An 83,924-nucleotide genomic window follows, 5' to 3' on the forward strand; every position below is an offset into this window, starting at 1 on the left:
GGGGATCTGTGAGCATCGGTCGTAACGGAGCGGTCGAGGGATTTCGGGGATCTGTGAGCATCGGTCGTAACGGAGCAGTCGAGGGCTTTCGGGGATCTGTGAGCATCGGTCGTAACGGAGCGGTCGAGGGATTTCGGGGATCTGTGAGCATCGGTCGTAACGGAGCGGTCGAGGGATTTCGGGGATCTGTGAGCATCGGTCGTAACGGAGCGGTCGAGGGATTTCGGGGATCTGTGAGCATCGGTCGTAACGGAGCAGTCGAGGGCTTTCGGGGATCTGTGAGCATCGGTCGTAACGGAGCGGTCGACTACGGAGAAGCGACACGTTGATGGGCCGCTGAGCGAGTACACGTAGGCATGGACCTTCGCGTCATCGACAAGTCGGACACGGAACTCTCTATCGAGATTGCGGGCGAGGACCACACGTTCATGAACGTCATCAAGGGGGCCCTGCTGGAGACGGAGGGCGTCACGGCGGCGACCTACGACGTGAACCCCGAGCAGTCCGGTGGCCAGACCGACCCCGTCCTCACCATCAAGACCGAGGCGAGCGTCGACGCGCTGGACGCCCTCGAAGACGGCACGGACCGCGTCATCGAGAAGGCCGACAGCCTCACGGAAGCGTTCGAGGCCGCGGCGTAAGCCGTCTCTCTCCCGCTCTCAGCAGACGACGTAGGTGACGAACACGCTGCCGTCCGGCGCGACGTGGATATCGACGCCGACGGTGCCCGCTTCTGCCGCGCGGAACCGGTTCCCGCGCTCGACGTAGCTATCGACGAGCGACGCCGCCAGCGCCGCCTCGCTGTCGAAGTCGCTCACCGAGCGACCGGTTCGGTCGTAGGCGACCTGATAGGCGACGATGTTCGGGCGCTCGCAGGCGAGACCGAACCGTTCGAAGGCGTTCTGTTCGGGCCCCGACCCGTCGCCGGCCCGGGCGGCGACGATGGCCTTGTTGTAGTAGGCCGCGGCGTCGTCGGCCGTCGCGTTCCGGGTCAGGGCTCCGGCACCCTCGCTCGTGCGGCGTTCGTTGAGCGCGTCGAGGTAGGCGTCCTCGGTGGCCGCCAGCGAGAGGCCGTCCGCCGTGTCGGCGCTACCGGGTGCCGACGGAATCTCGGGCGGGCCGGCGGCCGCCTCACTGCCGAATCCCGGGAGCGTGACGACGCCGAAGACGCTCAGCAGGACGACGCCCAGCAGGACGGCGACGGCGGCGTAGCCCGCGACGTACTTCGGTTCGAGTACGTCCCGCCAACTCGTTCCGATGTCCGCCATCGGGTCGGTATCGGCCACCCGTTCGCGCTCGAAGTTCGCGCTCCCACACCGCCTGCAGGGTGGGGAGTTGCGCTGGTGCTGGCGGCCACAGTCCTGACAGACCCAGACGGAGCCGCCGTGGACCTCGCCGTCTGCGGACCGGGTCGGGCCGACGGGCTGGACCGCCCGCTCGTACGTGCCGTGGCCGCAGTTGTCACAGGGCGGGTCGTTCTCTTCGTGAGGTTTGCCACACCACTCACACCGCCATTCCATTGGGTAACCGTAGGTGACCGAGCTACAAAGAGTGCGCGGAACCGGCGTGCAACAGCACGGGGGCCGGACCCCCGCGGTCGCCACCCCGTCCTACAACCGGACCGGAATCCCCTTGCTGTCTAGGTACTGCTTCGTCTCCTCGATCGTGTACTCGCCGAAGTGGAAGATAGAGGCGGCGAGACCGGCGTCGGCACCGGCGTCGACGAACACCTCTTCCATGTCTTCGGGGCCGCCACAGCCAGAGGAGGCGATGACGGGCGTCGAGACGGCATCACAGACCGCCTTCATCAGCGGGATGTCGTAGCCGTCCTTGGTGCCGTCGGCGTCGATGGAGTTGACGAAAATCTCGCCGGCCCCGCGTTCCTCGGCTTCCATCGCCCACGCGACGGCGTCCAGCCCCGTGCCCTCGCGGCCGCCCTTGACGGTGCACTCGAACCAGCAGGACTCGCCGTCCACCTCGACGTAGTGTTCGCCCTCGTCGTCGAAGCGCCGGCGGGCGTCGAGCGAGATGACGATGCACTGACTGCCGAACGCCGCCGCGCCCTCTTCGATGAGTTCCGGGTTCGCGATGGCGCCGGAGTTGATGGATACCTTGTCGGCGCCCGCCCGCAGCGTCTCCTTGATGTCCTCGCGGGTGCGGATGCCGCCGCCGACCGTGAGGGGGATGAACACCTCGTCCGCGACGGCAGAGACGGTTTCGAGCATCGTCTCGCGGCCCTCGGCGGAGGCGGTGATGTCTAGGAAGACGAACTCGTCGGCTCCGGACTCGTTGTAGGCTTTGGCCATCTCCACGGGGTCGCCGGTGTACTCCAGGTCCTCGAAGTTGACGCCGGTGTAGACGGCGGCGTCCCCGTTCTCGTCGACGTCCACGTCGATACAGGGGATGATGCGTTTCGTGAGCGTCATTCAGTACCCGTTCGTTCGCTACAGGGGCGTTTGACGGTTTCGACTGGTGCAAAAGCCGATAGCGGGCGGCGGGCGCGACGACTCACTCCCGGTCGAGTGCGAACAGGCCGTCGTGACTGCCGACGAAGACACGGTCCTCGTCGACCACGGGCGTGACGGAACTGTATCCGACCGGGACCGACCACCGTTGCTCGCCGCTCGCGACCGAGACGCCATAGCAGTTGCCGTCGTTGCTCCCGACGTAGGCCACCTCGCCGTCGGGGCCGACTGCCGGTTGGGTCACGAGCCAATCCGCGGCGTCGAAGCGCCACCGCTGGTCCCCGGTGTCCCGTCGGTGGGCGTGCAGCGACCCGCTGGCTGTCCCGAGCAACACGGTCTCGCCGGTCACGACTGGGCTGCTGCCGGCCAGTGCCTGTCCGGTGTCGACCCGCCACCGTTCGCGGCCGTCGGCCGCGTTCAGAGCCACCAACTCGCCACGCTCTTCCGCTGGGACGCTCGTCGCGACGTACACCGTGCCGTCGTCGACGGTGGGTGTCTGCGTTCGGTGGGCGCCGAGGTCGGTGTGCCAGCGTTCGGTCCCGTCGGCCGCCGCCAGTGCGTTGACGGTCCCGCTGTCGCTCCCGACGACCACCGTATCGGCCGTGGCTCCGGCCGGCGTGAGGCCGTCTGTGTCTTTGCGGGCCGTCCACCGGACGGACCCATCGGTGCCGTCCAGCGCGGTCAGGCCCCCTCCGCTCACGTACACTGTCCCGTCAGCCGCGGTAATCGACTCCAGCGACGTCACGTCGGGGGCCTTCCAGACAGACGTGCCATCGAGACGGACCGCTCGCGTGCTGTCACATCCGGAGACGTACACGAGTTCGCCGTCCCGCGTGCTCTCGCCCACGTCGAGGCCGGAATCGTAGCAGACGGTGTCGTCGGGGTCGTCGAGCAGGACCCGCCACCGTTCCGTCCCACCGGTGTCGAACCCGAGCAGGCGCCACATCGTCAGGACAGCGAGCGTTCCGTCGGCGAGGGCCAGCGCACCGACGGTGCCTTCGGTCTGCCGGTGCCAGGCGACGCGTGCGTGGCGCTCGCCGGTGACGCGGTCGAGGCAGCCAGCGACGGCCGCGCTCCCGAGGCCGCCGACCGTCGCCAACAGGCGCCGTCGCGTGTACTCCATACCACGACTGGACGGGCCAGCAAAAAGTGTCTTCAGGTGGCTCAAAACCGGTTTTGAGCGAGCGAATCCGACAGTTACAGGTAGCCGCTTGCAGAACGCCCGTACATGGGAGACGACCATCACGAGGACGACCGACCGGCGTTCGACCCAGCGAACGTCGAACTGCCATCGAAGGAACCGCCGCTTCGCGAGACGGCTCCCCAGAGCGACTTCACGATGTCGCAGGTGTCGACGGGTGCCGTCGTCGCACTCGTCGGACTGGCGCTTACGTTCGGTATCGCCTTCGCACTGGTCTGACGGGACCGAACGGGGGAGGTAGGTATAAGTGGGTTCGGTGATACGTATGGTATCGTGTCACCCGACCAGTCAATAGGGACGACGGTCTCGACCGGGACCTCGGTGTCGCCCGACGGACGACGTGCCGGGCAAGAAGCCACCAGTACGGCCCGGAGGGGCCTCGATGCCGACCGAGTGGATTTCTGTCAGGTCTTCGTCGACTCGAGTTACGATCCGCACGAGGTCCTCTCGGGCGTCGAGACCGTCGTCGACGACGACACCGCCGTCGTCGGGTGTACGGGCACCGGGAACTTCACCGAGACCGAGACGCTGGCAAACGGTATCGCCGTGGCACTGGTCACCAGCGACTCGTTTCGGTTCGACACCGCCATCGCCACCGGGCTCGGCGAGAACATCCACGGGACTGTCAGAGAGGCCGCACGCGCCTTGCCCGACGACATCGACTATCCGTATCAATCAGCACTCGTCTTACACGACGGTCTGGCCGGTGTCGGCGAGCGACTGGCACTCGCGATCCAACGACGGCTGGGACCACACGTCGGGTTCGCCGGCGGGGCGGCGTCCGACAACTATCAGATGGAGTCGACGCCGGTGTTCTGTGACGGGACCGTCGCGGAGGACGCGCTGGTTCTGGTGCTCGTCTCCGGCACTCAGCGGGCGGTCATCTCGGTCGACCACGGTCACGAACCCATCTCGGAACCGCACGCGGTGACCGACGGGTCGGGTAACGTCGTCCGCGAACTCGACGGTGAACCGGCCTTCGAGGTGTGGAAAAACGCGGTCCGCGACCACGTGACGGCGTTTGACTTCGACGTCGACGCGCTCTCGCTCGAATCGGAGGAGATGAATCGATTGATGGGCGTCTACGAGTTCGGCATCGATCAGGGCAATGGCTTCAAGATACGCTGGCCAAAGTCTATCGGACAGGATGGCTCGCTCTCGTTCGCCGTCGACGTCCCCGAGGGGACCGTCCTCCGCGTGATGTACGGGGGCCAGGAGAGTCAGATAGACTCCGTCCGCCGAGTCGCCGAGGAAGCAGTCGCGCTCGCCGAAGGTGACCTCGCCGGTGGATTCATCTTCGACTGTGCCTGCCGCGAGATAATCCTGCAGGACGAGTTCTCCGATGCCGTCGACGAACTGGCGTCTGTCCTCTCGGTTCCCTTCGCCGGATTCGAGACGTACGGAGAACTGTGTATGCAGATGGGACAACTCAGCGGCTTTCACAACACGACGACGGTCGCCTTCCTGTTGCCCGAGTAACCGATGGACCGAAACGAACTCGTCTCGAAGTTCGCGGAGACGGTGGGCATCGAGAAGGCGGAGTCCGTCGTCGACGAGGCGATGGCCGACATCGGTATCGAGGGGTCTTCGTCGATGACGAACACGGACGCCCGCGACGTCTGTGAGATCATCCACCACGAACACGACGGGTACATCACCCTCGTCGCGAGCGAACTTCGCGTCCAACTGGCGGCCCAAGAGCGGTTCGCCGCGCTCCTCGAGAACATCCCGGACCCGGCCGTCGTCGTCACGTTCGACCAGCAGGAACCGTACGTCAGTTCGGTCAACGACGCCTTCGAAGTCGAGTTCGGCTACACGCGGGAGGAAGCGGTCGGAGCGTCGCTCCCGGCGCTCATCTCGACACCCGATCAGGCCGCTGCCGACATCGTCGCCAACTGGTGGCAAAATACCGACCAGTCCGAACAGGAAGTCACACGGATAACCGCTACCGGCGAGGCCCGGACGTACCTGTTCCGGAGCGTCATCGTCGCCCGCGAGGGCGGCGAGGTCGAAGGGTACGGCATCTACACCGACATCAGCGAGCGCAAGCGCCGCGAGCAGCAACTCGCGTCACAGAACGAGCGCCTCGACGAGTTCGTGAGCATCGTCAGCCACGACCTTCGGAACCCGCTCAGCGTCGCCGCCGGTCACACCGACCTCTTGCTCGAGACGGTCGACGACGAGACGGTTCGAGAGCGCCTGCAAGCCGTCCACGACGCCCACGACCGGATGGAATCACTCCTCGAAGACTTGCTCGAACTCGCCAGACAGGGACAGGTCGTCGGGTCGACCCAGCGGGTCGACCTCGAGACTGTGTCCACCGACGCGTGGGCACAGGTCGATACGGCCGATGCGACGCTGACCGTGGACGCGCCCGTGTCCGTCGACGGCGACCCCGACCGCCTCCAGCAACTGTTCGAGAACCTCTATCGGAACGCGGTCGAACACGCCGGCCCGGCGGTGGCCGTCACCGTTGGGACGCTCGGCGAGGGTGGCCGCGACGGGTTCTACGTCGCCGACGACGGACCCGGCATCGCCGCCGCCGACCGCGAACGGGTGTTCGAACACGGGTACAGCACCGATACCGATGGAACCGGGTTCGGCCTGTCAATCGTCCAGAGCATCGCGGAAGCCCACGGCTGGTCGGTCAGCGTCACGGAGAGCGAGACGGGCGGCGCGAGGTTCGAGATCAGGCGCTGACTCAGGCCAGTTCGTCGTCGATGGTCGACCGGAGGTCGGTGATCTCGCTCGCGTGGTACTGGAGCGTCTCGTCGTTGACGGTGAGCGAGAGGTGGTTCGAGCCGTTTGCCTCGCCCAGTTCAGTCACTGGGGCGACGCCGTCGAAGGCCTCGTGGACGGCTGCTGGGTCGGTGGTCTCGAAGACGACGCGACCGGGCCGTTCGTTGAACAGGAGGCGCTTCCGGGTGCCGCGTTCGACCGTCTCGACGTCGACGCTGGCGCCGGCGTCCTCGTGGACCATCTCGGCGAGTGCGACCGCGAGGCCGCCGTGGCTCACGTCGTGGGAGGCGAGTACGTGGTCCTCGTCGGCCACCTCGGCGATGGTCTGGACGAGGCCCGTCGGGTCGGCAGGGAGTTCGGGGAAGGCGTCGGTGCCGCCGAAGACGGCGGTGTACTCCGAGCCACCGAGGCGCGGGTCGGCCTCGCCTTCGAGGGCGGCGTCGCCGACGACGACGAGGGTCCCCTCGCCGGAGAGGTCCATCGGCGGGGCGTCGTACCCCTCTTTGACGCCGACCAGTGCGAGCGTCGGCGTCGGCGGGATGGGGCCGGTCACCGAGTCGTTGTACAGCGAGACGTTGCCGCCGACGACGGGCACGTCGAGGTCGCTGCACATGTCTGCGAGGCCGTCGACGATGCCCTTGAAGCCGCCGTAGACGTCGGGCTTCTCGGGGTTGCCGCCGTTCAGACAGTCGACGGCGGCGTGGGGCACGGCGCCCTTCGCGGCGACGTTGGTGGCGTTCTCCAGCGCCACGGCGCGGGCGCCCTCGTAGGGCGCGGCGTCGGTCCAGTTGGGGTCGGCGCCGGCCGAGAAGGCAAGCCCCGTGCCGGCCTCGCGGATGGCCAGCAGGGCGGCGTCGTCGCCCGGCAGGACGCTCGTGCGGACCTGCACCTCGTGGTCGTACTGGCGGTAGACCCACCGTTTGGAGGCGGTGTTCGGGCTGGCGACGATGCGCTCGAACGCCTCGGAGAGGTTGACGGTCGGGAGGTCGCGCTCCTGTTCGGGCGGTTCTTCGGCCGGCAGGTCGTTCATCGGCGCGCCGTCCCCGAGGAACTCCGCCTCGACGTCGACGACCGTCTCGCCCTCGAAGGTACAGACGTAGTTCGTCCCGGGTTCGGTGAGTTCGCCGATGACCGAGCAGCCGAGGTCGTAGCGCTCGGCGAGTTCGGCGACGCGGTCGACGTTCTCCGGCGCGACTTCGTACACCATGCGCTCCTGACTCTCGGCGAGCAGGTACTCCATGGCGTTCATGTCGGGTTCGCGCTCGTGGACGCGGTCGAGTTCGATTTCCGCACCGAGACCGCCCTTCGCGACGAGTTCAGAGGACGCCCCCCCGAGGCCGGCCGCTCCGAGGTCGCGGGCCGACTCGACGAGGGCCTCGTCCAGTAGCGCCTCGTTGCACTCGATGAGGAGTTTCTCCGTGTAGGGGTCCCCGACCTGCACGGCCGGTCGGTCCTCCGTCTCGGCGTCCTCCGCGAGGTCCTCGCTGGCGAAGGAGGCGCCGCCGAGGCCGTCGCGCCCGGTGGAGTTCCCGACGAGGACGAGTTTGTTGCCCGGTTCCTGCGCCTCGGCGGTGATGGTGCGCTCTGGCTCCATCAGGCCGATACAGGAGACGTTGACGAGCGGGTTGCCCTCGTAGTCGTCGTGGAACGCGACCGACCCGGTGACCGTCGGGACGCCGATGCAGTTCCCGTAGTGGGAGATGCCCTCGACGACGCCCTCGAAGAGGTAACGGGAGTGTTCTCGCTCGAAGTCGCCGAAGTAGAGGCAGTCCGCGAGCGCGATGGGGTAGGCGCCCATCGAGAGGGTGTCGCGGACGATGCCGCCGACGCCGGTGGCGGCGCCGTCGAACGGGTCGACGTAGGAGGGGTGGTTGTGGGACTCGACGCCCATCGTGATGTACATCTCCTCGCCGTCGCCGTGGCTCGGGAGCGAGACGACCGCGGCGTCGTCGCCGGGGCCGATGACGACCTGGTCGCCCTCGGAGTCGAACGCCGTCAGGAGCGGTCGAGAGGAGCGATACGCACAGTGTTCGCTCCAGAGATTCTCGAAGAGAGCGGCCTCCGCTCGGGTTGGCTCCCGACCGATTTCGTCGACCACGATGTCGTGGTCCGCGTCGGACAGGCTCATTAGGTTCCCGTGGCCACCGGCCGGCTAAATCGCTTTCCATGCAGGTGCGTCGGCGGCGACTACGCTGACACAAAGCGCGCTTCGTACCGGCGCTGGAGATACACCAACAGCGGCGTCCCGAGGAGCGTGGGCCACAGCCATCGGCCCACCGGTGGGAGGAACACGAAGTTCACCGCCGAGAACGCTGTCACGGTGGCGATGTAGCCCGCTCCCATCCGGGTGACGTGTTCGCCGAGCCACGCCCGCGGGTCGGCCTCGGTGCGGAACGACCGGACGTCGGCGACGGTGAGGACGGTTCCGAGGACGCCGAACACGAGCACCACCACGGCGAAGCCGTTGTCGGCGAGTAACTGGAGCGTGCCCATGGCGAGGAGGCCGACGCTGGCGAGGCCGTACAGCGTGACCGCACCCCAGTCGACGGCGGTCGGCGCGTCGGCCGGTCGCTTCCGCGAGAGAACCCGATAGCCAGAGAACACGAAGTAGAAGCTGAAGACGGCGACCAAAGCGAGGAACTGCCGCGTCGCCGTCGGGTCGAGAGCGAACAGCGCGAGCGCCGTCGCGGCGACGACGACCATCCCGTAGACGTACGCGCGGCCCGCACGTCGGTGTCGCAGGCCGCCTTTCTCCGTGACGAACGCCCCCACCCCCGCGAACAGCGCGAGAAAGCCAGCCGCGATGTGGACCCACAGCGTGGCCGTTTCCACCGTCGTCATTCCCCGGTCCTCCCGAACCCGCCGTCCGTCGGTTGCTGTCGCATCGGGTGATCGTTCGGCGACGGTGACAATAAACGTACTGAGTGGATACTCAGCTATCCGTCTCGGCCAGTAAACTATCGATATACGCCGACCACGCCCTGCGGAGGTCCTCTCCCACGTCCATCTCCAGTGCGACGTGAAACCCGGTCGACCCGTCGGCGGCGGCCAGCAGGAACGCGGCGGTCGCTCGCGGGTCAACGTCCCGAAACACGCCCTCCTCGACGCCCTCGGTGACGATGCGTTCGAGTTCGTCCAGCGTGGCGGATTCGAGCGCGAGCAGTGGTTCCCGTAGCGTCTCGTTGTACGGTGCGTGCGAGAGCAGTTCCATGACGGCGACGTGGAGGCCCGCGCCCTCCTCGCCCGGCGAGCGAAACAGCGACGCACAGGCGGCCCGCAACTCCGCCGCCGGACCCTCGGCGTCACGCGCCGCCAGTTCCTCGCCCAACTGACCGGCCGCGTCTTCGAGAAACGCCGCTATCATCTCGTCCTTGCTGTCGAAGTAGTAGTAGAGGCCCGCCTCGCTGTTCTCGTACTCCTCGGCTATCTTCGCCGTCGTGAGCCGTTCGTACCCGTGTTCGGCGAGCGCCCGTCGGACCGCGCGTACGACCTCGGCGCGGGCGTCGGCGTCCATCTCCGGCATACCGTCGAGTGAGCGCTCACTCGCTTCAGCGTTTCGCACCGGGCTACTCGACGACGTACGACCGGTGTTCGCCGCGGCTCTCGACGTCGACGAAGCGGTAGCGCCGCGCGTCGTCTAGGTGGCCGGCGAACGCCGCGTCGTCGGCCCCGTCGACGTCGTACACCTCCTCGGCACCGACGAATCCGCGGTCGCGAAGCGTCTCGACTGTGGACTCGGGAAGGTCGCACTCGGCGGGGAGTTCGACGACGAGCAGTCGGTCGGTGAAACTCTTTGCCGTCCACGCGTCGGCGACGTCGGGGCGAGCGGCGATGTCGGCGGCTAGCGAACGGACCGTCTCGTCGCGGTCGGACATACACGCGGGTTGGCTCTCCGCTCGAGAGTCGTCAGTCCCGAAGGTGTTCGCACCCTCAGAACGGCGTCTCCACGTCCGTCTCGTCCGGTAGGTCGTCGCCGTCGTCTGCACTCCCGGGGTCGTCCGGTATCTCCCCCGTCTCGCGGTACGTCGCTTCGAGTTGCTGCAGTTTGCCGTTGATGGCGACGCTCTGGTGGTGCATCGAATCGACACGCACCCTCACGAGGTCGTACTCGTGGCGCTCAGTGAGGCCGTTCCACGCGCGAAACGCGCCGACGGTGAGGGTATCGCTCTGCGGGCAGAACTCCGTGGTCGGCGTGAACTCGGCTCGCAGGACCGCCGGGTCGTCGACCTCGCGTGCGTACCGGAACCCGGCGTCGGGGTGTCGGTGGTCCAGGTTCAGGCGGGCGAGGTTGTAGCCGAAGGTCATATCGTAGACGCCGCGTTCGGCGAACAGGCCCATCGTCACGCGGTGGAACGCAGCGTGGTCGGCGTCGGTCAGCACGTCGTGGCCCTCCAAGACCTCGCCCGGGTCGGGGACGTGTTCGGGGACGAACACGTCGTAGTCGTCGAATCCGGTGTCGTCGCCGCCGCGGATGCCGGAGAGGAGACTCATGAACGGAGGTAGACGCTCCACCCCACAGACAGTGTCCCCGAACACGTTCGGCAGAATCCCCTCCAGCAAGTGCGACCCACGTCCGCGTGATGGTAACCACGAGCATCGACGCCGAACGCGAGTACGTAGACGACGGATTCTCGGCACAGACGATTCACGAGACGGAGCGCCAGAAAGTCGTACTGGGGTACTTCGAACCCGGACAGTTCATTCCGGTCCACGCCCCGGACAGCGACGTGGCGATAACCGTCCTCAGCGGCGAGGGAACGATCCGCGACGGCGACGAGGAGCGCTCGGTAAGCGCCGGCGACGTGGTGGCGGTTCCGGCGGGCGCGGACCGTGGCATCAGAGCGGACAGCGGCCGACTCGAAGCGACGCTCGTCACCGCGCCGCCGCCGACCGACGCCGAACACGAACCGGTGCGCCGGGGGCTGAAACGGGGCGAGTTCGACCCCGAGTGACGAACATATTCGGGAGAAGTCCCTCCGCCGGTGACGGCGAACCGCCGAGTGATGCCCGCCGCGAAACTCGACTTACGCAACATGGCACCGCCCGAGCGACACCCGACCATCCACTCCGCGTTCGACGAACTGGAGCCGGGTGAGACGCTCCGCATCGTCAACGACCACGAACCGAAGCCGCTGTTCTACGAACTGCAGGCGGAAGTCGACGCGTTCGACGCCGAGCGCTACGACTGCCGTAAGGAGGAGGAGGGCAAGTACGTCGCCGACCTCCCGAAGAAAGCATGAGCGGCGCCGACGCCGCCGGCCTCGAACGCGTCTCGCTGTCCGACCTCGACGGGTCGGGCCGCGCGCAGTTGTTCGAGGGCGAACCGAAGACGGTCCGACTGACGCTGTCAGCGGGCGACGAGGTGCCGCCACATCAGCATCCGGGCCGGGACATCGTCTTCCACCTGCTGGACGGCGAGGTGGACCTGACGCTGGGCGAGACGACGCTCTCGCTCTCGGCGGGCGACTTCGCCCGCTTCGACGGCGACCAGGACATCTCGCCGGCCGCCGTCACCGACTGCGAGGCGTTGCTGGTCCTCGCCGAGTCGGCGTAACTACGCCGGGACCGCCGCGGTGACAGCGGTAGCCGGGACGAACGACGTTTTCAGGCCGGACGCCGTAGAGCGTCCATGGGTGTTACGGCACGATGGACGCTGACAACCGCTCGGAGGCGGCAGCCGTGACCGACGACGCGCCGGTGGGCGACCGCCCCGTACTGCTGTTCGACGGCGTCTGCAATCTCTGTAACGGGACCGTCCAGTTCGTCATCCCGCGGGACCCCACGGGACTCCTCAGGTTCGCACCGCTGCAGTCCGAGGCCGGGACGGAACTGCTGGAGCGAGTCGGCCTGCCGACCGACGACATGGAGTCCGTCGTCCTCGTCGAGGGCGACGAGGTGTACCGGAAGTCGGCGGCGGCTATCCGCGTGGCGGAACTGCTCGGGTGGCCCTACAGTCTCGCGAGCGTCGGGCGACTCGTGCCCCGTGGGATACGGGACGCCGCCTACGACGTCGTCGCGGAGAACCGATACGACTGGTTCGGGCGCAAGGACCAGTGTATGGTGCCCGACGACGACGTGCGCGACCGCTTCCTCGGCTAGCTCAGCCGAACAGTTCGACGGCCGTCTCGACGGTCCGGTCCCCGGCGTTGCTAGACTGGCGGAGACTCTCCCGCGGGACCGCGAGCAGTCGCTCAGCCAGCCGTTCGCTCAGGCGCTCGACGGCGGCCGTCTGTTCGTCGGTCAGGTCGCCCTGCGCTCGCAACTGTGTGAGCGCCTGTTCGAGTTGCTCTGCCCGAATCCCGGCGGCACGGGACTCTATCTGTCCGATTGCCTGTTCTACGTCCGGCGTCGTCTCGTGGATGTCGTCGTTCACACTCATCGGTTCCAGATGACCGTCACCGTCGCCTCGTCGGTGTCGACGGTCTCGTAGTCGTAGCCGCGGTCCTCGAGTTTCGGATAGAGGTGCTGTGGCGCGCGGTCGTTGTACTGGACGAGGACGGTGTCGTCGTCGAGCGTCGGCAGCAGTTCCAGCGTCTCGGCCAGCGGCTTCGGCGGTCCCAGTTCGCGTACGTCGAGGCGTTCTGTCGGTGCGTCGGCCGGTGCGTCCGTCTGGGCGAGGACGGCGTCGGTTGCCAGTGACATACGCGAGGATTGACGCTCGTCCGCGCCGTCGGTTTCCCCGAACGTGTTCGGCCACACCGACAGCAGGCCGGCGCTCTAACCACCGAGTGATGAGCGCGATACCCGGGAACGTCGATACGGACGCTGGGCCGCCGATGACGGTGCCGTTGCGCCACTTCGTCGTCGCGCTGGCCTTCCTCGTGGCCGGCGTGGCCGTCGGGGTAGCGGGCGGCCGCGGCGGCCACCTCGCACAGGTCCACCTGTTGCTCGCTGGCTGGGTCTGTCTCACCATCATGGGGGCGATGACGCAGTTCGTCCCCGTGTGGTCGGGCGTCGCCCTGCACTCTCGCCGGCTCGCTGCCGCCCAGTTGCCACTCGCGGCCGTCGGGTTCGCGGGATTGGCCGGTGGCCTCCTGTTCGGCGTCACGGCCGTCCTCCCCGTGGCCGGTGTGTTCGCCGTCGCGGGCGTCTGGACGTTCGTCTACACGATCGGTCGGACGCTCGCCGACGCCGAGTGGGACGTGACGACCGCCCACTTCGCCGCGGCGCTGGGCTTTTTCGTCCTCGTGACGAGCGCGGGCGTCGTACTGGCGCTCGACCACGCCGTCGGCGTCCTCCCGATGGTCGGCGTCACGCGGGCCGACCTCCTGTCGGCTCACGCCACGCTCGCGGTGTTCGGCGCAGTCTTGACCACCGTGGCGGGCGCGCTCGCGCAACTCGCGCCGATGTTCACCCAGACCGACGCCACTCGCGTCGGCGGCCTGCTCCAGCGAGCGGAGACGGTGGGCTACCCACTCGGCGTCCTCCTCCTCGCCGGCGGACGGCTGCTGGGGATTCCCGCACTCGCTCGCGTCGGTGGCGTCCTCGTCGCCGGCGGACTGGCCGTCGTCGGCCTGTTGCTGGCCCGTCGGCTCCTCGCCGCGAGCGTCGAGCGCACGCCGATGCTCACCCGCTACGCCGTCGTCGCCGTCACGCTGGTGGTCTGGGCGCCGCTCTCGGCGTGGGCGTGGTGGCAGGACCCGATCGCCTACGGCAGCCTGTTCGGACACCCGGCAGTCGGGACGCTGCTGCTGGTCGGCGGCGTCGGGTTCGTCGTCCTCGGGACGCTGTACCACGTCGTCCCGTTCATCGTCTGGGTCCACCGCTACAGCGACCGCCTCGGGTTCGAGGACGTCCCGATGATCGACGACCTGTACGACGACCGGGTCGCGCTCGCCGACGGGGCCTGTCTCGGCCTCGCTACCGTCGCCGTCCTCGTGGCTGCAATCGCTCCCGTACCGACCGGGAGCAGTCTGCTCGCAGGCGTCCTCGCGTTCGTCGGGGCCGCGCTGTTCGCGGGCAACCTCCTCGGCGTCCTCGTCGAACACGGGCCCCAATCGCTGCCGGTACTGGTCGGGGGGCGGTTCGTCGAGGAGTCCGAGTCCTGACTCGCTCATTCTTCGTTCGGCTGGTCGGTGTACAGCGAGTAGGTCAGCACGGCGAACCCGGCGGCGGTGAACACGCTCTCGACGGCGGTACTCGTCACCACGGGGAACGCAAACAGTTGGTGGAGGCTCCCGGCCAGCAGTGCCCCGGCGGTCACGAGACCGATACCGACCCACAGCGCACGCATCGCAGTCGCTTTCGTCCGGTTGTACGCCCTGTACGTTAGCGTCGTGAGGACGGCCCCACAGACGAGTGTCACTGTCTTGGCCGCCACGAGGAGTACGGTACTGGGGTGCATCATCGTGGTGGGCACTGCACGACTCTCTCAAATATAAACTGGCGTGCGTTGCCAGCGAGTGAGAAGCCCCGCCTCAGCGCACGTACAGGGAGTAGAGGATGATACCGAGGCCGATTGCGGTCAGGGCGCTGGAGACGAAGACGCTGGTGTAGATGAGGTTGACCCCGTAGTACGTCCCGACGACGAGGTCGAGGGCCCCGCCCAGAATCGCACCGAGCGTGACGACCCCGAACCCGTAGGTGAGCCACTTGTGTTGTGGCGTCCCCGTCCGGTCGTAGGCCTGATACGAGTAGTACGTTATCAGCCCGCCGATGATGAGGATGAGCGTCTTCGAGACGACGACACCGACCTGTGAGCTTGGAATGTGAACCATGGATTACGTCTCCTTTCGAACTTCGGACCAGAGGTTTTCGAGCCGTTGGTCCGGGGACCGGGCGCGGTGACTGATGTCGACGGCGAACTCCCGGTCTTCGTCGAGCGCGATGACCACTTCCTTGAAATCGACCGCGTACCGACTGGCGTGTTGCCCGTCGGGCCGGACCTCGACGCCTTCGTACAGCAGGGACGAGTCGGTCAGTAGTTCGAGCTTACGATAGGTCGTAGACAGTGGGACGTCGCTCGCCTCCGAGATTTCGCTCGCTGTCATCGGCTCGTCGAGTACGCTGACGATAGACCGACAGTCCTCGTCGTCGAGGGCGTCGAGAACCGTGGTCAGCTCCGGCGTGTCGTCGTCAGCGAACGGATCCCGAACCATCCTTGTCGCCAACTCATTTCCCGCCCCCTTTAACCTAACCGACTCACGCCGAACGGCGGTCTCAGAGAGTCACGACCGGAATCCCCCAGAATATTCGGGGTTTGGTATATTGATGGAAGCGCCCGTTCCCAGCCGCTGAGAACGGTTCTGTCACCGTGAGAACGCCCCTACGGGGGTTTATGTACACACTCGATACGTTCAGGTGTCCATGAGCAAACGAGTCGGTGCACCCGGTTCAGGTATCTCGCGTCGTGACTTCGTGAAGGCTTCCGGCCTCGGCGGAACGGTCGCTCTCGCTGGTTGTACGGCCCCCGGAAATCCGCAGGACTCGGTCAGCACGTCGACGGAGGCGAGCGCCAGTCAGGCCGGCGGCGACCTGCCGACGACGTCGCCGCCAGAGATCGTCAACGTCGACGAGCAGGGCGGTGAGGTGACGCTCTCGTCCGTGCCGGCACGCCACGAGGCTCACCCGGGCGAGTCGATGGGCGGCCCCGTCGAACTGCCGCAGGTCTGGGCGTTCAAGGCCGACGACGGCGACCCGAGCGTCCCCGGTCCCATCCTCCGGACGACGGAGGGCGAGGACATGGAGGTGACCTTCGACAACACCGACGGGAAGCGCCCGCACACCGTCCACTTCCACGCGGTCCGAAAGAAGTGGGAAGACGACGGCGTGCCCACCACGACCGGCATCCGCATCGATCCCGGCGAGAAACACACCTACACGATTCCCGCGAACGTGCCGGGGACGCACCTCTATCACTGCCACTACCAGACCCACCGGCACATCGACATGGGGATGTACGGCATCTTCCGCGTCGACCCGAAGGGCTACGAGCCGGCCGACAAGGAGTACTTCCTGACGCTAAAGGAGTGGGACTCCCGACTCAACCGCCAGATGGCGGGGATGGACGCGAACTACGACGTGCGGAACCGTCGCCCGGACACGTTCACGATCAACGGGAAGTCTGCGCCGCGGACGCTCCACCCCGAGGACGGGTCGCCCATCATCGTCGAACAGGGCGACACGGTCCGTATCCACTTCTGTAACAACGGGTACATGGACCACCCGATGCACATCCACAATCACCGGTTCCAAGTCGTCGCCAAGGACGGGGGCACGATTCCGGACGTGGCCCGCCACGATCAGGACATCACTAGCATCCCGCCCGCCGGCCGACACACCATCGAGTTCGAGGCGGACGCCGACCCCGGCATCTACCTCGCGCACTGCCACAAAGTCAGCCACGCGATGAACGGGAGCGCGTACCCCGGCGGCATGGTGACCGGAGTGGTCTACAAGGAGGCGATGGACACGGACATCTTCAAGCAATTGATGGAGTACGCGGGGTACGAGGGTTGAGCGAAGCGAGCGGCGGAGCCGTGACCTCCGACGGCTGACCCCGGGACACCGAGCGGTCGACTAGCCGCCCGAGACGTCGCCGGACGCCATCGAGAACGCGACGCTGCTGGTGCAGGACCATCGGACCCACCTCTCACGTGGGGCGGTCGGACCCTCTCGGTCACAGTGCCACGGTACATTTTCCGGTCGTTGGACTCGGGTATCCGGCCCGAAGTGACGCTACGCGCGGGTGGGGACGCGCACGGTGACGAGGGGTCCGACGGCGTGATTTCGACGTCGGCTGCTAGCGGAGGACGGCAGCGAAGACGGTCTTCGAGACTCGAAGTCGTTATATGAGAAGTTGTTCAACTACTCAACCATGTCCGAGACAGACCGCCTCGAACGGCTCATCGCCGACGAGTGTGGGGAGTGTTGTGAGTCAGACGTCGCGGAGCGTCTCGAATCGCTTGAAGCGTATCGGGACGCGATTCCGGACGACGCCGGGACAGACCGGAGCGCACTGCAGACGCTGAGCAACGAGACGCGGTACGACATCGTGTACCTCCTGTCGGCGGCCGACCGGGAGCTCTGTGTCTGTGAGATCAACCCGCTCGTCGACGTGAGCGATAGCGCCATCAGCCACGCACTGTCGGACCTCCACGACGCGGGGCTGGTCACTCGCCGGAAGGACGGCACGTGGCGGTACTACGAGACGACCGACCGCGCAGCGGAACTCGTCGCGGCGCTCGATGCGACGCGGGGTGGTGAGTGATGGCCGAGACGCCGCTCAGGGTAGCGTTCGTCTGTGTCCAGAACGCCGGCCGGTCCCAGATGTCGGCCGCCTTCGCCGAGCGCGAGCGTGACCGCCGGCATCTCGACGGGCGGGTCGACGTACTCACCGGCGGGACCCACCCGGCCGACAACGTTCACGACGAGGTCGTCGCGGTCATGAAAGAGGAGGGGTTCGACCTCACCGACCGGACGCCGCGCGAGATTACGACCGCCGAACTGGAGTCGTGTGCGTACGTCGCGACCATGGGCTGCTCGACGCTCGAACTCGACGCGGACGCCTCGGCGGTGACAGTTCGGGACTGGGCACTCGACGACCCAGCGGGGCAAGATATGGACCGGGTCCGGGAGATCCGCGACGAGATACGGGCGCGGGTCGCCGCGTTGTTCGACGACATCGAGGCGGAGCTTCCGAGCGATGACTGACGAGTGTCACTGGGCGAGTACGGCGGCTATCGGGGTGAGATAACCGTGGCGCTCTCAGAGCTGTGGGCCGTCGAGATGCTTCTGGCGGCGTTCGCGGGCGGTGCCTTCGGGGCGGCGATCGGTGCCCTCCCGTCGTTCACGCTCGCGGGACTGCTGGTCGTCGTCGGTGAACTGTACAAACTCGTCGTCCGGACGACCGGTGCCGACGCTGTCGTCGACATCACGGGGACCATCGGCTTCGGCGTCGTGCTGGGTCCACACGTCGCGTTCGGTGGCGGGGCCGCGGCACTGGCCTACGCGACGAAACAGGGGTACCTCGACGGAGACTTCGAGTACCATCCGGCGAAAGACGTGGCCCGTGGTCTCGGGAGCAAGCCCGACGTACTGGCCGTCGGCGGCGTGTTCGGCGTCGTCGGGTACTGGATAGCGACAGTCTCCAGTTCCGTCTCGGTCCCCGTCGACCCCGTCGCACTCGGCGTCGTCGGTTCGGCGGTCGCACATCGCCTCGCGTTTGGGTACAGCCTCGTCGGTGCGGCCCCCTCCGAGTGGTTCGATATGCGGCCCGACGAACGGGGTCGCGGCACGGAGGACAGCGGCGGAGCCGTGACGGACGGCGGGACGGCGGCAGTCGAACCTTGGCTCCCCTATCAGTACCGCTGGAGCGACGTCGCGATGCTCGGGGCAGTCGTGGGCGTCCTCGGCGGCTACGTCGCGTACCTGACCGCGAGTCCGTTCCTCGCGTTCGGTATCAGCGTCGTCGCGCTGGTCTTTGTCAACGCCGATGTGGCGAACGTTCCGGTCACGCATCACATGTCGCTGCCGGCCAGTACCGCGGCGCTGGCACTGGTCGACGCCCCGGCGGCCCAGCTCACACCGGCGGTGGTAGCCGGGAGTGTGCCGCTCGGACTGGCGTTGTTGGTCGGGGCGGCTTTCGGCGTTCTCGGGTCGCTCCTCGGCGAAGTGGTGCAGCGAATCTTCTATGCCCACGCCGAAACGCACTTCGACCCGCCAGCGGCGAGCATCGTTCTCACGTCGCTCGTCGTTGCACTCCTCGCACTCCTCGGCGTGGTCGAGTCCCCAGTCTGGGTCCCGCTCCCCTGAGCGACGCGGCGGTGTCGGCCCGCCGGTCCGACCCCGGGCCGGTACGCGTTCGTGGCTCTCGTCGACCCGCGCGGACTCGGATTGCCCCGGTCATCGACGTCGAGCGGGACGTTCCGGTCGTGTCGAGATGAAAGACGTTTTCATTTTCCCATCGGAAGACGGACGGGATGTCGCACACTGCGACAGACCCGCCGTCGTTCGAGCGCGGGTCACTGGTCCCCGTCGTAACGTACCTCCTGACAATCGCTGTGCTGTCCGGATTCCTTCTCGTCTCCTCGGGGGAGTCACCGTCGCCCCTTCTGGGAATGGTCTGGGGGCTGTTCCTCGTCGCACTCGCCGTCGGCGCGTTCGTGGTCGAAGGGGTCTCCCCGCGCTCGCTCGTACCGCCCCTCCGTTCGGTTGCCCCGGTGTTCGCGCTCGTCGCGGCGTTTTGGGCGCTGTACAACCTCCTCGCGTTCGGGCTGGCTCTCGGCGGCGTTCCCGGCGTCACGACCACTCCGTCGAGGGTCACGGCGCACCCGTCCCTCTACCTCGCTGCCCTCGGGAGCGCTCTCCTGTTCACCGCGATTCCGGAGGAACTCGTCTTCCGCGGGTACCTCCAGTCGAAGGTCGGAGCGCTGGCCGAGAGCCGAACGCGTCGTTCGGTCGCGACCGGTATCGCGGTCGCGGCGGTCCTCTTCGCACTCTTTCACCTCCCACGGTGGTTTCTCGCGTCGGGCCACGGCGTCGGGTCGGCGCTCGCGGTCCGATTGCTCGGTCTGACGCTCATGGGGCTCACGTACGGGCTCGTGTACGCGCTGACGCGGAACCTGTTGCTGGTCGCCCTGTTCCACGCGACGATGAACCAGCCCCCGTTCTTGCTCACGGTACAGTTCCCAGCCGAGTTTCACCTCCTCGTCGGCCTCGTCGAGTACGCCGCGATGGTCGCTCTCGTCGTGGTCGCCGTGCGGTTGGGCGGGTCGACTGAGCTGACTGTGTCACGGGCCCGACACGCGCCGTCGTCCGCCACCGACGACTGAGCGCCGCGGGTGGCGGCATCGCCGTCGCCCACCCCTAGTTTTAGGCAATCCTAAATCATCTCAGTCTTCGTCCGAACGTGTTCGCACCCGTCGTCGGTCCCCGAGAACTGGGGCTGCCTACAAACCCGAGGACGGAGAACCGCCGCCTGTATGCAAGTCTCACGACAGACGCTTGCGAAACTGCTCGTCGCCGCGTTCGTCATCAACCTCGTGGTGATGGGCGCGGGCGCTGCGCTCGCCTACGAGAAGGCACCGCCCATTCCCGAGCGGATCGCCGGTCCCGACGGCGAGACTATCGCGACTGCTGCGGACGTACAGAACGGCAAAGAGACGTTCCAGAAAGACGGCCTGATGAACCACGGGTCGATACTGGGCAACGGCGCGTACTACGGCGTCGACTACACCGCCGACACGCTGGACCTGAAGGTCCAGTACATGCGCCAGTACCACGCCCGGGAGGAGTACGGCAGTGACTTCGACGCGCTCTCGGCCGAGCGACAGGCCGCCATCGAGACGCGCGTCGAACAGCGTCTCGACCGGCAGGGCTCGGGCGACGTGGTGGAGTACTCCGCCGCCGAGGTGTACGCCCACCAACAGATTCGCGAGGAGTACGTCGAGCGCTACCACGAGGGGAGCCACGAGCGTGGCGTCCCCGAAGGCATGATCGCCAGCGAGGACGCCGCCCGGGACTTCGCGGACTTCGCGCTCTGGACGGCGTGGTTCTCCCACGCCGACCGCCCGGCGGGTGACCACTCCTACACGAACGAGTGGCCCTACGCACCCGGTGCCGGTAACGACGCCACCGCCGCAGCCATGACGTGGAGCGTCGTCGCCATGGTGTTGCTCGTCGCCGGTGCGGGCGCGGCGGTGTGGCTCTACCGCAGCATCGACCTCCCCGAACCCGAAATCGAGGGCATCGACGTGCCCGCGCCCGACAACGTGGCGTTGTTCCCCGGCCAGCGGGCGGCCACGCGGTTCATCCCCATCGCGGCCGGGTTGTTCCTCGGGCAGGTCCTCCTCGGGGGCCTGCTCGCGCACTTCTACGTCGAGCGCGCCTCGTTCTTCGGGCTGGGCGAACTCGTCGGGGTGAACGTCCTCCAGTGGCTCCCCTTCGCCATCGCGAAGACGTGGCACATCGACATGGGTATCCTCTGGATAGCCACCCTGTGGCTCGGTGCCGGCCTGTTCCTCCCGCCGTTGCTGACCGGGCACGAACCCGACCGGCAGGGCACGCTGGTCAACGTCCTGCTGGGCGCGCTCGTGGTCGTCGTCGTCGGCGGCCTCGTCGGCATCTGGCTCGGCATGCAGGGCTTCTTCGAGGGTGACCTCTGGTGGTGGCTCGGCAACGAGGGGCTCGAGTACCTCGAAGTCGGCCGCGTCTGGCAACTCGGTCTGCTCGCGGGCTTCCTCATCTGGGCCGGCCTCGCCTACCGCGGCTTCAAGCCGCTGCTCGACGACGAACCGAAGTACGGCCTCTCGCATCTCATCCTCTACGCCGGTGGCTCTATCGCCCTGCTGTTCACCGCTGGCCTGCTGTATACCCCGAAGACCAACATGGCCGTCACGGAGTTCTGGCGCTGGTGGGTCGTCCACATGTGGGTCGAGGGGGCCTTCGAGTTCTTCATCGTCGCCATCGTCGGCATCACGCTGGTGTCGATGAACCTCCTGAAACGCCAGAGCGCCGCCAAGGCCGTGATGTTCGAGGCGCTGCTGGTGATGGGCACCGGCGTCATCGGCGTCTCCCACCACTACTGGTGGATCGGGATGCCCGACATCTGGGTGCCGCTGGGGAGTGCCTTCTCCACGCTGGAACTCGTCCCGCTGGTGTTCATCCTCTACGAGGCCATCAACGAGTACCGCGCGATGGCCACCGGCGGCGAGAGCTTCCCGTACACGATTCCGTTCATGTTCATCGTCGCCTCCGGCGTCTGGAACTTCGTCGGGGCCGGTGTGCTCGGGTTCTTCATCAACCTGCCGCTCATCAACTACTACGAGCACGGCACCTACCTCACCGTCGCCCACGCTCACGCGGCGATGTTCGGGGCCTTCGGCTTCCTCGCGCTGGGTATGGCGAGCTACATGCTCCGCATCAGCGTCGACCCGAGCGACTGGGACGGGTCGTGGCTTCGGGCCGCGTTCTGGTGCTGGAACGTCGGCCTCGCGCTGATGGTGCTGGTCTCGGTGACGCCCATCGGGTTCCTCCAGCTAGAGGTGGCCTTTACCGAGGGCTACGCCGCCGCCCGGAGCGTCGCGTTCTACGAACGCCCGCTGGTGCAACTGCTGTTCTGGGCGCGGATGCCCGGTGACGCACTCATCATCCTCGGGACGGTCATCTTCACCGCCGACGTGCTTCGCAAGCGGTTCTCCCTGCGGTCGGTGCTGGCCGACGACGACGACGCGCCGGTGTCGGACCCGGTCGTCTCCGACGACTGAGCGACCGCGAGCCGTCGGTTTTTCCACTCTTTCGAGAGACGGCGGCTCGATAGCGACGGGTCGTACCGAGAGTCGCTTTCTCGGACGTAAACTGGATGGGACTATATCGAATCCGGATGGGTTCGGTCCGGTTCCCACCCACTGGGAACACGCTCGACCCGTTTTTTGTCGGGCAGACAAGTGTCGCGTATGGGAGAACTCGACCACGAGGTGGACACCCCGCGCGGCGCGACCAGCCGCGAGTGGGAAGTATTCTGCCGGGAGGCGTCGGCGGACGCGCTCACGCACGTCGGGAGCGTCAGCGCCCCGTCGGCGGACATCGCCCGCGAGCAGGCGACACAACTGTTTGCCCACGCCGCCGAGGCGCTGTGGCTCTGTCCGGCCGACGAGACGGTCCGGGTGCAAGCGGAGTCGCTGGCGCTCGACCCAGCGGCGGACGGGACCGACGCGACGATGGACGCCGAGTCGATGCAGGCGGAGACCCTGCGAGGTGAGCGGGAGTGATCTCCGTCTCGAAACTGCTGACCGACCTCGACGCGGAGGGCGACGGCCTGCGTTATGACGCCGCCGAGGAGTCCACGAAGTCTCAGATCCGCGACGAGAAACAGCGCCGTCCGGTCGTCGTCTGGAACGTCACCAAGCAGTGTAACCTCTACTGCGATCACTGCTATGCCGCCGCCGACACCGACATCGCCGACGGCGAACTCACGACGGCGGAAGGAAAGGCCCTGTTAGACGACCTCGCCGACTACGGCGCGCCGGTGATTCTGTTCTCCGGGGGCGAACCGCTCGTCCGGCAGGACCTCGAAGAACTCGTCGCGTACGCGAACGAGGTCGGCGTCCGCCCCGTCCTCTCGACCAACGGCACCCTCATCACCGAGGAGCGAGCGGCGTCGCTGAAAGCGGCGGGGCTGAAGTACGCCGGCGTCTCCGTCGACGGCCTCCCCGAACGCAACGACGACTTCCGCGGGATGGAGGGGGCGTTCGACGGCGCCGTCCAGGGCATCCGGAACTGCCTCGACGCCGGCCTGAAGACGGGCCTTCGCTACACCATCACGGAGCGCAACGCGCCGGATCTGGAGGGCGTCGTGGACCTCCTGACCGACGTCGGCGTCGACCGCTTTTGCTTCTATCATCTGGACTACGGCGGCCGCGGCACCGAGATCGTCGACGCCGACCTCACCCCCGTCGAGCGCCGGGAGGCCGTCGAGCGGGTGTGTGACATGACCCGGGAGTACCACGACCGGGGCGAAGAGATAGAGACCCTGCTGGTCGGGAACTACGCCGACGCGGCCTACCTCGTCGAGTACGCCCGCGAGCACATGAGCGAAGCCCAAGCCCGCAGAGTGTACGAATACCTCCGGGTCAACGGTGGCGACCCGACTGGCGAACGCGTCGCCGACGTCGACTATCAGGGCAACGTCCACCTCACCCAGTTTTGGCAGGGCTACTCGCTGGGCAACGTCCGTGACCGCCCGTTCGGCGACATCTGGGAGGACGAGTCGAACCCGCTCGTCCGGGCACTCCGAGAGCGCGAGGACCGTCTCACGGGGAAGTGCGCGGACTGTCGGTACGCGGGAGTCTGTCGCGGCGGGTCGAGACTCCGGGCGCTCACCGTCGAAGACGACCTGTTCGCGCCGGACCCGCAGTGTTACCTCGACGACGACGAGATTCGTGGTCCGGAACCCTTCGCCGGCGGCGACGCGACGAGTCCGGCGGACTGAGCGCTTCGGGTCAGGGGTTGCCAGTGGTCGTCGAGGGACGTATCAAAGCCCTCCGCGTTGAGGCCACGGCCTCATTCTACTCCCCGCGGTACGTCCATATGCGACCGTCGACGACGGTCGCGGCGTATCGTGTCAGTGACTCCAGTCTCGTGGGAGTGAGCAGAACGGTTCGTTCGGGCCACGACCGCCCGTTGGACGCGGGCGGCCACTGCTCGTGTTCTCTTTCGGTGACATCACGCCCCGTGTACCGGGGCGCTTTTGGCCGGGCCACCTCTATGACCGCTCGTGCTGTCGGTCGAGCTTCACACGCACTCGGCGCTGTCCCACGACGGGCGCGACCCGGTCGAGCTACTGCTGGCACAGGCAGAAGCCGTCGGACTGGACGCGCTCGCAGTCACCGACCACGACGAACTGGACGCGAGTCTGGAGGCCGCCGACCTCGCGCCGGAGTACGGTCTCGTGGGCATCCCCGGGATGGAGGTGACCTGTGCGGCGGGGCACGTCCTCGCGCTGGGTATCGAGTCACCGATTCCGGCGGGCCTGTCCTTCGCCGAGACGCTCGACCGCATCCGCGACCAAGGGGGGCTGGCCGTCGTGCCCCACCCGTTTCAGGAGTCCCGTCACGGCGTCCTCGAACACATCTCGAAGGACGAACTCGCGACGGCGGACGCCATCGAAGTGTACAACTCCCGCTTGCTGACCGGCCGGTCGAACCGACAGGCAGAGCGGTTCGCCCGGCGGCGGGGGCTGCCGATGACCGCCGGGAGCGACGCCCACATCGCCGAGATGGTCGGGCAGGCCGTCACGAAGGTCGACACCGACGAGCGCTCCGTCGACGCCATCCTCGACGCCGTCGAGAAGGGACAGACGACCGTCGAGGGCGAGCGAACGCCGTGGCGCATCAGCTTCCGGCAGGCCGCCGGGGGCGCGAAGCGCCGCGTGAAGAGCCGACTCGGGAGCTTTCTGGACTAATGGAGGGCACAGACGAGGCAACCGTTCGCGCCGCCGTCGAGTCCGGTGACTCGCTCCCCGGTACCGCCGGCTTCGCGGGGCGACTCGACGACGCCCTCGTCAGGGACGTACTCGGGCGGTATCCGCTGTTCGTCGAGAGCGGCGCGGCCGGTGGTGCTGTCCCGGACGCCGACTGGAGCGCCGACCCCACCGAACTGGCCGACCCCGACCCGGTCCCGGCGGGCCACGTCCGCGACGCCGACGGGACGCGCGAGGTGTGGTCCCTGCCGGACCCGGACCCCTTTTCGAATCCCGAGACGGCCGTCGAGGCTGTCCGGGACGCCGTCGAGACGAGTATCGACGCCGTGGACGCGGACGGCCTCGCGATTGCCTTCTCGGGCGGGGTCGACTCCGCGCTACTGGCCGCTCGACTAGACGCGCCGCTGTACGTCGCCGGATTCCCCGACAGCCACGACGTCGAGGCGGCCCGGTCGGCGGCCGAGTTACTAGGGCGGGACCTGCGAGTGGTCGAGTTGACCCACGACGCCATCGAGCGGGCCGTCCCCGGAATCGTCGCCGCCACGGGCCGGACGAACGCCATGGCGGTCCAGATCGCGCTCCCGCTGTATCTGACCGCCGAACGAGTCGCTGCCGACGGGTTCGACCGACTCGCGCTCGGACAGGGCGCCGACGAACTGTTCGGCGGGTACGCCAAGGTGGCGAAAGCGCCCGAGGACCCGCGCGTCGACGCCGACACGGTACGTGGCGCCCAGCGAGAGGTGGTCGCGACGCTTCCGGACCAGCTATCTCGCGACGTGCTAACCCTCCGGGCCGCGGGCGTCGAACCGGTGACGCCGCTGCTCCACGACCGCGTCGTGTCGGCGGCCCTGCGACTGGACGACCGGATGCTCGTCGACGGGGAGACGCGCAAGTGGGCGCTCCGGCAGGCGGCACTCGGGTCGCTGCCCGCGGCCGTCGCGATGCGAGACAAGAAGGCCGCCCAGTACGGGTCGCTGGCCGCCCGGGAACTCGACCGACTGGCCCGACAGGCGGGCTATAAGCGCCGGATGGACGACCACGTCACCCAGTACGTCGAGTCGCTGGTCGAGTGATTACTCCGTCGGTGTGTCGCTCCCGGTGATGGCGACGGGGCGCTCGGAGTCGAGGATGACCGCTTGACTCACGCTCCCGAAGACGAACGCACCCAGCGGCGACCGCTTCCGACCCCCGAGGATAATCATGTCGACGTCGTATTCCTCGGCGATGCTCACTATCTGCTCTTCCGGCGCGCCGTAGGTGGTGACCGTCTCGACGGCGACGCCGGCATCACGCAACGCTTCGACCATCGTCTTTCCGGCGGGCGTCTGTTCGACGGTCGTCTTCTCGGCTGTCTCCTTGGTGTCGAAGACGTGCAGGACGACCGCCTCCACCTCCTCGTCCGCGTACGGCAGTGCCGTCGTCGCCGCCACCTGGGCGGTCGCTCGCTCCTCACTCGCGTCCACGGGAAGTAACACCTGATACATGCCCCCCGAGACGGGTCTTAGACCGATAGTTAGCGACTGCTTATCGTCTCGATGGCCTGCGTCCCGATCTCTACGACGTCCGCCGGAATCTCGTCGCGCCGGTCGGCGAGGTCCGCGGCCGTAAACCACGTCCAGTCGTCGGCCGGTTGCTCGCCGGGGTCGGGGTCGATGTCGCGGGACGGCGCGTCGCCATAGAAGATGAAGTCGACGTGCTGGTGGCCCACCTCACCGCGCTCGTGGACGTTGATGTCCTCCAAGAGGAAGTGCTGTGGCTGTGGAATCGAGCGGACCGTCTCGCTCTCGATGTCTTCCTGTGGGGCGACGAGGTCGACGGCCATGCCCAGTTCCTCGCGCGTCTCGCGCAGGGCGGCCTCGTGGGGGAGTTCGTCACGGTCGACGTGACCGCCGGCGGGGAGCCACATGTCGAGTTTGTCGTGTTCGTGCAGGGCGACGCTCCCCTCGCTGACGGCGTAGACGGTCGCGACGAAGTGGCGGGTCGTCTCCATACGGGTGGCGACGGGACAGGGGAAAGTCTACGTTACGAAGTTCAGGGGTGGACGCTGTCCTCGGCTTCCAGCAGTTCGTGATAGCGGTTGCGGATGGTGACCTCGGAGATGTTCGCGACTTCGCTGACCTCGCTCTGTGTGACCTTCTCGTTGGTCAGCAGCGAGGCGGCGTACACCGCGGCCGCGGCGAGACCGACGGGGGACTTCCCGGAGTGAACGCCTTCCTCTTTGGCGTTCTTCAGTAGTTGGCGGGCGCGGCGTTCGACCTCCTCGGAGAGGTCGAGGTCCGAGGCGAAGCGCGGGACGTAGCTCTCGGGGTCGGCGGGCTGGATTTCGAGGCTGAGTTCCCGGACGACGTAGCGGTAGGTGCGGGCGATCTCGTCTTTGTCGACCCGGGAGACGTTGGCGATCTCGTCGAGCGACCGCGGGGTGCCGGCCTGTCGGGCGGCGGCGTACAGCGACGAGGTCGAGACCCCCTCGATGGAGCGGCCGGGGAGCAGATCCTCGTCGAGCGCTCGGCGGTAGATGACAGAAGCCGTCTCGCGGACGTTCTCGGGGAGGCCGAGCGCGGAGGCCATCCGGTCGATCTCGCCGAGCGCCTGCTTGAGGTTGCGCTCTTTGGAGTCGCGGGTGCGGAACCGCTCGTTCCAGGTGCGCAGGCGCTGCATCTTCTCGCGCTGGCGCGAGGACAGGGAGTTGCCGTAGGCGTCCTTGTCCTGCCAACCGATGTTGGTCGACAGGCCCTTGTCGTGCATCATGTTCGTCGTCGGCGCGCCGACGCGGGACTTCTGGTCTTTCTCCTTCGAGTCGAACGCACGCCACTCGGGGCCGGGGTCTATCTCGTCTTCCTCGACGACAAGCCCACAGTCCTCACAGACGGTTTCGCCGCGCTCGCTGTCGGAGAGCAGAGAGCCACCACACTCGGGACAGACGAGTCCCTCGTCTGCCTCCTCTGTTGTCTCGTCGACGTCGGTTTCGTTTTCATTCGTGTATCGGCGGATGGTGGTATCGGTCATTGGTAGCGAACTGACGGGTCTGGGTACCCGAAAAACGTCTCTTGTACCCTTTTGTTGTGGCCGGAGCAACTTAAAACCTTTCCCGATTCACAAACATAGCGTTTGCCTTTCGTAAAACTCCGTTGGTAGTTTTTGCCGAAATACTTCCACTGCGAGAACTGCCCCCAACAGTTTGGCCCCCCGTTTCGAAACGCTTACCGCCGGTCCGATACTCCGCCCGGACATGAGCGACAACGCCGTCGACCCGAGCGAGGTACGTCACATCGCCGACCTCGCCCGTATCGACCTCGACGACGACGAGGTCGAACGGTTCACCGAGCAGTTCGGCGAGATTCTGGCCGCGTTCGAGGCGCTGGACGAGGTGCCCGAGACCGAGCGCGAGGCAGACCTCGCGAACGTCATGCGACCCGACGAGGTCCGAGAGGGCCTGCGTCAGGAGGAAGCGCTCCAGAACGCCCCCGAGACGGAGGCCGGGCAGTTCAAAGGGCCGAAGGTGTCGTGAGATGACCGACTACAACGGCTACATCGCCACGGAGACCATCGAGGGCGCCGACGACGGCCCCCTCGCCGGCCGCACCGTCGCCGTCAAGGACAACATCTCGACCGAGGACGTCCAGACCACCTGCGGCTCCGCGATGCTGGAGGGGTACGTCCCGCCGTACGACGCGACGGTCGTCGCGCGTCTGAAAGAGGCCGGTGCGACCATCCCCGGGAAGACCAACATGGACGAGTTCGGGATGGGGACGACCACCGAAACGTCGGCCTACGGCCCCGTCGAGAACCCCGTCGCCGAGGGGCGGGTCCCCGGTGGCTCCTCCGGTGGCTCGGCGGCCGTCGTCGCGGCGGGCGACGCCGACATGGCACTGGGAAGCGACACCGGTGGCTCGATTCGCTGTCCGGCCGCCTTCTGTGGTGTGGTCGGTATCAAGCCGACCTACGGCCTCGTCTCTCGGTACGGCCTCGTCGCCTACGCGAACAGCCTCGAACAGATCGGGCCGATCGCCCCATCCGTCTCCGAGGCCGCGGAACTGCTGGAGGTCATCGCCGGTCCCGACGAGCGTGACGGGACGACGCGAGACGCCAGCGAGGCGGTCGAGGGCTACGACTTCGCCGACGCCGCCGACGGCGACGTCGACGGCCTCTCTATCGGTGTCCCGACCGAACTCCTCGACGGCGCCGACGAACAGGTCGTCGAGACGTTCTGGACGGCGTTGGACGACCTCGAAGCGCAGGGCGCGACTTACCACGAGGTCGACCTCCCGAGCGTCGAACACGCCGTTGAGGCGTACTACGTCATCGCGATGTCCGAGGCGTCCTCGAACCTCGCCCGCTTCGACGGCGTCCGCTACGGCCAGTCCGGCGGCTACGAGGGCAACTGGAACGAGTCCTTCGCCAATTCGCGCGAGGAAGGCTTCGGCGAGGAGGTCAAGCGCCGCGTCCTGCTGGGCACGTACGCCCTCTCGGCGGGCTACCACGACAAGTACTACAAGAAGGCTCAGGACGCCCGTGCGTGGGTCAAGCAGGACTTCGACGAGGCGCTCTCGGAGGCCGACGTGCTGGCGTCGCCGACGATGCCGGTGCCGCCGATGAAGCGCGGCGAGAGCCTGGACGACCCGCTGACGATGTATCTGGCCGACGCCAACACGACCCCGGTGAACCTCGCGAACCTCCCGGCCATCTCGGTGCCCGCCGGCGAGACGGACGAGGGCCTCCCCGTCGGCCTGCAACTCGTCGGGCCGGCCTTCGGCGAACGGACGATTATCCGGGCCGGCAGCGCGCTGGCCTGATACTGGTGGCTGTAACAAACTGAAGTAATTCGCCACCCCGAGGTGGCGAATATCTTTACGAACTTACAGCCACCAGTATGAGAACCCGTGCCGAGACACCGGCATAGCGCCGGTCGATGTCCCACCCCGTCACGCTTTTTATACGTCGTGTCGAAATGCGAACGATAGTGCCTGCCACCCACTCCACCCTCCGCCTGCGGCTGGCTGCCCTCCTGCTCGGCCTCGTCGCTTTCGACGTGGTCGCCGTGGTCACGGCATACGTGTTGGTCCACATCGCCTACGGCCTGCTGCCGATGTTTGGCCTCCCGGTCGGCGCGTCCTTCTGGACCCAGGGGTTCCATCTCGTCTCGCTCCGGCCCGCGGTACTGGCCGGAACGCCGCTCGTGTTGGCCTTCCAGTTCGTGTTCGGCTATCGGGTCACGCTACGGGAGGCCACCGACGGCCCGGACCTGCCCGAGGCGTCCGAGCCAGAGACCACCAGAGAGCGCTTCACCGCCATCAAACACGAGCGGACGGCGACACAGCTCCGCGAACGGGTCACGCGGCTGGCCCAGACGGTGGACATGTCGACACCCGACGTGCGTGTCATCGACTCGACGACACCGAACAGCTACGCCGCGAGCCGGCCCGGCGAGCGGACGCTGTTCGTCACAACGGCGCTCGTCGACCAACTCGACGGCGACGAACTGGACGCCGTGCTCGCCCACGAACTCGCCCATCTGAAAAACGGCGACTCGTTCGTGATGACGGCGGCGGCGTTCCTACCGATCGTCAGCGCACGCGCCACACGGTGGCTCCGAACGACGCTCGAAACCTCGGTGTACACCCACTGGTTCTTCGACGGCGAGACCAGCAGAAACGCCATTAGCGCTGCCTATTTCTACCTCCCGCTGGTCGCGTTCGCGTTCCTCGCGATGCCGTTCACGGCGGCGCTGTATCTCGCCAGTACGGCTTGCTACCGGCTCTTGTCCAGAGTCCGGGAGTACGCCGCCGACGCCGGCGGTGCCGCCATCTGTGGCTCCCCGGCGGCGCTCGCCAGCGCACTTGAGACGGTGACGGACGACCGGCGTCCGGACGCGGACATTCGGACCGCCGAGACGGGCGTTCGGGAGCTGTGCGTGGTACCGTACACGATTACGGACGAGACGCCCGACCCGCCGGCGGGGCGGGCCGAACGGATCGCCCATCGGTGGCACACCGTCACAGAGCAGATACTGCCCGGGTCCCATCCAGACGTTGACGACCGCATTGCCGCCTTACGGGGGCGACAGTCCGACCTCGACCAGCGCAGCTAGTCCCGCACGTCGATGATGAGGCTGGTGTTCGGGCGACACGAGACCGTCCGGACCTGTGTCCCTGGCTTGAAAGAACAAGCAGCAGCGGGCGTAACGCACCTGTTTGCAGCGGTTTCCCGGTATACTTTTTATACAGTGTTACGAAGGAGGAACTATGGCAGCCCTCCCCTCCGCCAAACTGCCGCTCCGTGCGCGATTGGTCGCCCTCATTGCGGTGCTCGTCGCCTTCGACGTGGTCGCCGTGGCCGCGGCGTACGTGCTCGCTCACGTCGCGCTCGGACTGGCCCCGCTCTTGGCTTACCAGTGGGACAGCCTGTTCTGGACGATGAGCTTCGACTACGTCCCGCTGCGGCCGGTGCTCCTCGTCGGGACGCCGCTGACGCTCCTCGCGCAGTCGGTGTTCGGCTATCGGATGACGCTACAGGACGCGCTGGCCGACGGCGAGCGAACGGCCGAACGGACGCCCGAGGACGTCGAGGCGATGCGCGCGAAGATAGACCGGGCCGACACCGCACAGGCAGTCCGTGACCGCGTCGAGCGGTTGGCCCACACGGCGAACATGACCACGCCGGACGTGACTGTCGTCGCGTCGTCGACGCCCAACAGTTTCGTCGCCGGACGGCCCGGTGAGCAGACGCTGTTCGTGACGACGGCGCTCCTCGACGCGCTCGACGACGCGGAACTCGACGCCGTGTTGGCCCACGAACTCGCCCACCTCAAGAACGGCGACGCGTTCGTGATGACCGCGGCCGCGTTCCTGCCGGCGGTCACCGCCCGGTTCAACGCTGTCCTCGCGGACCAGTGTCGACATCTGGCGATAGTGGGCAGGCTCCTCGGGAGCGACGCCGAAGCCGACGACGAGGACGACGGGTCGAGCGGATTCGGCCACCACCAGATCGCCGTCCAGTTGTTCGCGCTCGTCGCGATGCCGACCGCCGCCGCGCTGAACCTCGCCAGCACGGCCTGCTACCGGCTCCTCTCCCGTATCAGGGAGTACGCCGCCGACAGCGGCGGCGTCGCCATCTGTGGCTCGCCCGCGGCGATGGCGAGTGCGCTTGAGACGCTCACTGCCGACCGTCGGCCGACCGCGGATTACCGCACCGCCCGGACCGGCGTCCGCGAACTGTGTGTCCTCCCGTACGCTCTCGACGAGGCGGGCGACGACCCGACGACGGATCGAACCGGGAGGGTGGGTCGGTTGTGGCGGAGGGGCTGCGAGCGCGTCCTCCCCGACTCCCATCCCGACGTGGCCGACCGAATCGACGCGCTCGGCGAGCGACAGGTCGACGTCGACGGCGGTCGGTCGCGACGCTGACGACCGGCACGGTTTATCCGCTGGCGTTCGTTGCACCCCTATGACAGACGACGAGGGACGACTCGCGTGGATTCACTGGCCGACCGTCGCGAAAGGCGTCGCCGTCGGTGTCGGCGTCGGACTCATCCTCGCACTGATGCTGGAGGACTTCGTGTTCGGGATGCTGCTGGGGTTGGTGAACGGCCTCGCGTTTGGCATCGGGTGGTCGCGCTCGCGGTGAGACCCCAGTAATCAGGTGAGCCGTTTTTCTCCGGGTACGACCAAACCGACCTGTACGCCTCGCTCGCCGACCGCGCCGAAGAGGCGCTGTCGGACCCGCGGGTTCGCCGTCGCTGTTCGTTCTCGAACCGTGGGCGGGACCGGAGAGACAGTGACGAAGACCGGGCGTCGGGGCAGACAACCCTCACGGACTGCTGCGCTACAGGACGGAGTCGTAGACGGTCGCCAGTCGGTCGACCGCGTGGTCGACGCTGACTGCGTCACGACGCGCGAGACAGGTCTCTCGCAGGCGCTCGCGCTCGTCCAGCGTCCGCTCGATAGCCTGTCGGAACCTGTCGACGTCGCCCTCCGGGTAGGAGTACCCCGTCTCGCCGTCGTGGATAGTGTCAGAGAGCGCACCGGCGTCGACGCCGGCGACAGGGGTACCACAGCAGTTGGCTTCCAGCGCGACCAGCCCCTGCGTCTCGACGGGACTCGGGAACGCGAACACGTCCAGCGCGCTGTACAGGGCTGGCAGTTCCTCACGGTCCAAGAACCCGAGAAAGCGGACGTCGACGTCGGCCTCGGCGGCCATCGCTTTGAGGTCCTCGCGTGCCGGGCCGTCGCCGCCGAAGACGACGGTCACGTCGAGACCCTCACAGGCCGTGACGATGTCTTCGAGGCACTTCTCGTGACCGTGCCGGCCGGTGTAGCCGACGAGGGGACCGTCCGGCAGGTCGTGGCGCGCACAGAAGTCGTCGCTCTCCGACGGCCTGAAAAAGTCCGTGTCGACACCGTTGGAGATGACCTCGACTCTGGCGTCGGCACCGACCGTCTCCCGGACGTGGGCGGCCGCGCGCTCGCTCGGGGCCACGACGACAGCGGCACGGTCCAGAAACCACCGCTCGTAGTGTTCGGCACTGGACTGGACGGCCGACTCGACGGTCGTGTTCGAGGAGACGTACTCGGCGTACTCGCCGGTCGGCGTGTGATAGGACGCCACCAGCGGCGCGTCGAGTTTCCGCGCGAGTCGCTGGCCGGCCATCCCGAGACTGAAGGGCGTGTGTGCGTGGACGACGTCGGCCCCGTTGACCGCGTCCGGAATCTGGGGCATCCCGAGGCGGAACCCCTCGTAGAACGGGAACGGCAGGCTCCTGACCGGATACTCCCCGTCTTCGGCGTCGTGGTCGCTCCTCGGGTAGACGACGTCCATCCGACCGCCGCGGGCGTGCCAGCGGTCCCGCCACGTCTTGACCGTGTACGTCACCCCGTTGACGGTCGGGAGGTACGTGTCGGTGAACGCGGCCACCTGCGGCAGTGTCATCGACGCGGCGTAATCAGACCAGCGGGTAAACCCTTGCTATTGGCCGCGAGAAGCCCCCCGCCGTCGGTGGGCTTTTCAGCCCCCGTCCTGTCCATCTCCCAATGGCTTCGGACCGCTGGCTGTACGCGTGGGCGCTGGGCTCTGTTGCACTCGGTGCCGCCTCGTTGCTCGTCCCACTGTACTTCGTCACTATCGGCGGGAGCACGCTCTTGCTGGGCGTACTCGCCGGTGTCGCGGCCGCCGCGGGCGCGCCGGGCGCACTCATCTTCGGCCGTATCGCGGACCGGACCGGCAAGCACCGCTCGCTCGTCCTCGTGGCGCTGGCACTCGCCGGTGGTGCGCTCGTCGTCGTCTCGCTGACCGAGTCAGAGTGGGTCGTCATCGCCGGCAACGGGGTGTTGTGGTTCGCCGCCGGTGCCGTCGCACCGGTTCTCACGCTGCTCGTCACCGTCGGGTCGCTCGAACGCGACTGGCCGGGCCGCTTTGCCACGCTCAACCGCTATCAGGGGTGGGGCTGGGCCGGGGGACTCGTCCTCGGACTGGCGTGGACGACGACTCTCTCCGGGCCGCTCGGGACGAAAGTAGCTCAGCAGGCACTGCTGTGGCTCTGTGCGGGCGTGGCTGCCGTCGCGGCCGTCCTCGCCGCCCGGTGGCTCCCCACCGGCGTGCAGACGGCAGACGCGCCCCGACCGAGCCGTATCGCTCGCGCCATCGCTCGCTCCCGTCGACTGCCGGTTCGCAGTGCGACGTTCCCGGTCGGACCCGGCCGCGTCTACTGGCTCACGCGGTCGTTCCATCCCCGGCAGGTCCTCGCTCGCCTCACGCCGTCGCTGTCGCTGTACTTCGCCGCCATCCTCGCTGTCTTCGCCGGGTTCGGCGTGTTCTGGGGGCCGCTCCCCTCGTACCTCTCGGGGACGCTCGGCTACGACTCGGGGACGATATTCGCGCTGTATCTGGTGTCCAGCCTCGGGTCGGCGCTGTTCTACGGCGGGGCCGGCCGACTCACAGACCGGTACGACGCCACGGGTATCCAGACCGGTGGGCTGCTGGCCCGGGCGATACTCCATCCCACGGTGGCTTTTGTCACTGTTCTCGTCCCGGTGGCGTCGCTGGCCCTCCTGACCAACGGCGTGGTGTTCGGCCTCATCGGCGTGGCGTGGGCGCTCATCGCCGTCACCGCCGCCAGCATCGTCACTCGTCTCGCACCCCCGGCCATCCGCGGAGAGTCCTTGGGGCTGTACACGGCGCTTTCCGGCCTCGCGAGCGGCGTCGGGTCGATACTCGGTGGATGGCTCGGCGGCTACGGGTTTACGCTGGCGTTCGGCGTCGCCGGCGGATTGGTCTTCACCGGGACGGCCGTCGTCGCCGTCCTCTGGCGGCGGACTCCGACGACGGTCACCGAGCGACCCACCGGCGCCGACTGAGGTCTCGTCTCGGTGGTTGGCGTCGCCAACGCGTTCGCTCGGACGATGACTGTGGTCTCTCGCCCGTCGGATACGTAACGGCCGGTGAGTCGAACACGGTTCGAGTGGGCGGTCGTCCGGGCTCAGACCAGTTCCTCGTACGTCTCGACCAGTCGCTCGCCGACCCGGTCGAGGCCGTGTTCGCGGGCCGTCTCCATCGCGTTCTCGCCGAGTCGCTCGCGGAGGTCCGGGTTCGCTTCCAGACGCTCTACGGCCTCGCGGAACTCCGCCTCGTCCGAACAGATGAGACAGTCGTGGCCGTCCTCGTAGTACTCCCGGAAGACGGGGATATCCGAGAGGACGACGGCCTTGCCACAGGCCATCGCTTCGAGGACGACGATGCCCTGATTCTCGACTTTCGAGGGGAACAGGAACACGTCGCCGGCCCCGTAGGCCCCGCGAATGTCGTCGACCCAGCCGGTGAACGTGACGTTCTCGGGCGGGTCCGACGTCCACTTCCGCACCTCGGCCGACCCGTGTGGCCCGTCGTCGTACGTGCCGAACCACGCGAAGTCGTAGTCGGTCTGCTGGGCCAGTTCGCAGAACGTGGTCAGGCCCTTGCGTTCGAAGACGCTCCCGACGGCGAAGACGACCATCCCGTCTAAGTCGTACTGCTCGCGGTACTCCTCGCGGAAGGACTCGAATCCATCCAGCGGGGCCGTGTCGACGCCGTTGGTGATGGGCCGGATGGGCGCGTCGACTGGATAGTCTTCGAGGACGCCCTTCGTGTACTCGGAGGGACAGAGGACCGTATCGGCCTTCGAGTAGAACCACTGCAGGTACTCGCCCAGCGCGGGTGCGACGAGGTTCGACCCGCGGAAACTCCCGCGGAAGTCCTCCCGGGTGACGTGAGCGTGCAACACGAGCGGGACGTCGTTGCGCGTAGCGTGGCGAGCGACGGCGACCGATCCCGGCCCGATCATGTTGCAGTGAGCGATGTCGTACTCGCGGAACACCGGGTCGTCGAACGCGATGTTGCCACCGACGGCCCAGCCGGGGTGGCCGTCGGTCCACGGTGTCGTCAGTACCTCCACGTCGGTGTCGGCGAGCGCCTGTCGCTGGTGGTCGACGGACGTACCGATGCCCGACCGATCGAGGCGGTCGGCGAGTTCGAGGTAGTTCAGGACGCGCACGGACGGTCCGACCGTGGCCGCGAGCAAAACTGTACCGACTCCGTGCGCAGTCCGGAAGGCGTTTTTACGCGCCGGTCGGAGTGTGTGCGATGACAGACGAGGCGACTATCGCTCGCGAGCGTATCGACCGCCTCCAGTCGATGGCTCGCGACGCCGTCTGTGAGGGGCGCGAGGACCGAGCCCGCGAGTACGTCAGGCGGGCGCGACGCATCGCCGAGCGACACCGTCTTCGCCTCCCGCGGGAGTTCGAGCGGTCGATATGCCGCTCCTGTGATACGTTCCTCGTCCCGGGCCGAAACGCTCGCGTCCGTACCCGGTCGGGTCACGTCGTCGTGACCTGTGAGTGTGGGTCACACGCTCGCTATCCCTACGACTGACGGTTTTAGGACTGTTGGTTTTAAACGTATCGAGCCCTTTGTGCGCCCATATGTCTGATACCTCTCGAGAGCAGCGAATCCACGAACTCGACGCGACACTTCGCGTCGGGAAGAACGGTATCGAACCGGTCGTCGACGAACTGAACACCCAGCTAGAGGACCGCCAGTTCGTGAAAGTGAAATTCCTCCGGTCGGCCCGCGGGGGCACCACCACCGAGGAACTCGCCGACGAGATGGCCGAACAGGTGAACGCGTCCGTCCCGCAGGTACGGGGCCATACGGCGGTGTTCGAGCGGTGATGCAGGTCGAACCCATCTCCAATTTCTTCCAGAATCTCGGACTGGGTTCCGGTCTCGCAGGGACAATCGCGCAGGCTGTCGTCTTCGTCCTCGTCGCTATCCTCGTCTACGTACTCGGGAAGGCTATCGTGGTCCCCATCGTCGACCGGTCGCTGAAGTCCCGTGACCTCGACGAACACGCCCGGAACCCCATAAAGAAACTCACGAGCATCGTCATCGTCTTCGTCGCCATCTCGATGGCGTTCGGGTTGGCCCAGTACGGGAACTTCCTGCAGTCGCTCGCGACCATCGCGGCCGCCGCGACGCTGGCAATCGGACTCGCGATGCAGGACGTGCTGTCGAACTTCGTCGCCGGCATCTTCATCTTCACCGACAAGCCGTTCCGCATCGGCGACTGGATCGAGTGGGACGACAACGCCGGCGTCGTCGAGGACATCAGTCTCCGCGTCACCCGCGTTCGCACGTTCGACAACGAGTTGCTGACGGTTCCGAACTCACAACTCACCGACGGCGTCATCAAGAACCCCGTCGCGAAGGACCAACTCCGTCTGAAGTTCGTCTTCGGCATCGGCTACGACGACGACATCGACGCGGCGACCGACATCATCCTCGAAGAGGCAGAGGACCACGAGGGCATCCTCGAAGACCCCGGCCCGTCGGTCCGACTGGTCGAACTCGGCGACTCCTCCGTGGGTCTGCAGTCCCGCATCTGGATCGACAACCCCAGTCGCTCGGACTTCGTGAAGACCCGCGGTGAGTACGTACAGGCGGTCAAGGAGCGGTTCGACGAGGAAGGCATCGACATCCCCTACCCGAACCGCACCATCGGCGGCGGCCTCGAACTCGCCGGGATGGACAGCGTCGTCGAACCGGCCGACGACTGACCGACTCTCGATTTTCCGTTTCGTCGCCGCCGTCGAGCGACGCCCGTACCGATCCCTCGACGCCGGCAGAGCCGCGACTACGGCCGAACCGCTCGTCGTTACGTCCCGCTGTAGCGGCGTCTCGCGGACGTAAGACTCCGGGAGTAGATACCGAATGAATGGACGGACAGCCGAGATTGCCCGGCGTTCGGGCGTGGGTAATCCCGTTTGCCTCCTCCACCCCGCGACCCCACGAGCGACGGGTGTTCGATGGTCCGCTGCTCACTTCCGTGCCTGACGGGCTGCCATCGACTAACCACGTGGGCGCATCCCTGCAGATGCGACCACGTGGACCGCCGTCCCCGTGGGACGAGGCTTCTACGTTGGCTCACGGGGTCCACGTCCGTCTGACCGGACGCCCCCGGGGTTCGGTCCCCGCTCATGACCACAGTGCGGGCGAGGAGGGGGGCCAAGCCCCCCGACCTAGTCCACTTCGATGGTCCGCCGCCGCCCCATAAGGGCCTTTCGGAACACCCGGGGACTGTGTGGCGATTCGGTCAGAAGAGTCCCAGCGCGCGAGCGAACCACGCCGACCCGACCGGCACTGGCACGCTTGCGAGGACGACGGCCCACCGGTGGTGTTCGATGAGCGTCGACTCCGACAGCCCCAACACGAGGCTGACGGGCACCGTCGCCGCCCAGAGGAGGCTCAGACCGACGATGAACAGGCCCAGAACGAGCGTCGCGCCGGCGGCGATGCTGGGGTCGGTCCGCCCCTCTCGGCCCGCCGCGAGGACGATGATGACGACGAGCGAGAGGACGGCGGGGATGACCGGTGAGATACCACCGGAGCCGTAGTAGGCGCCGACGGCGCTTGTCGTCTCGACGATGACGTACGGCACCGCGAGCGCGACCAGATAGAGGACGCAACCGGCGATACCGACGGTCGGTGCGGTCCGTAGGTCGTTCATATCGGCGCTCGGGTCGGCGGCGTCTTAACACCGACGTTCGAGCGAAACGACGAAATGGCCGCTCGAACTATCGACCGTATGGGATTTGGCTCGACGGCGAAGAAGATACAGAAAGTGGCCGACGTCGCCGACAAACTCTACACGAAAGTCAACGAACTAAAGACGCAGGTCCAGGAGCTCCGCGAGACGGTCGAGGACACGAACGGCCGGGTCGACGACGTAGAGCGCCAGGTGGCCGAACAGCGAGCGCTGCTGGAAGCCATCGCGGACGAACAGGGCGTCGACGTCGATGCGGTCCTCACCGACGACGTCGAGAGAGCGCCAGCAGACGCGGCGGAGACGGCACACGGCGAGGAGTGAAAGGGGCCGTCACAGGTCGACGGTCTGGTCGTCGAGGTTCGGAAGCCGAATCGTCGCCGTTCCGTCCTCGGTCAGTTCTATCGTCCCGTCGACCAACTGCGTGAGAGAGTTCATCGTCTCGTCGTCGTGGGCCGTCGACGTGACGGTGTAGAAGCCGACTGCGCCGGCGTTGTCGACGCGCGAGGTGAACATGTGAATGAAGCGGAACACGCCCTGAAGATTCGAGTAGACCAGCAGCGGCGACAGGGAGTCCACCAGCACGCGGGTTCGTTCGATGCCGTCTTCGGTGTAATACGACTGGACGAACTCGGAGAACTTGATACCGATACTGCTCATGTCCTTCGGTGATGACGTGTACTTCGTGTACTGGTCGTCGGTGACCGACTGGCCGAAGGTCTCCGAGACGGCGTCGACGACGCCGAGCGGCGGTGCGTCCTCGTCCCCGCCGGCAAACAGTGTCCGATAGTCAGAGCGCACCCTGTCGGCAGTGTCTCGTGTCGTCACGACGATACCCCCCTCGCCCCGTCGCGACCCGGCCGCGAGCGCTTGCATCCCGAAGCGACGTTTCCCACAGAGTGGTGGCCCGGTTACGAGGACGTTCGTGCCGGGGTCGAGAGCGAAATCGAGGCGGTCGTATCCGATATCGTACATCAGTATTCACTGGTCGGCTGTAGTGAGCGAGCACACCAGAGCGATATTCCCACACGTACTCGAACAGACATATAATCTTTGTCTTGTCTCTCAGACGAGAGGTGGTCGGCGTCGACTGATCGCGCGTGGGTATCTCTCACGAGCACGATACAGAACCGGATGGTTTAAACCGGAACACCGAATTACGTATTCACGTAGGGCGCTTAGCTCAGCCTGGACAGAGTGCTTGGCTTCGGACCAAACCGTCGGGGGTTCAAATCCCTCAGCGCCCGTGATTTTGCGAGGAACGGACGTGACGAGCAAAGAGCGGTCGCTGCGGATTTGCATCAGGGAGGAGCTTGCTCCGACCGTGGTTCAAATCCCTCAGCGCCCGTACAACGAACCGACGAGCGTAGCGAGTCGGTGACGTGAACCGGCACTACGGATTTGAACCCTGCCAGTCGCGCACAGCAAAGCGAGCACGTCTGACTCCGGTTCAAATCCCTCAGCGCCCGTCTTGTTACATCACGCGTCGGATAGACCGTACAGCGGCCGGATTGGCCCGATTCCAACCACTCCGTTCAGGCTGAGTTGAACACGCGACGTCGCGCGAGTCGATGCCGTTACGGCTTCAGCTAGAGCCGACGGAAGAACGGGAGTAAGTATTGACTCCCAATATCGTTCTGGAAGTCGAGTCATCGCCTAGAAAGCCTATTACGACCGATGGTCGATATCCACCATGTTTCAACTATCCAACTGGATTCGTTTGACTTCGTTGGCGGTGTTGCTACTTCTGGTAGCTGCTGTGATTGGATTCGGGTTTTCGATAGCCGGTGTTGAACCAGATGTCGCCACCCCGAACGCTGATAATGGGTCGACCAGTGAAGCACCCCCCACAGAACGAGAGACGCCGCACCCGGAGACGGGCACGCAGAACGATCAGATATTCTGTGACGACCCCGGAAGTGGCTTCGAGTGTGAACCCGGCATGCCCCTTCGGAACGGTTCGACGTACACCGCGCCAGACTCCAACGAGACCCAGGAGCGCAACGAGACGGACGACGCATAGCGGCGTGAGTGGAGTAAACCATTGTAGAAGTTGAACCCACTCAGAGGCGGCGGAACGACGGAGACAGCTAGGTAATCAGGTAACTATGGGAGAGACCATACCATTTTTTAGAAGAGTGGTTGGTTTCGAGCTATTCAAATCGAGAAGACTGCTTAACCGAGTGTGCGAACAGAGCGAGGGTACAGAAAACACTTACAATCTATTGTCAAATCCAACATAATGGACCATTCTCGTCGAGAGGCTATCTACGGTCTGTCAAGTGCGATGCTCGCCCTCGCAGGGTGTTCTGTTCCCGGAGCAAAATCAGCTTCACCAACCGAGACAACCGAACAGGAAACAGCGGTAGATGTGAGAGTTATCAATAACACCTCGACAGAACAATCAATCAGTATCACGGTGTCAGCAGACTCTTCGGTGATTGTACAAGAGACAGTGATAGTCCAGTCTGGCGAAGCCACGGTAGTCGAAGCGGGTATCCGCCAACAGGGGACATACGAACTGAGCGTTGAGGGCAACGGTATGAGTGATACCGGGTCGGTGACACTCGGAGAATATCATATCGAATACGGTCGAAACTTTCGTGTCGAAGTCCGCCCTGATAGTATTTCTATTGGTGTATATGAGTAAGACAGCCACTATTTCATCTGTATCGACCGTTCAGGAATGTGCTTATTGCGGGGGTGAGACTTCCCAATTATCGCAAGAATATCTTCGGTAAGTGCCTGTGAATAAAAACAGCTGAAATAGAATATTGAAATATGACTGGACGAGACTCCGCTTTTTTATCAGTTTACCTTGGCACCTTGATTCTCCTATCAGGCTGTATTGCTGGACCGATTAGTGGTCAGGGGAGTTCTGTTCCAATCGCTGTTAACAACTCTGTGAATACAACTCAGAGCTACACGTTTGAAGTCTCGGTAGTCGAATACCCAGCAAATATCAGCGTGCAACGAAGTGATGGACTTGATTCTACTGGACGTATTAGTCCTGGGTTAGCCGTATCGGAACCAGGGGATGACCGGTACTATACTGCAGTTGAATTTCCTAATTCATCTCGACTCCACAGCCGTTACACGCTTTCTCCGGGTGAAGGGAAGCAAACTGAAATTGAAGGGTTCTCAGCAGACAGCGCAGTTATTGTCGTTATTTATCGGTCGGAAAGTGAGATTGTTTCGTATGTGACCGCCAATTGTGATGGTGATTTAGCCTTTCTCGAAGTTACAATGTTCCACTATGGGGCGGGCGCGAGCTACGATTGCACAGGTGGCTGGGGCTAAAAGACGGAAGTGGGGGGGTTCTGTTACACACTTCAACTGTAGTGAGCGACGCAAGGTGTCTCAAGAAAGTCGGAGCGGCGACGGCCACCGGCCCGAAAAGCTCGAAGCTCAGTTCACTCGAGGTCGAAGCGGTCGAGAGTCATCACTTTGTGCCACGCATCCACGAAGTCGCGCACGAACTTCTCCTCTGCGTCGTCAGCTCCATACACTTCCGCAATGGCTCGAAGCCGGGCGTGTGACCCGAAGATGAGGTCTGCGCGGGTCCCTGTCCACTCGAGTTCGCCCGTGTCGCGGTCCCGCAGTTCGTACAGGTTCTCGGAGTCGTCAGCCGGTTCCCACTCCAAGTCCATGTCGAGCAGGGTCACGAAGAAGTCGTTGGTCAACGTCTCCGGCTGCTCGGTGAAGACGCCGTGGTCGGACTCGCCGTAGGTCGCGTCGAGCGCTCGCATGCCGCCGACCAGTACCGTCATCTCGGCCGGCGTCAGGTCCAGCAGGCTGGCTTTGTCCACGAGTATCTCCTCGGCCGGTCGGTCGGCCTCGTCCGAGCGGTAGTTACGGAACCCGTCCGCGTCCGGTTTGAGCGCCTCGAAGGACTCGACGTCGGTCTGTTCCTGCGAGGCGTCCGTTCGGCCCGGTTCGAACGGGACGTCCACGTCGTAGCCCGCGTCCGCCGCCGCCTGTTCGACGGCCGCGTTGCCGCCCAGAACGATGAGGTCGGCGAGCGAGACGTTGGTCCCGTCGGACCGCGAACTGTTGAACTCCTCTCGAATCTCTTCGAGCGTCTCCAGCACGGTCGCCAGTTGCTCGGGGTCGTTCGCCTCCCAGTTCTTCTGGGGTTCGAGGCGGATGCGGGCCCCGTTCGCGCCGCCGCGCTTGTCGCTGTCGCGGTACGTCGACGCCGATGCCCACGCCGTCTCGACCAGTTCGGAGACGGACAGGTCCGAATCGAGGATCTCCGCTTTGAGGTCGGCGATCTCGTCTTCGCCAATCAGGCCGTAGTCGGCGTCGGGGATGGGGTCCTGCCACAGCATCTCCTCGTCGGGGACCTCGGGACCGAGGAACCGTTCGGGCGGGCCCATGTCGCGGTGGGTCAGTTTGTACCAGGCCTTCGCGAAGTTGATGCCGAACGCCATCGGGTTGTCCTGGAAGCGCTCGATGATTTCCCGGTAGTCCGGGTCCTTCTTCAGCGCGATGTCCGTCGTGAGCATCATCGGCGTCTGCGTCTCGTCTGGGTCGTGGGCGTCCGGAACTGTGCCCTCCAACTCCTCGCTCTTCGGCGTCCACTGCCACGCGCCGCCGGGACCCTTCTCGGGTTCCCACTCGTAGTCGAGCAGGTTGTCGATGTACTCGAGGTCCCAGTCGATGGGCGATTGGGTCCACGGACCCTCGATGCCGCTGGTGATGGTGTCGGCACCCTTGCCCGACTCGTAGTCGTTCGCCCAGCCGAAGCCCTGTTCCTCTATGGGGGCCGCTTCGGGCTCGGGACCGAGGTTCTCGGGGTCGTCGGCGCCGTGGACTTTCCCGAACGTGTGGCCGCCGGCGATGAGCGCGGCCGTCTCTTCGTCGTTCATAGCCATGCGGCTGAACGTCTGGCGGATGTTCTTCGCCGACGCCTCGGGGTCGGGCTGGCCGTCGGGCCCCTCGGGGTTCACGTAGATGAGCCCCATCACGGAGGCGCCGAGTCCATCCTCGATGTCGCCCGGTTCGTCGAACCGCTCGTTCGTCTCCATCTCCGCTTCCGGGCCCCAGTCGACGGCCTCGTCGGGCGCGAAAGCGTCCTCGCGGCCGCCGGCGAAGCCGAGGGTCTTGCCGCCCATCGACTCGATGGCGACGTTTCCGGCCAGAATCAGCAGGTCGGCCCACGAGAGGTTGCGGCCGTACTTCTGCTTGACCGGTTGGAGCAGTCGGCGCGCCTTGTCGAGGTTCGCGTTGTCGGGCCAACTGTTGAGCGGCGCGAAGCGTTGTCGTCCGCCGGCCGCGCCGCCGCGCCCGTCGCTCGTGCGGTACGTCCCGGCGCTGTGCCACGCCATCCGGATGAAGAGCGGCCCGTAGTGGCCGTAGTCGGCCGGCCACCAGTCTTGCGAGGTGGTCATCACCGCTTCGATGTCCGCCTTCACGGCTTCGAGGTCTAGTTGCTCGAACGCCTCGGCGTAGTCGAACTCCTCGTCCATCGGTTCGACCTGCTGGGCGTTCTGGTCGAGAATCTCTAGGCTCAACTGATTCGGCCACCAGTCTTGATTGGACCCGTTCACGCTCGGCCGCTTCTCGTGTTTGCGTGTTAAAGTTGTCTATTCGGGAACGATATCTTTGCTGTAGCTAAGTAACCTTCTGGGTTTGTGAAATTCCGTTAGTGCTTGACTCAGGCCGTGTATCCAGTACCATCGGCGGAATTTGGTCTCAACTGACGAGTTCGAGAGGTCCAATCGGACACAAACTGGTAGGCGATTGCAGCGCACACCGAGCGGACGATCTCGCCACGGCACCTGTGCGGTTCGCACTCACCGATCACAGTCGGGCGACCCCGCTCGCCTCACGTAGACGACCCGTTCGCTCGGCGAGCGCCCGCGCGTAGCGCGCCTCGGTTCGACGGTGGGGGCACACGGCCAGTCGCCCTCGACTCACGGCGCTCTCCGGGGCGAACAGTCGGAACATCTCGGCTGCGACGCCGACGGTGACGCCCGCGTCGGGCCCAGCGGCGGGACCGACCGGGCCGGTTATTGCCCTCTGGGTACTGGCACAGGTGTGACAGACTGGCCACCGATCGACCCCGCCGACGCGACGGCGGTCGCCGAACGACGTGACGAACTGGTCGCTGCGGTGCGGGACCACGCCGGCCAAATCGCCTACCAGTTAGCCCGACTGCAGGGCGGCGACTACGGACAGGCCACCGTCGAGACGGACGGCGGCGAGTGGACGGTCAAGTACGAGGGCGGCGATCTGGAGTACCTCCGGTACGACCCCGTCCGCGGGTCGGAGGTGTACGTCATCTCGACCAAACAGCCCCCGGAGCCGGACGCACTGGCCGACGCGTTGCTTGACTATCAGGCCTTCGTCGAGGGCTTTCGGGACTACGTCGAGTCGCTCGACGGGGTCCTCGACGACGTCGCGACCGAGTTCCCCGAGGTGGCGACCACCGACGGCGTCGTCGGCGAACGCGACCGCGTCCTCGGTCGTATCCGCGAGGTGTGTGACCGCATCGCGGGCGAACTCCAGCGCTACGAGGGCGGCGACTACGGGACGTACGCGACCCGCGTCGACGGCACCCGCTGGGAGCTAAAGTGGGAGGGCGCACGGGCGTCGTACCTCCGGGTGGGCGGCACCGGCGGCCTCTACCTCCTCTCTCAGTACGAACCGCCGTCGGCGGCCGACATCAGAGAGTACGCCCCGCGGTTCCGCGGGTTCGTAGAGGCGTACAACGACCACGTCGCGGAACTGGAGTCGGACCTCGCGACCGTCGAGTTGTGAGTGGCGGAGAGTCGCCCGCCCGCGGGAACGGCCCCAGCCTCCGTGGCGAGGTGTCGGTAGACCTATACGCGCAGGCCACCCCGTTCCAACGTGGATTCTAACGACGTCCGAAGCGAGTGGGCAGAGCGGTCCGGCGAGTACTCGCCGACGTATTACGCCCACTACGGCCCGGACGAGACGAGCGAGTTGGTGCAGTCGATTCTGGAAACCGAAGTCGGACGAGAGGCGAGCGTTCTGGAGGTGGGGTGTGGCGTGGGCCGCCACCTCGCCGCGCTGGCCGACGCGGGCTTTTCGGACCTGACCGGTGTCGACGTCAACCCGGCGGCGCTGGACGTCCTCGCGGAGACGTACCCCGAACTGGCCGAGACGGGGTCGTTCCACGCCGAAGCCATCGAGGAGTACGCCACGGACGTCGCGGACGACGCCTTCGACGCCGTCTACTCCGTCGAGACGCTCCAGCACATCCATCCCGACGTGGAGTGGGTGTTCGACGACATCGCGCGTATCGCGGGGGACCTGCTAGTGACCGTCGAGAACGAGAGCGGCGAGTACGGCGAGGTCAACTACGTCGACGACGACATCCCGCTCTATTACCGGGACTGGCACCGCGTGTTCACCGACCGCGGATTCGTCGAAGCCACGTCGTCCGAACGGAAGCGCGACACTGTCAGAGTGTTCCGGCCGTCGGAGTAATCCGGCGCAAAGACGGCCGGAGTCGCCCGACTGGCCTCAGTCCGAGCCCTGTCGCGGGACCCAGCCACAGTCGGCACACGTCACCACGCCCACCTGTCTGTGGAGGGTGCCGCCACAGGACGGGCAGACTGCGCTCGGTTCGTTCGTCGGCGTCGTCTTACTCATCGTCGCTGGTGATGATGTCCGCAGAGAGGCCCTGTGCCATCTGGATCTCCTTCGAGTTGTTGAGCGTCCACGCCGTCCGGTCGGTGACGGCCTCGATGATCTCGCGGGCCGAGGGGTAGCCGTTCCCGGAGCGCTTGACGCCGCCGAAGGGGAGTTGGACCTCCGCGCCGATGCAGGGGAGGTTCCCGTAGGCGAGGCCGAGTTCCGCGTGGTCGCGGTAGTAGTTTATCTGGCGGTAGTCCTCCGAGACGATAGCGCCGGCCAGTCCGTACGGCGTGTCGTTCTGGATGTCGACGGCGCGTTCGATGTCGCCGTCGTACTCCAACAGGGCGACGTGTGGGCCGAACACTTCCTCGTGAGTACAGCGCAGGTCGGCGTCGGGGTCTGCTTCGTAGACGAACGGACCGACCCAGTGGCCATCCTCGTGGCCGTCGGGAATCTCGTCGGCGTCGAGGTCGGTCCGGTCGACGAGGACGTTTACGCCCTCCTCGCGTGCGAGTTCGTTGTACTCCGTGACCTTCTCGCGATGTTCGGCCTCGATGAGCGGCCCCATGAACGTGTCTTCTTCGAGAGGGTTGCCGACGGCGACTTTCGACGCCACGTCGACGAACCGCTCCGTGAACTCCTCGTAGACGTCCGTGTGGACGATGAGTCGCTCCGAAGAGACACAGCGCTGGCCGGTCGTCTTGAACGAGGACATCACCGCCGAGTGGACGGCGATGTCGAGGTCCGCGTGTTCGGTAATGACGACGGCGTTCTTCCCGCCCATCTCACAGGCGGCACGTTTCCCGGAGACGCCGCCGACCGAATCGGCTATCTTGTGCCCGACTTCGGCCGACCCCGTAAAGAGGATCGTCTCCACGTCGTCGGACTGGACGATGGCGTTGCCGGCGTCGCCGTAGCCCTGTACCATGTTGAACACGCCGTCGGGCAGGCCGGCCTCGGCGAACAGGCGGGCGATGACGGTCGCACACTTCGGCGTCTGTTCGGCGGGCTTGAACACGACGGTGTTTCCCTCGACCAGCGCGACGGCCATGTGCCAGTACGGGATGGCGATGGGGAAGTTCCACGGGGTGATACACCCGACGACGCCGCGGGGCTTGCGGCGCATGTAGGCGTCTTTCGCGGGAATCTCCGAGGGGACGATGTCGCCGCTCGGGTGGCGGGCGTCGCCGGCGGCCCACTCGACCATGTGTGCGGCCTCGACCACGTCGGCCCGCCCCTCGCTGATCTCCTTGCCGCACTCGCGGGTGACGATCTCGCCGTACTCGTCGACGTTCGTCTTCAGTTCGTGGTAGACGTCCCAGAGGTACTCTGCGCGGTCGATACGGGAGAGTCCGCGCCACTCCTCGTAGGCCGCGTCGGCGGCCTCGACCGCCCGTTCTACGTCCTCGGGCGTTCCACGTCGGAACTCGCCCAGCGTCTCGCCAGTCGCGGGATTCTCGCTCGTGAAGGTCTCTGTACCCTCGCCGTCGGTCCATTCGCCGTCGATGTAGTGTTGATATGTCGCTCCCATTGCATCTGACTACGCCGAGCGAGTGCCAATAGTCCCATCCGACCATGGACGGGTGGACAATTCAGGCCGTCGGCTGATCGCGAGGGCGGGACCGACCCGACCATGGTCGGAAGGGGTTTGTGAATTGATCACGTACATCCAGGTATAGAGGCTACTGTATCCATGAGCGTCGAACAACAAGTTTCGGGGACACGGCTAACGCTTGACCTCTGGCATCCGAACTGCTGGGCCATCGAGGCCACCGAACAGACGGGTGGTGGGGTACTGGCACACGCGATCTACAACTCGCCGGCGACGAGCGGCGAGATGCCGACGTCGGTCAACGGCCTCTTTACGGCATTCGGTGACACCGAGGACGAAGTCGAGCGACTGCTAGACGCCATCTGCGAGTCGGACCGGGCCGGCGAACTACAGGAACTACAAGAGCGGTTCGGCCGCCAGCGCAACGCGCCGGGCAACGTGGTCCGGGAGTTCTTCCTGGAGTACGATCCCGACGACATGGTCTGCCCGACGCTGCTCGAACACGGGTTCGTCCACAGCGCCCCCGTCCGCATCGAGGACGGCCGCGAGGAGTGGCAGGTGTGTTTCGCCGACGAGCGCTCGAAGATCGAACCCGCACTCGACAGGGTCAGAGCGGACGCCGGGGCCGAGGTGAGCGTCGCCGCCATCACGGCCTCCGAGTCCGCGGCGTCCGAACGGGAACAGCGACTCGACTCGCTGACCTCCGCACAGCGCAAGGTCTTCGAGCACGCGCGGGACGCGGGCTACTACGAGTGGCCCCGCGAGACGTCGACCCGCGAACTGGCCGACGACATGGACGTCTCGAAGACGACGCTGTTGGAACACCTTCGGAAGGCCGAAGCGAAACTGCTGGACCCGTAGTCAGCGACCGACGACGGCCCGAAGCGCGAACAGGGCGTTGGACTTCCGCTCTCTGATGCGTCGGTAGAAGTACGAGAACCACTTCTCGCCGTAGGGGATGTACTGATAGACGGTGACCTCGTCGGCGAGGTCGAACTGCGCGCGTTCCCGGACGCCGGTGAGCATCTGGACCTCGTAGGACGTTCCGTACTCCTCGTGCAGTTCGCGAGCGTAGCTAATCATCGCCGGGTCGTGACTGCCGACGGCGATGCCGTCGTCGAAGTGCTGGAACATGAACGCTAGGTCGTCTCGGTAGGCCTCGTCGACGCGGGCCTTCTCGCGGTAGGCGATTTCGGCGGGTTCGTCGTAGGCCCCCTTGACCAACCGGACCTTGCCCGGGAGGTCGGCGAGGCGTTCGAGGTCGTCGCGGGTTCGTTTGAGGTTCGCCTGCACGCAGACGCCCACGTTCCCGCCCGTCTCGCGGGCGTGCCGCTCGAACGCGTCAAGCGTCACGTCCGTGGTCGTGTGGTCTTCCATGTCGATCCAGACCAGACAATCGGCGGCGTCTACGATGCGGGCGAGGTTCTCCTCGAACACCGCATCGCCGATGTCGAGTCCGATCTGACTCGGCTTGACGGAGATGCAAGCGTCGGTGGTTCGCTGTGCGAGCGCTCGTACGAGGTCGACGTACGCCTGCGTGTCCGCATCAGCGTCCGCGCGGTCGTCGTAGTGCTCCCCGAGTAGATTCAGGATGCCGTGTACCCCTCGCTCGTTCAGGTCGTCGACGTGGTCCATCGCCGCCGACGCCGTTTCGCCCGCGACGAAATTGCTGGCGATCGGTGGAATCATACACACAGGCACGGACTCTCCCCACCTATAACGACCCCCGACCAAAAATTCCGTTTTAACGTATCCGAATGAAACGGCGGTGATTCAGGTACTGGTACGTGATTTCCCGGAACGTCCCGTCCATGGTCGGGGTACTGTTAACGATGCTCCTTGTTCCATGGTGTATCTAGACATGGAGTCAGACGACTCGCCGAAGAAACTCGATCGTCGAACAGTGCTACGAGCGTCCGGTCTCGCGGGCCTCGCTGGCCTCGCCGGCTGTGTCAGCACCACCGACGACGGTGGCGATGGCAGTGACGGCGGTGGCGGCGATGGCGGCGATGGCGGCAGTGACGGGGAGAGTACGGACACCGAGGGCGACGGGGGTGGTGGTGACGGCGGCAGCGGTCCCTACAACATCGGCATGGTCGACGCGCTGACGGGGTCGCTGTCGGCGTTCGGCGAACGGAACCAGCGCGGGAAGGACCTCGCTCTGGAGGCCGTAAACGACATCGGTATCGACGGCCGTGAACTCTCGATCACCGTCGAGGACTCGGAGAGCGAGAGTCAGGGCGGCGTCTCGGCGGCCCAGAAACTCGTCAATCAGGACGGCGTGCCCTTCCTCATCGGGGCGGTGGGGTCCGGCGTCTCGCTGGCTATCTACGAGAGCGTCGTGCAGGGCACCGACGTCGTCCAGTTGAGCCAGAACTCCACGGGCCTGTCGCTTACTGACTTCCCGGGTCTGCTCCGGATGTCGCCGACGGGCCGGACTCAGTCGACGGCGCTCGCGAACATCATCGCCGAAGACGGCTACGACACCGTCGCGCTGACCTACGTCAACAACGACTACGGGCAGAGTCTGGCCGACGCGTTCGTCGAGTCCTACGAGGGCGAAGTGGCGTACAACAGCCCCCACGACCAGGAACAGCAGTCCTACTCCAGCGTCGTCTCGGGGATGAACAGCTCCGGCGCCGACGCGTGGCTGTTCGTCACCTATCAGGCCGAGTTCGCGACGATGGTCAACGAGGTGTACTCCAGCGGGTACGAAGCGCAGTTCTACGGCGCCGACTCCGTCTCCGGGGACAACGTCATCGAGAACACCCCCGAGGGGAGCATGGACGGCATGAAAATCGTCGTCCCCTCCGCGCCCGTAGAGGAGGAGAACTACCAGCAGTTCGCGTCGGCCTTCGAGGAGGCCTACGGCGAGCAACCGACCGCGTGGTCGGCCTACGCCTACGACTGCGTGGTGACCGCCGCGCTGTCGATTCAGGCCGCCGACGAGTTCACCGGTGCGGCGCTGCAGGAGACGGTCCGCGACGTGACCCGCCCGGAGGGCGAGCAAGTCACCTCCTTCGAGGCCGCGAGCCAGATTCTCGCCGACGGCGGTGGCCCCAGCGACGTCGACTATCAGGGCGTCAGCGGCCCCATCGACTTCGACGAGAACGGTGACCCAGTCGGCTTCCTGCAGATTCTGACCGTCCAGGACCACGATTACGTCGGCACCGGATTCATCGAATCCTGAGCCGGACCATGGTCTTCGACTATCTCGCCAGCGGGCTCGTATTCAGCAGTATCATCGTGCTCGGGAGCATCGGGCTGTCGCTCATCTACAGCATCGCGGACTTCGCGAACTTCGCCCACGGCGATACGATGACGGTCGGCGCGTACGCGGCGTTCCTCACCTTCGGGGCCGTCGGCGGCCTCGGCGGCAGCGTCCTCGGTCTCCCACTGGGCTTTTTCGTGGCACTGGTGGCCGGCATCGTCGTCGCCGCCGTCGTCGCCGTCCTCACGGAGAAGGTCGTATACGACGGGATGAACGCGGGGTCTATCGAACTGCTCATCACCTCTATCGGTATCGCGTTCGTCTACCGCGCCATCATCCAGATCGGATTCGGCGCGGACTTCACGCGTTACGAGGTCCAGACGCTCCGCCCCATCGAGGCGTTGCTTCCCTACGGGATTCGGGTCACTCAGCACGACGTGGCCATCGTCCTCTCGGCGCTGGTCCTCGTCGGGTCGCTCCACACCCTACTCCAGTACAGCGACCTCGGGCGGAAGATGCGCGCGATGGCGGACAACCCCGACCTCGCGCGGGTCAGCGGCATCCGCACCGACCGCGTGAAACTCTGGACGTGGATAATCGGCGCCGGCCTCGCGGGCTCGGGCGGCGTGTTCCTCGGCCTGTACAATCAGCTCTCGCCGCGGATGGGCTTTAACCTCCTCTTGCTCATCTTCGCCGCCGTCATCCTCGGCGGTATCGGCTCCGTCTACGGGGCCATGCTCGGGGGGTTCCTCATCGGGATGATAAACCAACTGACGCCGGTGCTGTCGGATATCGCGCTGCTGACCGACATGGGTGCCCTGTTGCCGCTGGTTCCGGACAGCTTCGGCATCACCATCGGCATCGAGTACGCCAACGCCATCGCGTTCGTCATCATGGTCGCCGTGTTGCTCGTCCGACCGAACGGCATCGCCGGGGAGGCGACCTGAGATGAGTGCTCTCTCCGACCCGAAAGGGTACTGGGCGGACCTCACGCGGTCCGAGCAGGGCGTCCTCGCGTTCATCGTCGGCTTTGCGGGTCTTCTGCTCGTGGGCCTGCTGACGGGTGCGCTCGCGCCGACGTACTTCCTCTATCTCGTCGGCCTCGCGGGGATGTACGCCCTGCTCTCGTTCGGCCTGAACTCGCAGTGGGGCTTTACCGGCCTCATCAACTTCAGCGTCGCCGCGTTCTTCGGCGTCGGCGCGTACGGGACGGCGCTGATGAGCGCCAGCAGTTCGCCCATCGCCGGCGACGTACTCCCAATCGTCGGCCTCGTCGTCGCACTCGGCGTCGCCGCCCTGCTGGCGCTCGCCATCGGGATTCCCACGCTTCGCCTGCGCGCGGACTACCTCGCCATCGCCTCGCTCGGACTGGCCGAGGTCGTCCGTCTGGTCGTACTGAACGAGCGGCAGTTCACCAACGGGAGCGCTGGCGTCCGTGGTATCCCGCCGTTCTTCGAAGGGGTCCCCGTGCTGGCGACACTGCCGGAGACGATGCCGGGGCTGGCGGTTCGCCCGCTGCCCGGCACGACTATCGTACTGGAGACGCCGTTCTGGAGCGCCCTGTTGAACGTCGCAATCGTCCTCGGGTTCGTGGGCATCAGCTACGCCGTCTTGCGGCGCGCCCACCGCTCGCCGTGGGGGCGCGTCCTGCGGACCATCCGCTCGGACGAGGACCTCGCGCGAGCGCTGGGGAAGAACACCTACGGGTTCAAGATGCAGTCGTTCGTCCTCGGGAGCGTCATCATGGCGCTCGCGGGCGTGTTCTACGCCCACCTGAACCTGTTCGTCAGCCCCGGCGACTTAGATCCGGTGACGACGTTCTACGTCTGGGTCGCCGTCATCCTCGGCGGCAGCGGGTCCAACCGCGGCGCGCTGTTCGGCGGGTTCGTCATCGTCGCCATCCGGGAGGGGACCCGGTTCCTCAACGAGTTCGCGTGGATTCCCATCGACGTCGCGCCGCTCCGACTGCTGCTCATCGGCGTCCTCATCGTCGTCCTGATGCGGTACCGCCCGCAGGGCGTGCTGCCGCCACAGCGAGAACTAATCTGGCCGAAGGTCGTCGACGAGGCACCGGACCGACCGGACTCCGGCGTCCGCGAGGCCAAGGCAGGTGGTGGCGATGACTGACGCCGACGCGGCGGCGGCGGACGCCGCCGAGACGGCCACGGCGGCCGACCGGTCGAAAGACGACGTCGTCCTGCGCGTCGAGGACTTACAGAAGTCCTTCGGCGCGCTGACAGCCACCGACCACGCGACCTTCGAGGTCGAGCGTGGCACGATCACGGGCCTCATCGGGCCCAACGGCGCCGGGAAGTCGACGCTGTTCAACCTCGTCTCCGGGTTCTACGAACCGGATGGGGGCCGCGTCGAGGTCAACGGTACGGCGGTCACCGGGATGGAACCGTACGAAATCGCCGACCACGGGCTCATCCGCACCTTCCAGACGCCGCGGAAGCTAGAGGGGATGACCGTCCGGGAAGCGATGCTGGTCGGCCCGCGGAAACAGCCCGGCGAGTCGTTCCTGAACCTGTTCTTCAAACCCGGCGAGGTCGGGGAGCACGAGGCGGCGAATTTAGAAGAGGCCGAACGCATCCTCGAGGAGTTCGAGATAGACCACCTCGCCACGCAGCCAGCGACGAAGATATCCGGCGGGCAGATGAAACTCGTCGAACTGGCCCGCGCGATGCTGGCCGACCCGGAACTGCTCTTGCTCGACGAACCGGCCGCCGGGGTCAACCCGACGCTGCGGAACAAACTCGCAGAGCAGATACGCCGCCTCAACGAGCAGGGGACGACGTTCCTGCTCATCGAACACGACATGGACTTCGTCATGAAACTCGCCGACCCAGTCATCGTCCTCGATCAGGGCAGCGTCCTCATGGAGGGGTCGCCACGCGAGGTACAGACCGACGAGCGCGTCATCGACGCCTACCTCGGGGGGAGTCCATGAGCGGCGACACCGTTCTGGAACTGTCGAACGTCGACAGCGGCTACGGGGAAGTGCAGGTCCTAGAGGACCTGTCGCTACACCTCGACGCGTCGGAAATCGTCTGCCTCATCGGTCCCAACGGCGCTGGGAAGTCGACGGTCCTCAAGACCGCCTTCGGCATGCTGACGCCGTGGGAGGGAACCGTCACCTACCACGGCGACGAGATCGGCGGGATGGCGCCCGAAGACATCGTCCGCGAGGGCATCGGCTACGTCCCGCAGACGGACAACGTGTTCGGGACGCTCACCATCGAGGAGAACCTGCGGATGGGCGGCGTCGCCCGCGAGAGCGGGCTGGACGAGGTGATCGAGGACCTCTACGAGCGGTTCCCCCTGCTCGACGACACCCGGAAGGCGAAAGCCAAGACGCTCTCTGGTGGTCAGCGACAGGTGCTCGCGTTCGCGCGAGCCCTGGTGATGGAACCCGACGTGTTGCTCATCGACGAACCGTCGGCGGGACTGGCCCCGAACACCGCCGACGAGGTGTTCGGCCACGTGCAGGCGGTCAACGACATGGACACGGCCATCCTGATGGTCGAGCAGAACGCGAAGAAAGGGCTCGGCATCTCCGACCGTGGGTACGTGCTGGATCAGGGGACGGTGCGGTTCGAGGACGCCGCCTCGGAACTGTTGGACAACGAAGACGTCTCGAAACTGTATCTGGGCGGCTGAGACCGGCCCCCGTCACCCCACCGCGTCGAGTGTTCTCGGGGCGACGGGTGCTGGCGTGTCCGAACGGCCGCCACTATCGACCGAACCGCTGGCCGAGTGACGGCCCCCTCCCACCCCACCGTGTCGAGTGTTCTGTGTCTCACAGGGTCGGGCCGGAGTGGGCCGTCGGCGCGGTGTCGGTACGGCCGACGTGACCGACGGGGCGACCCGCGCTCACCGGGCCGTGGCTGGACGGACGTAACCGGCGACCAGCATCTCCACGCGGATGAGAACTACGCCCGCCGCTGTGAGAGCCCTGAGGACGTCAAAGCGGACGTCGTCGGTACGGACCAATAGGGGCGGTACTCTATGACGTCGTCGTGACTGTCGAACCACAGGTCCGCGAGACGAGAACGGACCATTCACGTAGGTCCACGCCAACCGACAGACGAGTCGTCGGTTCGCTGCCAGAACACTCGACACGGTGGGGTGGCTATTCGGGGTGAAAGACTTTCACTCGACGCAGTCGACACGGTGGTTTTATGTACTGAATGTCCATACGGTGCGGCAATGGCGAGGTTCACCCGCGACGAGGACGTGTTCCGCGACGAGGACATGCTGCGGGAGGACTACCAGCCGGATTCCATCGCCGCCCGGGACGACGAACTGGCCGCCTACGAGAACGCGCTCCAGCCAGTCATCAACGGCGCGCAGCCGCGCAACATCTTCCTCTATGGGAAAGCGGGCGTCGGCAAGACGGCGGTCACGCGGTTCCTGCTCTCTCATCTGAAACAGGACGTCGCCGAGTACGACGACGTCGACCTCTCGGTGTACTGGCTGAACTGTACGAACTTCTCCTCGTCGTATCAGGTCGCTGCGAACCTCGTGAACCTCCTGCGCCCGGCGAACCAGCAGATAAGCACGACCGGCTACCCCCAGCAGACCGTCTTCGATATGCTGTACGAGGAACTGGAGGACGTCGGCGGGACGGTCCTGCTGGTCTTAGACGAGATAGACCACATCGGCGAGGACGACGACATCCTCTATGAACTCCCGCGGGCGCGCTCGAACGGCTATCTCGATACCGTCAAGCCCGGCGTCATCGGCATCAGCAACGACTTCGGGTTCCGAGAGACGCTCTCGCCGAAGGTCAAGGACACGCTCTGTGAGGAGGAGATTCACTTCCCGCCGTATCAGGCGCCCGAACTGGAGTCGATACTGACTCAACGCGTCGACGGTGCGCTACGGGAGGATGCGTTGTCGGCGGGAGTCCTGCAACTGTGTGCCGCTATCGCCGCACAGGATACGGGGAGCGCGCGACAGGCGCTCGACTTGCTGTACAAGGCCGGCGACATCGCCCGCACGCACGGCGACCCGCCGATAGTCGAGGAACACGTCCGCGAGGCCTCACAGGAACTCGAACGCGGCCAGATTCGCCACGGGATGCGGGAGTTGACCCACCACGGTCACCTCACGCTCATCGCGACGCTCTCGCTGGCGTTCGAAGAGCAGATGCCGGCCCGCGTCCGCGAGATCTACCCAGTATATCGGACCGTCGCCGACCAGTCGGGCACCGACCCGCTCGTCCGCCGTCGGATGCACGACCACCTCGCTGACCTCGCGATGGTCGGCATCCTCCAGCGAACCGTCCGCAACGAGGGACGGGCCGGCGGGCAGTACCACGAGTACGAGTTCGACGTTCCGCTGGACCTCGTCTGTGACGTGGTCCGGGAGCTGGACGACATCGCCACGCCCAGCGTCGTCGCGCGCCACATCTAAGCGGGTGAGCGTTCGGTCCGGCCCGCTCGGCTCTGCCTGCTCGACCAGTCACCTCGTTGTGAGAACACTCGACACGGTGGGGTGAGAGGGGCGACCGCCACGTCGAGATGGGGCGGGCACGTACGTTCCCGGCAGCGGGTAGTACTCACCGTCGACACGTTCCGCTCACAGGGCGACGCCCCGGCACGGGAACACTCGACACGGTGGGGTGCGGGGGTAGTGGCTGTCGGTAGAGGCCCGTCGGCGCCACGTTACCGTCGCCCGCGGTCCGGCCGTCGCTCGAACGCGAGTATCCGTCGCCCACGAGCCCCCTCCCCCGGGAACGCAGAACACTCGACACGGTGGGGTGGGCGTGTCCGTCCACCACTGCGCTCGTGACGTAGAATTATCAACTGCACGCGCGTATCGTCCCGGTACGGATGTACGACACTATCCTCGTACCAACGGACGGGAGTGACCACGCGCTCAGAGCGGCGACACACGGGGCGTACCTCGCCGACCTGTTCGACGCGTCGATCCATCTGCTCGCCGCCGTCGACGTGGACGCCGCGAGTGGCCCCTTCTCGGCCGGCGGCGTCGACGACGAGTTCATCGAGCGACTGAAAACCCAAGCGGAGTCGGCCGTCGATGCCACCGAGTCCGCGGTGGCGAACGTCGAGACGGTCCGACGAGAGGTCCTGACCGGCCGGCCGTCGGACGTGATTCTCGATTACGTGACCGCTCACGATATCGACGTCGTCACCATGGGGACCCATGGGCGCGGTGGTCTCACGCGGGTCCTGACGGGTAGCGTCGCAGAACGCGTCCTGCGCCGGTCGCCCGTCCCGGTCCTCAGCGTCCGCGCGACCGAGGAGACGCAGGTCGGCGAGGGATACGACGAAGTCCTGATTCCGACCGACGGAAGCGAGCCGGCGACCGCCGCCGTCGAACACGGAGTCGCCGTCGCCCAACGGGCCGACGCCCGGGTCCACGCCGTCAGCGTGGTCAATCTCGGCGACCTCGCCACGGGGTCGGAGATGGGTGTCCCGCCGGGCGTCCTCGACCACCTCGAGGAGTCGGCCGCCGAGGCAGCCGAGTCGGTCGCCGAGACGGCACGTGCGGCCGGTCTCGACGCGGTCACGGCGACGCCGACCGGATATCCGGGTCAGGCCCTGCTGAAGTACGTGACGGACGCCGGCGTCGACGTCGTCGCGATGGGGACCCACGGCCACACGGGCCTCGACCGGGTCGTGTTGGGAAGCACGGCCGAACGTCTCGTTCGCCGGTCGACTGCACCCGTTCTCACGGTGAGTACGCGCCAACGAGACGAGTGATGCCGTGTCGACCCCGACGAACCGGACCGACCGTCAGTCAGGACTTATAGTCCACCCAACCAAATTAGTACAGATATGGAGTCAGACCACCCCGTGTCGATGGCGGACGACGAGGTAGACGAGTTCCTCGGAAACGGCGGCACTGGCGTCCTGTCACTGTCGAGAACGGCGGTCCACTCTCCGCACTCGGTACCGGTATCGTACGGATACGACGCGAACGCTCGGACGTTCTACTTTCGCCTCGCCGTCGGCCCCGAGAGTTCGAAGACCGACCTCGACGACCGTCCCGTCTCCTTCGTCGTCCACCGGCAGGTCGACGATCGGTGGCAGAGCGTCGTCGCCACCGGCCAACTCGAGGACCTCGCGGAGTCAGACATCGCGACCGAGACGCTTTCGGGCCTCGACAGAGTCGATATTCCGCTGATCGACATCTTCGAGGAACCGACGCGAGTGGTGGATTTCGAGTTCTACCGTCTCGTCCCCGAGGCGCTGACCGGCCGCGTCGAGTCACCGGGGCGGACCTAACCGGGCAAGAGGAGGTTGACGACGGCGACGACGAGGCCGGCCAGCGCCATCCGGGCCGCCGCGACGTACCACCGCTGGTCGGAGATAGACCCCATGTACGCCCCGAAGGCACCGAGGACGCCGATGCCGAGGCCGACGGCAGCGATTGCCGCCTCGGTCATGCTCAGCACGGTGCCTTCCAGCAGAAACGGCGACAGCGGTATCAGCACGCCGACGGTCGGTCCCAGTCCGCTCATCGCCGCGTGGAGCAGTCTCGCCCCGCGGTGTTCTCGCTGGATGCGAGTGTCGTCGAGGTCCGTCAGCATCGCGCGTTCGAGGCGGCGTATCTCCGCGCGCTTCTCTGCCCGTTCTATCTCCCAGACGCTCCAGACTGCCGAGGTACCGAGACCGACGGCCGCCCCGAGTCCGATCTTTATCACGGTGAGGCCGTTCGGGACCCCCGAGAGTACCGCCCCGATGACGACGCCGATGCACGTCAGCGTCCCGTCGAACCCGTTGGAGATGAAGTACCGTCGCGAGATCGCGAGGACGTCCTCTTTCCCCAGCAATCGGCGCAGTAACTCACGCGCGGAGGCCACGGCTGTCACCCGTCCTGAAGCGTCGGTTGGTCGTCGACGACGTACTCGCCGCAAGCGACTTGATCGACGGAGTGGACGGTGCCGCCGAGACTCTCGATGGTCGACTCGATGGCCGACATGTCGAGGGCGTCGCCCTCGACGGTGACCTTGACGTTCTGTACCTCCTGATCGAGTTCGATGAGCGAGGTGGTCGCGCCGTCGACGCTGTCCGTCTCGCTGACCCGTTCGGTGAACTCCAGCAACGGCGGATCGTGTGGTTTCAGCACGTCCACGACGAGTCGGCGGACTGGGGCCATGGGGAACTCTCCGACCGGCCGATACGTAAACCCGCTGCCCGTGCCAACGCCAAACACACTTAGTGCCGGGCCGAGTCACTCCGAGTGTGGACCCGCCCGCACACGCTCAGTCCCCCGACGCCGTGTACGACGCCCTCGACAGCGGTCCCGATGGCCTCTCGGCCGAGTCGGTCCGCGAGCGACGGGCCGAACACGGCCCGAACGAGGTGGCCCGCGATCAGGGACGGTCGGTGTTTCGCATCTTCTTCGCACAGTTCCAGAGCGTCCTCATCTACGTGCTGGTGGTCGCGGCGGCGCTGTCCGTCTGGGCCGGCCACGCCGTCGACGCCGTCCTCATCACCGTCATCGTCGTCGCCAACGGCCTGTTCGGGTTCGTACAGGACTACCGCGCCGAGGAGAGTCTCGCCGCGTTGCGCGAACTGACCGCGCCGACGGCGACGGTTCGCCGGGCCGGAACGACGACCGACGTGGAGGCGACACGACTGGTTCCGGGCGACGTCCTTGAACTGACCGGCGGCGACGTGGTGCCGGCGGACTGCCGCCTCGTCGAGACGACGGGACTGGAAATCGACGAGGCCGCCCTGACCGGCGAGAGCGCGCCGGTCGGGAAGTCCGCGGACGCCGTCGACGCGGACACGCCGCTGGCCGAGCGGACGCCGATGGCATACAAGGGGACGAACGTCACGCGGGGCCGGGGCGTCGCCGTCGTCACCGCGACGGGAATGGATACCGAAGTCGGCGCTATCGCGCAGGAACTGGCCGCGACGGAGACGACCGAGACGCCGCTCCAGCGGGAACTGGACTCGCTCGGGCGCAGACTCGGCCTCGGCGTGGTCGTACTCGCCGCCCTCGTCGTCCCCCTCCTGCTCTTGCAGGGCACGGACCCGTTTCAGGCCGCGCTGACGGCGGTGTCGCTCGCCGTCGCTGCCGTCCCGGAGGGCCTCCCAGCGGTCGTGACGCTGACGCTCGCGCTCGGCGTCCGCCGAATGGCCGACGAGAACGCGCTGGTCCGCCGGCTCCCGGCAGTCGAGGCACTCGGCGGCGTCGACGTGATCTGTACCGACAAGACGGGGACGCTCACGCGAGGGGAGATGGCCGTCAGCAGGGTCTGGATCAACGACAGCGTGGTCGAACACGACACCGAACCCGTCGAAGACCGCGTCCACCTGCTGTTGCGGGCCGCCGCACTCTGTAGCGACGCGACGCCGGACGGTGACGCCGGCGACCCGACCGAACGAGCGCTGGTGGCCGCCGCCGAGGACGCGGGCATCGACGTGGCGGCCCTGCGGGACGACCATCCCCGGACCGACGAGATACCGTTCTCCTCCGAGCGCAAGTGGATGGGGACGGTCCACGAGGAGCGCTCGTATCTCAAGGGCGCGCCGGAAGTGGTCCTCTCGAAGGCCGACCACGTCCTCACCGACGACGGCCCGGAACCGCTCACAGACGAGGGGGCCGACCGGATTCGCGAGCAGGTCCGAACGTTCGCCGACGACGCGCTCCGGGTCCTCGCCGTAGCCTACACGGAGGGCGACCTTACCGCCGACGGGGTCGCCGAGGACGCCCTCGTCTTCGTCGGCCTCGTCGGTCTCATCGACCCGCCGCGCGAGGAGGTGGCCGACGCCATCGCCGCCACGGAGCGAGCGGGCATCGACGTGAAGATGGTGACCGGAGACAACGTCCGCACCGCCGCCGCTATCGCCGAGTCGCTCGGGATGCACACCGAGGTGATGGAGGGTCGGGAACTAGCCGGGATGACCGACGAGACGCTCCGTGACCGCGTCGAGGACGTCGACGTCTTCGCGCGGACGGCCCCCGAACACAAGGTCCGAATCTTGCGGGCGCTACAGGCCAACGGCCACCGCGTCGCGATGACCGGCGACGGCGTCAACGACGCGCCTGCGCTGAAACACGCCGACATCGGCGTCGCGATGGGGATTCGCGGCACCGACGTGGCCAAGCAAGCCAGCGACATCGTCTTGCTCGACGACAACTACGCGACCATCGAACGGGCCGTCGAGCGCGGTCGGGCCATCTTCGACAACGTCTGGAAGTTCGTCGCGTACCTCCTGAGTGCGAACATCGCCGAGGTGGCTATCGTCTTCATCGCCTCGCTCTTTGGCTACCTCGTCCTGCCGGCAGTGCAGTTGCTGTGGATTAACCTGTTGACCGACGGCCTCCCGGCAGTGGCGCTCGGTGCGGACCCTTCGAGCGAGAACGTGATGGACCGCCCGCCGCGGGACCCCGACCGCGGCATCGTAGACCGGGGGATGCTCGGTCTGATGGGCGGGTTGGGCACTATCTCGACGCTCCTCATGCTGGGGTTGCTGTTGCTGACTCTCGATGGCGCACCCGCCGTGACGCCCTACGCCATGACGATGGTCTTTACCGGGTTCGTCGCTATCGAGTTCGAGAAACTGTACGTCATCCGGTGGCTCAGAGAGACGCCGACGCTCTCGAATCTGTGGCTGGCCGGTGCGGTGGCCGTCTCCGCCCTGTTGCAACTGGCCGTGCTGTACACGCCGCTGCGCCGATACTTCGGTACCGTCGCGCTCACTGTGAGTGACTGGGGTCGCATCGGGACAGTGCTCGCCGTTGCGCTCCCTGCCTACCTCGCCGTCGCCGTCGCAGTCAGGCGGTGGAACCGGGGCAAGCGCTGACCGCTCTCGCCCCCGCGTTTTATCCTGTCGGGTGACGAATCGGTGACTACGGGCCGCCACGACGGCGGCTACGGCGACATCCCGTAGTCCCCACTATGTACGACCACATCCTCTTCCCGACGGACGGGAGCGACACGGCCGAATCGGTCCTCGACTACGTCCTCGACGTCGCGGCGGCACACGACGCGACGCTGCACGTCCTGCACGTGGCGGACACGAACCGCGACAGCGTCACTGACGTCCACGGCGAAATCGTCGACGTCCTCGAACAGGCCGGCGAGCGAGTCGTCGAGACGGTGGTCGACCGGGCGACCGACCGCGGCGTGACCGCGGAGGGCGAGGTCATGCAGGGCGACCCGTCGCTGACAATAGCCGACTACGCAGCGGAGTACGGGATGGACCTCGTCGTGATGCCGACCCACGGCCGGCGCGGCCTCGAACGCGTGTTGCTCGGCAGCGTCACCGAACGCGTCCTCAACGCCGCTCCGGTCCCTGTCCTCGTCGTCAACCCCGACGGGGAGGCCGAGTACCGCTACCCGTGTCGGCGCGTCCTCGTGCCGACGGACGGCAGTCCGGGCGCAGAGCGCGCGCTGGCGGAGGGCGTCGACGTCGCCGCGGCGACGGGTGCGACGCTCCACGTCCTCCACGTCGTCGAGACGGGATCGCTCGGACCCGACGCACGGTCGGTCATCAGAGACAGCGAACTCGACGAGCACGCCCACGAGATTCTCGACTCGGCCGTAGAGACTGCCGAAGAATCGCTCGACTCGGTGACCGGATCCGTCGTCTACGGGACCCCACACCGCGAGATTCGGGCGTACGCCGAATCCGAGGGCGTCGACCTCCTCGTCCTCGGAACGCAGGGCCAGACGAACTTCAGTTGGTACGCGCTCGGTGGCGTCAGTTCGAAACTCGTCCGGTCCTCGCCCGTCCCGCTCTTGATGACGCGAACCGCCGAGGACTGAGCGCGGATCGGCGGGTCAGGCGAGACCGCCCAGCAGGATACCGACGGCGAAGGCGACACCCGCAGCGAGCATCCCGACGCCGAGCATCTCTGTGCCCGCCACGGGCCACTTGCGGTCGGTGACGACGCTCCGACTCGCACCGATACCGAAGAAGGCGACGGCCGTCGCCGCCACGGAGACACTGAACGTGGGGACGCCACCGAACGGGTCGGTCAGTACGAGCGCCACGACGTAGGGCAACAGCGGCATCCACCCGGCGAACACGAACGCGAGAAACGTAGTCAGCGCCGTCCACGACGGCGGTTTCACGGCCGTAGCGGTGCCGGTCTGTGCCGTCTGGTAGTCCATCGCCGAGCGCTGACTGAGGAAGTTGCTCATCCCCATCGAGAACCCGTCGGCAAAGAGGTTCGCGAAGCCGAGAATCAGGACGATGCCTGGGTCGAGTGCCGCCCCGGCGACGCCGGCGACGATAGCGAACGTCGTGATGATGCCGTCGTTGGCGCCGTAGACGACTTCCGCGATGTAGCCGCCTGCGTCCTCGACGCCGCCGTCGAGTAGCTCGGTCAACATACCACACACTGCGGGAGGCATCGTTGTCAATCCCGATGCCTGTTCGGCCCGGTGAAACCCCGAACTGACCGGCCACTCTGGTCAGTAAATGCTTGTATCGGGAGTGCCAAGTGAGGGCAATGAGCCACGCGCAGACGCTGTGGGACCTCCTCTCGGACAGTGACGAACTCACCATCGTCTGCCACAACAACCCCGACCCGGACTGTCTGGCCAGCGCCGTGGCGCTCGGCCAGATAGCCGCCAGCACCGGCATCGACGAACGGCACATCCTCTACAGCGGGGAGATATCTCACCAGCAGAACCGGGCGTTCGTCAATCTGCTGGACGTCGAACTGCGCCCTTTCGACCCCGAACTGGTCCAGAACCGACCGTCCGGGTCGCTGCTGGCGTTCGTCGACCACTCGAAACCCGGCGCGAACAACCGCGTCCCCGAGGGGACTGCCGTCGACATCGTGCTGGACCACCACCCGGCAGAGGACGTCGAAGCGACGTTCGTCGACCACCGGGAGGACGTCGGTGCGACGGCCACCATCCTCGCGGAGTACGTCCGCGAGTTACCGATGGACCCGGACGCCCGAGTCGCGACGGCGCTGTTGTTCGCCATCCGCCGGGAGACGCTTGGCTTCCTCCGAGGGGTGACGCGCAAGGAGTACGAGGCGGCGAGCTACCTCCACGACTTCGCCGAGTCGGACCTGCTCAGGCAACTCTCGTCGCCAGCGGTTAGCGGCGCGACGGTCGACGCGATCGCCGACGCCATCCACAATCGGAGCGTCAGGGGATCGGTCCTTATCTCTCACGTCGGCCGGACCAGTGAGCGCGACGCGCTTCCGCAGGCGGCCGACTACCTCGCGACCCTCGAAGGCATCGAGACGGCTATCGTCTTCGGTATCATCGACGATACGATTCAACTGAGTGCGCGGACGACGGACTCCCGAATCCACATCGGCGAAGTGCTTGCGAGCGCCTTCGACGACGAGGGCAGCGCGGGCGGCCACCGCGAGATGGCCGGCGCGGAAGTCCCGCTGGGTATCTTCTCTGACTACACCAGCGACGACGACGTGCTGGTGGGTATCGTCGAACAGGTCATCAACAGCCGCCTGCTCGCGGCGCTCAACATCAAAGACGACGATAACTCGGGGAACAAGGGCGGCGACGACAAAGACTGACCGACTCAGACGAACCGGAACGTCTCTAGGTTCTTCGGGTTGAACGTCCGCATGTTGAACTTCTGGTACAGCGCCGAGGAGAGCTGGTTCGTCGAACTCTCGTCGCCGTGGACACAGAGCACTTTCTCTGGTCGGGGGTGCATCGTCTCGACGAACGTCTCCAGCCCCTGCCGGTCGGCGTGGCCGGAGAACCCGTCCACCGTCTCGACGCCGAGTTTCAGGCTGACGCGCTCCGCTCGGGGACCGCTCTTGTCGGACATCGATATCTCGTCCTGTCCGCGCTGAATCTGGCGTCCGAGAGTGCCTTCGGCCTGATAGCCGACGAAGACCATCGTGTTGTCCGGGTCGCCACCCAGCAGGCGGAGCCACGACATGACGGGACCGCCGGTGACCATCCCCGATGTGGTGAGGATGATGGCCGGTTCCTCGTCGACGATGTCCTGTCGCATCTCCTCGCCGCCGTCGACCTGCTGGAACTGCTCGGCGAGGAACGGGTTGTCGTCCTCGTAGAGGATGCGGTTGCGCAGGCTCTCGCGCAGGTACTCGGGGTAGGCGGTGTGGATGGCCGTCGCCTCTCGAATCATCCCGTCCAGATACACCGGCATCGTCGGGATGTCGCCCTTGCTCATCGCCTCTTCTAAGACGAGCATCAGTTCCTGCGAGCGCCCGACGGCGAAAGCCGGGATGAGGATGTGGCCCTGCTTCTCGTGGGCCTCGTTGATGACGCGCTTGAGGACGCGTTCGGAGTCCGCTTGGTCGGTCTGGTAGTCGTTTTTCCCGCCGTAGGTGGATTCGAGGATGAGCGACTCCACGCGCGGGAAGTCGTTGACTGCGCCGTCTAACAGGCGGGTGTCCTTGTAGTGGATGTCACCCGAGAACGCGACGTTGTACCGCCCTTCACCGATGTGGAAGTGACACACCGCCGACCCGAGGATGTGGCCGGCGTTGTGCATCGTGAGTTTGATGTCCGGCGCGATGTCGGTGACGTTGCCGAACTCAAGCGGGATGGTGTGTTTCAGGGCGTCACGGACCTGCTGGCTCTCGTAGGGCGGGGCACGGCCCTCCTTGGCTGCGACGTCGAGGTAGTCGAGTTGGAGCAGGCCCATCAGGTCCCGCGTCGGTGCGGTGGTGTAGATGGGGCCGTCGTAGCCGTACTTGAACAGGATGGGGATGAGCGCGGAGTGGTCGAGGTGGGCGTGTGTCAGGACGACGGCGTCGATGGAGTTCGGCCCGGCCGCGAGCGCTTCGGGCACTTGGAGATACGGCACCTCACCTTCGGCACCGGGTTTGTCGCCACAGTCGATGAGGATGCGCGATTCTGGCGTCGAGAGGATGAAAGAGGCGCGACCGACCTCGCGGCAACAGCCGAGCGTCGTCAGGCGGACCCAGTCGTCGTCGGCCGTCGTCGGCCGGTTTATCTGGCGGCCGACGCGTTCGAGGATGTCCCGGCGCTCGTCGCGTTCCTGTTTCAGGAAGTTCCGGACGTTCGAGACGGTCGAAGACTCCATCGGCGGCGTACGGACGACTTCGGGCGTCCAGCCGACGCTTGCGGCTATCTGGTCCAGCGTCTCGCCGTGACGACCGATGACGCGGCCGGGTTTCTCGGCCTCGATGAACACCTCGCCCGTTGCGTCGTCGAAGTCGAGGTTCTGGACGCCGGCGTCCTCGGGGATGGTCTCCTCGATCTTCGCGCGGGCTTCTTTCTGTGGGATAAGTGCGTCCGCCGTCGGACGAACGTTGATGCGTTTTCGGAGGGTCTGTGCGAGGTTCCGGACGATACCGTCCCGGTTGGCGATCTCCTTGGCGTCGGGCGTGTAGATCACCAGTTCCGGACCTTCGAACGTCACCGACGATATGGTGATGTCGTCCGGCGTCTCTTCCTCGACCTGTGCTTTGATCTTCTCAAGCGTCTCGTCTGCGGTACTCATGTATGCGGGAAACTGCGATTGAAGACTTCGGCCGTCGAAGAACAACGGCTATCGAATGTCGTTATCTAGGGGATGTGCGACCACGGATAAGAACCTTTGCTTCCCGAGACGACGACCGAAACGACCGGTAGCCGACGTGTGTCGCGATACCGTGCGCCGACGAGCGGCCCGACCGTCCCATTTTAGTAGCCGACACGCCACCGTTCACACATGGGTTTTGGTAGCTACGACGAATCCGAGCAGAAAGACCAGGACGTAGACACAGACGACAGCGAAGGCGTCGCCGTCCACGAGAACGACCACGACGGCGAAGTCTCGTTCGACACCGAGGCGTCGACGAGCGACCTCGTCGACAAACTCGGCGACATCAAAGACAGCGAGTAGCGACCGGCGACACCGACCGCGGACGCGACTGTTCTGGACGTTTTTCGAGGCGCACGCCGACAGCCAAGGGGTCGACGGTCAGGCGTTCAGCGTCGCTTCGAGGTCGCCGTTCTCGTCTAACTGTTCGAGGATGTCGCTGCCGCCGACGAACTCGCCGTCGACGAACGTCTGGGGAATCGTCTCGCGACCGCTGTACTCCGAGAGGGCCTCGCGGTAGGCCTCCGTGGCTGTCAGGACGTTCACCGTCGCCACGTCCTCGCGGTACTGCTTGATGAGACCGATGGCCTTCCGGGAGTAGCCACACTGTGGCATCATCTCGTTGCCCTTCATGAACAGGGCCACCTCGTTGTTCTCGATGGTCTCGTCGACCTTCTCCTGAACCTCTTCGCGGGAGAGTTCCTCGGGTTCGAAGCTCATGGGCCCCCGTAACACGTCGGGAGGGAAATGACTACCGCCGTCGCCAGGTCACTCGGGCGTCGAGGTGGTCAGTTCGATGGCGTGGATGTCTCGCGTGAGATGCTCGCCGAGAGCGTCGTGGACGAGTTGGTGTTGGTCGACGAGTGACTTCCCTTCGAAGGCCGGCGACACCACGTCGACGGCGTAGTGCTTGTCGTCGTCGGGGTCCCGCGGCGTGGTGACTGTGGCCGTTGCGTCCGGAATCGCTGCCTCGATGAGTGCCTCGACTTCCTCGGCGTCCATGTCTCGGGTCAGGTCGCCAGCGAGGAAAACAGTTGGCTTCCCGCTATCCGGCGACGGCTTGGCGGCCCCACCGCGGGGCGTTACTCCGTTCGGTCGAAGGCCGTCACCGCTGCGGCCTCGGTGGTAGCGTAGACGCTCCCGTCGGTGACTGCTGGGGGCTGGACGACCCGTTCGCCGGTCCGGTAGGCGCGAATCTCGCTGCCGTCGCTCGGGTCCAGCGCACGTACGGACGGGCCGCTTCCGAGATACACCGCGTTGTCGGTAGCGCTGGGTGCCGTGATGGCGTCGAGGTTCGGGTCGGTGTACTCCCAGACTTCGGTTCCGTCCGCGGCGTCGACGGCGACGAGGCGGTCTCCGCCCGAGGCCATCACTTGGACGTAGACTCTGTCGTCGCCCGCCGCGAGGCCCTGGACGCTCCCGGCGACATCGTAGCGCCACTGGTCGTCACCCTCGGCCGAGACGGCTCTCAGGGTGCTGTCGCCGGCCGCGAACGCCTGCGAGTCGTTGGTCGCGGCGTGTTCGACCTTTCCGAGGTCGGTCCAGACGATGCTACCGGTCGCTTTCGTGAGCGCGAACAGGCGGTTGTCGGTACCGACGACGACGCGGTCGCCCAGACTGGCCGGGCCGGCGGTGACTGTCGCGAGCGGGGGACAGCCAGAACCAGTGAACGTCCAGCGCGTCTCGCCGCTCTCCGCGTCGATGGCGTACACCGCTGCAGCGTCGCCGTCGACGCCGCTCCCGACGTAGACGGTTCCTTCGACGGCTAACGGGGCCGTCGTGAGTGGTTTGAGGCTCTTGGTCCATCGCTCGGACTCCCTTTCGAAGAGGCCGTCCGTCTCGACGATGTCGTAGGCGGTGAGGTCGTCCCCGTCGACGGCGTAGACGCCGGTGTCGCCGACGCCGAGAGTCCCGTCGGAACTGGCAGCCCAGCGGTATCCGCCTTTGTCGTCCTCGATGGCCTGCAGGAGGCCCCCCTCCGAGGTTTGATGGCTGACGTAGACGCCGTACTGGCTCGCTACCGGCGGCGTCTCGGGGACGTACTCCGACTCGTCGCCGTCGCTGTCGAACGTCCGTAGCTCGTAGGACCAGCGGAACGACCGCGGGCCGTCGACGAGTTCCTGAAGCGTGTCGCCGCCGGTAAAGAAGTACAGCGACCCGTCGGCGAGGTAGACGCCGAGCGGTTCAGCGATTTCGAGTTCCGTCCGGTAGTGGCGCCATCGCTCCTCGCCGGTGGCCGTATCGAACGCGACGAGTTGTTGATAGAAGTCGGTCCCCGTGGGTACGTACAGGGTATCGTCGGCGACGGCCAGTTGGATGTAGTTGGCCTCGCCGGGTTCGGCCTCCCACAGCTCCGTGCCGTCGGCGGCGTCGATGGCGTGTACCGAGTCCGGGTACCGGCGGACGAAGACCCGCCCGTCGGCGACGACGGGCGTCGACCGGATGTCGTACTCCGCGTCCGTCCGCCACTGTTCCTCGCCCGTCGCTTGGTCGAGCGCGGCAACGTTCTCGCCCCGTACGACGTAGACGGACCCGTCACCGACGACGGGCGGGAAATCGCTCGTGGTCCCGGTCCACTGCTGTTCACCGGTCGCCGCGTCGAGGGCGTACAACCCTTGCGAGGAGGAGATGAAGACGGTTCCGTCGGCCACCGCCGGAACCCCGAACAGCTTGTACGTGTGGACGTCGCCGGGCGTCTCGAACGCCCACTCGCGGGTCCCGTCGGCGAGCGAGACGGCGTGACACCAGCCAGTGTCCGACGCGACGTAGACGGTGCCGTCGACGACTTTCGTCGAGGAACTGTCCACCGAGTCGGTCTCGTACTGCCAGCGGACGCTGCCGTCGCTCCGCGAGAGTGCGGTAACGACGCCGCCGCCGCTGACGACGAGCGTGTCGCCCGCGACGGTCGGCGCGAGGTCTTCATCGATGGGTTCGTCGGCCGCCGAGAACGGCGTCCTCCACACCGCCGAGCCCGTTTCGAGGTCGGTGGCAGTGACGCTCCCACTCGCGTAGTAGGCGACGCCGTCGGCGACGGCCGGCCGTGAATCGGTGTATATCCCGGTCCGTACCGACGACCCGACTTTCGGGAACTCGACGCCGGGACCTGACGCTACCGACCCGGTGTTCCGTGCGTCGTGCTGGAAGGTCGGCCAACCGTCGTCGTCGGTCGCGGCAGTCGTCGTACGGCTACCGACGGCGGTGAGACTGATACCACACGCAGCGAGACCGATTCCTTTCAGGAACGTACGTCTGTCGTTTCGAAACATAGGCGGCGGGTCCCCGTACTGATAGTGTCTCTATATTTATCCGGGCGGTAAGATTCCGATACCGACCGTTCGGGACCAACCGCGTTTCCGCTTCCGTGTCGGAACGATCGCCTTCGTCGTTTCGTCTCGGTACGGCCAACGCCGCGGCAACTCCGATTCGCGGGCGTTATCGGGAAATTAAGCCGGGGCGAGCTGATACGTTACGATCGGTGACGCTGTCGGCCGACACGCTCGAACGGCGACGCGGGATGGCGGACCTGCCCCGTAACCGGACCGACGGACTCGTAGCGACGGTCGCGGTGACGGCGTTCGTGCTGACGCTCGGCGACGACGCCCCCGCCACCGTCTTCTGGACGTCCCGCCTTCGGGCTGGAACTCGGAGGAAAACGGTGGGTACCTCTGCTTCCGTCTGCGGCGCTACACTAGGTGTCTCACTCCGGTTCGCCCCGCTCTGAGAGCGCCCCGAGCGGTCTGCACTCGCTGGTGTCAGGCGAGTTCCGTTCGGGCGCGCCCCGCGAGCAGACAGTTCTGTCGACCCCGCTCAGTTCTCGACCGGGTCGACGACGATTTCGCCGGTACCACGAACGACGACCAGCAGGCCCTCGTGCGTGAAGGAGAGTTCGATATCGCCGTCGGCAGACAGGAGCAGTCCGTCCATCGCTTCGAGGTCCGCCGTCTCGTACAGCGGCCCGATGTCGGTCGGGTGGCTGTTCATCGCGACGCCGATCGCCCGGCACACCGCCTCGCTCGGTGGGATATCGTCCCAATCGAAGTGGTGGCGCACCGGTTCTTTTCCATCTACGTTCTGCGGTATCGCTTCGACCCCGCCATCTGATCCTTCGATGCTCGTCATTTGCGATTCCACTCGTCCTTAGACTGATTCCCTAATCAAAAGTGCCTAGCGTTTTCACGGCCTGAAAGAGCCGTCGGACGACTCGGACTGACAGACGCTACAGCGGCCTGAGGGGAGCTCTGGCACCGGAATAGCTATCCGAGCAGCCGTTGGTGAGTCGGTTTCATACAGCGGTCCTGTACCACGCGGCGGCCCGCCGATTCGGCGCGCTCGACGGCGTCGTCGTCGTGGATGCCCAGTTGCAACCAGACGACCTGTACGTCCTCGCGTTCGAGGACGGCGTCGACGATGTCACTGACCTCCTCACTGGGGCGAAACACGTCGACGATGTCTATCTCGCCGGGGACGTCGGCGAGCGAATCGTAGGCCTCGCGCCCGAATATCTCGTCGGCGAACGGGTTGACCGGGACGACGTCGTATCCCTCGTCTATGAGGTACTTCGGTATCTCGTGGGCGTCCTTTCCGGGAGTGGTCGAACACCCAACGACAGCGACGCGGTTCAGGCTCAGTATCTCGCGGAGTTCGTCGTCGTCGGTGACCGGCATATCCGATCGTAGACCCTCTAGCGCTAAAAACTGGACGGCGTCTCGCGGCGGTGACGCCCATCAGGGACGTTCCGACCCCGGGTCGTCGACGGGTAACAGGCCGGTCGCCATCAACCGGCGAACGATCGTCACGAGGCCGTTGTCGAACCCACGCCCGAAGATGGCCTTCTCGTCGTCCTCCCGGCCCGAGCTAGTGCTTATCAGGATGGTGGTGCGGTCGACCAGCAGGAGGCGTTCGATGTCCGTCTGGTCGTCGGGATCCGACGACGCGAGCCACGAAAGCCCGGAGACGAACACCTCGGCGTCCGGGAGTGCCGACTGCACTGTCGTCCGTAGCTCTTCGATAGCCGCGCCGACGATTATCGTGACGCCACGCTGTTCCGCCGCTTCGAGCGCGTCCTGCAGGCTCTCGGTGAACATCGTCTCGTCGCCGAGAATCAGGACTACCTCGTCGTCGGCCTCACTGACCAGTTGCTCCGTCCGGGCCGTTATCGTGCGATTCCCCGACAGCGCCCACACTTCGTGGGTCACGTCTCGCTCCGGTTCGGTCGTGATCGGTTCGAGTGCTTTCAGCGTCTCTCTGAGTGACTCGGTCCGGTCGTGGTACTCGTCGCGCAGAATGTCGGCTGCCTCGTCTACGGAGACGGCACGGAACTGCTGGGGATTCGAATGGTGGATCTCCACCAACCCTTTCGACTCTAAGACGCGGACGGCGTCGTAGACGCGTGTCCGTGGTACCTCCGAGCGCTCACTAATGTCTTTGGCAGTGCCCGCGGATACTCGCGAGAGCGCTACGAACGACTTCGCTTCGTACTCTTTCAAGCCGAGTTGCTGGAGCAGTTCTATCGCTTGATCGTCGCCTGTAAGCTCGTTCATGTGGGTCCCAACCTACGCCACGGCTGTCCCGAGGCTACGTGGCAGTTCAGTCGCCATGGGAAAGACGCTTGGGCTCCGAAGACGGAATTTCTCGACCGATTCCGCGACGACCGAGACGAACCGTTATTGTCTGGTATCCAATAGGTTACCACAATCCGCGACGAAGCTCATTCACTCACTTAATCACAACACAAATATGTACGTCCGGGATTGATATTGAGGCGGCGCGTGGACCTAGTCGGGTCCCAACTCACTACTTCCACGCGTCGTACTGACTGAGAACGGAGCGCCGTCTAGCGCGGCGAGTGATGCCAATATGTCGCAGGAATTACCCCAGAGCCCACACACTTCGAGGCGATCAAACAGCTACGGACCCTTCGGTCTGCGTGCCTATGCAGCCCCGACGTTCGTTGCTCTCGTCGAACTGGGGGAAGGAACGGCACAGGCGTAAGCGGCGTCGCCGATGCCCCACGGACGCGCGTCTACGCACGCTGCCGACGAGTTACAGCACAGAGGACCGGCCGTCGTCCTCCGGATGCTGTTCGCGCGGACGCTCGACGGGAACCGCAAATGACCGTCACTCACGCTCTCACAAAACTGATTTACGCGCTGCCAATGACCGTACTCTCACTACCGAGTACTGCTGTAATCTACGAGATTCGACACCATGTACGAGGACAACCCAGATTCTGACGACAGCACAGCGCGTACAGAGTGGGACTCTGTCGCCGACTTGATCACGTCACTGCTGACGGCTGTCGCCGACGAAACCGGTACCCGGGTGAGCGATCTCCCACCCCTGAACGACTTCGTCGACCCGGACGCTATGGAGTCTCTCCTGACTAGTGACCGCTCTGAGACGATCCAGTTGTCGTTCAACTACACCGGCGTGAGAGTGCACATCGACAGCGACGGCTACCTGTTCGTCCAACAGCGAACCGGTCCCACGGAGTAAGTCCACCGCTCACTCGAACGTGTCCGCGATGAACGTCAGCAACTCCTCGACCGAGTCGATACCGTGATACGAGACCGTCCTGTGTTGCCTGTCGTATTCGAGTAGGCCCATCTCGTCCAGTTTCGGGAGGTCGACGTGATGGAGTGTGACTTCGAGGCGCTCTTTCTCTCTACTGGGCGGTACCGTCGTGCTATCGGCCGAATTGCGGAGCGCGTCGGCGAGAGTAGCGACTTCGACTGGCCCGTCACCGTTCCCCGCGAGATAGCGGAGGGCTTGTCGTCGTCGTCCAGTCTGTACGGCTTGCAGCGCTTCCTCTACGGTAGGCGAGTGACTCTGCTGATTCATTGTGTCTCGGGCTATGCCCTGTCGGAACTATGGGCATATTTGCTTGGTAATAGACGACACACGCTGATCAGGGTGCCGTTCACCATGATACTCACAGGATATCCGCTCACCACCGGTCGGCAGATCACAGTCGGTGTTTTGTGCGTGGGTGTGTCGATACGCACACGAGCGACCGGACCCCGAGCGCGTTGAACGCGCCGCCGTCGGCCGACGCGGCACTTCCGCCGTCACTCGTACGTGTGGGTGTAGCCGCCGTCGAACAGCAGGTCGCCGCCGTTTAGGTGTTTCGCGTGGCTGGAAAACCCGAAGACGAACAGGTTGGCCACCTCCGCCGGGGCCATCATCTCTTTCGTGCGGGCCTGTCCGAGCATCACGTCCTCGATGACTTCCTGTTCGGAGATGCCCCGCTCTGTGGCCGTGTCCTCGATTTGGTCGACCATCAGCGGGGTCAGGACGTAGCCGACGCTGACCGAGAACCCACGGAGCGTCCCGTCGCCCTCGGCGGCGATGGCCCGCGTCAGCCCGGTGAGGCCGTGTTTCGCGGTGACGTAGGCGGCCTTGTCCTTCGTCGCGTAGTGGCCGTGAACCGAGGACATATTGGCGATTGCGCCGACGCCGTCGTCGGTGTCGCGGACGTGTGGCATGGCGGCCTGCGCCATCTTGAACGGCGACCGGAGCATCACGTTCGTCAGACGGTCGTACGTCTCCATCGGGAACTCCGGGATGCTCGCGATGTGTTGCATGCCGGCGATGTTGGCGACGAAGCGGACGTCACCCTCCTCGGCGGCGGCCGCGACGACGGCTTCCACGTCGTCGTCGTTCGTGAGGTCCGTCTCGACGCCGTGGAACGTCCCGTCGACGCCACAGTCCTCGGCGATGTCGCCCGTCTCGTCCAGTCCCGCCCGGTCGATGTCTGCTCCGACCACGGTGAGGCCGTTTGCGGCCAGCGCCACCGCCGTCGCGCGGCCGATACCGGAGGCCGCACCGGTGACGACGGCGACGGTGTCCGCCTCGAAGTACGGGTCCTCGAGCACGAGGAAGTCCTCGTGGGTCAGTTCCGGCGCGCTGAGGTCGAACTCGGAGTCAGTCACGTCGTATCACTCGAACGGAACGTCGGCCCCCTGCACATTAACTCCCCACCACGGTCCGAGGCGGGACTACGGACACCCGGTAACCGCTCGGTTACCGAGCGACTTTACGTAACCAGACAATAGGTAGTAGTGTACAGTAACCCCTCCCACGACAATGGCTACGAACACCACTGACACCGACGACGCGGACGACAGATACCCCACCACAGGGCCCGATACGGAGTCGTACGACCGATACCGACACGTCACCACCGGTGACGAGGCGATAATCTACGACACCGAGACGGAGGGCGCGTGGATACAGGCCGAACTGTCGCTGGACCTCGAAGACTGGCAGTAACCCGGACTGAGTGCGCCGTTGCTTTTGCTGTATGCTGCCCGATACAGCGCTCGCTCAGCGGATGCCGCCGTCCTCGCTGTCGGGTTCTCGGAGGTGCTCTTGGCCCCACTGAGCCATCGCGGTGATGACCGGTTCGAGCGACGCGCCGCGTTCGGTCAGCGAGTAGTTGACGCGGAACGGTTGCTCGTTGACGACCTCTCGGTCGACGAGGCCCTTCTCCTGTAAGTCTTCGAGACTGTCCGAGAGCACTTTCGACGAGATGCCGTCGACGTTCTCCTTGAGTTCGTTGAACCCCGAGGGGCCGCTGTCGAGGAGACGGTGGACGATGACCGGGTGCCACTTCTTGCCGATGAGCGTCGCAGTCGTCGTGATGGGGCACCAGTCCTCGCCGGCACACCACACTTCCAATTGCTCTGTTGTATCGCTCATACGCCGTCGTTTGCGCTCCAGTGACTAATAGTTACGTGGCGTAATCGAGTTACTGCTAGTTACCAACTGTTCTCGTGTGTCGACTGCGGGTCTCGGCCCGTGGACACGGCAGCGTTTCGGACGCTCGACGGTGACCCGGTCCCGCCGTCGCCGTCACACCGACCCGCGTCGTCACGCTCGCCCTCCCGAAGACCGGCCTCACCAACCTCGGTGCCGACCTCGTCCTCGCCGACATCGGCTCGCCCGGCGGGGTGTACGAACGACTCGCTATCCCCGCCGCGTCGCCGTTCGGCGACGCGTACGCGGTGACCCTCTCGCTGTCCGCGTAACCCCTGGGTAACTGAACCATTAGGTGCCCGCCGGTCGACACCCCGTCCATGGCCGACCCGTTCGTGGTCGTCGGTGGTGACGCCGCCGGCCTCAGTGCCGCCAGTAAGTACGCGCGAGAGAATCCAGACGGCGACGTCGTCGTCTTCGAGAAGGGCCGGTGGGTCTCGTACGCCCACTGCGGGACGCCCTACTACGTCAAGGGCGAGGTGGACAACCTGACGGACCTCCTCTCGCTGTCGCCCGAGGACGCCGCCGACCGGGGTATCGACCTCCGTCGGGAACACGAGGTCGTCGGCGTCGATACCGACGCCCAGACCGTGGCCGTCGTGGGCGACGGCGAGCGGTTCGAACAGCCGTACAGCGACCTCCTCGTCGCGACGGGCGCCCACGCCGTCACCGACCCGATTCCGGGGAGCGACCGCGAGATGGCCTTTACGATGCACGGACTCGACTCGGCGGCGGCGGTCCGGGCGGCACTATCGCCCGCTGGCGAAGAGTGGGTCGACACCGATATCGAGTACGTCGACGCCGACCTCGTCCAGCGGTACACGGACCGCGACCCGCCGGACCGGGTCGCCGTGGTCGGCGGCGGCTACGTCGGCGTCGAGATGGCCGAGGCGTTCCGCGCCCACGGACTGGAGACCCACGTCTTCCAGCGGTCGTCACACCTCCTGCCGCCGTTCGGCGACGCCGTCTGTGAGCGCGTGGCCGACCACCTCCGCGAACAGGGCGTGACGCTTCACCTGAACACCGCCGTCTCCGAACTAGACGGCGGCGACAGCGTCGAGGCAGTCGTCCACGAGGACGGGCGCGTGCCCGTGGACCTCGCGCTGGTCGGTATCGGCATCGCACCGAACACGCAACTCCTCTCGGACACGCCGGTCGAACTCGGCGAGTCGGATGCCGTCGCCGTCGACGACTACGGCCGGACGAATATCGATGGCGTCTACGCCGCCGGCGACTGCGCCGAGGCCCGCCACGCCGTCACCGGCGAGTCGACGTGGGTGCCGCTCGGCCTCACCGCGAACCGGGCCGGGCGCGCCATCGGACAGACGGTCGCCGGCGACCCGGAACCGGTCGGCGACGTGGCCGGAACGGCCGTCGTCAAGGCGTTCGAATTGGAGTGTGGCCGGGTCGGCCTCGTCCACGAGGACGCGGCCAGCGACGCCGGGTTCGACCCCGTCTCGGTGTCGATCGACGCCGGCTCACGGTCGGGGTACTACCCCGGCGGGGACGAGACGACGGTGACGCTGACCGCCGACCGCGACTCCGGACGGGTCCTCGGCGGGTCCATCGTCGGCCGTGACCGGGCCGCCGTTCGCATCGACACGCTCGCCACGGCGCTGGAGTCGGACCTCACCGTCGCCGAACTCGAACGACTGGACCTCGCGTACGCGCCGCCGTTCAGTCCGGTGTGGGACCCGATTCTCGTCGCGGCGAAGGTGCTTCGGGGGACCCTCGAATAGCACTCAGCGATTCCCGCCAGCGAGCGCGCTGGCCGCCGGGAGGGTTCTGAGCCGCCACATCGCAAGCGTGCCGACGATTGGTCCGACGACCAGCGGGAGGAACGCCCACTGCCAGCCGACGTACTCGGCCACCACCGGGAGCAACTGGATAGAGCCGATAGTGAGCAGGAACCCCACGGCCGTCTGGAGCGTCAGCGCGGTGCCGACGTAGCTCTCCTCGGCGAGTTCCGTCACGCACGCCGAGAACTGCGCGGAGTCGGCGACGATGGTGAACCCCCAGACGGCGAGGAACGGGACGAGGACGGCGAGCGGTGCGTCGAAGACGACGCCGGCCAGCACCGAGAAACTCCCGCTGACGACCATGCTCGCGCCCGTGACGGTGGTCCGGCCGAGGCCGTCGGCGAGTCTGCCGGCTACGAGCGCGCCGAGGCTCCCGATACCGATGGTGCCGAAGGCGAGGAGTGCGGCCAGCGTCGGCGTCGCGTACGCGCTCTCGCGAGTGGCGAAACTCGCGGCGAGGTAGACGGGAATCCACGTCCAGACGGCGTACAGTTCCCACATGTGGCCGAAGTAGCCGAGATTCGCCAGCATGGTCGGCCGGTCGGTGAGGATGCGGCGGACGGCGCCGGGGTCGAACGGCGCGGCCGGCGACTGGTAGGGGCCGGGGCGAGCGCCGAGGACGAGCAACCCGCCGACGGCGGCCAGCCCGGCGGCGACGAGGAGGACGAACTGGGGTCGTCCGACGCCGCCGACGGCCCGAACGAGGTGTGGGAGCGCCGACCCGAGCGTGAGTGCGCCGACCAGCGCACCGATGGCGAGGCCGCGCTGTCCCCGGAACCAGCCCGCGACGAGTTTCATGCCCGGCGGGTAGACGCCCGCCAGCGAGACGCCGGTGAGAAAGCGGAGGACGATAGCCGGGCCGGCGCTGTCGACGACGATGCCGAGTGCCGCGGTCAGCGCCGCGCCGAGGAACGCCGAGGCCGCGAACAGGTAGCGGGTCGGAACGGCATCGGCGAGCGTCAGCGCCGCCGAGAGGACGGCGCCGACGACGAACCCTATCTGGACCGCGCTGGTGAGCAACGCCGACTCCGTCGGGGTGAGGTTCCACTGCGCGGTCAACTCCGGTGCGACGGCCGAGGCGCTGAACCACAGCGACATCGCCAGTAACTCCGCGACGCCGACCAGTGCCAGCATCCGCCAGCGTCCGTCGGTCCCGGGAACCGTGTCGACTGCCGCTCCGTCCGTGGTCTCCGCGGTCATCGGTCTGTCGTGTTCACGTACCGAACCCGCTCAGTTGTATCGGCTCCGGTGTCGGTCTCGGCCGCGGCGCGTGAGCGAACCGACGGCGTGCGCTCCGGTCTGGACGGGTCGCTATCGAGCATACAAGTTACTACTGGTAACTGAACGCTGTCCCGTAATCAACGTCAGCCAACGGGCGCGTAACCCGGTAACGCTACGGAAACCACAGGCGGGCTACCACGCGGCGTCGAGGACGTGCTCGATGTCCTCGTGAGACGGGTCGAGGCCGGCCGGCGCGTTCGCCATGAATGCATCCGAGAGGACGGCTTCAGCCACCTCGGGGAACGCCTCGCGGGCCGGGCCGTCCACGTCCCGGAGACGCGTCGGGAGGCCCAGTGTGGCGGCCACCTCCGACACGCTCTCGACGACGGCCGACGCCGGGTCGTCGGCGTCTGCCACGCCGAGAGCGTCGGCCAGTCGGTCCTGCCGGCCGTCGACGGCGTCGAACAGGTACTCGAGCGCGTGTGGCGCGATGACGGCGTGGGCGGCGCCCTGTTGGACATCGTACGTGCGCGTGAGGCCGTGCCCGAAGGCGTGAATCAGCGAGAGGGTCGTCACGCCCGGTCGGGAGATGCCGTACTGGACGAGCACGATGCCCTGCGCGAGTCGCTGGTACACCGCGTCGCCCTCGTTCCCCTCGCCGAACGCCAGCAGGCCGTCCTGCAACAGGCCGAGGCCGCGCATCGCCGTGGCGTCGGTCACCGGCGTCGCCGTACTCGCGTACAGCGTCTCGACGCCCTTATCGAAGCCGTTCATCGCGGAGGCAGCCAGCACGCCGCGGGGCGTGGTCGCCAGTAGTTCGGGGTCGTAACACACCGCGGCGGGCATCAGTTCGGGGGCCGAGATGCCGCCGCTCGCTGCGTCCTCGACGGGGCAGGTCCCCGGGACGGCCGTGACGCCGGCCACCATCGAGAGGTCGGCGCCGGCGAGCGTCGTCGGGACGGCGACGATGGGGGGCAGTCCCGTATCGGGCACCCGTATCGTCCCCGTCTCGGCGAACTCGGAACCGACGGCTTCGGGGTCGCGGTTGGTGGCCGCGATGGCCGCGAGTACCTTCGCCACGTCGAGACTACTGCCGCCGCCGACGCTGACTACCGCGTCGGCCTCGACCTCGCGGAACCGCTCCAGCGCGTCGTAGGCGGTTCCCAGTCGTTTCGCGGGCGTCGTCTCCGCGAAGACGCCGGCCAGTCGGTCGCCCAGTCCGTCCCTGACGGGGGTCATCACCGCTTGCGTCTCGCCGACCGTCGACCCGGTGACCACCAGCGCTCGCTCACAGTCGATAGCGGCCAGTTCCTCGGCTAGCCCGTCGACGCAGTTCGGCCCGTAGCGCAGGATCGCCGGGTCGTACTCGAACCGGAACGGCGCTGTGAGGTCGTCGGCGACGTGGTCTGACATCCTCACTTACTCCGCGGGGACGTTCGCCCCATCGAACGGTGGGAGTCGCGCTTCGATCTCTTCGCGTTCGTCTTCCAGCCACTCGGGCAGCGTGAGCGACTCGCCGAGTTCGGACCGGGGCTCGTCGGCGGTGAACCCCGGCCCCACCGTCGATAGCTCGACGAGGACGCCGTTCGGTTCTCGGCAGTACAGCGCCGTGAAGTACGTTCGGTCGATGATCTCGCTCGGTTCGAGACCCCGCTCCTCGTAGGCCTCGCGATAGGCCTCCAGTTCGGCGTCGTCCTCGGCACGGAACGCGACGTGGTGGACCGTCCCAACGCCCATCCGGCCCACACTCTCGTCCGTCTCGACGACGTCGACGACCGAGCCGAACTCGCCCGTGGTACTCCGGTAGCGGTGTCGGCCGTCCTCGGTCGCCTCGTGTTCGTAGCCGAGGACGTCGGTGAGTAGCCCACCGGTCGGGTCGACCGACTCGACGGCGAGCGTCACCGAGTAGAGCCCCCGTAGCTGATGCTCTTCGGGGACCGGGCTATCTTCCCACGGGACCGCCCCCGTCTCGGCGTCGGTGGCGACGAGTTCCAGTCCGATGCCGTCCGGGTCGTCGAACTGGAGGACCGTCTCTGTTCGCGGCTTCGCCGCTTGCGTGTCCGCCGAACGCCGTTCTGTGGCACTCGCGCTTTCCGAGGCCCTTCGTTCCCCGCTCTCGAACCGTTCAGTCCGCTCGACGGCGACGTCGTGGGACTCCAGCCGATCGGTCCAGTAGTCGACCGAGTCCTCCGGGATGAGATACGCCGTGGCCTGCGTCTGGCCCGCACCGAACTCACCCCGTCGCCCCCGGTCGGTCCACGGGAAGAAGGTGATAGTCGTCCCGGGCGTCCCCTCCTCGTCACCGAAGTAGAAGTGGTAGGTACCGGTGTCGTCGTGGTTGACCGTCTTCTTGACGAACCTGAGTCCGAGTGTACCGACGTAGAAGTCCGCGTTCCGTTGCGGGTCGCCGGCTATCGCTGTGACGTGGTGGAGCCCGGACGTTGCTGGTGACATGGACAGTCCTACGCGGTCGGCGCTTGTGGCCCTTTCCTCACACGGATGTCACCGGGGGACACGAGGGTTACCACGTCACTGCAAGCAAGTGAACGGTTAACACGGACGCTCCGCTACGACACCTATGGTGTGTCCCCACTTGGCGTACCGCAAAACCAACGGCGACCGGTCCTTCGCCGAGGCCCGTGCCTTCTGTACCGTCGTCGACGAGTTCGTCCAGCCGATGCGGGCCGACATCTGTAACGACCGGTTCGCGCTCGATCACGCGGCCCACTGCGAGATATACCGTGGCCACGAGGAGGGCGAGGAGTGAGCTACGAGGCCTTCCTCGACGGGGACCCCGTCATCGTCACCGCGGCTCTCACCGGTGGCGACTACCGACGAGACACGGGAGATTCTCGGCCTGTGACTTGCCGGCCCCCTCTGTCAGTAGACGTTACGACTGTCGAGTGAGTAGTGGTGGTATGGGGACGCTTCGCTGTCGGCACTGTGGGGAACCGCTGACGACCGGTCTCCTCGCGACGCAGCGGCGTCATTGCTGTCTCAACGACACCCCTATCGCCGGGGCGTGCCCCAACCACGGTCCGGTCGGGCCACACGACGCTGTCGAGGAATAGCGCTATCGCTCGTCGGTGACGGACTCGGAAAGACGTGTTCTCAGTTTACGCGACGATGCTAGCGGCGGCGATGAACGACCATCGCGTTCCGCTCGTCGATTCGCGCTGCTTCGCTTCTGCCTGTGTCTCGTTTCGAGGGTGTTTCCAGTTCATCGTACTTCTCCATACACGCTCTATGCGTAAAAAGTATTCCATTCCTGATATGTATTTCGTGGTCGTTTATGGACAACGAACCACTCTTGAAGCGCACTCCCTCGGCCTAAAGTACACGAATGATCCAAAATTATCGGTGTGTGTGTGAAAGCCTTTTTGGTCGATATATCGGGTCCCACACTATTTATCGCAGGTGTATCACTACCCGGGCTACAGCGCGACACCATTACGCGCTCGCGCTCACGCACGCGTAGATAACAAAATGACGAGCGCCAGTTGGCTCGAGCGTGCGCTCTTCTACAGCACCTACTCTCTCGAACACCTGTCTGCGAGCGTCACGGGGTGTTCGGTGTGCCGGCGTAAACGATTGGGTGTCAATACAATCACACGAGGTATCGCAGTAGACGACGGCTCCAGCGCCTGTCTCGGCCATATCTTGGTAACAAGTGGCAAGATAATACTATAACCCCTCGTCCATTACCCCGTACTATCCATGAAGAAGCAAGAGCTCATTCACCTACATAGTCTTCTCGCACAGGTACAGCATCACTACGAGACAGAAGCCGAAACCTCCGTTCAACACGACGAATACGCCGAACTGGGTGTCAAGCCGACATCGATTCATAAGTCCAAGACCGACCACAAAGACGCCGTCTTCGCCCTCGCCGATGGTCTCACCTCCGATATGGTCGCAGAAAGCGACGAACCGCTGACGCTCACCGCCGACTGAGTCGATCCAGCCGCCGTTCTGCAGTGACACTATCCCGTTCAGCGCCTTAGCCGTCGGTCTCTAGTCCCCAGTTGCCGGCCCGTAGTCGGTCCGTGTGGTACGCGGTATCGCAACTCTCAGTTCCTTTATACGCTGAGGGGACCTACTTGGCGTGTGAGTGAAGAAACAGGGCGACGGAACCTCCGAATGCCCAACGACGACGAACTGTTTGCGGTCGTAACAGAACACAACGGTGGCAACCACGTCAGAATCCAGTGCGAGGACGGCGAGAACCGGATGGGGCGCATCCCCGGCCGAATGAAGTACCGGACGTGGATCAACGAGGGCGACATCGTCCTCGCCGAACCGTGGGACTGGCAAGACGAGAAGGCCAACATCGAGTGGCGCTACAAGGGCCAGGACGCCGACCAGCTCCGTGCCGAGGGCCACATCGACTCCCTGACTGCCTGATTGACGTATTCTGCGGCCGCATGCTCCCTCCCTACTGAGTGTTCTTTCCGTCTGCTACCGCCGGCAGCTACAGGACTGGCGACGGTACCGGCCCCGGACTTCCCCGTTGCTGACAGACACTGTTTCGAGACGGGTCTATCCCATCCCTGCGCGCAGCTCCGGAGAGATATGACGTCTATGTAGCTCCACTCCCCGTCAGACGAAGTGTCACCGGATTCTGGAACCGTCTATCTATCTGACTACTATTCGTTATATACCGCCGCAGTCTTGCGGTTAGGTACGTGAAGCTCTCACGTCACGTGGGGGATATGTGGTGGCAGCACAGGGCGGGCTCGAGACGAGTCATTTATATGTACCCCTCCCATCGGATATGATGCGAAGGTCGCCCCGGGCCGCCCGGGTCGACACGGCCGGTCGTCGACGCGGCGACCGGTCGCTCGTAGAAGGCTGCTCGACGCGAGCATCCTTCGACCCCATGAGG

Annotated in this window: 91 protein-coding genes, 1 tRNA gene and 1 other RNA gene; 52 read left to right on the forward strand and 41 right to left on the reverse strand. The window is 66.0% G+C overall.

Features of this window, described 5'->3' with window-relative positions; translation table 11 throughout:
* Positions 1–356: 356 nt before the first annotated feature.
* Positions 357–641 (forward strand): DNA-directed RNA polymerase subunit L, encoded by a 285-nt coding sequence (locus tag NDI85_RS19175; RefSeq protein ID WP_188998052.1) that lies wholly within the window; start codon positions 357–359, stop codon positions 639–641.
* An 18-nt stretch (positions 642–659) separates the two neighbouring features.
* On the opposite strand, the gene NDI85_RS19180 is transcribed toward NDI85_RS19175, so the two are convergent.
* The 3 genes from NDI85_RS19180 to NDI85_RS19190 form a co-directional block, all read right to left on the reverse strand.
* Positions 660–1,520: a hypothetical protein gene (locus tag NDI85_RS19180; protein WP_310916672.1), complete on the reverse strand. Its 861-nt coding sequence runs from the start codon at positions 1,518–1,520 to the stop codon at positions 660–662.
* A 90-nt stretch (positions 1,521–1,610) separates the two neighbouring features.
* Positions 1,611–2,426 (reverse strand): imidazole glycerol phosphate synthase subunit HisF, encoded by an 816-nt coding sequence (gene hisF / locus NDI85_RS19185; RefSeq protein ID WP_310916673.1) that lies wholly within the window; start codon positions 2,424–2,426, stop codon positions 1,611–1,613.
* 82 nt (positions 2,427–2,508) lie between these two features.
* A complete protein-coding gene (locus NDI85_RS19190; RefSeq protein WP_310916674.1) occupies positions 2,509–3,588 on the reverse strand; it encodes a PQQ-binding-like beta-propeller repeat protein in 1,080 nt (359 codons plus the stop codon).
* 105 nt (positions 3,589–3,693) lie between these two features.
* On the opposite strand from NDI85_RS19190, the gene NDI85_RS19195 reads away from it, so the two are divergent.
* The 3 genes from NDI85_RS19195 to NDI85_RS19205 are packed head-to-tail and all read left to right on the forward strand — an operon-like array spanning position 3,694 to position 6,366.
* The gene (locus tag NDI85_RS19195) at positions 3,694–3,885 is read left to right on the forward strand and encodes a hypothetical protein (RefSeq protein ID WP_166971153.1); all 192 of its coding nucleotides are present in this window, start codon (positions 3,694–3,696) and stop codon (positions 3,883–3,885) included.
* Between the two features lie 54 nt (positions 3,886–3,939).
* A complete protein-coding gene (locus NDI85_RS19200) occupies positions 3,940–5,145 on the forward strand; it encodes an FIST signal transduction protein (protein ID WP_229783134.1) in 1,206 nt (401 codons plus the stop codon).
* A 3-nt stretch (positions 5,146–5,148) separates the two neighbouring features.
* Positions 5,149–6,366: a PAS domain-containing sensor histidine kinase gene (locus NDI85_RS19205; RefSeq protein WP_310916675.1), complete on the forward strand. Its 1,218-nt coding sequence runs from the start codon at positions 5,149–5,151 to the stop codon at positions 6,364–6,366.
* A 1-nt stretch (position 6,367) separates the two neighbouring features.
* Here the strand turns inward: NDI85_RS19205 and purL are convergent, their stop codons facing one another.
* From purL to NDI85_RS19230, 5 genes are all read right to left on the reverse strand, one after another.
* Positions 6,368–8,533: a phosphoribosylformylglycinamidine synthase subunit PurL gene (purL, locus tag NDI85_RS19210; protein WP_310916676.1), complete on the reverse strand. Its 2,166-nt coding sequence runs from the start codon at positions 8,531–8,533 to the stop codon at positions 6,368–6,370.
* 59 nt (positions 8,534–8,592) lie between these two features.
* Positions 8,593–9,246 (reverse strand): DUF2306 domain-containing protein, encoded by a 654-nt coding sequence (locus NDI85_RS19215; RefSeq protein ID WP_310916677.1) that lies wholly within the window; start codon positions 9,244–9,246, stop codon positions 8,593–8,595.
* Between the two features lie 91 nt (positions 9,247–9,337).
* On the reverse strand, positions 9,338–9,928 hold the full coding sequence (locus tag NDI85_RS19220; RefSeq protein ID WP_310916678.1) for a TetR/AcrR family transcriptional regulator: 591 nt from the start codon (positions 9,926–9,928) through the stop codon (positions 9,338–9,340).
* A 43-nt stretch (positions 9,929–9,971) separates the two neighbouring features.
* Entirely contained in the window at positions 9,972–10,280 is a 309-nt protein-coding gene (locus NDI85_RS19225) for a hypothetical protein (RefSeq protein ID WP_310916679.1), read from the reverse strand.
* 55 nt (positions 10,281–10,335) lie between these two features.
* Complete coding sequence (locus tag NDI85_RS19230; RefSeq protein WP_310916680.1) at positions 10,336–10,896, reverse strand: hypothetical protein; 561 nt, start codon at positions 10,894–10,896, stop codon at positions 10,336–10,338.
* 89 nt (positions 10,897–10,985) lie between these two features.
* Here NDI85_RS19230 and NDI85_RS19235 point away from each other — a divergent pair, with 89 nt between their 5' ends.
* The 4 genes from NDI85_RS19235 to NDI85_RS19250 all read left to right on the forward strand — a co-directional run bounded on the left by NDI85_RS19235 (position 10,986) and on the right by NDI85_RS19250 (position 12,504).
* On the forward strand, positions 10,986–11,357 hold the full coding sequence (locus NDI85_RS19235; protein WP_188998019.1) for a cupin domain-containing protein: 372 nt from the start codon (positions 10,986–10,988) through the stop codon (positions 11,355–11,357).
* A 51-nt stretch (positions 11,358–11,408) separates the two neighbouring features.
* Positions 11,409–11,645 carry a DUF2249 domain-containing protein gene (locus tag NDI85_RS19240; RefSeq protein WP_310916681.1) on the forward strand — a complete coding sequence of 79 codons (237 nt, stop codon included), beginning with the start codon at positions 11,409–11,411 and terminating at the stop codon, positions 11,643–11,645.
* Positions 11,642–11,959, forward strand: a complete 318-nt coding sequence (locus NDI85_RS19245; protein ID WP_310916682.1) for a cupin domain-containing protein — start codon at positions 11,642–11,644, stop codon at positions 11,957–11,959. The genes NDI85_RS19240 and NDI85_RS19245 overlap by 4 nt, the downstream gene beginning before the upstream one ends.
* 92 nt (positions 11,960–12,051) lie before the next feature.
* Positions 12,052–12,504: a thiol-disulfide oxidoreductase DCC family protein gene (locus NDI85_RS19250; RefSeq protein WP_188998009.1), complete on the forward strand. Its 453-nt coding sequence runs from the start codon at positions 12,052–12,054 to the stop codon at positions 12,502–12,504.
* 1 nt (position 12,505) lies between these two features.
* On the opposite strand, the gene NDI85_RS19255 is transcribed toward NDI85_RS19250, so the two are convergent.
* Both NDI85_RS19255 and NDI85_RS19260 read right to left on the reverse strand, forming a co-directional pair.
* Positions 12,506–12,784 (reverse strand): glutamyl-tRNA reductase, encoded by a 279-nt coding sequence (locus tag NDI85_RS19255; protein WP_310916683.1) that lies wholly within the window; start codon positions 12,782–12,784, stop codon positions 12,506–12,508.
* A complete protein-coding gene (locus NDI85_RS19260; protein ID WP_188998003.1) occupies positions 12,781–13,047 on the reverse strand; it encodes a DUF2249 domain-containing protein in 267 nt (88 codons plus the stop codon). Before NDI85_RS19260 ends, NDI85_RS19255 begins: the two co-directional genes overlap by 4 nt.
* Positions 13,048–13,136: 89 nt before the next feature.
* Here NDI85_RS19260 and NDI85_RS19265 point away from each other — a divergent pair, with 89 nt between their 5' ends.
* A complete protein-coding gene (locus NDI85_RS19265; protein ID WP_188998000.1) occupies positions 13,137–14,453 on the forward strand; it encodes a hypothetical protein in 1,317 nt (438 codons plus the stop codon).
* Positions 14,454–14,458: 5 nt separating this feature from the next.
* On the opposite strand, the gene NDI85_RS19270 is transcribed toward NDI85_RS19265, so the two are convergent.
* The 3 genes from NDI85_RS19270 to NDI85_RS19280 form a co-directional block, all read right to left on the reverse strand.
* Positions 14,459–14,749: a hypothetical protein gene (locus NDI85_RS19270; RefSeq protein WP_396275597.1), complete on the reverse strand. Its 291-nt coding sequence runs from the start codon at positions 14,747–14,749 to the stop codon at positions 14,459–14,461.
* Between the two features lie 73 nt (positions 14,750–14,822).
* Positions 14,823–15,122 (reverse strand): hypothetical protein, encoded by a 300-nt coding sequence (locus tag NDI85_RS19275; RefSeq protein ID WP_188997998.1) that lies wholly within the window; start codon positions 15,120–15,122, stop codon positions 14,823–14,825.
* 3 nt (positions 15,123–15,125) lie between these two features.
* Positions 15,126–15,503 carry a helix-turn-helix domain-containing protein gene (locus NDI85_RS19280; RefSeq protein ID WP_166971123.1) on the reverse strand — a complete coding sequence of 126 codons (378 nt, stop codon included), beginning with the start codon at positions 15,501–15,503 and terminating at the stop codon, positions 15,126–15,128.
* A gap of 208 nt (positions 15,504–15,711) precedes the next feature.
* Between NDI85_RS19280 and NDI85_RS19285 the strand changes: the two genes are divergently transcribed.
* From NDI85_RS19285 to NDI85_RS19330, 10 genes are all read left to right on the forward strand, one after another.
* Positions 15,712–16,863 (forward strand): multicopper oxidase domain-containing protein, encoded by a 1,152-nt coding sequence (locus tag NDI85_RS19285; RefSeq protein WP_188997995.1) that lies wholly within the window; start codon positions 15,712–15,714, stop codon positions 16,861–16,863.
* 358 nt (positions 16,864–17,221) lie between these two features.
* Complete coding sequence (locus NDI85_RS19290; RefSeq protein WP_188997992.1) at positions 17,222–17,614, forward strand: metalloregulator ArsR/SmtB family transcription factor; 393 nt, start codon at positions 17,222–17,224, stop codon at positions 17,612–17,614.
* Complete coding sequence (locus NDI85_RS19295; RefSeq protein WP_310916684.1) at positions 17,614–18,057, forward strand: low molecular weight phosphatase family protein; 444 nt, start codon at positions 17,614–17,616, stop codon at positions 18,055–18,057. Before NDI85_RS19290 ends, NDI85_RS19295 begins: the two co-directional genes overlap by 1 nt.
* A gap of 45 nt (positions 18,058–18,102) precedes the next feature.
* Positions 18,103–19,158, forward strand: a complete 1,056-nt coding sequence (locus tag NDI85_RS19300; protein WP_396275599.1) for a hypothetical protein — start codon at positions 18,103–18,105, stop codon at positions 19,156–19,158.
* 167 nt (positions 19,159–19,325) lie between these two features.
* Complete coding sequence (locus NDI85_RS19305; protein ID WP_310916686.1) at positions 19,326–20,177, forward strand: CPBP family intramembrane glutamic endopeptidase; 852 nt, start codon at positions 19,326–19,328, stop codon at positions 20,175–20,177.
* A 150-nt stretch (positions 20,178–20,327) separates the two neighbouring features.
* Positions 20,328–22,610 (forward strand): cbb3-type cytochrome c oxidase subunit I, encoded by a 2,283-nt coding sequence (locus NDI85_RS19310; RefSeq protein WP_310916687.1) that lies wholly within the window; start codon positions 20,328–20,330, stop codon positions 22,608–22,610.
* 189 nt (positions 22,611–22,799) lie between these two features.
* Positions 22,800–23,114, forward strand: coding sequence for an Htur_1727 family rSAM-partnered candidate RiPP (locus NDI85_RS19315; protein WP_310916688.1), 315 nt, complete (start codon positions 22,800–22,802; stop codon positions 23,112–23,114).
* A complete protein-coding gene (locus tag NDI85_RS19320; protein WP_188997974.1) occupies positions 23,111–24,334 on the forward strand; it encodes a TIGR04347 family pseudo-SAM/SPASM protein in 1,224 nt (407 codons plus the stop codon). The genes NDI85_RS19315 and NDI85_RS19320 overlap by 4 nt, the downstream gene beginning before the upstream one ends.
* Positions 24,335–24,619: 285 nt before the next feature.
* Entirely contained in the window at positions 24,620–25,306 is a 687-nt protein-coding gene (locus tag NDI85_RS19325) for a PHP domain-containing protein (protein ID WP_310916689.1), read from the forward strand.
* Positions 25,306–26,397: an asparagine synthase-related protein gene (locus NDI85_RS19330; protein WP_310916690.1), complete on the forward strand. Its 1,092-nt coding sequence runs from the start codon at positions 25,306–25,308 to the stop codon at positions 26,395–26,397. Before NDI85_RS19325 ends, NDI85_RS19330 begins: the two co-directional genes overlap by 1 nt.
* Here the strand turns inward: NDI85_RS19330 and NDI85_RS19335 are convergent, their stop codons facing one another.
* Genes NDI85_RS19335 through NDI85_RS19345 form a run of 3 tightly spaced genes read right to left on the reverse strand, consistent with a single transcriptional unit; the run spans position 26,398 to position 28,330 of the window.
* Positions 26,398–26,787, reverse strand: coding sequence for a universal stress protein (locus NDI85_RS19335; protein ID WP_396275598.1), 390 nt, complete (start codon positions 26,785–26,787; stop codon positions 26,398–26,400).
* Between the two features lie 50 nt (positions 26,788–26,837).
* The gene (locus NDI85_RS19340; protein ID WP_310916691.1) at positions 26,838–27,314 is read right to left on the reverse strand and encodes an NUDIX domain-containing protein; all 477 of its coding nucleotides are present in this window, start codon (positions 27,312–27,314) and stop codon (positions 26,838–26,840) included.
* A 41-nt stretch (positions 27,315–27,355) separates the two neighbouring features.
* Entirely contained in the window at positions 27,356–28,330 is a 975-nt protein-coding gene (locus NDI85_RS19345; protein ID WP_166971101.1) for a transcription initiation factor IIB family protein, read from the reverse strand.
* Positions 28,331–28,553: 223 nt separating this feature from the next.
* On the opposite strand from NDI85_RS19345, the gene gatC reads away from it, so the two are divergent.
* From gatC to NDI85_RS19370, 5 genes are all read left to right on the forward strand, one after another.
* Positions 28,554–28,832, forward strand: a complete 279-nt coding sequence (gene gatC / locus NDI85_RS19350) for an Asp-tRNA(Asn)/Glu-tRNA(Gln) amidotransferase subunit GatC (protein ID WP_188997960.1) — start codon at positions 28,554–28,556, stop codon at positions 28,830–28,832.
* A 1-nt stretch (position 28,833) separates the two neighbouring features.
* A complete protein-coding gene (gene gatA, locus NDI85_RS19355; RefSeq protein WP_310916692.1) occupies positions 28,834–30,117 on the forward strand; it encodes an Asp-tRNA(Asn)/Glu-tRNA(Gln) amidotransferase subunit GatA in 1,284 nt (427 codons plus the stop codon).
* A 155-nt stretch (positions 30,118–30,272) separates the two neighbouring features.
* Positions 30,273–31,412: a M48 family metallopeptidase gene (locus NDI85_RS19360; RefSeq protein ID WP_229783150.1), complete on the forward strand. Its 1,140-nt coding sequence runs from the start codon at positions 30,273–30,275 to the stop codon at positions 31,410–31,412.
* A 154-nt stretch (positions 31,413–31,566) separates the two neighbouring features.
* Complete coding sequence (locus NDI85_RS19365) at positions 31,567–32,727, forward strand: M48 family metallopeptidase (protein WP_188997949.1); 1,161 nt, start codon at positions 31,567–31,569, stop codon at positions 32,725–32,727.
* A 40-nt stretch (positions 32,728–32,767) separates the two neighbouring features.
* The gene (locus tag NDI85_RS19370; RefSeq protein ID WP_188997945.1) at positions 32,768–32,947 is read left to right on the forward strand and encodes a hypothetical protein; all 180 of its coding nucleotides are present in this window, start codon (positions 32,768–32,770) and stop codon (positions 32,945–32,947) included.
* 198 nt (positions 32,948–33,145) lie between these two features.
* Here NDI85_RS19370 and NDI85_RS19375 read toward each other — a convergent pair whose 3' ends face one another.
* Positions 33,146–34,249, reverse strand: coding sequence for a glycosyltransferase family 4 protein (locus tag NDI85_RS19375; RefSeq protein WP_310916693.1), 1,104 nt, complete (start codon positions 34,247–34,249; stop codon positions 33,146–33,148).
* 38 nt (positions 34,250–34,287) lie between these two features.
* Here NDI85_RS19375 and NDI85_RS19380 point away from each other — a divergent pair, with 38 nt between their 5' ends.
* The gene (locus tag NDI85_RS19380; protein ID WP_338071845.1) at positions 34,288–35,673 is read left to right on the forward strand and encodes an MFS transporter; all 1,386 of its coding nucleotides are present in this window, start codon (positions 34,288–34,290) and stop codon (positions 35,671–35,673) included.
* 122 nt (positions 35,674–35,795) lie between these two features.
* Here NDI85_RS19380 and NDI85_RS19385 read toward each other — a convergent pair whose 3' ends face one another.
* Positions 35,796–36,845, reverse strand: coding sequence for a glycosyltransferase family 4 protein (locus NDI85_RS19385; protein WP_310916694.1), 1,050 nt, complete (start codon positions 36,843–36,845; stop codon positions 35,796–35,798).
* 89 nt (positions 36,846–36,934) lie between these two features.
* Between NDI85_RS19385 and NDI85_RS19390 the strand changes: the two genes are divergently transcribed.
* The 3 genes from NDI85_RS19390 to NDI85_RS19400 are packed head-to-tail and all read left to right on the forward strand — an operon-like array spanning position 36,935 to position 38,405.
* Positions 36,935–37,222 (forward strand): ribonuclease P protein component 4, encoded by a 288-nt coding sequence (locus NDI85_RS19390; protein WP_188997931.1) that lies wholly within the window; start codon positions 36,935–36,937, stop codon positions 37,220–37,222.
* Between the two features lie 50 nt (positions 37,223–37,272).
* Positions 37,273–37,521 carry a YhbY family RNA-binding protein gene (locus NDI85_RS19395; RefSeq protein ID WP_188997926.1) on the forward strand — a complete coding sequence of 83 codons (249 nt, stop codon included), beginning with the start codon at positions 37,273–37,275 and terminating at the stop codon, positions 37,519–37,521.
* Positions 37,521–38,405 carry a mechanosensitive ion channel family protein gene (locus NDI85_RS19400; RefSeq protein ID WP_310916695.1) on the forward strand — a complete coding sequence of 295 codons (885 nt, stop codon included), beginning with the start codon at positions 37,521–37,523 and terminating at the stop codon, positions 38,403–38,405. The genes NDI85_RS19395 and NDI85_RS19400 overlap by 1 nt, the downstream gene beginning before the upstream one ends.
* Before the next feature lie 156 nt (positions 38,406–38,561).
* On the opposite strand, the gene ffs is transcribed toward NDI85_RS19400, so the two are convergent.
* Both ffs and NDI85_RS19410 read right to left on the reverse strand, forming a co-directional pair.
* Positions 38,562–38,878, reverse strand: an RNA gene (gene ffs, locus NDI85_RS19405) — signal recognition particle sRNA.
* A gap of 63 nt (positions 38,879–38,941) precedes the next feature.
* Positions 38,942–39,355 (reverse strand): hypothetical protein, encoded by a 414-nt coding sequence (locus NDI85_RS19410; protein ID WP_188997921.1) that lies wholly within the window; start codon positions 39,353–39,355, stop codon positions 38,942–38,944.
* Positions 39,356–39,433: 78 nt separating this feature from the next.
* Between NDI85_RS19410 and NDI85_RS19415 the strand changes: the two genes are divergently transcribed.
* Positions 39,434–39,715, forward strand: coding sequence for a DUF5798 family protein (locus tag NDI85_RS19415; protein WP_166971078.1), 282 nt, complete (start codon positions 39,434–39,436; stop codon positions 39,713–39,715).
* A gap of 9 nt (positions 39,716–39,724) precedes the next feature.
* On the opposite strand, the gene NDI85_RS19420 is transcribed toward NDI85_RS19415, so the two are convergent.
* Positions 39,725–40,366: an RAD55 family ATPase gene (locus tag NDI85_RS19420; RefSeq protein ID WP_310916696.1), complete on the reverse strand. Its 642-nt coding sequence runs from the start codon at positions 40,364–40,366 to the stop codon at positions 39,725–39,727.
* 197 nt (positions 40,367–40,563) lie between these two features.
* On the opposite strand from NDI85_RS19420, the gene NDI85_RS19425 reads away from it, so the two are divergent.
* Together NDI85_RS19425 and NDI85_RS19430 are read left to right on the forward strand one after the other, a co-directional pair.
* Positions 40,564–40,638, forward strand: a tRNA-Arg gene (locus NDI85_RS19425).
* A gap of 1,534 nt (positions 40,639–42,172) precedes the next feature.
* Entirely contained in the window at positions 42,173–42,691 is a 519-nt protein-coding gene (locus tag NDI85_RS19430; protein ID WP_188997896.1) for a hypothetical protein, read from the forward strand.
* 113 nt (positions 42,692–42,804) lie between these two features.
* Here the strand turns inward: NDI85_RS19430 and katG are convergent, their stop codons facing one another.
* Complete coding sequence (gene katG, locus NDI85_RS19435; protein ID WP_188997894.1) at positions 42,805–44,943, reverse strand: catalase/peroxidase HPI; 2,139 nt, start codon at positions 44,941–44,943, stop codon at positions 42,805–42,807.
* A gap of 508 nt (positions 44,944–45,451) precedes the next feature.
* Between katG and NDI85_RS19440 the strand changes: the two genes are divergently transcribed.
* Entirely contained in the window at positions 45,452–46,156 is a 705-nt protein-coding gene (locus NDI85_RS19440) for a hypothetical protein (protein ID WP_310916711.1), read from the forward strand.
* 90 nt (positions 46,157–46,246) lie between these two features.
* Positions 46,247–46,849 (forward strand): class I SAM-dependent methyltransferase, encoded by a 603-nt coding sequence (locus NDI85_RS19445; RefSeq protein ID WP_188997892.1) that lies wholly within the window; start codon positions 46,247–46,249, stop codon positions 46,847–46,849.
* 36 nt (positions 46,850–46,885) lie between these two features.
* On the opposite strand, the gene NDI85_RS19450 is transcribed toward NDI85_RS19445, so the two are convergent.
* Entirely contained in the window at positions 46,886–47,014 is a 129-nt protein-coding gene (locus NDI85_RS19450; protein WP_310916697.1) for a hypothetical protein, read from the reverse strand.
* On the reverse strand, positions 47,007–48,530 hold the full coding sequence (locus NDI85_RS19455) for an aldehyde dehydrogenase family protein (protein WP_310916698.1): 1,524 nt from the start codon (positions 48,528–48,530) through the stop codon (positions 47,007–47,009). The genes NDI85_RS19450 and NDI85_RS19455 overlap by 8 nt, the downstream gene beginning before the upstream one ends.
* Positions 48,531–48,692: 162 nt before the next feature.
* On the opposite strand from NDI85_RS19455, the gene NDI85_RS19460 reads away from it, so the two are divergent.
* Positions 48,693–49,412 carry a helix-turn-helix domain-containing protein gene (locus NDI85_RS19460; protein ID WP_188997888.1) on the forward strand — a complete coding sequence of 240 codons (720 nt, stop codon included), beginning with the start codon at positions 48,693–48,695 and terminating at the stop codon, positions 49,410–49,412.
* Here NDI85_RS19460 and NDI85_RS19465 read toward each other — a convergent pair whose 3' ends face one another.
* The gene (locus NDI85_RS19465) at positions 49,413–50,240 is read right to left on the reverse strand and encodes a proline dehydrogenase family protein (RefSeq protein ID WP_188997886.1); all 828 of its coding nucleotides are present in this window, start codon (positions 50,238–50,240) and stop codon (positions 49,413–49,415) included. It abuts the gene before it with no gap.
* 172 nt (positions 50,241–50,412) lie between these two features.
* On the opposite strand from NDI85_RS19465, the gene NDI85_RS19470 reads away from it, so the two are divergent.
* The 8 genes from NDI85_RS19470 to NDI85_RS19505 all read left to right on the forward strand — a co-directional run bounded on the left by NDI85_RS19470 (position 50,413) and on the right by NDI85_RS19505 (position 59,018).
* Positions 50,413–51,741, forward strand: a complete 1,329-nt coding sequence (locus NDI85_RS19470; RefSeq protein ID WP_188997884.1) for an ABC transporter substrate-binding protein — start codon at positions 50,413–50,415, stop codon at positions 51,739–51,741.
* A gap of 8 nt (positions 51,742–51,749) precedes the next feature.
* Positions 51,750–52,709 (forward strand): branched-chain amino acid ABC transporter permease, encoded by a 960-nt coding sequence (locus NDI85_RS19475; RefSeq protein WP_188997882.1) that lies wholly within the window; start codon positions 51,750–51,752, stop codon positions 52,707–52,709.
* Between the two features lies 1 nt (position 52,710).
* On the forward strand, positions 52,711–53,889 hold the full coding sequence (locus tag NDI85_RS19480) for a branched-chain amino acid ABC transporter permease (protein WP_188997879.1): 1,179 nt from the start codon (positions 52,711–52,713) through the stop codon (positions 53,887–53,889).
* Complete coding sequence (locus NDI85_RS19485; protein WP_310916699.1) at positions 53,882–54,712, forward strand: ABC transporter ATP-binding protein; 831 nt, start codon at positions 53,882–53,884, stop codon at positions 54,710–54,712. Before NDI85_RS19480 ends, NDI85_RS19485 begins: the two co-directional genes overlap by 8 nt.
* On the forward strand, positions 54,709–55,422 hold the full coding sequence (locus NDI85_RS19490; protein WP_310916700.1) for an ABC transporter ATP-binding protein: 714 nt from the start codon (positions 54,709–54,711) through the stop codon (positions 55,420–55,422). The genes NDI85_RS19485 and NDI85_RS19490 overlap by 4 nt, the downstream gene beginning before the upstream one ends.
* Positions 55,423–55,971: 549 nt before the next feature.
* Positions 55,972–57,180, forward strand: a complete 1,209-nt coding sequence (locus NDI85_RS19495; protein WP_188997871.1) for an orc1/cdc6 family replication initiation protein — start codon at positions 55,972–55,974, stop codon at positions 57,178–57,180.
* A 419-nt stretch (positions 57,181–57,599) separates the two neighbouring features.
* Positions 57,600–58,493, forward strand: coding sequence for a universal stress protein (locus NDI85_RS19500; protein ID WP_188997869.1), 894 nt, complete (start codon positions 57,600–57,602; stop codon positions 58,491–58,493).
* 75 nt (positions 58,494–58,568) lie between these two features.
* Positions 58,569–59,018 carry a pyridoxamine 5'-phosphate oxidase family protein gene (locus NDI85_RS19505; RefSeq protein WP_166971041.1) on the forward strand — a complete coding sequence of 150 codons (450 nt, stop codon included), beginning with the start codon at positions 58,569–58,571 and terminating at the stop codon, positions 59,016–59,018.
* Here NDI85_RS19505 and NDI85_RS19510 read toward each other — a convergent pair.
* On the reverse strand, positions 59,015–59,596 hold the full coding sequence (locus NDI85_RS19510) for a VIT1/CCC1 transporter family protein (RefSeq protein ID WP_188997866.1): 582 nt from the start codon (positions 59,594–59,596) through the stop codon (positions 59,015–59,017). The two genes, NDI85_RS19505 and NDI85_RS19510, sit on opposite strands and share 4 nt — an antisense overlap.
* A 5-nt stretch (positions 59,597–59,601) precedes the next feature.
* Entirely contained in the window at positions 59,602–59,892 is a 291-nt protein-coding gene (locus tag NDI85_RS19515) for a DUF211 domain-containing protein (RefSeq protein ID WP_166971037.1), read from the reverse strand.
* Positions 59,893–59,978: 86 nt separating this feature from the next.
* On the opposite strand from NDI85_RS19515, the gene NDI85_RS19520 reads away from it, so the two are divergent.
* Positions 59,979–62,552, forward strand: a complete 2,574-nt coding sequence (locus NDI85_RS19520) for a calcium-translocating P-type ATPase, PMCA-type (protein WP_310916701.1) — start codon at positions 59,979–59,981, stop codon at positions 62,550–62,552.
* Between the two features lie 95 nt (positions 62,553–62,647).
* Positions 62,648–63,517 (forward strand): universal stress protein, encoded by an 870-nt coding sequence (locus NDI85_RS19525; protein ID WP_310916702.1) that lies wholly within the window; start codon positions 62,648–62,650, stop codon positions 63,515–63,517.
* 15 nt (positions 63,518–63,532) lie between these two features.
* On the opposite strand, the gene NDI85_RS19530 is transcribed toward NDI85_RS19525, so the two are convergent.
* Positions 63,533–64,087, reverse strand: coding sequence for a VIT1/CCC1 transporter family protein (locus NDI85_RS19530; RefSeq protein ID WP_188997858.1), 555 nt, complete (start codon positions 64,085–64,087; stop codon positions 63,533–63,535).
* 119 nt (positions 64,088–64,206) lie between these two features.
* Here NDI85_RS19530 and NDI85_RS19535 point away from each other — a divergent pair, with 119 nt between their 5' ends.
* A complete protein-coding gene (locus tag NDI85_RS19535) occupies positions 64,207–65,253 on the forward strand; it encodes a bifunctional oligoribonuclease/PAP phosphatase NrnA (RefSeq protein ID WP_188997854.1) in 1,047 nt (348 codons plus the stop codon).
* Positions 65,254–65,258: 5 nt separating this feature from the next.
* Here the strand turns inward: NDI85_RS19535 and NDI85_RS19540 are convergent, their stop codons facing one another.
* Complete coding sequence (locus NDI85_RS19540) at positions 65,259–67,181, reverse strand: beta-CASP ribonuclease aCPSF1 (protein WP_188997851.1); 1,923 nt, start codon at positions 67,179–67,181, stop codon at positions 65,259–65,261.
* A 210-nt stretch (positions 67,182–67,391) separates the two neighbouring features.
* Between NDI85_RS19540 and NDI85_RS19545 the strand changes: the two genes are divergently transcribed.
* The gene (locus tag NDI85_RS19545; RefSeq protein WP_166971025.1) at positions 67,392–67,565 is read left to right on the forward strand and encodes a DUF5786 family protein; all 174 of its coding nucleotides are present in this window, start codon (positions 67,392–67,394) and stop codon (positions 67,563–67,565) included.
* Positions 67,566–67,643: 78 nt separating this feature from the next.
* Here NDI85_RS19545 and NDI85_RS19550 read toward each other — a convergent pair whose 3' ends face one another.
* From NDI85_RS19550 to NDI85_RS19575, 6 genes are all read right to left on the reverse strand, one after another.
* Complete coding sequence (locus tag NDI85_RS19550; protein ID WP_188997848.1) at positions 67,644–67,982, reverse strand: glutaredoxin; 339 nt, start codon at positions 67,980–67,982, stop codon at positions 67,644–67,646.
* Between the two features lie 48 nt (positions 67,983–68,030).
* A complete protein-coding gene (locus NDI85_RS19555; protein ID WP_188997846.1) occupies positions 68,031–68,264 on the reverse strand; it encodes a BolA/IbaG family iron-sulfur metabolism protein in 234 nt (77 codons plus the stop codon).
* Positions 68,265–68,344: 80 nt separating this feature from the next.
* Positions 68,345–70,528: a PQQ-binding-like beta-propeller repeat protein gene (locus NDI85_RS19560; RefSeq protein WP_310916703.1), complete on the reverse strand. Its 2,184-nt coding sequence runs from the start codon at positions 70,526–70,528 to the stop codon at positions 68,345–68,347.
* Positions 70,529–71,069: 541 nt separating this feature from the next.
* Positions 71,070–71,381, reverse strand: coding sequence for a HalOD1 output domain-containing protein (locus tag NDI85_RS19565; protein ID WP_188997841.1), 312 nt, complete (start codon positions 71,379–71,381; stop codon positions 71,070–71,072).
* Positions 71,382–71,515: 134 nt separating this feature from the next.
* Positions 71,516–71,926 carry a CoA-binding protein gene (locus tag NDI85_RS19570; protein ID WP_310916704.1) on the reverse strand — a complete coding sequence of 137 codons (411 nt, stop codon included), beginning with the start codon at positions 71,924–71,926 and terminating at the stop codon, positions 71,516–71,518.
* Positions 71,927–71,986: 60 nt separating this feature from the next.
* Positions 71,987–72,802, reverse strand: coding sequence for a TrmB family transcriptional regulator (locus NDI85_RS19575; RefSeq protein WP_188997835.1), 816 nt, complete (start codon positions 72,800–72,802; stop codon positions 71,987–71,989).
* 667 nt (positions 72,803–73,469) lie between these two features.
* Here NDI85_RS19575 and NDI85_RS19580 point away from each other — a divergent pair.
* Positions 73,470–73,757, forward strand: coding sequence for a HalOD1 output domain-containing protein (locus NDI85_RS19580; protein WP_188997832.1), 288 nt, complete (start codon positions 73,470–73,472; stop codon positions 73,755–73,757).
* 9 nt (positions 73,758–73,766) lie between these two features.
* Here the strand turns inward: NDI85_RS19580 and NDI85_RS19585 are convergent, their stop codons facing one another.
* Complete coding sequence (locus NDI85_RS19585) at positions 73,767–74,102, reverse strand: hypothetical protein (RefSeq protein WP_310916705.1); 336 nt, start codon at positions 74,100–74,102, stop codon at positions 73,767–73,769.
* Positions 74,103–74,329: 227 nt separating this feature from the next.
* Entirely contained in the window at positions 74,330–75,193 is an 864-nt protein-coding gene (locus NDI85_RS19590; RefSeq protein ID WP_310916706.1) for an SDR family oxidoreductase, read from the reverse strand.
* A gap of 154 nt (positions 75,194–75,347) precedes the next feature.
* On the opposite strand from NDI85_RS19590, the gene NDI85_RS19595 reads away from it, so the two are divergent.
* Positions 75,348–75,533 (forward strand): hypothetical protein, encoded by a 186-nt coding sequence (locus NDI85_RS19595; RefSeq protein WP_188997824.1) that lies wholly within the window; start codon positions 75,348–75,350, stop codon positions 75,531–75,533.
* Between the two features lie 54 nt (positions 75,534–75,587).
* On the opposite strand, the gene NDI85_RS19600 is transcribed toward NDI85_RS19595, so the two are convergent.
* Positions 75,588–75,962 (reverse strand): helix-turn-helix domain-containing protein, encoded by a 375-nt coding sequence (locus tag NDI85_RS19600; RefSeq protein ID WP_188997822.1) that lies wholly within the window; start codon positions 75,960–75,962, stop codon positions 75,588–75,590.
* Between the two features lie 377 nt (positions 75,963–76,339).
* Between NDI85_RS19600 and NDI85_RS19605 the strand changes: the two genes are divergently transcribed.
* On the forward strand, positions 76,340–77,758 hold the full coding sequence (locus tag NDI85_RS19605) for an FAD-dependent oxidoreductase (protein ID WP_310916707.1): 1,419 nt from the start codon (positions 76,340–76,342) through the stop codon (positions 77,756–77,758).
* Positions 77,759–77,761: 3 nt separating this feature from the next.
* Here the strand turns inward: NDI85_RS19605 and NDI85_RS19610 are convergent, their stop codons facing one another.
* The 3 genes from NDI85_RS19610 to NDI85_RS19620 form a co-directional block, all read right to left on the reverse strand.
* Entirely contained in the window at positions 77,762–79,018 is a 1,257-nt protein-coding gene (locus NDI85_RS19610) for an MFS transporter (RefSeq protein WP_310916708.1), read from the reverse strand.
* Between the two features lie 213 nt (positions 79,019–79,231).
* Positions 79,232–80,452, reverse strand: a complete 1,221-nt coding sequence (locus NDI85_RS19615) for an iron-containing alcohol dehydrogenase family protein (protein ID WP_310916709.1) — start codon at positions 80,450–80,452, stop codon at positions 79,232–79,234.
* A 6-nt stretch (positions 80,453–80,458) separates the two neighbouring features.
* Positions 80,459–81,493: a ring-cleaving dioxygenase gene (locus NDI85_RS19620; protein ID WP_310916710.1), complete on the reverse strand. Its 1,035-nt coding sequence runs from the start codon at positions 81,491–81,493 to the stop codon at positions 80,459–80,461.
* A gap of 124 nt (positions 81,494–81,617) precedes the next feature.
* Here NDI85_RS19620 and NDI85_RS19625 point away from each other — a divergent pair, with 124 nt between their 5' ends.
* From NDI85_RS19625 to NDI85_RS19635, 3 genes are all read left to right on the forward strand, one after another.
* Positions 81,618–81,806: a hypothetical protein gene (locus NDI85_RS19625; protein ID WP_188997814.1), complete on the forward strand. Its 189-nt coding sequence runs from the start codon at positions 81,618–81,620 to the stop codon at positions 81,804–81,806.
* 950 nt (positions 81,807–82,756) lie between these two features.
* Positions 82,757–82,993, forward strand: coding sequence for a UPF0058 family protein (locus NDI85_RS19630; RefSeq protein ID WP_166970989.1), 237 nt, complete (start codon positions 82,757–82,759; stop codon positions 82,991–82,993).
* Between the two features lie 153 nt (positions 82,994–83,146).
* Complete coding sequence (locus NDI85_RS19635; protein ID WP_166970987.1) at positions 83,147–83,443, forward strand: translation initiation factor eIF-1A; 297 nt, start codon at positions 83,147–83,149, stop codon at positions 83,441–83,443.
* The last annotated feature ends 481 nt before the right edge of the window (positions 83,444–83,924 follow it).

Origin of the sequence: Haloarcula sp. S1AR25-4, assembly GCF_031624555.1 — an archaeon.
GTDB classification, from domain to species: domain Archaea; phylum Halobacteriota; class Halobacteria; order Halobacteriales; family Haloarculaceae; genus Haloarcula; species Haloarcula pellucida.

What these genes read in the sequence shown, in the direction of transcription:
- NDI85_RS19175 (WP_188998052.1), top strand. Translation starts at nt 357, where the DNA reads ATGGACCTTCGCGTCATCGACAAGTCGGACACGGAACTCTCTATCGAG.
- NDI85_RS19180 (WP_310916672.1), bottom strand. Translation starts at nt 1,520, where the DNA reads ATGGAATGGCGGTGTGAGTGGTGTGGCAAACCTCACGAAGAGAACGAC.
- hisF (WP_310916673.1), bottom strand. Translation starts at nt 2,426, where the DNA reads ATGACGCTCACGAAACGCATCATCCCCTGTATCGACGTGGACGTCGAC.
- NDI85_RS19190 (WP_310916674.1), bottom strand. Translation starts at nt 3,588, where the DNA reads ATGGAGTACACGCGACGGCGCCTGTTGGCGACGGTCGGCGGCCTCGGG.
- NDI85_RS19195 (WP_166971153.1), top strand. Translation starts at nt 3,694, where the DNA reads ATGGGAGACGACCATCACGAGGACGACCGACCGGCGTTCGACCCAGCG.
- NDI85_RS19205 (WP_310916675.1), top strand. Translation starts at nt 5,149, where the DNA reads ATGGACCGAAACGAACTCGTCTCGAAGTTCGCGGAGACGGTGGGCATC.
- purL (WP_310916676.1), bottom strand. Translation starts at nt 8,533, where the DNA reads ATGAGCCTGTCCGACGCGGACCACGACATCGTGGTCGACGAAATCGGT.
- NDI85_RS19215 (WP_310916677.1), bottom strand. Translation starts at nt 9,246, where the DNA reads ATGACGACGGTGGAAACGGCCACGCTGTGGGTCCACATCGCGGCTGGC.
- NDI85_RS19220 (WP_310916678.1), bottom strand. Translation starts at nt 9,928, where the DNA reads ATGCCGGAGATGGACGCCGACGCCCGCGCCGAGGTCGTACGCGCGGTC.
- NDI85_RS19225 (WP_310916679.1), bottom strand. Translation starts at nt 10,280, where the DNA reads ATGTCCGACCGCGACGAGACGGTCCGTTCGCTAGCCGCCGACATCGCC.
- NDI85_RS19230 (WP_310916680.1), bottom strand. Translation starts at nt 10,896, where the DNA reads ATGAGTCTCCTCTCCGGCATCCGCGGCGGCGACGACACCGGATTCGAC.
- NDI85_RS19235 (WP_188998019.1), top strand. Translation starts at nt 10,986, where the DNA reads ATGGTAACCACGAGCATCGACGCCGAACGCGAGTACGTAGACGACGGA.
- NDI85_RS19240 (WP_310916681.1), top strand. Translation starts at nt 11,409, where the DNA reads ATGCCCGCCGCGAAACTCGACTTACGCAACATGGCACCGCCCGAGCGA.
- NDI85_RS19245 (WP_310916682.1), top strand. Translation starts at nt 11,642, where the DNA reads ATGAGCGGCGCCGACGCCGCCGGCCTCGAACGCGTCTCGCTGTCCGAC.
- NDI85_RS19250 (WP_188998009.1), top strand. Translation starts at nt 12,052, where the DNA reads ATGGACGCTGACAACCGCTCGGAGGCGGCAGCCGTGACCGACGACGCG.
- NDI85_RS19255 (WP_310916683.1), bottom strand. Translation starts at nt 12,784, where the DNA reads ATGAGTGTGAACGACGACATCCACGAGACGACGCCGGACGTAGAACAG.
- NDI85_RS19260 (WP_188998003.1), bottom strand. Translation starts at nt 13,047, where the DNA reads ATGTCACTGGCAACCGACGCCGTCCTCGCCCAGACGGACGCACCGGCC.
- NDI85_RS19265 (WP_188998000.1), top strand. Translation starts at nt 13,137, where the DNA reads ATGAGCGCGATACCCGGGAACGTCGATACGGACGCTGGGCCGCCGATG.
- NDI85_RS19270 (WP_396275597.1), bottom strand. Translation starts at nt 14,749, where the DNA reads ATGCACCCCAGTACCGTACTCCTCGTGGCGGCCAAGACAGTGACACTC.
- NDI85_RS19275 (WP_188997998.1), bottom strand. Translation starts at nt 15,122, where the DNA reads ATGGTTCACATTCCAAGCTCACAGGTCGGTGTCGTCGTCTCGAAGACG.
- NDI85_RS19280 (WP_166971123.1), bottom strand. Translation starts at nt 15,503, where the DNA reads ATGGTTCGGGATCCGTTCGCTGACGACGACACGCCGGAGCTGACCACG.
- NDI85_RS19285 (WP_188997995.1), top strand. Translation starts at nt 15,712, where the DNA reads ATGAGCAAACGAGTCGGTGCACCCGGTTCAGGTATCTCGCGTCGTGAC.
- NDI85_RS19290 (WP_188997992.1), top strand. Translation starts at nt 17,222, where the DNA reads ATGTCCGAGACAGACCGCCTCGAACGGCTCATCGCCGACGAGTGTGGG.
- NDI85_RS19295 (WP_310916684.1), top strand. Translation starts at nt 17,614, where the DNA reads ATGGCCGAGACGCCGCTCAGGGTAGCGTTCGTCTGTGTCCAGAACGCC.
- NDI85_RS19305 (WP_310916686.1), top strand. Translation starts at nt 19,326, where the DNA reads ATGTCGCACACTGCGACAGACCCGCCGTCGTTCGAGCGCGGGTCACTG.
- NDI85_RS19310 (WP_310916687.1), top strand. Translation starts at nt 20,328, where the DNA reads ATGCAAGTCTCACGACAGACGCTTGCGAAACTGCTCGTCGCCGCGTTC.
- NDI85_RS19315 (WP_310916688.1), top strand. Translation starts at nt 22,800, where the DNA reads ATGGGAGAACTCGACCACGAGGTGGACACCCCGCGCGGCGCGACCAGC.
- NDI85_RS19330 (WP_310916690.1), top strand. Translation starts at nt 25,306, where the DNA reads ATGGAGGGCACAGACGAGGCAACCGTTCGCGCCGCCGTCGAGTCCGGT.
- NDI85_RS19340 (WP_310916691.1), bottom strand. Translation starts at nt 27,314, where the DNA reads ATGGAGACGACCCGCCACTTCGTCGCGACCGTCTACGCCGTCAGCGAG.
- NDI85_RS19345 (WP_166971101.1), bottom strand. Translation starts at nt 28,330, where the DNA reads ATGACCGATACCACCATCCGCCGATACACGAATGAAAACGAAACCGAC.
- gatC (WP_188997960.1), top strand. Translation starts at nt 28,554, where the DNA reads ATGAGCGACAACGCCGTCGACCCGAGCGAGGTACGTCACATCGCCGAC.
- gatA (WP_310916692.1), top strand. Translation starts at nt 28,834, where the DNA reads ATGACCGACTACAACGGCTACATCGCCACGGAGACCATCGAGGGCGCC.
- NDI85_RS19360 (WP_229783150.1), top strand. Translation starts at nt 30,273, where the DNA reads ATGCGAACGATAGTGCCTGCCACCCACTCCACCCTCCGCCTGCGGCTG.
- NDI85_RS19365 (WP_188997949.1), top strand. Translation starts at nt 31,567, where the DNA reads ATGGCAGCCCTCCCCTCCGCCAAACTGCCGCTCCGTGCGCGATTGGTC.
- NDI85_RS19370 (WP_188997945.1), top strand. Translation starts at nt 32,768, where the DNA reads ATGACAGACGACGAGGGACGACTCGCGTGGATTCACTGGCCGACCGTC.
- NDI85_RS19375 (WP_310916693.1), bottom strand. Translation starts at nt 34,249, where the DNA reads ATGACACTGCCGCAGGTGGCCGCGTTCACCGACACGTACCTCCCGACC.
- NDI85_RS19390 (WP_188997931.1), top strand. Translation starts at nt 36,935, where the DNA reads ATGACAGACGAGGCGACTATCGCTCGCGAGCGTATCGACCGCCTCCAG.
- NDI85_RS19395 (WP_188997926.1), top strand. Translation starts at nt 37,273, where the DNA reads ATGTCTGATACCTCTCGAGAGCAGCGAATCCACGAACTCGACGCGACA.
- NDI85_RS19400 (WP_310916695.1), top strand. Translation starts at nt 37,521, where the DNA reads ATGCAGGTCGAACCCATCTCCAATTTCTTCCAGAATCTCGGACTGGGT.
- NDI85_RS19410 (WP_188997921.1), bottom strand. Translation starts at nt 39,355, where the DNA reads ATGAACGACCTACGGACCGCACCGACCGTCGGTATCGCCGGTTGCGTC.
- NDI85_RS19415 (WP_166971078.1), top strand. Translation starts at nt 39,434, where the DNA reads ATGGGATTTGGCTCGACGGCGAAGAAGATACAGAAAGTGGCCGACGTC.
- NDI85_RS19420 (WP_310916696.1), bottom strand. Translation starts at nt 40,366, where the DNA reads ATGTACGATATCGGATACGACCGCCTCGATTTCGCTCTCGACCCCGGC.
- NDI85_RS19430 (WP_188997896.1), top strand. Translation starts at nt 42,173, where the DNA reads ATGACTGGACGAGACTCCGCTTTTTTATCAGTTTACCTTGGCACCTTG.
- NDI85_RS19450 (WP_310916697.1), bottom strand. Translation starts at nt 47,014, where the DNA reads ATGAGTAAGACGACGCCGACGAACGAACCGAGCGCAGTCTGCCCGTCC.
- NDI85_RS19455 (WP_310916698.1), bottom strand. Translation starts at nt 48,530, where the DNA reads ATGGGAGCGACATATCAACACTACATCGACGGCGAATGGACCGACGGC.
- NDI85_RS19460 (WP_188997888.1), top strand. Translation starts at nt 48,693, where the DNA reads ATGAGCGTCGAACAACAAGTTTCGGGGACACGGCTAACGCTTGACCTC.
- NDI85_RS19465 (WP_188997886.1), bottom strand. Translation starts at nt 50,240, where the DNA reads ATGATTCCACCGATCGCCAGCAATTTCGTCGCGGGCGAAACGGCGTCG.
- NDI85_RS19470 (WP_188997884.1), top strand. Translation starts at nt 50,413, where the DNA reads ATGGAGTCAGACGACTCGCCGAAGAAACTCGATCGTCGAACAGTGCTA.
- NDI85_RS19475 (WP_188997882.1), top strand. Translation starts at nt 51,750, where the DNA reads ATGGTCTTCGACTATCTCGCCAGCGGGCTCGTATTCAGCAGTATCATC.
- NDI85_RS19480 (WP_188997879.1), top strand. Translation starts at nt 52,711, where the DNA reads ATGAGTGCTCTCTCCGACCCGAAAGGGTACTGGGCGGACCTCACGCGG.
- NDI85_RS19485 (WP_310916699.1), top strand. Translation starts at nt 53,882, where the DNA reads ATGACTGACGCCGACGCGGCGGCGGCGGACGCCGCCGAGACGGCCACG.
- NDI85_RS19490 (WP_310916700.1), top strand. Translation starts at nt 54,709, where the DNA reads ATGAGCGGCGACACCGTTCTGGAACTGTCGAACGTCGACAGCGGCTAC.
- NDI85_RS19495 (WP_188997871.1), top strand. Translation starts at nt 55,972, where the DNA reads ATGGCGAGGTTCACCCGCGACGAGGACGTGTTCCGCGACGAGGACATG.
- NDI85_RS19500 (WP_188997869.1), top strand. Translation starts at nt 57,600, where the DNA reads ATGTACGACACTATCCTCGTACCAACGGACGGGAGTGACCACGCGCTC.
- NDI85_RS19505 (WP_166971041.1), top strand. Translation starts at nt 58,569, where the DNA reads ATGGAGTCAGACCACCCCGTGTCGATGGCGGACGACGAGGTAGACGAG.
- NDI85_RS19515 (WP_166971037.1), bottom strand. Translation starts at nt 59,892, where the DNA reads ATGGCCCCAGTCCGCCGACTCGTCGTGGACGTGCTGAAACCACACGAT.
- NDI85_RS19525 (WP_310916702.1), top strand. Translation starts at nt 62,648, where the DNA reads ATGTACGACCACATCCTCTTCCCGACGGACGGGAGCGACACGGCCGAA.
- NDI85_RS19530 (WP_188997858.1), bottom strand. Translation starts at nt 64,087, where the DNA reads ATGTTGACCGAGCTACTCGACGGCGGCGTCGAGGACGCAGGCGGCTAC.
- NDI85_RS19535 (WP_188997854.1), top strand. Translation starts at nt 64,207, where the DNA reads ATGAGCCACGCGCAGACGCTGTGGGACCTCCTCTCGGACAGTGACGAA.
- NDI85_RS19540 (WP_188997851.1), bottom strand. Translation starts at nt 67,181, where the DNA reads ATGAGTACCGCAGACGAGACGCTTGAGAAGATCAAAGCACAGGTCGAG.
- NDI85_RS19545 (WP_166971025.1), top strand. Translation starts at nt 67,392, where the DNA reads ATGGGTTTTGGTAGCTACGACGAATCCGAGCAGAAAGACCAGGACGTA.
- NDI85_RS19550 (WP_188997848.1), bottom strand. Translation starts at nt 67,982, where the DNA reads ATGAGCTTCGAACCCGAGGAACTCTCCCGCGAAGAGGTTCAGGAGAAG.
- NDI85_RS19555 (WP_188997846.1), bottom strand. Translation starts at nt 68,264, where the DNA reads ATGGACGCCGAGGAAGTCGAGGCACTCATCGAGGCAGCGATTCCGGAC.
- NDI85_RS19560 (WP_310916703.1), bottom strand. Translation starts at nt 70,528, where the DNA reads ATGTTTCGAAACGACAGACGTACGTTCCTGAAAGGAATCGGTCTCGCT.
- NDI85_RS19565 (WP_188997841.1), bottom strand. Translation starts at nt 71,381, where the DNA reads ATGACGAGCATCGAAGGATCAGATGGCGGGGTCGAAGCGATACCGCAG.
- NDI85_RS19570 (WP_310916704.1), bottom strand. Translation starts at nt 71,926, where the DNA reads ATGCCGGTCACCGACGACGACGAACTCCGCGAGATACTGAGCCTGAAC.
- NDI85_RS19575 (WP_188997835.1), bottom strand. Translation starts at nt 72,802, where the DNA reads ATGAACGAGCTTACAGGCGACGATCAAGCGATAGAACTGCTCCAGCAA.
- NDI85_RS19580 (WP_188997832.1), top strand. Translation starts at nt 73,470, where the DNA reads ATGTACGAGGACAACCCAGATTCTGACGACAGCACAGCGCGTACAGAG.
- NDI85_RS19585 (WP_310916705.1), bottom strand. Translation starts at nt 74,102, where the DNA reads ATGAATCAGCAGAGTCACTCGCCTACCGTAGAGGAAGCGCTGCAAGCC.
- NDI85_RS19595 (WP_188997824.1), top strand. Translation starts at nt 75,348, where the DNA reads ATGGCTACGAACACCACTGACACCGACGACGCGGACGACAGATACCCC.
- NDI85_RS19600 (WP_188997822.1), bottom strand. Translation starts at nt 75,962, where the DNA reads ATGAGCGATACAACAGAGCAATTGGAAGTGTGGTGTGCCGGCGAGGAC.
- NDI85_RS19605 (WP_310916707.1), top strand. Translation starts at nt 76,340, where the DNA reads ATGGCCGACCCGTTCGTGGTCGTCGGTGGTGACGCCGCCGGCCTCAGT.
- NDI85_RS19610 (WP_310916708.1), bottom strand. Translation starts at nt 79,018, where the DNA reads ATGACCGCGGAGACCACGGACGGAGCGGCAGTCGACACGGTTCCCGGG.
- NDI85_RS19615 (WP_310916709.1), bottom strand. Translation starts at nt 80,452, where the DNA reads ATGTCAGACCACGTCGCCGACGACCTCACAGCGCCGTTCCGGTTCGAG.
- NDI85_RS19620 (WP_310916710.1), bottom strand. Translation starts at nt 81,493, where the DNA reads ATGTCACCAGCAACGTCCGGGCTCCACCACGTCACAGCGATAGCCGGC.
- NDI85_RS19625 (WP_188997814.1), top strand. Translation starts at nt 81,618, where the DNA reads ATGGTGTGTCCCCACTTGGCGTACCGCAAAACCAACGGCGACCGGTCC.
- NDI85_RS19630 (WP_166970989.1), top strand. Translation starts at nt 82,757, where the DNA reads ATGAAGAAGCAAGAGCTCATTCACCTACATAGTCTTCTCGCACAGGTA.